92 protein-coding genes, 4 tRNA genes, 1 pseudogene and 1 riboswitch (1 of these 98 running past the window's edge) are annotated in these 90,115 nt (G+C 31.4%); of the genes and pseudogenes, 49 read left to right on the plus strand and 48 right to left on the minus strand.

Translation table 11 applies throughout. From position 1 onward, the window contains the following. Window positions 1-383: the final stretch of a dicarboxylate/amino acid:cation symporter gene (locus N5D90_RS06520; protein WP_280061965.1), read on the plus strand. 886 nt of this gene lie to the left of the window's left edge; only the last 383 of its 1,269 coding nucleotides appear in the window; the start codon falls outside the window, past its left edge; the stop codon is at window positions 381-383. A gap of 82 nt (window positions 384-465) precedes the next feature. Here N5D90_RS06520 and N5D90_RS06525 read toward each other — a convergent pair whose 3' ends face one another. Both N5D90_RS06525 and N5D90_RS06530 read right to left on the minus strand, forming a co-directional pair. After that, on the minus strand, window positions 466-783 hold the full coding sequence (locus tag N5D90_RS06525; protein ID WP_280061966.1) for a GNAT family N-acetyltransferase: 318 nt from the start codon (window positions 781-783) through the stop codon (window positions 466-468). 102 nt (window positions 784-885) lie between these two features. After that, the gene (locus N5D90_RS06530) at window positions 886-2,007 is read right to left on the minus strand and encodes a metallophosphoesterase (protein ID WP_347881107.1); all 1,122 of its coding nucleotides are present in this window, start codon (window positions 2,005-2,007) and stop codon (window positions 886-888) included. Window positions 2,008-2,273: 266 nt separating this feature from the next. Between N5D90_RS06530 and N5D90_RS06535 the strand changes: the two genes are divergently transcribed. Then, window positions 2,274-3,518: a GTP-binding protein gene (locus N5D90_RS06535; protein ID WP_180906359.1), complete on the plus strand. Its 1,245-nt coding sequence runs from the start codon at window positions 2,274-2,276 to the stop codon at window positions 3,516-3,518. Window positions 3,519-3,979: 461 nt separating this feature from the next. On the opposite strand, the gene N5D90_RS06540 is transcribed toward N5D90_RS06535, so the two are convergent. The 6 genes from N5D90_RS06540 to N5D90_RS06565 form a co-directional block, all read right to left on the minus strand. Then, window positions 3,980-4,987, minus strand: a complete 1,008-nt coding sequence (locus N5D90_RS06540; RefSeq protein ID WP_280061968.1) for a cytochrome d ubiquinol oxidase subunit II — start codon at window positions 4,985-4,987, stop codon at window positions 3,980-3,982. A 2-nt stretch (window positions 4,988-4,989) separates the two neighbouring features. After that, window positions 4,990-6,327, minus strand: a complete 1,338-nt coding sequence (locus N5D90_RS06545; RefSeq protein ID WP_280061969.1) for a cytochrome ubiquinol oxidase subunit I — start codon at window positions 6,325-6,327, stop codon at window positions 4,990-4,992. A gap of 106 nt (window positions 6,328-6,433) precedes the next feature. Continuing rightward, window positions 6,434-6,793 (minus strand): hypothetical protein, encoded by a 360-nt coding sequence (locus tag N5D90_RS06550; protein ID WP_280061970.1) that lies wholly within the window; start codon window positions 6,791-6,793, stop codon window positions 6,434-6,436. A gap of 18 nt (window positions 6,794-6,811) precedes the next feature. Further along, the gene (locus N5D90_RS06555; protein WP_280061971.1) at window positions 6,812-7,813 is read right to left on the minus strand and encodes an acyl-ACP desaturase; all 1,002 of its coding nucleotides are present in this window, start codon (window positions 7,811-7,813) and stop codon (window positions 6,812-6,814) included. 9 nt (window positions 7,814-7,822) lie between these two features. Beyond that, complete coding sequence (locus N5D90_RS06560) at window positions 7,823-8,557, minus strand: 1-acyl-sn-glycerol-3-phosphate acyltransferase (protein WP_280061972.1); 735 nt, start codon at window positions 8,555-8,557, stop codon at window positions 7,823-7,825. Window positions 8,558-8,621: 64 nt separating this feature from the next. Next, on the minus strand, window positions 8,622-9,023 hold the full coding sequence (locus N5D90_RS06565; RefSeq protein ID WP_280061973.1) for a hypothetical protein: 402 nt from the start codon (window positions 9,021-9,023) through the stop codon (window positions 8,622-8,624). A 101-nt stretch (window positions 9,024-9,124) separates the two neighbouring features. Between N5D90_RS06565 and N5D90_RS06570 the strand changes: the two genes are divergently transcribed. Further along, window positions 9,125-9,379: a hypothetical protein gene (locus N5D90_RS06570; RefSeq protein ID WP_280061974.1), complete on the plus strand. Its 255-nt coding sequence runs from the start codon at window positions 9,125-9,127 to the stop codon at window positions 9,377-9,379. On the opposite strand, the gene N5D90_RS06575 is transcribed toward N5D90_RS06570, so the two are convergent. From N5D90_RS06575 to N5D90_RS06590, 4 genes are all read right to left on the minus strand, one after another. Then, window positions 9,363-10,172, minus strand: a complete 810-nt coding sequence (locus N5D90_RS06575; RefSeq protein ID WP_280061975.1) for a hypothetical protein — start codon at window positions 10,170-10,172, stop codon at window positions 9,363-9,365. The genes N5D90_RS06570 and N5D90_RS06575 overlap by 17 nt on opposite strands. 79 nt (window positions 10,173-10,251) lie before the next feature. Continuing rightward, window positions 10,252-10,325 (minus strand) — tRNA-Arg (locus tag N5D90_RS06580). 27 nt (window positions 10,326-10,352) lie between these two features. Further along, a tRNA-Pro gene (locus tag N5D90_RS06585) sits at window positions 10,353-10,427 on the minus strand. Window positions 10,428-10,457: 30 nt separating this feature from the next. Continuing rightward, window positions 10,458-10,541: transfer RNA gene (locus N5D90_RS06590), tRNA-Ser, on the minus strand. 145 nt (window positions 10,542-10,686) lie between these two features. On the opposite strand from N5D90_RS06590, the gene N5D90_RS06595 reads away from it, so the two are divergent. The 9 genes from N5D90_RS06595 (at window position 10,687) to N5D90_RS06635 (ending at window position 18,156) form a co-directional block, all read left to right on the plus strand. Continuing rightward, a complete protein-coding gene (locus N5D90_RS06595) occupies window positions 10,687-11,601 on the plus strand; it encodes an N-acetylmuramoyl-L-alanine amidase (protein ID WP_280061976.1) in 915 nt (304 codons plus the stop codon). A gap of 157 nt (window positions 11,602-11,758) precedes the next feature. Further along, entirely contained in the window at window positions 11,759-12,133 is a 375-nt protein-coding gene (locus N5D90_RS06600) for a VOC family protein (protein ID WP_280061977.1), read from the plus strand. Window positions 12,134-12,135: 2 nt separating this feature from the next. Then, window positions 12,136-12,384 (plus strand): hypothetical protein, encoded by a 249-nt coding sequence (locus N5D90_RS06605; protein ID WP_280061978.1) that lies wholly within the window; start codon window positions 12,136-12,138, stop codon window positions 12,382-12,384. A 3-nt stretch (window positions 12,385-12,387) separates the two neighbouring features. Continuing rightward, window positions 12,388-12,954, plus strand: a complete 567-nt coding sequence (locus N5D90_RS06610) for a pentapeptide repeat-containing protein (RefSeq protein WP_280061979.1) — start codon at window positions 12,388-12,390, stop codon at window positions 12,952-12,954. A gap of 429 nt (window positions 12,955-13,383) precedes the next feature. Next, window positions 13,384-14,616, plus strand: a complete 1,233-nt coding sequence (locus N5D90_RS06615) for a hypothetical protein (RefSeq protein ID WP_280061980.1) — start codon at window positions 13,384-13,386, stop codon at window positions 14,614-14,616. 36 nt (window positions 14,617-14,652) lie between these two features. Next, window positions 14,653-16,185: an MFS transporter gene (locus N5D90_RS06620; RefSeq protein WP_280061981.1), complete on the plus strand. Its 1,533-nt coding sequence runs from the start codon at window positions 14,653-14,655 to the stop codon at window positions 16,183-16,185. A 14-nt stretch (window positions 16,186-16,199) separates the two neighbouring features. Continuing rightward, window positions 16,200-16,427 carry a DUF6814 family protein gene (locus N5D90_RS06625; RefSeq protein ID WP_280061982.1) on the plus strand — a complete coding sequence of 76 codons (228 nt, stop codon included), beginning with the start codon at window positions 16,200-16,202 and terminating at the stop codon, window positions 16,425-16,427. Window positions 16,428-16,482: 55 nt separating this feature from the next. Beyond that, complete coding sequence (locus N5D90_RS06630) at window positions 16,483-17,436, plus strand: alpha/beta hydrolase (protein WP_280061983.1); 954 nt, start codon at window positions 16,483-16,485, stop codon at window positions 17,434-17,436. A 144-nt stretch (window positions 17,437-17,580) separates the two neighbouring features. Further along, window positions 17,581-18,156 (plus strand): outer membrane beta-barrel protein, encoded by a 576-nt coding sequence (locus N5D90_RS06635; protein WP_038333658.1) that lies wholly within the window; start codon window positions 17,581-17,583, stop codon window positions 18,154-18,156. A gap of 65 nt (window positions 18,157-18,221) precedes the next feature. Here the strand turns inward: N5D90_RS06635 and N5D90_RS06640 are convergent, their stop codons facing one another. Continuing rightward, entirely contained in the window at window positions 18,222-18,956 is a 735-nt protein-coding gene (locus N5D90_RS06640; RefSeq protein ID WP_280061984.1) for an MBL fold metallo-hydrolase, read from the minus strand. 95 nt (window positions 18,957-19,051) lie between these two features. Beyond that, window positions 19,052-21,214: a S46 family peptidase gene (locus N5D90_RS06645; protein WP_221855807.1), complete on the minus strand. Its 2,163-nt coding sequence runs from the start codon at window positions 21,212-21,214 to the stop codon at window positions 19,052-19,054. 144 nt (window positions 21,215-21,358) lie between these two features. Between N5D90_RS06645 and N5D90_RS06650 the strand changes: the two genes are divergently transcribed. Then, a complete protein-coding gene (locus tag N5D90_RS06650) occupies window positions 21,359-21,889 on the plus strand; it encodes a hypothetical protein (RefSeq protein ID WP_280061985.1) in 531 nt (176 codons plus the stop codon). Window positions 21,890-21,951: 62 nt separating this feature from the next. Here N5D90_RS06650 and N5D90_RS06655 read toward each other — a convergent pair whose 3' ends face one another. The 8 genes from N5D90_RS06655 to N5D90_RS06690 form a co-directional block, all read right to left on the minus strand. Then, window positions 21,952-22,791 carry a lipopolysaccharide assembly protein LapB gene (locus tag N5D90_RS06655; protein WP_114999939.1) on the minus strand — a complete coding sequence of 280 codons (840 nt, stop codon included), beginning with the start codon at window positions 22,789-22,791 and terminating at the stop codon, window positions 21,952-21,954. An 82-nt stretch (window positions 22,792-22,873) separates the two neighbouring features. Next, on the minus strand, window positions 22,874-25,060 hold the full coding sequence (locus tag N5D90_RS06660) for a polyribonucleotide nucleotidyltransferase (RefSeq protein WP_280050083.1): 2,187 nt from the start codon (window positions 25,058-25,060) through the stop codon (window positions 22,874-22,876). Between the two features lie 140 nt (window positions 25,061-25,200). Then, complete coding sequence (gene rpsO / locus N5D90_RS06665; RefSeq protein ID WP_038333654.1) at window positions 25,201-25,470, minus strand: 30S ribosomal protein S15; 270 nt, start codon at window positions 25,468-25,470, stop codon at window positions 25,201-25,203. Window positions 25,471-25,777: 307 nt separating this feature from the next. Then, a complete protein-coding gene (locus tag N5D90_RS06670) occupies window positions 25,778-26,467 on the minus strand; it encodes a mechanosensitive ion channel family protein (protein ID WP_280061986.1) in 690 nt (229 codons plus the stop codon). Window positions 26,468-26,611: 144 nt separating this feature from the next. Then, window positions 26,612-26,818, minus strand: coding sequence for a hypothetical protein (locus N5D90_RS06675; RefSeq protein WP_280050085.1), 207 nt, complete (start codon window positions 26,816-26,818; stop codon window positions 26,612-26,614). Between the two features lies 1 nt (window position 26,819). Continuing rightward, complete coding sequence (locus N5D90_RS06680) at window positions 26,820-27,386, minus strand: RNA polymerase sigma factor (RefSeq protein WP_038333651.1); 567 nt, start codon at window positions 27,384-27,386, stop codon at window positions 26,820-26,822. Between the two features lie 185 nt (window positions 27,387-27,571). Next, window positions 27,572-27,856, minus strand: coding sequence for a rhodanese-like domain-containing protein (locus N5D90_RS06685; protein WP_038333764.1), 285 nt, complete (start codon window positions 27,854-27,856; stop codon window positions 27,572-27,574). A gap of 52 nt (window positions 27,857-27,908) precedes the next feature. After that, complete coding sequence (locus tag N5D90_RS06690) at window positions 27,909-29,930, minus strand: M13 family metallopeptidase (protein ID WP_114999931.1); 2,022 nt, start codon at window positions 29,928-29,930, stop codon at window positions 27,909-27,911. 338 nt (window positions 29,931-30,268) lie between these two features. Between N5D90_RS06690 and N5D90_RS06695 the strand changes: the two genes are divergently transcribed. After that, window positions 30,269-31,225, plus strand: a complete 957-nt coding sequence (locus N5D90_RS06695) for an NAD-dependent epimerase/dehydratase family protein (RefSeq protein ID WP_114999929.1) — start codon at window positions 30,269-30,271, stop codon at window positions 31,223-31,225. A 66-nt stretch (window positions 31,226-31,291) separates the two neighbouring features. Beyond that, window positions 31,292-32,650, plus strand: coding sequence for an acyl-CoA dehydrogenase family protein (locus N5D90_RS06700; protein WP_114999927.1), 1,359 nt, complete (start codon window positions 31,292-31,294; stop codon window positions 32,648-32,650). A gap of 60 nt (window positions 32,651-32,710) precedes the next feature. Here the strand turns inward: N5D90_RS06700 and N5D90_RS06705 are convergent, their stop codons facing one another. From N5D90_RS06705 to N5D90_RS06715, 3 genes and pseudogenes are all read right to left on the minus strand, one after another. After that, window positions 32,711-33,772, minus strand: a complete 1,062-nt coding sequence (locus N5D90_RS06705) for an agmatine deiminase family protein (RefSeq protein WP_280061987.1) — start codon at window positions 33,770-33,772, stop codon at window positions 32,711-32,713. Beyond that, entirely contained in the window at window positions 33,769-34,482 is a 714-nt protein-coding gene (blaEBR, locus tag N5D90_RS06710) for an EBR family subclass B1 metallo-beta-lactamase (protein ID WP_280037084.1), read from the minus strand. The genes N5D90_RS06705 and blaEBR overlap by 4 nt, the downstream gene beginning before the upstream one ends. A 6-nt stretch (window positions 34,483-34,488) precedes the next feature. Continuing rightward, window positions 34,489-35,358 (minus strand): annotated as a pseudogene (locus tag N5D90_RS06715) (carbon-nitrogen hydrolase); the annotation flags it as partial. 175 nt (window positions 35,359-35,533) lie between these two features. Here N5D90_RS06715 and N5D90_RS06720 point away from each other — a divergent pair. Both N5D90_RS06720 and N5D90_RS06725 read left to right on the plus strand, forming a co-directional pair. After that, window positions 35,534-36,178, plus strand: coding sequence for a DUF5715 family protein (locus N5D90_RS06720; protein WP_280061988.1), 645 nt, complete (start codon window positions 35,534-35,536; stop codon window positions 36,176-36,178). A 43-nt stretch (window positions 36,179-36,221) separates the two neighbouring features. Further along, entirely contained in the window at window positions 36,222-36,803 is a 582-nt protein-coding gene (locus N5D90_RS06725; RefSeq protein ID WP_280061989.1) for a DUF5715 family protein, read from the plus strand. Here the strand turns inward: N5D90_RS06725 and N5D90_RS06730 are convergent. Next, window positions 36,784-37,992: an MFS transporter gene (locus N5D90_RS06730; protein WP_347881108.1), complete on the minus strand. Its 1,209-nt coding sequence runs from the start codon at window positions 37,990-37,992 to the stop codon at window positions 36,784-36,786. The two genes, N5D90_RS06725 and N5D90_RS06730, sit on opposite strands and share 20 nt — an antisense overlap. Window positions 37,993-38,176: 184 nt before the next feature. Here N5D90_RS06730 and N5D90_RS06735 point away from each other — a divergent pair, with 184 nt between their 5' ends. The 12 genes from N5D90_RS06735 to N5D90_RS06790 all read left to right on the plus strand — a co-directional run bounded on the left by N5D90_RS06735 (window position 38,177) and on the right by N5D90_RS06790 (window position 51,812). Continuing rightward, entirely contained in the window at window positions 38,177-39,730 is a 1,554-nt protein-coding gene (locus tag N5D90_RS06735; protein ID WP_280061991.1) for a calcineurin-like phosphoesterase C-terminal domain-containing protein, read from the plus strand. 244 nt (window positions 39,731-39,974) lie between these two features. Further along, on the plus strand, window positions 39,975-43,181 hold the full coding sequence (locus N5D90_RS06740; RefSeq protein WP_280061992.1) for a SusC/RagA family TonB-linked outer membrane protein: 3,207 nt from the start codon (window positions 39,975-39,977) through the stop codon (window positions 43,179-43,181). An 11-nt stretch (window positions 43,182-43,192) separates the two neighbouring features. Beyond that, a complete protein-coding gene (locus N5D90_RS06745) occupies window positions 43,193-44,635 on the plus strand; it encodes a SusD/RagB family nutrient-binding outer membrane lipoprotein (protein ID WP_280061993.1) in 1,443 nt (480 codons plus the stop codon). Window positions 44,636-44,720: 85 nt separating this feature from the next. Further along, window positions 44,721-45,074, plus strand: coding sequence for an MmcQ/YjbR family DNA-binding protein (locus tag N5D90_RS06750; protein WP_280061994.1), 354 nt, complete (start codon window positions 44,721-44,723; stop codon window positions 45,072-45,074). Between the two features lie 53 nt (window positions 45,075-45,127). Further along, a riboswitch (TPP riboswitch) is annotated at window positions 45,128-45,231 on the plus strand. A gap of 25 nt (window positions 45,232-45,256) precedes the next feature. Then, a complete protein-coding gene (gene pnuC / locus N5D90_RS06755; protein ID WP_038333751.1) occupies window positions 45,257-45,844 on the plus strand; it encodes a nicotinamide riboside transporter PnuC in 588 nt (195 codons plus the stop codon). Further along, entirely contained in the window at window positions 45,828-46,853 is a 1,026-nt protein-coding gene (locus tag N5D90_RS06760; protein WP_280061995.1) for a hypothetical protein, read from the plus strand. Before pnuC ends, N5D90_RS06760 begins: the two co-directional genes overlap by 17 nt. Before the next feature lie 28 nt (window positions 46,854-46,881). Then, window positions 46,882-46,953, plus strand: a tRNA-Arg gene (locus tag N5D90_RS06765). A 71-nt stretch (window positions 46,954-47,024) separates the two neighbouring features. Then, window positions 47,025-48,341: a YCF48-related protein gene (locus tag N5D90_RS06770; protein WP_280061996.1), complete on the plus strand. Its 1,317-nt coding sequence runs from the start codon at window positions 47,025-47,027 to the stop codon at window positions 48,339-48,341. 81 nt (window positions 48,342-48,422) lie between these two features. Further along, entirely contained in the window at window positions 48,423-49,190 is a 768-nt protein-coding gene (locus N5D90_RS06775; RefSeq protein WP_280061997.1) for a TSUP family transporter, read from the plus strand. After that, window positions 49,191-49,982, plus strand: a complete 792-nt coding sequence (locus N5D90_RS06780; protein ID WP_280061998.1) for a hypothetical protein — start codon at window positions 49,191-49,193, stop codon at window positions 49,980-49,982. Between the two features lie 190 nt (window positions 49,983-50,172). Further along, complete coding sequence (locus tag N5D90_RS06785; protein WP_038333632.1) at window positions 50,173-50,787, plus strand: deoxynucleoside kinase; 615 nt, start codon at window positions 50,173-50,175, stop codon at window positions 50,785-50,787. Between the two features lie 71 nt (window positions 50,788-50,858). Then, window positions 50,859-51,812 carry a DMT family transporter gene (locus N5D90_RS06790; protein ID WP_125350139.1) on the plus strand — a complete coding sequence of 318 codons (954 nt, stop codon included), beginning with the start codon at window positions 50,859-50,861 and terminating at the stop codon, window positions 51,810-51,812. Window positions 51,813-51,908: 96 nt separating this feature from the next. Here the strand turns inward: N5D90_RS06790 and N5D90_RS06795 are convergent, their stop codons facing one another. From N5D90_RS06795 to N5D90_RS06820, 6 genes are all read right to left on the minus strand, one after another. Further along, window positions 51,909-53,177, minus strand: a complete 1,269-nt coding sequence (locus N5D90_RS06795) for an ectonucleotide pyrophosphatase/phosphodiesterase (RefSeq protein WP_114999902.1) — start codon at window positions 53,175-53,177, stop codon at window positions 51,909-51,911. A 107-nt stretch (window positions 53,178-53,284) separates the two neighbouring features. Continuing rightward, window positions 53,285-53,839 (minus strand): biliverdin-producing heme oxygenase, encoded by a 555-nt coding sequence (locus tag N5D90_RS06800; protein WP_280061999.1) that lies wholly within the window; start codon window positions 53,837-53,839, stop codon window positions 53,285-53,287. A 3-nt stretch (window positions 53,840-53,842) separates the two neighbouring features. Then, the gene (locus N5D90_RS06805; RefSeq protein WP_280062000.1) at window positions 53,843-56,023 is read right to left on the minus strand and encodes an ATP-binding protein; all 2,181 of its coding nucleotides are present in this window, start codon (window positions 56,021-56,023) and stop codon (window positions 53,843-53,845) included. Between the two features lie 47 nt (window positions 56,024-56,070). Further along, window positions 56,071-56,772, minus strand: a complete 702-nt coding sequence (locus N5D90_RS06810) for a hypothetical protein (protein WP_280062001.1) — start codon at window positions 56,770-56,772, stop codon at window positions 56,071-56,073. A 178-nt stretch (window positions 56,773-56,950) separates the two neighbouring features. Next, the gene (locus N5D90_RS06815; protein ID WP_280062002.1) at window positions 56,951-58,837 is read right to left on the minus strand and encodes a S9 family peptidase; all 1,887 of its coding nucleotides are present in this window, start codon (window positions 58,835-58,837) and stop codon (window positions 56,951-56,953) included. Between the two features lie 184 nt (window positions 58,838-59,021). Next, window positions 59,022-59,861 carry a hypothetical protein gene (locus N5D90_RS06820; RefSeq protein WP_236688191.1) on the minus strand — a complete coding sequence of 280 codons (840 nt, stop codon included), beginning with the start codon at window positions 59,859-59,861 and terminating at the stop codon, window positions 59,022-59,024. Window positions 59,862-60,050: 189 nt separating this feature from the next. Here N5D90_RS06820 and N5D90_RS06825 point away from each other — a divergent pair, with 189 nt between their 5' ends. The 3 genes from N5D90_RS06825 to N5D90_RS06835 all read left to right on the plus strand — a co-directional run bounded on the left by N5D90_RS06825 (window position 60,051) and on the right by N5D90_RS06835 (window position 62,743). Then, the gene (locus N5D90_RS06825; protein ID WP_180906316.1) at window positions 60,051-60,410 is read left to right on the plus strand and encodes a hypothetical protein; all 360 of its coding nucleotides are present in this window, start codon (window positions 60,051-60,053) and stop codon (window positions 60,408-60,410) included. Between the two features lie 102 nt (window positions 60,411-60,512). Beyond that, window positions 60,513-62,057: a SulP family inorganic anion transporter gene (locus tag N5D90_RS06830; protein ID WP_038333625.1), complete on the plus strand. Its 1,545-nt coding sequence runs from the start codon at window positions 60,513-60,515 to the stop codon at window positions 62,055-62,057. Between the two features lie 50 nt (window positions 62,058-62,107). Then, window positions 62,108-62,743: a carbonic anhydrase gene (locus N5D90_RS06835; RefSeq protein WP_280051755.1), complete on the plus strand. Its 636-nt coding sequence runs from the start codon at window positions 62,108-62,110 to the stop codon at window positions 62,741-62,743. Window positions 62,744-62,787: 44 nt separating this feature from the next. Here the strand turns inward: N5D90_RS06835 and N5D90_RS06840 are convergent, their stop codons facing one another. The 3 genes from N5D90_RS06840 to N5D90_RS06850 all read right to left on the minus strand — a co-directional run bounded on the left by N5D90_RS06840 (window position 62,788) and on the right by N5D90_RS06850 (window position 64,462). After that, window positions 62,788-63,231: a hypothetical protein gene (locus N5D90_RS06840; RefSeq protein WP_280051756.1), complete on the minus strand. Its 444-nt coding sequence runs from the start codon at window positions 63,229-63,231 to the stop codon at window positions 62,788-62,790. 17 nt (window positions 63,232-63,248) lie between these two features. After that, window positions 63,249-63,509 (minus strand): DUF3761 domain-containing protein, encoded by a 261-nt coding sequence (locus tag N5D90_RS06845; protein WP_280051757.1) that lies wholly within the window; start codon window positions 63,507-63,509, stop codon window positions 63,249-63,251. A gap of 500 nt (window positions 63,510-64,009) precedes the next feature. Beyond that, window positions 64,010-64,462: a type I restriction enzyme HsdR N-terminal domain-containing protein gene (locus tag N5D90_RS06850; RefSeq protein WP_280062003.1), complete on the minus strand. Its 453-nt coding sequence runs from the start codon at window positions 64,460-64,462 to the stop codon at window positions 64,010-64,012. A 3-nt stretch (window positions 64,463-64,465) separates the two neighbouring features. On the opposite strand from N5D90_RS06850, the gene holA reads away from it, so the two are divergent. After that, window positions 64,466-65,476: a DNA polymerase III subunit delta gene (gene holA, locus N5D90_RS06855; RefSeq protein ID WP_038333619.1), complete on the plus strand. Its 1,011-nt coding sequence runs from the start codon at window positions 64,466-64,468 to the stop codon at window positions 65,474-65,476. Window positions 65,477-65,547: 71 nt separating this feature from the next. Then, window positions 65,548-66,495, plus strand: coding sequence for a thioredoxin-disulfide reductase (gene trxB, locus N5D90_RS06860; RefSeq protein WP_038333617.1), 948 nt, complete (start codon window positions 65,548-65,550; stop codon window positions 66,493-66,495). 57 nt (window positions 66,496-66,552) lie between these two features. Here the strand turns inward: trxB and N5D90_RS06865 are convergent, their stop codons facing one another. The 4 genes from N5D90_RS06865 to N5D90_RS06880 form a co-directional block, all read right to left on the minus strand. Beyond that, window positions 66,553-67,635 carry a DUF695 domain-containing protein gene (locus N5D90_RS06865; protein WP_038333616.1) on the minus strand — a complete coding sequence of 361 codons (1,083 nt, stop codon included), beginning with the start codon at window positions 67,633-67,635 and terminating at the stop codon, window positions 66,553-66,555. A gap of 130 nt (window positions 67,636-67,765) precedes the next feature. Next, window positions 67,766-68,413, minus strand: a complete 648-nt coding sequence (locus N5D90_RS06870; protein WP_038333614.1) for a 2OG-Fe(II) oxygenase — start codon at window positions 68,411-68,413, stop codon at window positions 67,766-67,768. A gap of 124 nt (window positions 68,414-68,537) precedes the next feature. Beyond that, window positions 68,538-69,065, minus strand: a complete 528-nt coding sequence (locus N5D90_RS06875; RefSeq protein ID WP_038333612.1) for a GNAT family N-acetyltransferase — start codon at window positions 69,063-69,065, stop codon at window positions 68,538-68,540. Between the two features lie 9 nt (window positions 69,066-69,074). Further along, the gene (locus tag N5D90_RS06880; RefSeq protein WP_236688190.1) at window positions 69,075-70,031 is read right to left on the minus strand and encodes a hypothetical protein; all 957 of its coding nucleotides are present in this window, start codon (window positions 70,029-70,031) and stop codon (window positions 69,075-69,077) included. Window positions 70,032-70,074: 43 nt separating this feature from the next. Here N5D90_RS06880 and N5D90_RS06885 point away from each other — a divergent pair, with 43 nt between their 5' ends. Continuing rightward, complete coding sequence (locus tag N5D90_RS06885; RefSeq protein ID WP_236688189.1) at window positions 70,075-70,686, plus strand: NADPH-dependent FMN reductase; 612 nt, start codon at window positions 70,075-70,077, stop codon at window positions 70,684-70,686. Between the two features lie 54 nt (window positions 70,687-70,740). Then, window positions 70,741-71,196 (plus strand): DUF1569 domain-containing protein, encoded by a 456-nt coding sequence (locus N5D90_RS06890; RefSeq protein ID WP_280062004.1) that lies wholly within the window; start codon window positions 70,741-70,743, stop codon window positions 71,194-71,196. 40 nt (window positions 71,197-71,236) lie between these two features. Here the strand turns inward: N5D90_RS06890 and N5D90_RS06895 are convergent, their stop codons facing one another. Continuing rightward, the gene (locus N5D90_RS06895) at window positions 71,237-71,749 is read right to left on the minus strand and encodes a gamma carbonic anhydrase family protein (protein WP_280062005.1); all 513 of its coding nucleotides are present in this window, start codon (window positions 71,747-71,749) and stop codon (window positions 71,237-71,239) included. Window positions 71,750-71,808: 59 nt separating this feature from the next. Between N5D90_RS06895 and N5D90_RS06900 the strand changes: the two genes are divergently transcribed. After that, a complete protein-coding gene (locus N5D90_RS06900) occupies window positions 71,809-72,690 on the plus strand; it encodes a NifU family protein (RefSeq protein WP_280062006.1) in 882 nt (293 codons plus the stop codon). A 65-nt stretch (window positions 72,691-72,755) separates the two neighbouring features. On the opposite strand, the gene N5D90_RS06905 is transcribed toward N5D90_RS06900, so the two are convergent. Next, entirely contained in the window at window positions 72,756-75,152 is a 2,397-nt protein-coding gene (locus tag N5D90_RS06905) for an outer membrane beta-barrel family protein (RefSeq protein WP_280062007.1), read from the minus strand. 125 nt (window positions 75,153-75,277) lie between these two features. Between N5D90_RS06905 and N5D90_RS06910 the strand changes: the two genes are divergently transcribed. Further along, window positions 75,278-75,883 carry an N-acetylmuramoyl-L-alanine amidase gene (locus tag N5D90_RS06910; RefSeq protein WP_280062008.1) on the plus strand — a complete coding sequence of 202 codons (606 nt, stop codon included), beginning with the start codon at window positions 75,278-75,280 and terminating at the stop codon, window positions 75,881-75,883. 58 nt (window positions 75,884-75,941) lie between these two features. On the opposite strand, the gene N5D90_RS06915 is transcribed toward N5D90_RS06910, so the two are convergent. Next, window positions 75,942-76,631 (minus strand): DsbA family oxidoreductase, encoded by a 690-nt coding sequence (locus N5D90_RS06915; protein ID WP_125349082.1) that lies wholly within the window; start codon window positions 76,629-76,631, stop codon window positions 75,942-75,944. Window positions 76,632-76,860: 229 nt separating this feature from the next. Here N5D90_RS06915 and N5D90_RS06920 point away from each other — a divergent pair, with 229 nt between their 5' ends. The 4 genes from N5D90_RS06920 (at window position 76,861) to N5D90_RS06935 (ending at window position 81,668) form a co-directional block, all read left to right on the plus strand. After that, window positions 76,861-78,150, plus strand: coding sequence for an adenylosuccinate synthase (locus tag N5D90_RS06920; RefSeq protein WP_280062009.1), 1,290 nt, complete (start codon window positions 76,861-76,863; stop codon window positions 78,148-78,150). Between the two features lie 58 nt (window positions 78,151-78,208). Beyond that, complete coding sequence (locus tag N5D90_RS06925; RefSeq protein ID WP_114999887.1) at window positions 78,209-79,063, plus strand: fructosamine kinase family protein; 855 nt, start codon at window positions 78,209-78,211, stop codon at window positions 79,061-79,063. Between the two features lie 21 nt (window positions 79,064-79,084). Beyond that, on the plus strand, window positions 79,085-80,512 hold the full coding sequence (gene purB, locus N5D90_RS06930) for an adenylosuccinate lyase (protein ID WP_038333596.1): 1,428 nt from the start codon (window positions 79,085-79,087) through the stop codon (window positions 80,510-80,512). A gap of 88 nt (window positions 80,513-80,600) precedes the next feature. Then, window positions 80,601-81,668 (plus strand): SGNH/GDSL hydrolase family protein, encoded by a 1,068-nt coding sequence (locus tag N5D90_RS06935; RefSeq protein WP_280062010.1) that lies wholly within the window; start codon window positions 80,601-80,603, stop codon window positions 81,666-81,668. 1 nt (window position 81,669) lies between these two features. Here N5D90_RS06935 and N5D90_RS06940 read toward each other — a convergent pair whose 3' ends face one another. Next, window positions 81,670-82,143, minus strand: coding sequence for a DUF962 domain-containing protein (locus N5D90_RS06940; RefSeq protein WP_280062011.1), 474 nt, complete (start codon window positions 82,141-82,143; stop codon window positions 81,670-81,672). Window positions 82,144-82,271: 128 nt separating this feature from the next. On the opposite strand from N5D90_RS06940, the gene N5D90_RS06945 reads away from it, so the two are divergent. Further along, window positions 82,272-82,739 (plus strand): GNAT family N-acetyltransferase, encoded by a 468-nt coding sequence (locus N5D90_RS06945; protein WP_038333592.1) that lies wholly within the window; start codon window positions 82,272-82,274, stop codon window positions 82,737-82,739. Between the two features lie 108 nt (window positions 82,740-82,847). On the opposite strand, the gene N5D90_RS06950 is transcribed toward N5D90_RS06945, so the two are convergent. Genes N5D90_RS06950 through dnaA form a run of 3 tightly spaced genes read right to left on the minus strand, consistent with a single transcriptional unit; the run spans window position 82,848 to window position 85,457 of the window. Continuing rightward, on the minus strand, window positions 82,848-83,555 hold the full coding sequence (locus tag N5D90_RS06950) for an SAM-dependent methyltransferase (RefSeq protein ID WP_280062012.1): 708 nt from the start codon (window positions 83,553-83,555) through the stop codon (window positions 82,848-82,850). A gap of 9 nt (window positions 83,556-83,564) precedes the next feature. After that, window positions 83,565-84,011 (minus strand): low molecular weight phosphotyrosine protein phosphatase, encoded by a 447-nt coding sequence (locus N5D90_RS06955; protein WP_280062013.1) that lies wholly within the window; start codon window positions 84,009-84,011, stop codon window positions 83,565-83,567. 18 nt (window positions 84,012-84,029) lie between these two features. Next, window positions 84,030-85,457, minus strand: a complete 1,428-nt coding sequence (gene dnaA, locus N5D90_RS06960; protein WP_038333589.1) for a chromosomal replication initiator protein DnaA — start codon at window positions 85,455-85,457, stop codon at window positions 84,030-84,032. Between the two features lie 255 nt (window positions 85,458-85,712). Between dnaA and N5D90_RS06965 the strand changes: the two genes are divergently transcribed. The 3 genes from N5D90_RS06965 (at window position 85,713) to N5D90_RS06975 (ending at window position 87,110) form a co-directional block, all read left to right on the plus strand. Beyond that, a complete protein-coding gene (locus N5D90_RS06965) occupies window positions 85,713-85,973 on the plus strand; it encodes a hypothetical protein (RefSeq protein ID WP_114999876.1) in 261 nt (86 codons plus the stop codon). Window positions 85,974-86,057: 84 nt separating this feature from the next. Further along, window positions 86,058-86,486: a thioesterase family protein gene (locus tag N5D90_RS06970; protein ID WP_280062014.1), complete on the plus strand. Its 429-nt coding sequence runs from the start codon at window positions 86,058-86,060 to the stop codon at window positions 86,484-86,486. 93 nt (window positions 86,487-86,579) lie between these two features. Beyond that, window positions 86,580-87,110 carry an adenine phosphoribosyltransferase gene (locus N5D90_RS06975; RefSeq protein WP_114999872.1) on the plus strand — a complete coding sequence of 177 codons (531 nt, stop codon included), beginning with the start codon at window positions 86,580-86,582 and terminating at the stop codon, window positions 87,108-87,110. Window positions 87,111-87,147: 37 nt separating this feature from the next. Here N5D90_RS06975 and N5D90_RS06980 read toward each other — a convergent pair whose 3' ends face one another. Next, entirely contained in the window at window positions 87,148-87,795 is a 648-nt protein-coding gene (locus tag N5D90_RS06980) for a vancomycin high temperature exclusion protein (RefSeq protein WP_147279974.1), read from the minus strand. 109 nt (window positions 87,796-87,904) lie between these two features. Between N5D90_RS06980 and N5D90_RS06985 the strand changes: the two genes are divergently transcribed. The 3 genes from N5D90_RS06985 to N5D90_RS06995 all read left to right on the plus strand — a co-directional run bounded on the left by N5D90_RS06985 (window position 87,905) and on the right by N5D90_RS06995 (window position 89,464). Next, a complete protein-coding gene (locus N5D90_RS06985; protein WP_114999869.1) occupies window positions 87,905-88,696 on the plus strand; it encodes a HipA family kinase in 792 nt (263 codons plus the stop codon). Beyond that, complete coding sequence (locus N5D90_RS06990; RefSeq protein WP_038333583.1) at window positions 88,674-89,057, plus strand: DUF3037 domain-containing protein; 384 nt, start codon at window positions 88,674-88,676, stop codon at window positions 89,055-89,057. Before N5D90_RS06985 ends, N5D90_RS06990 begins: the two co-directional genes overlap by 23 nt. Window positions 89,058-89,137: 80 nt before the next feature. Beyond that, entirely contained in the window at window positions 89,138-89,464 is a 327-nt protein-coding gene (locus N5D90_RS06995) for a single-stranded DNA-binding protein (RefSeq protein ID WP_038333582.1), read from the plus strand. Between the two features lie 55 nt (window positions 89,465-89,519). Here N5D90_RS06995 and N5D90_RS07000 read toward each other — a convergent pair. Next, on the minus strand, window positions 89,520-90,115 hold a 596-nt coding region (locus N5D90_RS07000), incomplete at its 5' end, for a hypothetical protein (protein ID WP_280062015.1).

Genomic DNA, 90,115 nt, shown 5'->3' on the forward strand with positions numbered 1-90,115 from the left:
CTTTACCGCTCGGATATTCCTTCAATTTAGATGGATCGATGATGTACATGACGTTTGCGTCACTATTTATCGCGCAAGTTTATGGAATTCACATGCCGATCGAGAAACAAATTTTGATGTTATTGGTCTTAATGCTTACATCAAAAGGTGTTGCAGGTGTGCCAAGAGCTTCATTAATTGTAGTGGTTGCAACTTGTTCGATGTTTGGAATTCCACCAGAAGGAATTGCGTTGATTTTACCTATCGACCATTTCTGTGATATGGCACGTTCGATGACGAATGTTCTTGGAAATGCTTTATCGACTGTTGCGGTTGATAAATGGGAAGGACACGTCGCAATTGAACAAACATATACGCACAATGATGATCATCACAAAGCTTAAATAAATTGCTTTTCAAAAATATAACAAGAAATGCGACCCGATAAAGGTCGCATTTCTTGTTATAATCTCATTCGTTAACCGATTACAATTCGTTATATTTAGGGAATTTAGGATGAACAATTCGTTTCCATTCCGGATGCTTTTTGATGTAGGCATACACATAAGGACAATACGGAAACAAAGGATTTTTATGTTCCTCCAAATAAACCAATGTTTTTTCAACCAAAGCAGCCGCAACGCCTTTTCCTCCTAATTCTTCTGGAACTTCGGTATGAATCAATTTGATGATATCATCTTCTTGTTTATAATCTATAAAAGCGATGTATCCATCAACATTCAGTTCAAAGCGAGAAGTTGATTCATTTTTTACAACCTGTAAAGGAATTAATTCTTCATTCATCTTATTTCTTTTTATATAACAATAATCCGATAAAAATCTGTTTTAAGAATTGATCTACATCAAAAAAGCAACCAAAAATTTTGATTGCCTTTTCCTACTATTTTATACTGATTTCAATTCTATTAACGTGATTTCTGGCCAAATTCCTACTCTGCCGGGATAAAAGTGATAACCAAATCCTCTATTTACATTGATAATCTTTCCTTCAAAATCATAAAATCCTGCCCATTGCGGATACACATATTGCGCAGGACTCCAACGCAAACCAATTTTCGGAACTTCGATTCCCAACTGCATTCCATGCGTATGTCCAGACAAAGTCAAGTCAAAATGTTTGGGATGATTCTTCAAAATTTCGTTCCAATGCGAAGGATCATGTGACATTACAATTTTAAAATCCTCTGCATTTACATAATTCGAAGCTGCGTCAATATCTCCTAATTTCTTAAATCGTGTTCCCCAATTCTGAACGCCAATTAACGCAATTTTTTCACCATTCTTTGTAATAAATCGGTTTTCATTTAATAATAATTTCATTCCAATCTTAGGAAAAATCGCTTTGATTTTCTCAAAATTATCTTGCTTTTCTTCCTCCGTTTTCCAATCCGAATATTCACCATAATCATGATTTCCTAACACTGCAAAATTTCCATGCGGTGCTTGTTTTATTTTCGAAAAAACATCGTACCATTTGTCCATTTCCCAATGAAAATTATTTACAATATCTCCCGTAAATAATAATATATCAAACTCTTGTTGATTAATTAAATCGACAGCATATTCTATTTTCTCACGATTATCCAAACTTCCCGAATGAATATCTGTAATGTGTAAGATTTTGAAACCATCAAACGATTTTGGTAAACGTTGATACGCCAATTTTTTCTTGATTACTTTGAAATTATATTTTCCTAAAGTCATCCCATAAATCAAACTAAAAAAAGGTATTGAAGCCACTGTTAATCCAGAAGTCATCACAAATTTTCGGCGAGAAGGTAAATAAGAATCTTCTTTTGTTGGATGATTTGTTGCACGATTAAATAGCCAACCAAATCCTCTAAAAATATCTTGAACAAGAAAAAATAGAAACATAATCAATCGCGGAAAACCAAACAACATAAACAAACCTGTTGCCCACATTGTCGTTTGCGTTTGACCAACATTACGATCAAAAAAGATTAAATTATATCCAAAATTACCCAAAACAAGTAGCCACAAAAGCATATTCCCGAAAAGAATATATTTGTTTTGAATGAATTTTTTAAAGTTAAAATACAGGTAAATTTCAAGTACGATTGAAATAATTATTAGCGTGATAACACTATTGGTAAACATTGTTTTGATTGATTTTTAACAAAAATAAAACATTTCCACACATAAATAACTTTTCATCAAATTCTTAACAGAACATTATAAAATTTATAGATGATTCTACACAAAAATTTGCGTGATAAAAACGTAACTTTGTAGCATATTTTTAAGCATAAATTATGAAAAATAGACTACCTGTAACGGTACTTTCTGGATTTCTTGGAAGCGGAAAAACGACACTTCTTAATCATATATTACACAACAAAAAAGGACTAAAAGTAGCAGTTATCGTGAACGATATGGGCGCAGTAAACATTGATGCTCAAATGGTTTCTCGCGAAAATGATTTAATTCAAACGGATGAAAAATTGGTTGAATTGAGCAATGGTTGCGTTTGTTGTGAATTGCGAGAAGATTTGATTGTTGAAATTGAGAAGTTGGCGCAATCAGGGAAATATGATTATTTAGTTATCGAAAGTTCTGGTATTTCCGATCCAGGTCCTATTGCGCAATCATTGGATTTTGTTTCGCCAGATGGTAAAATTGATTTGCCAAAAGTTGCACGTTTAGACACGTTGGTAACAGTAGTTGACGCTTATAATTTCTTCAAAAATTTAGGAACTGATGAAGATGTTTTTGATCGTGGTTTTACAGAAAATAGAGAAGATAATCGTCCGATTGTGAATCTTTTAATCGATCAAATTGAATTTTCGAATGTGATTATTCTAAATAAAATGGATTTGGTTGAAGAAGAAACGTTGATGAATATTGAAGCGTTTGTGACTAAATTAAATCCTTCTGCTAAAATAATTCCTGCTAGTTTTTCTCACGTTGAATTAACTGAAATTTTGAATACCAATTTATTTGATTTTGAGAAAATTCAGGATATGGATGCTTGGGTAAAATTATTAGAAGAGCAAGAAAAAGAGGAACATCACCATCATCATCACGACCATGATCACGAATGTGGCGAACATTGTACGCACGAACATCACGATCATTTGGAAGAAAAATATGGAATGACTTCTTTTGTTTACAGACAAAAAATTCCATTTCATGCAGAACGTTTTTTAACGTATTTGAATGATAATTTCCCTGCAACTATTTACCGTTCGAAAGGTTTATTTTGGTTAGCAAATCGTCCTGATGAAGCTATTTTCTTGAGTCAAGCTGGTGGTAGTATCCGAATTGATCCTGCGGGAGCTTGGTGGTGCTCGATGCCGTATGACGAAAGAATTCAGTTTGCAGCGTATCAATTTAACCAAAAAACGATTGACGCCAAATGGTCGAAAGAATGGGGAGATCGAATGATAGAACTTGTTTTTATTGGACAAGGTTTGGATAAGGAAAAAGTTACACAAGAATTAAATTCTTGTTTGTTGAATGAGCAAGAAATTGCAGAATGGCAAGCAAAACATAATTAAAATAAAATAGCCTTATTTCGATTTGAAATAAGGCTATTTTTCTTATCATTCTTATTCTAAAAGATCAAAACAGATTTATTTCATTTACCAAATTCACTTGTCCTTTCCTAAAGGCTCGGTTAATTACAAACACAAGTGTGTTTGTAATAAAATCTTTTTGACGAACATTATAAACAAGTCTCTTTGTAAAAAAATCTTCTTGACAGACATTATAAACAAGTCTGTTTGTTATCAAATCTTCTTGACAGACATTACAAACAGGTATATTTATAATAAAATCTTCTTGACAAACATTACAAACAAGTCTGTTTGTAATAAAATCCTCTTGACAGACATTAAAAACAAGTCTGTTTGTAATAAAATCTTCTTGACAGACATTACAAACAGGTATATTTATAATAAAATCTTCTTGACAAACATTACAAACAAGTATGTTTGTAATAAAAATTTGGAACGAGTATTTATATTTTTTGCTTCTGATTAAATGAATAAATCAAGTAAAATAGAAATGGTAAAATAAATATCGAGCCGAGTAATAATGCCCAAGCTAACATATTTATTGTGCTCATTGCGCCATAATCTTTCAATAAAGATAATGTTGAACCATCTTTGAATAATACCAAATTTGGAAAATGTGAATACGATGCTGCAAACAAAATCATCATCACAATTATTCCTGCATAAACTTTCAAAAGAGAATCTTTCGCTTTATTTAAGGCAGAAAGTAATAATACAATTGAGATTGAAGCAATTGCAATTGCGATATAACCGTAAATTTCTGATGTTATCCAACTAAATAATGGAATGTTTTTCCAAAGTGAAACAGCAAATACCAATGCGCCAGCAACAAAAATTAAAGCTGTATAAATCTTCGCTCGTTTCCTTAAAATTACTTTGTCTTCTTCGTTTTTAACAGTTTGAATGGAATAAACCGAAGCCAAGAAAGCACAAATCACAACAGTGAAAATTCCTACCGAAAAATTAAACCAACTTAACCACGAAAATATATACGCATCTTGAAACGAAAGTGCATTATCATCAATACTTCCCGAAACGATCGATCCTGCTATTATTCCCAAAAACAAAGGTGTTACAACACTTGAATAAGTAAAAATCACATCATACAAATTGTGCCATTTATCGTTAATTGCATCATAATTTCTGAACGTAAACGATGTTCCACGTGCGATGATTCCTAACAACATGATCACCAACGGAATATGTAAATAATTAGAAACATCTGCATAAATCTTAGGAAAACCGACAAACAAAATCACAATGGCAATAATTAACCACATATGATTTGCTTCCCAAATAGGTCCAATCGAATTGTACATAATCTTCTGCGTACGTTTTTTGTAACTCTTTTCAGAGAATAATTCGACAATTCCAGCTCCGAAATCTGCTCCACCTAAAATTAAATATAAACAGATGGCAACCCACAAAAATGCTATTACTACGTAAATCATACTTAATGTTTTTCTGGTTTATAATTTGGATCTTCTGGATCATAAAGCTTCGCAACCATTTGTATTTGTCGATTCATTAAGAACACCAAAATAATGGACAATGTGATGAATACAAACGTGAAAATGTAAAACGAATATTGTATTCCTGGCATTGGCGTGATGGAATCTACCGTTCGCATAATTCCGTAAATAATCCACGGTTGACGACCAACTTCTGTTACCGTCCAACCTGCTTCTAAAGCGATATATCCAAAAGGTGTCGCAATCATAAACAATTTATAATACCAGCGTTTTGTTCGCCAATCTTTCTTAAAAAATTGCGCAATCAAATAAATAACAGCAATTCCCATCATCAACATTCCGAATGTTATCATAATCTGAAAAGCATAGTGCACAACTGCCACAGGCGGCCATTCATCTTTCGGAAATTCTTCTAGACCTTTTACAGGCGTTTTGAAATCTGAATGAACCAAGAAACTTAACACACCCGGAACTTTTATCGCGTATTTAATTTCTTCTTTTGATTCGTCCACAATTCCTCCCAAAACAAATGAAGCACTTTCTTCTGTTTTGAAATGCGCTTCCATCGCAGCCAATTTAATCGGTTGACGTTTTGCTACATCTTTCGCTGAAATATCACCACTCAAAGGTGCTAACATTGCTGCTGTAATTGCTAAAACAGAACTAATTTTGAATGCTTCTCGATGAAAATTTACATTCTTACCTTTCAAAATAAGATAAGCATGTAAACCCGCAACCGCAAATCCAGTCGCACAAAAAGCTGCAATAGTCATGTGCAACGCTTGTGAAAACCACGCATCGTTGAACATAGCTTTTACAGGATCTATGTTAAGATATTCGCCATTTACAAAATCAAAACCTGATGGAGAATTCATCCAAGCATTTGCAGCAACAACCAAAATTCCTGAAGCTAAACCACTAATCCCTACAATTACACCACAAATCCAATGAAACCATTTATTGAATTTGTCCCAACCATAAAGAAAAAATCCTAAGGCAATGGCTTCAATAAAAAAAGCTGTTCCTTCTAACGAAAATGGCATTCCGAAAATTGGTCCAGCGTGTTCCATAAATTTAGGAAACAATAATCCTAACTCAAACGAAAGCATTGTACCCGAAACTGCTCCCGTAGCAAATAAAATCGCAACTCCCTTACTCCAAGCTTTGGTTAACCCTTTGTAAATTTCGTTTTTAGTTTTGAGGTATTTGTAGTGAGCAATTGCCATCATAAAAGGCATCACCATTCCAACACAGGAAAAAACAATGTGAAAGGCAAGCGACATCGCCATTTGACTTCTGGCAGCAATAAAATCGTCCATAAGTAGTCGTTTTTAATTTATTTTGTTGGTTAAAGTTACTAAATAAAAAGAGGCAATTCGATTTTGAATTGCCTCTTTTTTATATGATTTTGATTAGATGTAATTTTTAAAAATTATTCAAATAATCTACATTCGGTATTTGATAAACTTTATTACTCTCAAAATTTTTAATTTTATTACCTCTTACCATAATTCTTTTAGTTCCAGACTCTGTTGAAAAAATAATTTGAAAATCTTCATCAAAACTTTTAGAATCTATTTGTCTAGCTTTACTTAAAGTAACTAAAAGTTGTTTTACCTGATTATCATTTAATTGTTTTATCTCAGCAAATTTTCCATTTGAATTACTATCAGATCTTTCTAATACAACTCCTTTAATTTCATGAATATCAGATGGATAATTTAACTTATCAATATTTGAGCATGAAATTATGAATAGAAAAAATAAAACAATCTTGATATACATCTTAATAAAATTTATTATCTACTTAGCTGTCGCAGGTAATAACCATTTGAATTGTGGTCCATCTTCAGGAATCACAATACGTTGCGAAATTCTATCCATTCTATCTGGGAATTTCATAATGTAATCTCTTGCTTTTTCAGCCTCGGCATTCAACCCAGAGATTTTGTCTAATTGCCAAGCTTCAATTAATTTTCGCATAATATCGATGTAATCAAATGCTGTGTACACACCAATACGTTGCGCTGCATCTGAAAACGCATCAAACAAAGTTCCTCTTTCTTCTCCAGAAGCTCTTAAGAAATGCGCTGGCATTACAATTTTAAGTTTGAACATATGTTGAACAGCTAACATCATTTCTGAAGGATCAGCTTCGAAAATACGACGAACGAACTCTGTGTAAGCTAAATGGTGACGCATTTCATCTCCTGCAATAATTTTACACATGCGCGATAATTTTTTCGCTCCGTATTTTTTTGCAATTGCTGATACATTATTATGCGATACATAAGTTGCTAGCTCTTGAAAACTTGTGTAAACAAAGTTTTTATAAGGATCGTGTGCTGTTCCAATGTCGAAACCGTCATTTATCAAATGCTGCGTTGTTACTTCAACCTCGCGCATATTGATACGTCCTGATAAATACAAAAATTTATTCAAAACATCACCGTGACGATTTTCTTCTCCTGTCCAATGGCGAATCCATTTTGCCCAACCATTTTCTAGGTAATTTCCTTCTTCATCTACCACTCCATCCATCTGCATCAACCAAGATTCGTATGTTGGCAAAGCTTCTTCGGTAATGGTATCTCCAATCAATGTAATCCAGAAATCATCTGGCAAATCTTTCGAAAGCTCTTGTAATTCTTTGATTTCGTCAAAAAAAGAATCTGTTTGAGAATTCGGTAAAAAATCTGTTGGTTGCCAAATTTTATCGGCTGGAACTAAGAATTTGTCCATATAAGCATCAATATCTTTCTCAAGAAATTGCATTACTTCCAGGCGAACATTTTTTATTGACATATAATTATTTTATGCGGTTATACTACTTTTTACAGTTTTTTCGGTAAGCTCAAATATTTCATCAAACTTATAGTCACTCACTTTTAAGGGTTTATGGTATTGTATCGTTACTTTCGCGCCCAAATACATCGGGAATTTACCCCACTTTTCTATTTCCCACGTATTATTTAGCGTAACTGGAACAACATAAGCGTCTTTAGCATATTTCGTCAAAACTTTCAATCCATTCTCTTTGAAAGCCTTTGGTACTCCATTTTTGCTTCTTGTACCTTCTGGAAAAATAATGGCTGAATAATTATTTTTCTGAATGTATTGCGCTAATTTTTTTATTTCCTCTATTGCTTGTTTTCCGTTTTTACGATCGATTAATGCAGAACCTCCATGCGTTAAATTGTACGATACACTGGGAATTCCTTTACCTAATTCTATTTTCGAAATAAACTTTGGATGATAATCAGCCAAATCATATTCTAACGGAGAAATATCATACATACTTTGGTGATTACTCACAAAAATTAATGGTACATTTTGTATCAAATTTTCGTGTCCCTTATAGGTATATGTTGTACCTAAAATTCTTGTCCAAAAAACCAAAAGACCATTCATCACTTTTACACTTTTGTGATGAGCAGCATACCCTCCCAAATTGTAGCACAACCATTGCACAACATGCATTACCAACAACGTTAATCCATAAAAAATATAAAAGATTATAGATAACGGATAACTTAAAACTTTCTTCAACATTAGAAATTTAGACAAATTTAATAAAAAATTATGCTAAGCATAATATATTTTTCTTGGCGATTTACTTTATTAATTTCAAAGTTAGCTTTTCTTGATGAGCTTCATCATAAAAAGTAATTTGATTTGATGATTTTACTTTAAAATATGTAGTTTTTTGCAAATTTTGAATCATATTTTGAGGAATTTCACAATCAGAATTCACTTGTTTTAAATGATTAAAAATTATTGCTTGATTTATTTTGGTATAATCAGCCGTAATTATTCCGCAAGCCGTTTTCATCACCATCTTTTTGGTTGCATCTTCAAAAATAATGTAATCTCCTCCATCATCAATATTCCATTTTCCTGATAAATCGCTAATTTCTGAAGTCACAGTTTTCGATTCAGTAACTGTTTTAGTTGGTAAACAACTTGTTAATCCTAAAAAGAAAAACAAAAGTATTGCTAGAATTGTATATTTCACGTGGTTTTATTTGTAACGAAGGTAGAAATATTTTGAATATTACGGATTGATTTTTTTAATATTCAATTTTATTAAGAAATTTGCTCTCTAAATAAGAAACAATGGCAAACACAAAGAAAGGAGAAGTTTTTACGGATCAAAATAACATCAAAAAAGTAAAAATAGAACGAAAACCAAGTTTTCCTAAAATCTATATTTTAACCGATGATTGTCAATTTGTGGAAGATGGTTTGTACGAATTAGATTTTTTTGAAACGCCAAGTGTTACCAATTTCAAATCTGAATTAAATCCAACTATTCCTGCAATTAATTTTAAGCAATTGAGTGAAAAAGGGAAAGTTAGTATTTGTAAGTAAAAAATTTATATCCATTTACTTCTCCTGTAGATTTAACTAAAATTTCATTAATTAGTTTTATTTTATCTTGATCTGAAATTGATTGTTTTAATGCTGATTGTATTTCAGATACATCCTCGAAAACATCAATCAATTTGTCTAAGAATATTTCACTATTTGAATTCAAATATGACTTTTTTCCGTTCTTTAAAGTACTCATTCTTAATATATGGTTATTTATTGATAATTTTTTTGAAGAATCGTTTTCTTTAAATTCATCAAAATAATAAATTATTAATCTTACTAATAGTTCAGAAATAGAATCTAATAATCTTCTTATTTCATCTAAATTATCAAGATAAAAATTTTTAGTTAAATGAATTTCTTTAAAGGTTATATTGTCTAAATGAGCAAAAAATTGTGTTCTATATTCTCGTATTTTTACAATTAAATCGTTATAAGTAGTATAGATATTATTCTTTAAATATTGGATCTCTTCAAGTTCGTTACATCTCTTTAAATTGAATAATAAGTTATCTATCTTAATTAATGAGTTTTTATCATTAGAAGAATCAGATAACAATTTATGCAGATTGATTATATTATAATGACTATTAAAAAGAATTTGATATTCTAAAATATCACAATAAGAACTATTATAAAACTCCATATCAAATACATTATTATAATTTGTTTTTGATAATAAAAATTGTTTTCCTCTTACTATTAATTTATGTAACTCAATAGTTTCATTAAAAATAAAATTGAATCTTTGAATTTTATCTCCTAGATTCTTTTTTGAATTAATATCCATTTTGCAATTATATAAAAAAGTAAATAAATATAAAACAAAAAACCCACACTGATAATTAGTGTGGGTTTTCTTTAGATTGTGATCCAGTCAGGATTCGAACCTGAGACCTACTGCTTAGAAGGCAGTTGCTCTATCCAGCTGAGCTACTGGACCAATCCAAAATTTTATTATTAAAATTCGTCGGGGTGGCAGGATTCGAACCTGCGACCTCCTGCTCCCAAAGCAGGCGCGATGACCGGGCTACGCTACACCCCGAATGGTGTTTTATTACAAGCTTTAAAAAAGCGGAGAGACAGGGACTCGAACCCTGGCATCGGTTTCCCGATGACAGATTAGCAATCTGCTCCATTACCGCTCTGGCACCTCTCCTAACTTTTAAAAATAAGACTGATTAGTCTCATAAAGCGGTTGCAAATATATATTGACTTTTATTGCAAAACAAGTCTTTTTAGAAAAAAAATTAAATTATTTGGCTTAATTTTGGCTATTCAAAAGACTATTTAGAACTAAAAGAATGAATTTTAAAGGATTAGTATTTTCCGCAATTTCTTGTTTTTTTATTTTGGCTAGTTGTGCAACTAAAAAAGTTCCACCAAAAACAATTACAAAAGTAATTCGTGACACAGTCATTATTAATTCAAAAACAGATCAACCGGAAATGACTCGAGCTGCAAAACTCGACAAGTACAAGGTAACAACAGATTATTATCCATCTATTTCGCAAGATGAGCGTGTGCGATTTTTAGTGTTACATTACACAGCAATCAATACAGAATTATCGTTAAAAGTATTGACTCAGAAAGATGTAAGTGCGCATTATTTGGTAAATGATTATGATGACAAAACAATTAATCTTTTAGTTGACGAAACAAAACGTGCATGGCATGCAGGTGTTAGTAGCTGGAAAGGGTTAGATAATCTAAATTTTTCTTCTATTGGTATCGAAATCGTGAATCTTGGAAACAAAGGAACAGATGCTTATCCAAATTACACGCCTTATCCAGATTATCAAATCAAAAAAGTGGGTGAATTAGCGCAAGATATTGTAAAACGTTATAATATTTCTCCTTTTAATGTAATTGGGCATGCGGATGTTGCGCCAGGTAGAAAGCCAGATCCAGGACCACTTTTCCCTTGGAAAAAATTATACACAGATTATGGTGTTGGTGCGTGGTACGATGATGCTGACAAATATGTGTTTATGCAACAATATCCTTGGGATACGACAAGTTCGGTTTTTATCACACAAGTGCAAACTGATCTTAAGAAATATGGTTACAACGTTCCTACAAATGGAATGATAGATGCACAAACTAAGAATGCGATTGTGGCATTTCAGATGCATTTCCGTCCAGAAAAATACGATGGAGTTGTAGATGCTGAAACTTGGGCAATCTTGAAAGCATTGAACAAAAAATATAATCCATAAATCAGTTTTGATTTAGAGAATAAAACTTCTACTTGTTAGGAGTTTTTTTATGGAATCAACTTTCGCTAAAATAATATGAATAAATAGCATAATTATCATTTAAAATGGAATTGAGACTTAAGAAAAATTGAAGTAATTTTATCCAAAATAATATAACATGGCTTTTAAAAGTTTGCGCCCAATAATTTGGACGAAAGATTTACAAAAAACAACAAAATTCTATAAAAAATTAGGATTTAAAATTGCTGATCAAAATGAAGATTGGATTTGGGCTTGCTTGCAAAAAGACGATGTAGAAATTATGTTGGCTTATCCAAATGAAGGAGCAGATTTTGAACGAGCTAATTTCACAGGTTCTTTTTATTTTGTTGTAGACAATGTAGACGAGTTGTGGAATCAAGTAAAAAATGATTGCGAAGTTGTATATGAAATTGAGACTTTTGAATGGGATATGCGCGAGTTTGCGATTTACGACAACAATGGTTATATCTTACAATTTGGACAAGAAATAGAAGTTACATTCGAAGATTAATTATGATCTCAAAAAGATATTACAACATTATTTTAGCAATAATTATTCTGATTATTCCTGTTGTTTTTTACATGATTATTAACACTATGGTTAGTATAAAATATGAAACCGACGGAGTTGACACTTGTATTTCTACTATAACAGGAAAAAATCTTTGTTCGCAAATCGATCAATTAAAAGTTACTATTTACATTGACATGATTGTGATGATTTTTTGGTTAGCTCTAAAAAACTTGATCGTAAAAAAATAACTTATGGACTATCATTTCGAAGAAAAATTTGAACAAATTAATTTCTCAGAAAATCAAAATATAGCTGGTGAATACGAGAATTGTGAGTTTGTAAATTGTGATTTGAATGGATTAGATTTAAACAATATCAAATTTATTCAATGTCAATTTATCGAATGTAATTTGAGTAATTCGACTTTAGAAAACACAAGCTTTCAGCAAGTTGAGTTTATCAATTGTAAAATGATTGGTTTTAATCTCGAAAATTCGAACAAATTTGGCTTAAGCGTTTCATTTGAAAATAGTACGTTAAACGACTCATCTTTTTATGAATTACCATTAAAAAAGACAAAGTTTAGCAATTGTTCTTTACAAAATGTAGAATTTTCTTTTGCAGATCTTAGCCAAGCCTATTTTATGAACTGCAATTTGGCTCACGCCATTTTCTATCAGACCAATTTAAAGCAAGCCAACTTCAAAACGGCTTATAACTTCACGATAAATCCGAATGATAATCAATTAAAAGGTGCACAGTTTTCCAAAGAGAATTGTATTGCCTTGTTAGATTATCTTGGAATTAAAATAGATTAGAAAAAAGGTTTCGAACAAAATCGAAACCTTTTTTATGCTTTCTACTTATAATATTCTAATCAGAATAAATAATCGCAGATTATATTTTATTAAATCTTAATCTTTTAGAATAAATTACTCCCATTCTTTATCAATTAGTCAATAACTATTTCTTGATTTAATAAATAATAAGACTATTATTGCATCTTTTTTTGATAAATTTTCTGAAATAAATCCAACTCAGATTATTAACTTAAAACTTTTCTTGACATTTTTTTAAGAAATTAAAAAAAATATTAGCGTATTATTTACACTAATAAAATAAAAAAGAAATTCTTTATCAAAAAAAGCATTATTATTTTTCAATACATTATTTTAGTTAAACTTAAGTCTATTTACTAAGTCAACACAAAATCACAAATAATGTACAACTAACACCATTTATTAAAAATGAAAAAAATTTTTGTCGCACTTGCTCTACTATCCACTTTTGGAGCCACGGAATTGAAGGCTCAATACGCTTCAGAATATGATGGCGGTTTGGTCGTTAAGTTAAATCCTGAAGGAAGTAAATATGTCCGATTTATTCTTTGGGGACAAACTTGGTTTCAGGATTACGAAGGAAAACACGCCAATGATGGATTTTCTATCAAACGAGCACGCGTTCTCGCTTATTCGCAAATCAATGATCGATTTATGATTTTAACACATTTTGGTGCAAATGGAATCTATGATAATAATCTTTCTCCGATGGGAAAAAGTACAGATGTATCGTTTTTCTTGCATGAAATGTTTTTACAATATAAGGTAACAAATAATTTAGCAATTGGTGCAGGAGTTCACAATTTTGGTGGAATTTCTCGTGGAAATGGTCAAGGTTCTATCAATATGTTGACACTAGACAATAACAGAGCTGACTGGTCTACACTTGGTTTGTCTGATCAATTTTCAAATCATTTGGGCATGTTTGCAAAAGGGCGAATTGGAAAACTAAATTATCGTTTAGCATTAAGTGATGCTATTACGAATACTTTGGACGGAAACTCTTCGACAGTTTTACAAAACGGACAAGAAAAATATTTAGGAAAAGCGATACTTGGAGAAGGTAAATATGCAGTTTCGGGATATTTTGATTATCAATTCTTAGATCAAGAATCAAATGCTTTGCCTTATCGTGTTGGAACTTATTTAGGAACTAAAAAAGTATTCAACATCGGAGCTGGATTTTTTAATCAAAGCAATGCGATTGTCAAAAAAGAAAATGATAATTTGATTGGAGAAAATGTAACTCATCTTGCTGTTGATGCGTTCTACGATGCACCAATTGGAAAATCATCTTCGATAACAGCTTATGTGAAATATCAAAATTCGGACATGGGCGAAAATTATGTACAAGGGAATGTTGTAGGAGATGGAAATCAATTCTCTGGACATGTTGGGTATTTATTACCTAAAAACATCAAAGAAGGCGAAGGGAAATTCCGCAATAGAATTCAGCCGTATGTTGGGTATTCTTACAGAGATTTCAAAGGTTTAGTGAAGCCTGCAAACGAATTAAAATTAGGTGGAAACTGGTACATTGATGGTCAGAACGCTAAAATTTCTGTCGAATATCAAAAATCTTTCGATCAACCAAAACACATGGACGACATGATAACAATACAAGCAATGATATTATTATAAAAAACACACAAGAATTAACACAAAAACACATTATTTATGAGCGAAACTGCTAACAAAAAAACAATCTGGAAAGTGATTGGTGCTTCCTCGATGGGAACGCTAATTGAATGGTATGACTTCTTTATTTTTGGAAGTTTAGCTGTTGTAATTTCTACTAAATTTTTCCCAGCTGACAATCCTACAGCTGCCTTTTTATCAACCTTAGCAACATTTGCCGCTGGATTTGTTGTACGTCCATTTGGTGCATTATTCTTTGGTCGATTAGGAGACATTATTGGTCGTAAATATACATTTATGGCAACTTTAGTATTAATGGGAGGAGCAACATTTTTGATCGGATGTATTCCATCTTACGAATCAATTGGTTTTATCGCACCTTTATTAGTATTAATCTTACGTTTATTACAAGGTTTAGCACTTGGAGGCGAATATGGAGGTGCCGCAACATACGTAGCAGAACACGCGCCAGACGGAGAAAGAGGATATTGGACTTCTTGGATACAAACCACTGCAACTGTTGGTTTATTTGTTTCGTTAATTGTTATTTTATTGACGAAAACATTATTATCAGAAGAACAATTTGACCTTTGGGGATGGAGAGTTCCATTTATTTTATCAATCTTGATGGTTTACGTTTCATACTTGATTCGTAAAAATATGGACGAATCGCCAGCTTTCAAAAAAGCAAAAGATGAAGGAACAACTTCTAAAAATCCTTTGAAAGAATCTTTCGGGAATCGTTACAACATGAAGTTCGTTTTATTAGCACTTTTTGGAGCTGTAATGGGACAAGGAGTTGTGTGGTATACAGGTCAATTTTACTCAATGAGTTACATGAAAACGGTGATGAATGTAGAATCTGATCAAGTAGATTCTTTGTTAGGAATCGCCTTATTATTCGGTACACCTTTCTTTGTATTTTTTGGATGGCTGAGTGATAAAGTTGGTCGAAAATGGGTGATGTTAATCGGAATGATTGTCGCTGTATTCTCGTATCGACCAATATACGAATCAATGTATCAAACAACAAATCTTGAAAATAAAGAAGTAATTTCAGCACAAACAATTGAAAAAGCTGAAATCAAAAATGTTGATGAAAAAGCTGATTCTATTTATACAATTCAAAAATCATTTACAGATGGTACAACTTACAAACAAGTTACAACGCGTCATTTAGAAAATGGTCAAGCAAAAATTGTAGATGGAAAAGTAAGTGAAATTGTTAAAAAATCGACACATATTAATAGTGGTGATAAATGGAAATTAGTTGGATTAATTTGGATTCAAATTATTTTTATCACAATGGTTTATGGTCCAATTGCTGCGTTCTTAGTAGAAATGTTCCCAGTTAAAATTAGATATACATCAATGTCTTTGCCTTATCACGTAGGAAACGGAATTTTTGGAGGTCTTTTACCTGCTGTTTCTACTTATTTGGTAACAAATGCCAAAAACAACGGAGATCCGCAGTTTTACTTAGAAGGTCTTTGGTATCCTATCGGAATTGCGGCTGTTTGTTTTATCATCGGAGCAATTTATATCAGTAATAAAGACAGAAATGTTAATTAAAAAAACTATTAAAAATGGAAGCAATTAAAAAAATATTAGGAATCGTTTGGATCGCATTATCACTTGTTGTAGCCTACTTTTGTATTATGGAATTTGGAATTCCTAAATTATCATCAGGCTCTCAAGATGATTTAGTATTCGGAATTATTATTCTATTTGTCCTTACACCAATTATCGTTATTGGAATGGCACTTTTTGGATATTATGCATTACTCGGCGAATATAACGAAGAAAAAATGTAAAAAACTATACACGAAATCCTCAACATATGTTGGGGATTTTTTTGTATTTTAGAATATGATGCAACGACTTATTATTATTTTATTCATTCTATTTTCTTCTTGTTCTAATTCGATTAGAGAAGGAAATTATTATGAAAAAATTGACAAGTATAATATAGAATATACGATAAAAGGAAAAGGTCCCGTTCTAATTGTTGGGCATCCTACTTCTGGGAAAATTGCATACGAAAACTCTTTACAACCTTTAGAAAAATATTTTACAGTTGTCTACTATAATTCCCGTGGAATTGGACGTTCCGAAACGCCAAAATCTTACGAAGAATACCAAGATTCGCATCTCGTAAAGGAAATTGACGAACTAAGAAAAAAATTGAATATAGATCAAATTTGGCTATTTGGACATTCAGATCAAAGTGCGATTGCTTTGCAATATGCGGTAGATTATCCTGAGCACTTAGATGGTTTGATTCTTTCTGGAACTGGATTTATCAATAATTTTGATGAAATGATGAATGATCGAAATATCTTCGAAACTAAACGAAAAAATACCGAAAAGTGGTTCAAACAAGTTGTAGATGACTGGGATTATATGCTAAAAAATGACACTAAAACAGATGCTTCTGGTCGAGATTTATCTTATTCTCCGATAAAATGGTGGTGCTACAATCAAGAAACTTTCGAAAAAGTAAAACCTTATTACGACTCCATCCAAAAAATAGGGAAACGAAAAGAAATTCCTAATCAAATTAATCCATATACGACTGAACAAAATATTGATAAATATCTCATCTATCAAGAAAAATTCAATCAAATTACAATTCCAATTTTAATTATTAATGGAAAATTTGATACAAATAATCCTCCGAAAAAAGTCGAAAAACTTCATGAATATCTTCAAAATTCAGATTTATTTTTAATCGATCATGCAGGACATTTTCCTTGGATTGAACAAAAAAATGAAACTTTTCAGATAATAAAAAATTGGTTGAATATAAATCTTAATAGATAAAATTTTTAATTTATTTCACCCCTAAAAATTCATTTTTCAATAATCCTTTTGACGAAATCAGAAAAAAAATATCGATAAAACGTTAACACTATTCGAATAGTTTTGGCATAATTTGTGTCATTCACAATTTAAAATCAACAAATTATGAAAAAAGTATTTTTAACATTAGTGCTCGCAGTATTTGCAACTTCAGCATTTGCGCAAGAAATTAAAACACCTCAAACATCTGCTAACGTAGGTTCTACACCGATCAAACAAGGTAATTGGTTAGTAGGAGGTTCTATTGGATCTTTAGGTTATTCTTTTGAAGGAGAAAACTTTAACATTAACTTAAATCCTCAAGCTGGATATTTTGTTTCTGATGGATTTGCAGTTGGTCTTACAACTGGTTTTGGCTTACAAACTGTAAAAGATGGAGATAACATTTACCAATACAAATTAATGCCATTTGCTCGTTACTATTTTCCTGAAGGAGCAAGTTCTACAGGACGTTTCTTTGGACAAGGTGAAGTAGGTATAACTGGAGCTAAAAGCGGTGGAGTTTCTGATACTTCTTTTGGTTTCGGAATTAACGCAGGTTACGCACACTTCGTTTCTAGAAATGTAGCTTTAGAAGGAATGGTTGGATACAATTATTCTAAATCTAATTTAGCAAATGCTCAAGCTCAAAACGGTTTGGGATTAGCAGTTGGTTTCCAAATTTATTTGGGACATAATTAAACTGAAATATAATTCAAATACAAAAAGCCTTGCAAATGCAAGGCTTTTCATTTATAATATAATTTCTAAAATTGTTTTATATCTGTTCTTTTTCCGTGATAGAAAAGTATTTTCCAATGTTCTTCTTTTGCTTTTTCTTCCCAACGTACACGATCTTCCATCGCTTTTACACCATCGACATCATTTTTGAAAGCTGCGTGGTATCTAAAATAATTAAGTTGAGGCAAATTATCTGCACCATAGAAAACAATATCTTTATCATTTTTGATCCAAAAAACTTGTTGAAAAGGAACGTGTCCACCGGTAACTTCAAATTGAATATTTTCTGAAATAAAACCAGAATTTTCCTCATTCATCCAAACAATATTTTTGAATGATTTCAACTTTTCTAAACGTTCATAATTGTAAGAATTATTTGTTTGAGCAACCGCATAATCAAATTCGCGTTGCTGAATATAAATTTTTGCTTCAGGAAAATTACATACAAACTGATCCCCTACCCAATTTCCAATTCCGTTGATATGATCTTTATGTAAATGCGAAATCAATACTTTCGTAATTTGATTTGGATTAATATTATGTTCACGTAGTTTCCTTAAAATTATTGGTTCGCAATCTATTTCAGTTCCGAAACCACAATCAATCAAAATATTATCCTCTCCAACTTGTATCAAAAATGGACGAACAATAAGATTATATCCGTCATCGGGATTTTTAACATCAATATCATCACCTAAATAATGAAACTCTTTTTTCGCATCAACATGAAAAACACCTTCTAAAAGAGAAATAACTTTCATTAAATTTTATTTTTTACAAAGGTAATTCGTTTAGATTTTTCCCACAAAAAAAGGCTTCCAAAATAGGAAGCCTTTAAAATATTATGATTCAAATGTTATTTTACAATTGTCATTTCATCAACGATGTGTTTTGCTCCAGCAAATTTATCAACAACCCATAAAACATAACGAATATCTACAGAAATCGTACGTTGTAATTTAGGATCAAAGATTACATCACCAGCCATTGCTTCAATATTTCCGTCAAATGCAATACCGATTAATTCACCTTTACCATTCATTACTGGAGAACCTGAGTTACCACCTGTAATGTCATTATTTGATAAGAAGTTTACGTGTAAATATCCATCTTTATCTCCATATTGTCCATAATCTTTTGCTTTCGCTAAATCTAATAAACGTTGTGGATTTTCGAACTCTTCATCACCTGCGATGTGTTTTGCAACTGTACCTTCTAATGTTGTGAAATAGTTAGAAGCAACATCTGGTTGACGTTTTGGATTTGTACTTTTTGGTAAATTTTGGATAGAACCGTAAGTTAAACGTAACGTAGAGTTTGCATCTGGATATAAGATATTCCCGATTTTAGACTCACGTAAACCTTTTACTAATAAACGGAAATTTTTAGAATAAACATCATTCAATTTTGCTTGCTCATCAGTTTGTTTAGACGCTCTTTCTACTAAAGCATTTGATAAAACATATAAAGGATCTTTTTTCAAAACTTCTACATCTGGAGAAATTAAGAAATTCTCAACTTGTTTTTGATCAGCGAAGAAACTTCTTTCAACTGCATCATTTACATAAGCTGTAAAGTTCTTGTTATTTTGCTTCGCTAAATCAGCAACATAAGGTGCTAAACCAGCTTCGTTCGCTTTAGAAGCATAAAGATTTAATTGAGCAGCCAATAAATCTTTTTCTAAAGGCAAGTACATTTTTTCGTAGTATGCATTGATTGCATTCTGAATTTTTGGACGCATTTCGTCACGTTTTGCATCATTTGCAGCTGCATAATTTTCTAATGCTTTTCCAATAGAATATGGCGCACTTGCTAAAGTTGAGTAACGTAATAAAATGTTGATGTAATTGTTATGACGAGCATCTAAATTTGTTTTCGCATAATAATTATTCAAGTTCGAAACAACATCACCATATTCAGCTTTGTTTGCTCCTTTTTGAGCCCATTTATTGAATTTTTCTTCTTCTTTTGTTTTCTTCGCAACAGTTCCATGAAGTTTTAAAGCTTCAATCATTCCATCACGATTTTTCCAATAGTTCGCAACTCCAGCATATTTAGAAGCATAATCAATATTTACTTTTTGATTTTGCTCCATATATTTTTTCATTTGATCCATTGTCACTTTAGAAGCTTCAACCCAAGCAGGATAAGCGTACTCTACATTTTGAGCAACACCTTGCGCTGGCATCCAACGATTTGTACGACCTGGATAACCCAAAATCATAGCGAAATCATTTGGTTGATATCCTTTTAAAGAAACTGGTAAATGATGTTTTGGTTGCAACGGAACATTGCTTGTAGAATAAGCCGCAGGATTTCCATCTTTGTCACCATAAACACGGAACATAGAGAAATCTCCTGTATGACGTGGCCATTCCCAGTTATCTGTATCTCCACCATATTTTCCGATAGAACTTGGAGGTGTTCCTACTAAACGTACATCTTCATAATCTTGGTAAACGAAGTAGTAATACTCATTTCCTTGGAAGAATGAACGAACAGAAACTACATATTTTCCGTTTTCGCTGTTTTCTTTCTCAATTTTTGCAATCTCTTGGTTAATCGCTTTTTCGCGATCCAACTCAGACATTTTATCATTTACAACACCTAAAATACGTTTAGAAACATCATCCATACGAACGAAGAAACGTACTTTTAAGCTTTTTGGTTTTAACTCAGCAGCTTTGTCTTTTGCCCAAAAACCATCTTTTAAATAGTCATGTTCAGGAGCAGATAATTCAGCAATCGCACCATAACCACAGTGGTGATTCGTCAAAACTAAACCTTGACCAGAAACCATTTCAGCAGTACATCCACCACCAAATTGTACAATAGCATCTTTTAAAGAGTTATTGTTGATACTATAAATTTCTTCAGAAGTTAATTGTAAACCTTGTTTTTGCATATCACGGTGATTCAGACGTTCGATGAACATCAAAAACCACATTCCTTCGTCAGCTTTCACTTTAAAAGGAAAAAGCATAACCACTAAAAGCGTGGATAATAAAAATTTTTTCATTATTTGTTTGTCTTCAATTTTACGATTTGCTAAAATAATTGATTATCTGAAGTTCTCCTAATCTTTAAGTATTTAATAAAGTTTAATTGAGATTTTATTGTAAAAAAACGATTACTTTTATTTAATTAACACAAAATTTGAATAATGAAAATTAAAATCATTAATCTACTTTGCTTTCTAATTGGTTTTATTGGAATGGTTGGTTTCATTATTATTTTGAACAATCAAACTAAATCAAAACCTGAATATTTTTTTGATGAAACTAATTTATCATTTGAATATATAGATGAAATTAGAAAATATAATTTTGAAAAAAATCAATTCGAGCAATATTATATTGAAGATACTATTATAATAAAAAACGTTCTTGATCAAAAAGAAAAAGAAAAGCTAATTTCCTTAATTAGAGATAAAAATATTTTTAAATTAGACTCTATTTATCAAACAGGTCATGAAATAATTGTTACACTACCTAATCTAAGAAAAAATATTATTATTAGTGATAAAACTATCAATAGACATTTTGTTCTAACTTCTGCCTTTGAAGAAAATAATTATTTATCTAATAAAAAAGATTATAATGAATTAATCAATTTTATTAATGAACTAAATAGCATTTTAGACAAAAATGATAAAATCAAACATCTTAAAAAAACAGATTTAGAATTTATGTAACAAAAAAATCCGAGAAAATCTCGGACTTAAATATTATTAATAACTGTTAAGCTATTTTAGAACTAGTCTTTAGGTAAAGTATTTTTTAATGCTTCTATATAATTCATTATTTGTTTATTACCATTGGCATAAGATTCTGCTCTAGAAATCCATTTATCAAAATTTTGTTTATCTTTTAAACCAAGGTAACCTTTTGCTATATATACTGTTATTTCTGCTTTAAAAGCAACACTTGGAGAAATTTTAATAAGTTGATTGTATAAATCTTCAGCCTTCTTAAGTTCATTTGTCTCTACATAAGCTAGAAGCAATTCTTTCATTGCCCAATAATCTGTGTTATTATTTTTCAAATAACTCTCAAGTAAATCAATACCCTTTTCTGGTGTACCTAAAGCATTATATGCAAAACCTAATTCAAAAGCCAAACCTTTAAAATTTTTATCTTTTAAATATAATTCTTCAAGTGGCTTTAATGCTGCTTTACTTAATTGTAATCCATTCAAAAAACTACCTTGTTTGAGTAAAAATAAATTAGGGTTATTAATTTTATAATGCTCAAAATTATCTGGTTCAGACTTCAAGTTCAATGTATTTAATTCTTTATCGTTAAGGACATATACGTCTGAAGTGTTATTAGCTAATCTATGAATAATTAAAGATTCATCAGATTTCGTTTTTAATTTCAAACTTGTCGGTTCCTGGATAACTAACCCATAATATCGAAGCGTATAACCTGCTGTTGGATCTATATATATAAAGCCTAAAATGTGATCATTATCTGAATCATTAGAATCAAACAAAACCCATTTATTAACAGCATCATAAAATTTTGTTTCAAATTTTAATTGTGCAGAAAGTAGATAAGTCTGTAATAGCAAACAAAATGTAAAAAATGTCTTCATTTAAAAAGTATTATCGTTATTTTAAATATAACAAAAAAAGTCCGAGAAAATCTCGGACTTTTTACATTATATCAAAACTTAATTAAGCTTCTTTATTATCTTGAGGTTTATCCTCTTTTTTCTCTGCTGGTTTAGCAGGTTTTTCTGTTCTCTCTGGTTTTGGCAATAAAGCTTTACGAGATAATTTCATTTTCTTTTTATCATCGTAACCTAAGAATTTAACATCAATTTTATCACCGATGTTTACAGAATCCTCAACTTTTTCAAGACGTCTGTGCTCTAATTCAGAAATATGAACTAAACCTTCAACACCTTTAGCAATTTCTACAAACGCTCCAAATGGTTTGATAGATTTTACAACTGAATGATATGTTTCACCAACTTCTGGAACGAAAGCAATTTGTTTGATTCTTTCTACAACGCGATCGATGTTTTCTTGAATCACACCATTGATTTCCACACGTCCTGTCGTATCTAACTCAGTAATTGCAATAACTGTTTCAGTTTCTTTTTGCATTTCTTGAATTACTTTTCCTCCAGGTCCGATTACTGCTCCAATGAATTCTTTAGGAATTTCGATTACAACAACTTTTGGTGCATTTGGTTTCAATTGTGGACGAGGCGCTGGTAAAGTTTCTAATAATTTACCTAAAATATGCTCACGACCTTCTTTTGCTTGTAACAAAGCTGTTTCCATGATTTCCATAGATAAACCTTGTACTTTAATATCCATTTGACAAGCTGTGATACCGTCTGCAGTTCCTGTTACTTTAAAGTCCATATCTCCTAAGTGATCTTCGTCTCCTAAGATATCAGACAATACTGTAAATTTCCCTGATTTAGTATCTGTGATTAATCCCATTGCAATACCTGAAACTGGTTTTTTCATTTGTAAACCTGAATCCATAATTGCTAATGTTCCTGCACAAACTGTTGCCATAGAAGAAGAACCATTCGATTCTAATACTTCAGAAACGATACGAACTGTATAAGGACAATCGTCTGGTAACATTTGCGCTAAAGCACGTTGTGCTAAGTTTCCGTGACCAACTTCACGACGAGAAGTTCCTCTTAATGGACGAGCTTCACCTGTTGAGAATGGTGGGAAATTATAGTGTAAAAAGAATTTTTCGTCGAAGTTTGTTACAACTCCATCAACCATATTAGCATCTTTAGAAGAACCTAAAGTTACTGTAGCTAATGCTTGAGTTTCTCCACGTGTAAAAATTGCAGAACCGTGAGTTGATGGTAAATAATCAACTTCTGTCCAAATTGGACGAATCGTTTTTGGATCACGACCATCTAAACGAATTCCTTCGTTTAAGATTAATTGACGTACAGCTTCTTTTTGTACATCGTGGAAGTAAATGTGAGCAAAAGGAGTTACACGAGCTAACTCTTCTTCATCTCCTTCGTATTGAGCTAAGAAATCTGCTTCAACTTGAGCAAATTTATCACCTCTTTCGTGTTTATCAGATGGATGTTTAGCGATATCATAAAATTTATCATATCCATAAGCCCACACTTTTTCGCGAATTTCTTCGTCGTGTGTTTCGTGGCTATATTCACGTTTTGGTAAAGATTTACCTACTTTCGCTGCTAAACTTTCTTGTGCTTCAATTTGTTTTTTAATTTCAGCATGAGCAAATTCAATTGCGTCTAACATTTCACGCTCAGAAATTTCACTCATCTCCCCTTCTACCATAACAACAGAATCTTTAGAAGCACCAACCATAATGTCGATATCAGCTTGATCTAATTGCTCTTTTGAAGGATTAATCATTAACTCACCATTCAAACGAATAACGCGAGCTTCTGAAATTAATGTGAAAGGAATATCTGTAATTGCAATGGCTGCTGATGCAGCTAAACCAGCTAAAGCTTCTGGCATTACATTTTTGTCGTAAGAAATAAGTGAGATCATGACCTGAACCTCAGCATGGAAGTCTTCTGGAAACATTGGACGTAAAACACGGTCTACAAGACGCATTGTTAATACTTCATCGTCTGATGGTTTTGCTTCTCTTCTGAAGAAATTCCCTGGGATGCGTCCTGCTGCGTAAAATTTTTCTCTATAATCTACTGTTAAAGGTAAAAAATCTACACCTGGATTTGCTTCTTTGTTTGCTACAACTGTAGCTAATAACATGGTGTCGCCCATGCGTACAACCACAGATCCGTCAGCTTGTTTTGCTAATTTCCCTGTTTCGATTGTAATTTCTCTTCCGTCTGAAAGAGTAATTTTTTCTGTGATCGCCTGTGGAATCATTCGTCTTCTTAGTATTTAATTCGTCTAAAGTTAAAGCCGTTTGCTTTAACCGCATTATATAAAGATATATATCTTATTTTAATTTATAACAAAAAAAAAGGCAATTTCTACGTAATTGCCCTTTTATATTGTGTTTAAAATTACTTACGTAATCCTAATTCAGCGATAATCGCACGGTATCTTGTGATATCTTTTTTCTTTAAGTAGTTTAATAACGCTTTACGCTTACCAACTAACATAACTAATGATCTTTCTGTATTAAAATCTTTGTGATTTTTTTTCAAGTGACCAGTTAAGTGGTTAATTCTGTAAGTGAATAATGCGATTTGCCCTTCTGCAGATCCTGTATCTGTTGCAGATTTACCATGCTTTGCGAATAATTCGCTTTTTACTTCTGATGTTAAGTACATGCCAATATTATTTAATAATTATTATGTAATGAGGTGCAAATGTACAACTATTATATGAAATAATAAACTTTGTACAAAAATAAAAGTGACCGATTGGTTAATTCGGTCACTTTTTAAAAATTTGGTTTAGTTTGATTTAGATAGATAATAGAAAGTGATATTTTAATTTTCTACTAAATCGGATAAGTTTGTTAGTTGTAAAAGACTTGCTTTCACGATTTTTGGTTGGTAGGTTAAAAGTCGGCTTGTTTCAATAATTAATCATAGGTTAGTTAATAATTATTAAAATAGGTTTAGGTAGGTAAGATTAATCTTCTATAATTCGTATTTTTTTATTTGTTATTATTTTAATCGGATAAACTACTTTTTCGTCCGCAGTTTGTATTGTCATACATATATTGTTAATAGCAATTATCACACCTTGTACATCATCTTCGATGATAATTCTTTGTCCAATTTCAAAATTTCTATTGGTATAAAAAGACAATAATAATCTGTAAATAACGTCTTTTGATCCTAATCCAAACGCGATGGCTAATGTCAAGAACACCGACCCTAAGATTAAGGATAAATTATTCGTAATTAAATCTGTATTAACTCCAGCTTGATTTAATGAAGTAATAATTGTAAATATCAAAATGATATAAAAAATGATATTACTAATAATATTTGCTCCGTTTAAATCAATTGATTTTATTAAACTTCTCAAAAAAGTTTTGATATAGTTAGCTAAATAAAATCCTCCAGCAAATATCAATACTGCACTAAAAAATTGTGGTAAATAATCTACAATTCGTCCTATTTGGTTAGAAACAACTGTTAAACCAAAAATATCTGAGCCAATAATAATGATCAATAAGATGATAAACAATCTTACAAATTGTAATATAATTTTAGATGGATCGACTTCTATTGACGAATTTTTTAATGCTTCGTTATTATTTAATGCTTTTTTTAAGTTATCTATCTTAGATAATTTCAATATGTACTTGGTCAATATTAGAATCAACTTTAGTAAGATATACGACAGGATAATGAATATGATACCTCCTACAACTTTAGGAAAAACAAGTACCATTTCTTGATATAAGCTTTCTAACAAGCTAAAATTTAAACCTATATTCATATAATCTATTTATAGTTAACCTTCTTTATCTTTTTTGTTCGGTTTGTTAGTTGATTTTTTTCCGATTCCGAAGAAATTTCCAATTGTGCTTGGATATTTTACTGAAACCAAATCGGCTACTTCCAACGATAATTTTATTAAAGCAACATCATCCATAACTTTTTGCTTTATTGTTTCTGGAAGCTTTTCATTGGCTAGCATAGTCTTAAAAGGGTTTTCCATTTTACAAAGCGTTATAAATTTTTAGTAAACGATTTTTTGCTCGATTCAATCTCATCTTAGTAGCACTTTCACCAATCTCTAAAGTTTCTGAAATTTCTTTGATTGAAAATTCATCTTGATATTTCATAAGTAATATAGATTTCTCTTCTACATCCAACTCCTTTAGGGACTGCGTTAGTTTTTCGATTTTTAATTCAAAAATTTCTTTGTCATCAATAATTTCGTCATTATAGTTATCAACCAAATCATCCGTCACCGAATAATTTTTTCTTTCTTCTTTTATCTTTCGTTGCACATGATTGACACAAAAATTATATGTAAAAGAATATAACCAAGTAGAGAATTTAGATTTTGATTGATATGTTTTCAGTTTTACAAACAACTTTACAAATATATCATGCGTCATATCCTGCGCCTCTGCTTGATCTTCTACAAAGCTCAAACATTTATTATATACCGTATGCGCATACCTATCATACAATATACCGAACAAATGTTGATTTTTTGTCTCGACAATCTTATACACCAAAATGTCATCTGCAATATTTTCTATAGAATCTTTTGACATTTCAACTGCTTACATTTATATGACACACCTATTCCTATTTGGTCACTTGTTTTTTTTGATTTTTTTATATTTATTTTAAAATAGCTTTAACTTAAACGAATATCTATCTAAAATACAATAATATATAAAAAAAACCGACAAATAAAAATTTATCGGTTTTTTTATAAAATAATAATTGTTACGAATTATTTCTCCAAAACATCTAAGACATCCTGAAAACCTCCTCCATTAAAAATTTCGTCTACACCTTGTGCTTGTAAATATTGTGCAGCTTGACCAGAACGGTTACCGCTTCTACAAAAAACTACAATAGGTCTTGACATTGCTTTAAACTCCTCTACTCTTGTAGGAACTTCTCCTAATGGAATATTGATCGCATTTGGAACAAATCCATCTGTATCCAATTCAAAAGGCTCGCGAACATCTACTAATGTTACATTAGCATTGTTTATTGCTTCAACTGTTGTCATTTTAATAATTCTATTTCTATTTTTTATCCAATCAATAATTTTGCCAAGCATCTTACCAAATTCTAATACGGTCTTTTGGTGCTTTGTACAATTTATCTCCTGGTTTTGTTTTAAACGCATCGTGGAACGCATCAATATTAACGATTGGTCCAAAAGAACGGTAATATCCAGGCGAATGTGGATCTGTTTTCACTTGATTTACTAACGCTTCGTCAGTCGCTTTTGTTCTCCAAATAGTTGCCCAAGATAAGAAGAAACGTTGTTGCGGAGTATATCCATCTATATTTCCGTAAGTTCCTTTATCTTTCAAATACATTTGTAATGCATCAAAAGCAACAGAAGCTCCTCCTAAATCTCCAATATTTTCCCCAGATGTAAATGTACCATTAACGTGTGTTCCTGCTACTGGTTCATAACCATCATATTGCGTAGCCAAAGCTTTAGTAGCTTTTGCAAATTTCTCTTCGTCTTGTGGTGTCCACCAGTTTACTAAGTTACCATCACCGTCAAATTTAGCTCCCGAATCATCGAATCCGTGAGAAATTTCGTGACCGATAACTGCTCCAATTCCACCAAAGTTTACAGCTGCATCCGCTCTATAATCATAGAAAGGTGGTTGTAAAATTGCTGCTGGGAAAACAATTTCGTTATTAGTTGGATTAAAATATGCATTTACAGTTTGTGGCGACATTCCCCAACGAGTTTTGTCAACTGGTTTTCCAAAATCTTTCAAGTTTTCTGCTTGACGCCATTTGCTAATTGCCATTACATCTTCAATTAAGTTTCCTCCATCTGCCAAAGATTTTACTTGTAATCCAGAATAATCTTTCCATTTATCAGGGTAACCAATTTTTACAGTAAACTTGTTTAATTTTTCTAACGCTTTCGTTTTAGTTGCGTCAGACATCCAATCTAATTCTTTGATGTGTTTGTCAAAAGATTTGAATAAATAACTGATTAATTCTTCAGCTTTTGCTTTTGCCTCTGGTGGAAAATTATCTTTCACATAAATTTGTCCTAATAATTCTCCTGTTGCGCCATTTACAAACGCTAAACCTCTTTTTTCTAATGGACGTTGCTCTTTTTGACCAGATAAAGTTTTTCCGTAAAATTCGAAATTAATTTTATCTAAATCAGATGTTGAATAACTTGCATAAGAATTGATTAATTTAAAACGTAAATAATCCTTAATCAAAGGTAAATTCTCTTGATTTAAGATTTTATCTAAATTTTTATAATAATCTAATTCACCAATAATTACCGTTTCTGGATTAATTCCTAACGCTTTTACATAACGCTCAATATCAACATTTTTCGTTAAATTTTTAACTTCTGATAATTTTACAGGATTGTACGATTTATTTGGATCACGATCTTCTTCAACAGTTTTGATGTATTTCGCCATCATTTTTTCGAAAGCCACAATTTTTGGACCTTTCAAATCACGTGTTTTAGAACCTGTATAAGGCATCAATTGATCGATAAACTTGTTCAAATTAGCTAAAGTTTCAGTGTTTTTAGCATCTTCTTTTTGGTAATATGTTTTACCTAAAGTCAAGTCAATATCTCCTAAATAAACAGCATTTTGTTTACTATTTTTAAGGTCAGTATAAACATAAGCACCATAAAAAGGATTCTCTCCGATAGCAGCTACATCGATTAAATAATCTTGTAAACCTTTCATATCTTTGATTGCATCAATCTGCTTAAAATATTTTTGTAATGGTGCTAAAGCCGTTTTGTTACGCGCATCAACATTCATATACGCATCATACAAATCCGCAATTTTTTGCTCACTTGTTCCTTTAGCGTGTTTCGTTTTAATAAGATCTTTCACTAATTGCAAAGTGACCTTATCCGTATTTTCTCTTAACTCATCAAAACTTCCCCATCTTGCTCTATCAGAAGGAATTTCTGTAATTTTCATCCAATTTCCGTTCACATAATTATATAAATCATCTTGTGGACGAACCGACTTATCCATATAATTTGGATTAAAAGCCTGATATGATTCTTGTGCCATTGCTAACATAGAAGTACATGCAAATGCAGCAACAAATAGTTGTTTTTTCATATTTCTACTAAGTATTTTTGATATGATATGTCGAAATTAATACGACGTTTGTTACAAATTTACTAAATAAAGTATTAATTATTCATTCAATTTTCAACACTTTTGAGGGGAAAAATTAACATTTTTAAAACTTTCAAAACAAAATTCTTTATCATTTAAGATATTTTATATTGTAAAAAGCTTATTAAACAGAAAAATTTTCTATATATATCATTCCATATTTATATATTTAACAAAAAACAATCGATTTCTTTATTAATATCTAAATATTATTTTGTTATATCCATATTCAATAGAAAATCTTTAAATTTGGAGTCAAACAAAAGTAACTTTTTAAAATGGAAACTGATACGATTTTGATCACCGGTGCATTGGGACAAATTGGTTCTGAATTGGCCGAGAAATTAAAAACCATTCATGGAAAAAATAATGTAATTATTTCTGATATACGTGATCCTAAAGATGTTGATTACGATGGTATTTACGAAGTAATTGACGTAATGGATGTTGATCGAATAAAAGAAGTCATTGCAAAACACAATATTAAAACTGTTTATCATTTAGCTGCTCTACTTTCTGGTACAGCTGAAAAAAATCCAATGTTTGGTTGGAAATTAAACATGGACACTTTGCTTACTTTCCTAGAATTAGCGAAAGATAAAGTAATCGATAAAATCTTTTGGCCTTCTTCTATTGGCGTTTTTGGACCAGATACACCAAAAGACAATACACCTCAAAATACAATTCAAACTCCTTCTACGGTTTATGGTATTTCTAAATTATCGGGAGAATATTGGTGCAAATGGTACCAACAAAATCATAATGTAGACGTTCGTTCTGTTCGTTTTCCTGGTCTTATTTCTTGGAAAACTCCTGCTGGAGGTGGAACTACAGATTATGCTGTTGATATTTATTACAAAGCAATCGAGGATGGAAAATATACTTCTTTCTTGAAAGAGGGAACTTATTTGCCTATGTTGTATATGGATGATGCGATTAATGCAATTGTTGAATTAATGTCTGCTGATCCAAAACAATTAGGTGAATTCAAATCTTATAATTTAGGAGGTTTAAGTTTTGCTCCAGAAGATTTAGCAGCAGAAATCAAAAAACATATTCCAAATTTTACAATTGATTATGCACCAGATTTCCGTCAAGCCATTGCTAATTCTTGGCCTTCTTCTATCGATGATTCTGTTGCAAAAGCAGATTGGGGATTCGAACCAAAATTCGATATCGATAAAATGACGACTACAATGTTAGACAATTTGAAAATAAAATTAGGTAAAGCTTAATTTTTTCTTACAATACAATATTTTAGGAATGCTCTTTGATAATTTTTTGGTTAAAAACCACAAAATATGTCAGGAGCATTTTCTAATTTAAAAAATATCGTCCATCTACTAAAATCTGTCGATTTAGAGCAATTAAATAAAATTTCTCAAAAAGTAGATTTACCTCTTTTAATGGAAAACTTTTCGAAACTTGATGATAAACAACTTCAAGGAATGATGAAAATGTTAAATCCAAATAAAAAACACAAAGAACTTCCTCCAATTGATGGCGATTTTTACGATGTTTTTCACACTTTAACTCCAGAACAACGCGAATTACAGCTAAAAGTGAGAGCTTTTATGGAAAAAGAAGTTAAACCAATCGTGAATGATTATTGGCTTCGTGATCAATTTCCTTTCGAATTAATTCCAAAATTTAAAGAACTTAACATTTGCGGCGTCACTTACGACGGTTATGGTTGTCCAAATTTACCTTTTATTATGGAAGGCGTTTTAGCTATGGAAATGGCTCGTGTTGATGCTTCGATCGCCACTTTTTTTGGTGTTCAATCAGGTCTATCAATGGGATCAATTTATATGTGCGGATCGGAAGAACAAAAAGCAAAATGGTTACCGCAAATGCAAAAATTTGATAAAATTGGCGCTTTTGGATTAACTGAACCCGAAGTTGGTTCTGGTGCGGCAGGAGGTTTGACCACAACATGTAAAAAAACAGAAGAAGGTTGGATTTTAAATGGTCAAAAGAAATGGATTGGAAATGCAACTTTTGCAGATTTAGTGATTATTTGGGCAAGAGATTTGGATGATGGAGAAGTAAAAGGTTTTATTGTAGAGAAAGATAATCCTGGTTTTTCTGTAGAAAAAATCAAAGGAAAAATGGCTTTACGAATTGTTCAGAATGGCTTGATTACTCTGAAAGATTGTTTAATTACAGAAGAAAATCGTTTACAAAATGCTAATTCATTTAAAGATACAGCAAAAGTATTGCGAATGACAAGAGCTGGAGTTGCTTGGATGGCAACTGGCTGCGCGCGCGGAGCATATGAAAGCGCTTTAGATTACACTCGAAATCGAAAACAATTTGGGAAACCAATTGCTTCTTTTCAAATGATACAAGGACATTTAGTAGAAATGTTATCTAATTTAACAGCAATGCAAACTTTAGTTTTTCGCTTATCTGAAATGCAAGACGAGGGAATTTTACTAGACGAACACGCATCTTTAGCAAAAGTTTTTTGTACAATGAGAACACGAGATGTCGTTTCACGAGCACGAGAAGTAATGGGCGGAAATGGAATATTATTAGAGCATGACGTCGCTCGCTTTGTTGCTGACTCTGAAGCAATTTATAGCTACGAAGGCACAAAAGAAATTAATTCACTTATTGTAGGTCGATCTATTACAGGATTTAGTGCGTTTGTTTAAAATTAAAAAAGCTGAGTTATGTTAACTCAGCTTTTTTGTTGTTTTATATTTTCACAAAACCTATATCTTAGGTTCTTGTTGACTCAAACAATGGAAAGATCCTAATCCCCAAATAATATCTGTAGAATCTATTCCTATAACTTTACGATCTGGGAAACATTTCTGAATAATATCCAAAGCAATCGCATCTTTTGCACAACGATAAGTTGGAACGATTACTGATTTATTCGCAATATAAAAATTAGCATAAGAAGCTGGCAAACGCTCACCTTCGCAATAAACCGCATCTGGCATTGGCAATTCGATAATATTTAATGGACGTCCATCTTCCAATTTCATTTCTTGCAATTGGCGAAGATTCACTTGCAACAATTCGTAGTTATCATCCGATTCATCTGTTTCAACAACCGTCAAAACTGTATCTTCATTTACAAAACGAATTGTATCATCAATGTGTCCATCCGTATCATCACCAACAATTCCGTCTTCTACCCATAGAATTTGCGAAACTCCGTAATAATTTCTTAAAAATTCTTCGATTTGTTCTTGTGAATAATCTGGATTACGATTTTCATTCAATAAACAAGATTTTGATGTCATCAACGTATCTTTTCCATTGAATTCGACTGAACCTCCTTCCATAATAATTCCAGGATGAAAAACAGGAAGATTAAATTCTGCACCAATTCTTGTGGGCACAACATCATCATTTTCGAAAGGTGGATATTTTCCTCCCCACGCATTGAACCCCCAATCGACAATAACTTTTGGGTTATCAGGATTGTTTTTATTCAACAAAAATGCAGGACCATGATCACGGCACCACGCATCATTTGTTTCATTAAAATAAAACTCTACTTGTGACAAATCTGCATCCGTTTTTTCGATAAAAGATAAAGCTAAAGCTTTCATGTCTTCATCTTTTACATTAATACGAACTTTTTCGCCTTTCGTTAATTCAGCAATAAATTCGGCATAAGCCGGATAGATCAACTGAATACGATCTGGCCAAGATTCTTCTTTATGCGGCCAAGACAACCATGTTGCTTCATGCTCTTCCCATTCTGCCGGAAATCTATATCCCAACTCTTTCGGAAATTTGGATGTATCTATCGTGTTCAATTCTTATTATTTTCTAAAAGTTTAAACGTATTTTCAATATGCCCGGACGCTTTCCAGTTATCATGTCCCGGAATAACTTGTTTTATAGTAGGATGTTTTGAAACCAGCTTCTTCATGGTTTCTGGCCATTCAGCTATATTTGCTTCTCCGGTATATCCTAAATTTATGGCATCAGCACCTTTGATTAAACAACCTCCATTCAAAACTTTATACTTTGGAAACCAAACTACAACATTATCTTCTGTATGCCCTTGACCAAAATATTCGACCACAAATTTTTCTTTTCCGAATTTGTACGTTTTTCCTAGTTCAATTTCGAATTTTGAAGTCGCTTTTCCTTCTTTTCTCAATATAGTATTCGTTAAAGCAGAAGCATAAGTCGGGATATTCAAATCATTATAAAAACTCAGATCACCAGCTCTATCTTCGTGAGAATGTGTCACAAAAACTGCAATAACTGGTAAATTATATTTTTTTACTAAAAGATCATTCAGCGTTTGGTACTGTGATTTTTGCCAAGGTACATCAAACAAAACAATGCCTTTTTTCGTTACCAAATACATTGCATTTACATTGTACTCAACCCCTTGAAATGTATTGAACGTTTGATAAACAAAAAGATTATTACGAATAGAGTCTATTTGTATCGGCTTGATTTGACCAAATGCAAAACTTCCTATCAATGCAATAAGTGAAAATATTTTTTTCATTAATCTTTCGTCTATAAAACGTTTTGTAATTGGTTGATAAGAATCGATGCGGCGATCTCTTAAGAAAGGCCAGTGTTTACGGAAGAAATCAGATTCGTTCAAATCCAATTCAACCACTTCTGTTTCCTCTTTATCATGCGTTGCCAAATACAACAATTTTCCTTGCGCATTTGTCGCAAAAGAACCTCCCCAAAATTTCATCGCTCCATCTTGCTCAAAACCAACACGATTCACAGAAATAACTGGAACTCCATTCGCAACTGCATGTGAACGCTGAATTGTTTGCCAAGCATTATATTGATCTTGATTTGTTTCTTCGTCTTGCGTCGTATCCCAGCCAATCGCAGTAGGGTAAAATAAAATTTCCGCACCCATCAATGCTGTAATACGAGAAGCTTCTGGATACCACTGATCCCAACAAATTAACACACCAATTTTTCCAAATTTAGTATCAAAAACTTTGTAACCTAGATCGCCTGGTGTAAAATAGAATTTTTCATAAAACGCAGGATCATCTGGGATATGCATTTTACGATATTTCCCTAAATATTGTCCATCAACATCTAAAATAGCTGTTGTATTGTGGTATAAACCTTGCGCACGTTTCTCGAATAAAGAAGCAATAATTACAACTCCTAATTCTTTTGCTACAGCTGATAACGCATCTGTTGATGGTCCAGGAATAGATTCTGCTAAATCGAAATTGTCGTAATCTTCTACATCACAGAAATATAATGAGGTAAACAATTCTTGCAAACACACAATTTGAGCGCCTTTTGCAGCTGCTACTTTTACTTGTTCGATTGCTTTGTTTAAATTTTCTTGTTTGTTATTAGTACAAGTCATTTGTACCATTCCAACTTTAACTTTTGCCATTCTATAAATAGTCTAAAAATGAATAATAAGTACAAAAATAGCGAATTTAGTAGGATTTAATCTATTAGAGATAATATTTAAGAAAATTTTAACTAAAGTTTACCTAAATATTATAATTTTTAACAAGTCTTTATTAAATTGTAACTTCTAATTTTGTCGCGTAATAATTTAAAAAATGAAAAAATTAATTGCCCTTTCTTGTCTTTTTAGCGGAATATTTATTTCAGCTCAAAGTCAAGAAAGTTACATTTTAGCAGAAAACTCTGCTGCTTCATCCACTTCTATTTCAACAAAAAAAGTAACTTATGACGATCATTTAATGGCAGCAGAATCATTCAACGTCCCAATCGTGAAGAGTTTTGATGATATTGAAGGTTTAGTTGCTACAAAAAAATTAGTTGCTATTCCTGAGGAAGGAAATGGGTACACAATTGAAAAATTAACGCACAGTAAAGCTTTCTTAAATAACAGAGCTAAAACTGTTTTAGAACGAATTGCTTCAAAATTTTTGGACGAAAATAATGCTACAATTACTGTAACTTCACTTACTCGTTCAGAGGAAAGTCAAGCAAGTTTGAGACGAGTAAATAGCAATGCTGCAAAAGGTGAAAGTTCTCACAACTATGGAGCTTCTTTTGATTTGTCTTATACAAAATTCAATAATAAATATTCGTATAGCAAAACTCATCGTGATAATTTAGAAGCAATTTTAAAACAATTGCAAGATGATGGCAAAATTTACTATATCAAAGAATATAGACAACACTGTTTTCATGTAACGGTTCGTAATCCTGATCAATTTAAATCAACAACAATGTAATATATAAAAGTTCTTTTCTATTTTTGCAGAAGAGAATTGAATCATGAAACAATTTTTAACAACGTTTTTTATTTGCTCTTCTTTATTCGGTTACGCACAATCACGAGTTGTTATAGAACCTTCTAAAGAATATGTTCAGCATTTGAATGCCGCAAAATCTCATAAACTTGAGCTAATTGATGGTGATAAAAAGTTGAACAAGTACATTAATCAAGGTAAATTGGTTAAAATAAAACAGCGTGGTTATGGTTGGCGAGTTGGAGATTTAACGCATAGTCATTCATATCTTATTCCAAAAGGTCGAGATATTTTGACAAGTATTGCAAGTGATTTTGTAAAAGCAACAGGTCAAAATTTTTTCGTTGTTACATCAATGACACGAACGCTACATGATCAAAATCGTTTGAGAGGAATTAATAAAAATGCTTCTTCTAACGATAGTTCGCATAATTTTGGTGCTGCTTTTGATATTTCTTATGTTAGATTTAATCATAAAATTACACCTGATTCTAAACTAGAAAAAGAGTTAGAACAAGTACTAAAAAATTATGTCAGAACAGGCAAAATTTACTACGTAAAAGAATCTAAAATTAGATGTTTTCATATTATCGTTCGGAATTATTAAATTCTGAACGATTTTTTTTTGTTTGCAAATAATAACTATACAATAGCCCTATAAATACAAACAAACTACAAAAACCAAATAAGTTTGACATTCCAAATAAACTGATAACACCACCAATTAGAGGACCTGTAATTCCCAATGAAATATCAATAAACAATCCGTACGCAGCTAAAGCAGCTCCTTTACTATTATCCGAAACCAAAGCAACTGCCTCTACTCCCATCGCAGGAAAAACCAAAGAAAAACCAATTCCTGTAATGCCTGCACCTATAAGAGCGATAAAAGAATTTGGCGCACTAAAAAGAATTAACAAACCTATCGTTTCGACTATCATGCAAATAATTCCAACTTTTAATCCTCCTAATGTATTAATTGAACTATTAAAAAATAATCGTCCTACGATAAATAATAAGCTGAAAACACTTAAGCATAAAGCTGCATTCGACCAACTATAAAAGTCGTAGTAAAGTGTTATAAAATTGGAAATTCCTCCAAATCCAAGACCTGCAAGTGCTAAACAAATTCCAAAAGGAGCAACTGTTTTCAATACACTTATAAATGGTTGCGGAACTTTTGAAACTGCAGTTAATATATTTTCTTTATTTCTAGCTAAAAAATAACCTATAATCGCACAAACAATACTAAACAAACCAATAAAACCAAGCCCAAAATATTGATTTAAGATGACTCCCAATGGCGCTCCAATTGCCAATGCACCATAACTTGCAACACCATTATAAGAAATCGCTTTCGCTGTATGTTGTTGTCCAATTTTTAAAATTGCCCAGTTTATCGGACTTCCACCTACCATTCCTTCTGCTGCACCAGTAACCAATCTCGCAAATACAAGAATAGCTAATGACAGAAAATGATTGTTTCTTGTAAAGTAACAAAAGTATAATAAAACTCCAGCTAAAATAAACAAACTCATACTTAATAAAACGGCTGGTTTAGGACCTTTTGTATCTACAATTTTTCCCGCATAACCTCTCAATATAAAAGTTGTCACATATTGCAAACTAATTACAATACCCGCCACAAGCTCGGTAAAACCTAATGTTTTTGTAATAAAAATAGGTAAAATAGCCAATGGCAAGCCTATCAGTAAATAACCTATAAATGAAAAACTTACATAACCTATAATTTGCATGAAAATTTGTCGTGAACTCATGCTTAATTTCTCTTCCATAACATAATGCAATCGGTTGCAAATTTAGACTATTTAATAATGAAAGGCAATTATTCATCCATTATTAACTTTGAAAATATGTTATTCTTATTTACTTAAATTTAATCTTTACTTATTGTTGTGTTAATCCGAAACCTGCATAAAATATAGAATTTTAGCATCTACAAAACAAGAGATTCACACAATGAAAAAAATCGTATTATCGCTGGTATTATTTGGAAGTTTTTATACTTCTGTCAACGCTCAACAACTTGCTAAAGGAATTGTTTTTGAAGATAAAAATCAAAACAATAAATTCGATAAATCAGAAAAACGTTTATCGAATGTACAAGTTAGTAACGGAAAACAAGTTGTTTCGACAAATGATAAAGGAGAATATCAAATCGAGATTGATAACGAAACTATTTTGTTTGTCATTAAACCAACAAATTACAAAGTTCCAACAAACGAATTCAATCAGCCGCAATTCTACTACATCAACAAACCTAATGGTTCTCCAAAATTAGAATATGCAGGTTCTGCTCCGACTGGAAACACTCCAAAGAGTATTGATTTTGCTTTAATTCCTACAAAGGAAAACGAAAAATTTTCTGCTTTAATTTTTGGTGATCCTCAAGCTTATACAGAAGAAGAAATCGAATATTTCTCTAAAGGTGTAATTGACGATGTTAAAGGAATAAAAGGAATGGAATTCGGACTTTCTTTAGGAGATTTGGTTGGTGATGATTTGAATTTGCATCCATCTTATATAAAAGCTGTTTCGAAAGTTGGTTTGCCTTGGTACAATGTAATGGGAAATCACGATATGAATTATGATGCAAAAGAAGATCAATATTCGGATGAAACGTTCGAGAAAAATTTCGGTCCAAATAATTATTCTTATAATATCGGTAAAGCACATTTTATTGTTTTAGATGATATTTTATATCCTGATCCTCGTGATGGAAAAGGATACTGGGGAGGTTTCCGTCCTGATCAATTAGAATTCATTAAAAATGATTTAAAATTTGTTCCAAAAGATCATTTAATCGTTTTAGCATTTCATATTCCGTTGCGTGACACACGTCCAGAAGATAGAAATCAATTATTCGAATTGTTAAAAGATTACCCAAATACAATTTCAATGTCTGCTCATACACATTTCCAAGAACAGATTTTTTATGCAAATCAAGATGGTTGGCAACAACAAAAACCTCATCACGAGTACAATGTTGGAACAACTTCTGGTGATTGGTATTCGGGACCGAAAGATGCAAAAGGAGTTCCGGCCTCTACAATGCGCGATGGTACACCAAAAGGTTATGCCTTTTTGCATGTAGATGGTAATCAATATAAATTTGATTATAAAGTTGCAAATTCACCAAAAGAAAAACAAATCGACTTGTACCACACAAAAAAAGTAAAAGAAGGTAAACGCAATCGTGCTTTTTTATATGCTAATTTCTTTATGGGACATGAATCAAATAAAGTTGAATATCGCGTAAATAATGGTGAATGGAAAGGGATGAATTGGGATCCAACAGTTGATTACAATTATATGGAAACCATCATGAAAATTGATAATGCAGAAATTACAAATATTGGTAACAGACCTTCTGCTCCAGAAATTTCGAAACATATTTGGTCTGTTCGTTTACCGAATAAGTTAAAAGTTGGAACTTATCCAATTGAAGTTCGCGCAACCGATTTGTACGGAAACACTTTTACAGAAAAATCTTCTTTCGAAGTTATTAAATAACCGTTTTATACACATCTTGATGAGCCACTTCAAAAGAAGTGGCTTTTTTAAATAAAATATTTTACAATTTATTCATGTTAAATAAAAATCAATAAACCATTAATCGGATGTAAAAATAACATCAAGACCTCTATTTTAGTAATGTTTACTTAAAAATCTCTTAACCATGAGTTAAACAACTTCATAAACAGAAGTTCTAGTTTTGTTAAAATTTTTAACACATAAACATTTCATTTTTACAGTCATGAAGCAATTAAAATTACCACTACTTCTACTAGGTGGATTTTTAAGTTTACACGCCAATGCTAAAACTTATACCGAAACAGATTATCATCAATCGATTTCTCAAGATCAAAACCCAATCAAAGGTCAAATCGTTGATCAAAACGGATTAGGAGTTGCAGATGTAGAAATCATCATCAAGGGAACATCTTTTAAAACATTTACAGACGGAGATGGTTTTTTCGAATTTGTTTCAGTAAATGTTGCTCATCCAACATTATTGGTAAATTCGTCTCAACACAAATTTATTGAATACACACCGAAAGATATTTCTCAAGTAAAAATTACTTTACAAGAAGAATCTAACCAATTGAATGAGGTAATTGTAACTGCTTTGGGGATAAAGCGAGAAGAAAAACAATTGGGATATGCTCAACAAAAATTGGATAATGATGATTTTACAAATGCGAGATCTAATAATTGGGTAGATAATATGAAAGGAAAAGTAGCTGGTATGGAATTTACTTCTGCTAGTTCTGGTCCTATGAGTTCTACGAAAGTTGTTTTGAGAGGAAATAGATCGGTAGATTTAGGAGCAAATGGAGCTTTAATTGTTGTAGATGGAATTCCAATTAATTCGGATATGTCTTCTTCAGGCGAAGGAAATGGATATTTATCTAAAGATGCTCCTGTAGATTTTGGAAATGGTATGTCAGATATTAATCCTGATGATATAGAAAGCGTAACAGTACTTAAAGGAGCTGGAGCAACAGCCTTGTATGGTTCTCGAGCAGCAAACGGAGCTGTAATGATAACTACTAAATCAGGTAAAAAGAATCAAGGTTTAGGTATCACGTTTTCGTCAAATTTTGTAGTAGACGTTATACAACGCTGGCCTGAATGGCAAACTGAATATGGTTCTGGAACAGGAAAAGCCTTTAATGATGCGGGAGAATTATATTATTCTTACAAAGCCAGCGAAGACGGACCAGCAACACAAAGTAATTTAGGATTTGGTCCAAAATTTAATGGTCAATCTTATTTTCAATATGATCCTGAAACAGGATTAATGGGAACAGAAAAAGCTTTATGGCAAAATTATAATAATTCAAGAAAAGGATTCTGGAAGTCAGGAACAACTTTAACAAATAGTTTATCGCTTTCTGGTGGAAACGATAAAGGTTCTTTTAGAGCTTCCATCACTCATACAGACAATAAATGGATTATGCCTAATACAGGATTCGAGCGATTAGTTTTATCTACAAAAGGTGATTATAAAATTTCTGATCACATTAAAATTAACACTTCTATCAATTACTCTAATCGAAATAGTGACAACCTACCTTCTACTGGTTATAACAACCACACAATTTCATATTTTATGATTTTAACCAATGCAAATAATAATATCAATTGGTACAAAAAAATGTGGTTAGACGAAGGCAAAACTCAATTAAATAGTCCTTTTAGTTCCTATTTAGATAATCCTTATGCATTAGTATATGAAGTTTTGAATAGCATGAACAATAATACCTTAACTGGTAATCTAAGTGCTGAAATTGATTTTACTAAAAATTTAAAGTTAATGGTTCGTTCGGGAATTAATGCACAAGATGAATTTCGTGAATTTAAACGACCATATGATTTAGTAAAATTTGCAGAAGGATATTATGAAAGACAAAATATTACGAGTCATGAAATTAATACCGATTTTTTACTTTCCTATACAAGTGACAAAAAAAGAGATTTTACCTATGGTATATCTGTTGGAGGAAATAGAATGTCTACAAAATATAAGCGTATAGACGCTTCTGCTACTGGCTTATCTATTCCAGGCGTATATAAATTGACAAACGCAAAATACGGAATCATTACTACTACTGGGGATTACGAAAAGAAAGTAAATAGTATCTACGGATTAGCATCATTTGCATACAAAGATCGTATCTTTTTAGATTTAACTGCACGTAATGATTGGTCTTCTACTTTACCAGAAAAAAACAATTCTTACTTCTATCCTTCTGCAAACTTAAGTATGATTTTGAGTGATATTTTTCAAATACCAAAAGACATCATTCAATATGCTAAGTTAAGAGCTTCTTGGGCGCAAGTTGGTAATGACTCAAAGCCATATATTGTAAGTAAGTATTATGACAATAACGATTTTCAAGGTTCTGCACAAGTTGATAACTCTTTATTTAATGCTGATTTAAAACCAGAAACTACAAATTCATTTGAGATTGGTCTAGAAACTCAATTTCTCAAAAACAGAATTGGTTTTGATTTATCTTTTTATAATACTATTTCAAAGAATCAAATTATCAATGTTCCCTTAGATTATTCAACTGGATATTCTACAAAATGGATCAACGCAGGAAAAGTAAAAAATGAAGGTTTAGAGGTTATGGTTTATTTCAAACCAATTAAATCAAAATATATAGAATGGACTACTCGTTTCACATATTCAAAAAACAATAACGAAATCTTAGAGCTTGCTGCTGGAATTGAAGGTGGGGATCAACAAACAATTGCAACTTCTGGTACAGTATCAATCATTGGAAAAGTTGGGGGTTCTCTTGGCGATATGTATGGTTACGGATTTGTTCGAAATGAAGAAGGAAAAATTGTATACGATGCAAAAACAGGTTTACCTGTTCGTCCGAACGAAATACAATATATTGGAAATGCCTTTGCTGATTGGAAAGGTGGTTGGAGCAATACATTAAACATAAAAAATTGGACTCTTAACTTTACTATTGACGGATCTTTTGGTGGTACACTGTATTCACAAACTTATCACAAAACAATGGAACATGGTCATTTAAAAGATTCCTTACCAGGTCGAGAAGACGGTTATATTATTGGAGATGGAGTTGTATTAAATCCTGATGGCACATATTCTCAAAATACTACAAAAGTCAAAGTACCTGATTATTATTCAGAATATTACAGACGTGCTAACGTAGAAGCAAATAGCTTTGAAAATACTTATGTAAAACTAAGAGAAGTAAGTATTGGTTATAGTTTCCCGAAAAAATTAATCGAAAAACATAACCTAAAAGGCTTAACATTAAGCATTTTCGGACGTAATTTATACACATGGTCAAATTTTCCTATTTATGATCCCGAAACGGCTGCTTTAAATGGAAGTAGTATGGTACCTGGTGTAGAAATGGGACAATTACCATCTCCTGCAACTTATGGTTTCAATCTAAAAGTTAATTTATAATCTCACACAAAATGAAAAATTTAAAATACATCGCCCTTGGATTAATATTCGCCACTTCATTCTATAGTTGTACGCAAGATTTTGAAGAAACAAATACAGATCCTAATCGTTTAGAAACAATAAGTCCAGCAACTTTACTTAATCCTATCTTATATAGTTTAACAAATCACAATTCATATTCGGCTTGGCACAATCGTAGTGCACATTTAATGCAAGGAATTGTCCCATACCCTTCTAATGCTTCTGGTGGTTATCATCGATATGATGTAACAGATGATATTGGGACAACAATGTGGAATAATCATTATAAATGGTTAAAAAATTTAGACGAAATGGAACAGGCTTCTATCAAAGCTAATGACACAAACTATCAAGCAGTTGCATTAACTTTAAAAGCTTGGGCATATGCTAACTTAACAGACTGTTTTGGAGATATTCCTTTCTCAGAAGCTTCTAAAGCAGATAACGGAATCGAAAAACCTAAATTTGATCGCCAACAAGATATTTATAAAACCATTTTAGAATATCTAGATAAAGCAAATGAGTTATACGACACCAAAAAATCAATGATTTATACTGCTGATTTGTTATACAATAACGATGTTTCTAAATGGCAGAAATTAACTAATTCACTACATATACGTTTACTATTACGCATTAGCGATATTCAACCAACGCAATCTATTGCTAAAATTAATCGTATCTTAAATGATCCTTCAAAATATCCAGTCTTTGTAAATAGTACAGATAATGCAATCTTGATTAATACAGGAGTTACTCCTAATACAACACCTTGGCCACGAATTCAAGATTATGCAGCTGATAAAAAATTATCTACTTTTTTCATTGACAATCTTTTACAAATGAATGATCCTCGCATTGAAATTTGGGCCACAAAAGCAAAAGATTTAAAAGGAAATGATATTGGTTACAAAGGAATTCCAAGTGGTTATGCTTTCAATGATAGCTCTATCAAATACAATCCTTCTGCTCCTAATAATATCGTAGCTATTGCTCCAATGAAAAATATTGTGATGACTTATGGTGAATTACAATTAATTAAGGCAGAATTAGCTCAAAAGGGTTTAATTTCTGGTGATGCAAAAACTTTTTATGAAGAAGGTGTAAAAGCATCTATGGAAATCTGGGGAGTTACAATTCCTTCAAACTACTTTGAAAATGAATTCACAAAATACAATGGAACATTAGAACAAATCATTCTCCAAAAATACTTTACATTTTATTTTACTGACAATCAACAATGGATGGAATTTAGAAGAACTGGCTTTCCAAAACTTCCTTTAGAACCAAATTTATTCAACAATGGAAAAATGCCAATTCGTTATCCATATCCGCCAAATGTAAAAATGCAAAATAGAGAAAATTATCAAAATGCACTTCAACAAATGGGACCAGATAACATCAACACGCGTGTTTGGTGGGATGTAAATTAATTGCATACATTCCACATTTAATAGAAAACGACCTTGTAATTAAGGTCGTTTTCGTTTTATTTGTATCTTCACTAAAAATATCTTTATGCATGTCGAAGAGTTAAGAGAGTTTTGTTTAGGACTTCCATTGGTCGAAGAAAAATTTCCTTTTGATCAAACTACTTTGGTTTTTTATATCGCTGGAAAAATGTTTTGCTTTTGTGATATTGACGATTTTGATTCTGTAAATATCAAATGTGATCCAGATAACGCAATCGAATTACGTGCAACTTTCGAAGCTGTAATTCCTGGTTATCACATGAACAAAAAACATTGGAATACCGTTAAAATTCATCAAGATGTGAAAGACATTCAAATCAAAGAATGGATAAAAGATTCTTACAATTTAGTCATCTTAACTTTACCAAAATCCAAACGTCCTGAGTTACTTAAAGAATAATTTAAACTTAATTCTTAATATTTTTAGGTTATTTATATAGATATTATCATCTTTGTCTTTCAATGGGGTGCTAAAAAGCTGAGAATATACCCAAGAACAATTTTGTTCTATACCTGATCCAGATAATGCTGGCGGAGGAATTGATGTTAGCAATAACTTCTATCTCCTCATCAAAACAAATTATGATGAAGGAAATTATTTTACAAACAACTTGGCTCGAATGGCTGGGTGTCACTTTTTCTATTTTTCAAGTCGTATTGGCGAGATTCAACAATCCAAAAAATTATTTATTTGGAATTGCAGGAATTACATTATCGCTTTTCGTCATGTTTAATTCTAAGCTATATGCCGAATTCACACTCAATATTTATTATTTAGTAATGAGCATTTATGGCTGGTTGTATTGGAAATTTGGACAACAAAAACACGAAATTGAAATTACGAAAACCAACAAAAAAGAATGGGGAATTGTCACAGGAATTGTCTTAAGTAGTTTTACCATTTTTTATTTAGCACTCACACATTTCACCGATTCTGACGTTCCTATTTGGGATTCAGTTGTAAGCGCATTTGCTTGGGCAGGTATGTGGTTAATGGCAAAACGTAAACTCGAAAATTGGATTTTGTTGAATATTAGTAACATTATTTCAATTCCATTAATGATTCACAAAGATTTGTATCTATACGCTATTTTATCGTTGATTTTATTCTGCGTTGCGATTTCTGGATATTTTAATTGGAGAAAAATTTTGAATGAAAAAAATGCTTGATATTCCCAAACTTCGACAACAATTATTAAATAAAGAATCGTTTAATCAAGTAGTTCTCGATCATATTTACACTCAAAATTGGTTGAATATTTGGGTTCCTAAACAATACAATGGACTTGGTTTACATTTTTCCGAAGGATTAAAAGTTTTACAATCTGTTGCTAAAATTGACGGAAGTTTAGGTTGGTTTATAACGCTTTGTAGTGGTGCAAATTATTTTTCTCGAAATCTAAAACCTGATGTTGCTTCTAATTTATTCTCTTCACAAAAAACGTGTTTTGGAGGAAGCGGAATGCTTGGTGGAACTGCTGAAAAAGTTGGAGATAAATATATCATAAACGGTTTGTGGCATTATGCAACTGGCGCTCCTTATCTCACTCATTTTACATTAAATGCGAAAATAATCGAAGATGGAAAAGAGATTTTGGATGAAAATGGTGAACCAAAGTTTTTGTCATTTATTTTAAATCAATCTCAAGTTAAATTAATTTCTACCTGGAAATCAATGGGAATGGTTGCAACATCTTCTCATAGTTTTGAAGTAGAAAATGAAATCGTTCATCAAGATTATAGTTTTATTTATAATCAATTTTATAGTGATGATTTGGTCGAAAAAATACCTTTCCGAATATTTGCTGATTTAACTTTATTGGTAAATTATCTTGGAATGGCTGAACATTTTATCGAAAAAAGTTTAGAGATTATTAATTACCAAAAACAAACAGATTTTGAACATTTCGTTATTAAATCAACTTCGAAAACTATTGAGTTTGCTAAAACAATAGAAAACTTATTAGTAAATAATTCACCTATTTCAGAAGAAATCGAAACTGAAATTCATTCGTTTGGAATAAAAACTGTTGAAAAAAACACTCAATTTATCATTGAAATTTATCCACAACTTGGAATTAAAGCTTCAAAAATCAATGAAGAAATCAATCAAATTTTCAGAGATTATTTTACCGCAACTCAACACCGAAATTTTAGACAAAATATTCAGCTCAAATAGTCTATTTATCTATATTTGCAAAACTTTTGGCTGCGTAATTTAATGGATAGAATATCAGATTCCGGTTCTGACAGTAAGGGTTCGAATCCCTTCGTGGTCACTATTTTATTTTTTTTTGCAATTTTTTTTTCATAGTTTAGCATATCACTAATTATTAATTAACACGTTATTATGAGAAAAAAATTACTATCTCTTTTATCGATAGCAGCAGTAGCTGTATCTTTTGGTCAAACTTATACAACACAAAATAGTGGTATTCCATTACAATCTTTTGGAGCAAGAGAATACTCTATTGTAGATCCTAATACAGCATGGATTACTTATTTTGATGGAGCTGGTACTCAAACATATCCTAAATATGTAGGAGTAACAACTAATGGAGGATCAACTTGGAAAGCTAATTTAGTATCTAATTTACCTTCAAATGCTTTAATATCAGATGTTGGAGCTGTAAATGGCACAACAGCATTTATTGTAACAGCTCCTGCGTCAGGTTCTGGAGCTGCAAATGGTTTATGGAAAACAACAAATAGCGGAACATCATGGGCTAAAGTTTCAGGAGTATTTGGAACTAGTTCTTTCGGAAATATCATCCATTTCTTTGATGCAAATAATGGTTTGGTTATTGGAGATCCTATTAATGGTAAATACGAAATGTACAAAACTACAGATGGAGGAAATACTTGGAGTACGTTAGGTACTGCACCTTCAACTTTAGTTAGTACTGAATATGGATATGTAGCTGGTAGAGTATTTTTAGGAGAAGATTTATGGTTAACTTCAAATACTGGTAGAATTTTACATACAAATGATAGAGGTGCTACTTGGAAATCTTACTTGTCTCCTGTTGATGATTTTTCAGGTGAAGATTCAAGTGCTAGTATGTCTTTTTCTTCATCTAAATATGGATTATTAGTAGATAATACAGCTATATTGTGGTACACTGAAGATAGTGGAGCTAACTGGGATGTTATGTCATCAAATAGTTATTATGATGGAGATATTTCATATATCCCTGGATCTAATGGAATTTTCCTTTCAACAGGATTTAGCTCAACTTCAGAATTAGGTGTAGGATCTGCTTATTCTAAAGATAATGGTAAAACTTGGACTAAGATTGATGATGGTCAACAAAGATTATTTATTGGAGCTTACGATTGTAAATCTGTTTGGGTTGGTCATTACACTTCAGATACAAAAGGAACAGGTGGAGTTTTAAAATTAAATGATATTCCAGGCTGTTCATTAGCGACGACAGAACAAACAGCAACAAAAGTTGAATTAAAAGCTGTTGTAAATGGTGGTACACTTAATGTTATTTCAAACAAAGAAATAAAAAGCGTATTGGTTGGAGATTTAACAGGAAGAAAACTTTCAGAAGTACAATCTAAAGATGTTAATATTTCTGCATTAAAAGCTGGTGTATACTATGCTCGCGTAGCTTATGCTGATGGTGCTTATGGAACAGTGAAGTTTATTGTAAAATAATTTACATCCTATAAAATTTAGAAAGGACAAAACCAAGGTTTTGTCCTTTTCTATTTCTACATTTGCCAAAATTTTTCAGTTTTGGAAATCGAGATTTTATTCTATTTATGCATGGCGGCTTTTTGCGCTGGCTTCATCGACTCTATTGTTGGTGGTGGTGGATTAATACAAACGCCATTATCACTTGCTTTTTTACCCAATTTACCTGTTTCAACTGTTATTGGAACGATAAAAATTCCAGCATTTAGTGGAACAGCTTTAGCAACTTCACAATACCTTAAAAAAGTAAAAATAGATTGGAAACTTTTTGCAATTATGGCGATATGTGCATTTGTTTCCGCTTTTTTAGGATCGCAATTGTTAACGGTTATCAATAATGATTTTATGAAACCTGTTTTGCTAATCATTTTGATTGTTTTAGCCATTTATACCATTTTCAAGAAAGATTTTGGACAAGCTACCGAACGTAAAATCCCTTATCACATTGCGATTATTAATGGTTGTATTGTGAGTATTGCAGTTGGTTTTTACGATGGTTTTATTGGTCCTGCAACGGGAACTTTCTTTATTTTGGGATTCGTAACACTTCTTGGCATGGATTTTTTGAAAGCTAATACCAATGCTAAACTGATTAATTTAGCGACTAATTTTGGTTCGATTTGTTTATTTTTAATCAAAGGGCAAATTATCTGGAAAATAGCTTTACCAATGGCTGTTTGCAACGCTTTAGGAGGTTTTATTGGAGCAAAATTAGCCATCAACAAAGGGAATAAATTTATTCGATACATATTTATTTTGGTAATCCTACTCTCAATTTGTAGATTTGGTTATGAAGTAATTTTCAAGTAAATGAAAACCATTTTTTCAATCATTTTTGTTTCGATATTTATCACTGTTTTTGCTCAAAAGTTTGAGTTAAAAGATTCTGTTTTGATTGAAAATAAGACAATCAAATCAATTGATACAGATCTAAATAATTCGATTTATTTGATTTCAGATACAAGAATTGAAAAAATATTTCAGTCGAAAAAGAACAAAAGTATTGATCTCAAAAATATCATTACTTCGGTTGATGTCAATAATCCGCTTCGAGCTTATGTGTATTCAAATTTTAATCAACTCACTATTTTAGATGAAGATTTGAACCCTATTCAGGATATTGTAAATATTAAATCAAACGATTTTATGCCTGCTGCGTTAAAAGTTGTTGACACGCAATTTTGTTGGTTTTATGATTTAATCGGGAATAAAATTGTTTACTATAATTATCAGTTGCAAAAACCAATTCTGACATCAAAACAAATCTATTTGAAACATAATGATCAATCAATCGATAAAATACATGTATACAAAAATTTGGTGTATTTAAAAGGTCAAAAAACGATTTATATTTACGATGATTATGGAAATTTCAAATCTAATTTTGAATTTGACACCAATCATCAACCTTTTTATTTTTATAAAGATGTTATTTTCTATATAAATGACAATAAGCTAATATCAAAAAATATTATCAATCAAAATTTGACAACTTTTATTGATTTAGAAAATGTAAAAAGTTTTGCACTTAACGAAAAAAATCTTTATACTTTAGTCGAAAATAAGATTTATTCTTATACAATTTTAAATACAAATAATTAAGAACAAACTATTTAATCAATTAAAATTAATTACTAATTTTTATTTATTTTTAATTTATAATTGAATAAAAAATCATAAATCAATCGGAATAATTTTTTTCTAAAAAAAGATTTTTCTATGAGTCGCTTGCTTAGATTTTGTTTTGAAAATTAAGCTTTAGTATATTTGCAAACGTTAAAATAATTGGAAAATGCATATCGCCATAGCCGGAAATATTGGAGCAGGTAAAACTACTCTAACAAACCTTTTAGCAAAACAATACAACTGGACAGCTCAGTTTGAAGATGTAGAAATGAATCCGTATTTGGATGATTTTTACAACGACATGGAAAAATGGGCGTTCAATCTTCAGATTTATTTCTTAGGAAGCCGTTTTAATCAAGTAAAAGAGATTAGAGAAAGCGGAAAAGACATTATTCAGGATCGTACAATTTACGAAGATGCGCATATTTTTGCGAGTAACTTAAACGATATGGGATTATTGTCTACAAGAGATTACAACAACTATTTGCGTGTTTTTAATTTGATGACAAGTTTTGTAGAAGCACCAGATTTATTGATTTATCTTAAAGCTTCAATTCCTACATTGGTTTCGCAAATTCAGAAACGCGGTCGCGATTACGAAAATTCAATTAGTATTGATTATTTGAATCGTCTAAACGAGAAATATGACAAGTGGATTTCGAATTATAAAGAAGGAAAAGTGTTGGTAATCGACGTGGATAATTTAGATTTTGTTGAAAATAAAGAAGATTTAGGATTCATTTTCAATAAAATAGAAGGAGAAATTAACGGACTTTTTTAGTCAGAAAAAATAAAGTAACTTGCACGGCTTGATTTTAAATTTAATCAGGCCGTTTTTTTGCGTAAAAAATTATGGAAAATAAAAGTATTTTGAAGGGAGTTTTGTTCGTTGCAATGGGCGCTAGCTTCTACGGAATGTTAGCAACATTTGTAAAAATTGCATACGATCAAGGCTATACGACTGCCGAGGTAACAACTTCTCAGTTTGTATTAGGAATTTTGATTTTGGGAATCATCAACTTATTTATGATGAGTAAAAAAGATTTACCAAAGATTGAACAAAAAGATAAAAAAAGGTTGATTCTTGCTGGAACTTCGTTAGGTTTCACAAGTTTATTTTACTATCTAGCGGTACAATATATCAATGTGTCAATCGCAATTGTATTGTTGATGCAAACGGTTTGGATTAGTATTTTGGTTGAGAGTATTTTGGGAAAACAATTTCCTTCTGCCAAAAAATTAATTGCAATGGTTTTGGTATTATTTGGAACTGTTTTGGCAACAAATTTAATCAACCAAGAAGTCGAGTTAAATCCTAAAGGATTGTTTTGGGGATTTTTAGCAGCTTGTTCTTTTACGGCTACCATGTTTACATCGAATAGTTTAGCCAATTATTTACCAGCTTATAAAAAAAGTTTGTGGATGCTTTTTGGAGGTTCTATTATTGTGTCTCTATTTTTGTTTTTTAGCCAAATCGGACCTTATTACTTTGATGGTTTAATGAGCTTTTACAACAACTTTTCAAATGATGTAAATGGAATTCATGCATTCAATTTTAGCATTTTTTATACTTGGGGATTACCGTTGGCAATTTTCGGAACTGTCTTACCTCCTATTCTTTTAAACAAAGGTTTTCCGCACACAGGATTAGGTTTGGGAAGTATTGTTTCTTCGTTAGAATTACCCGTTTCAGTAACCATGGCTTTTGTGCTTTTACATGAACAAGTACTCGCAATACAATGGACAGGAATCGCCGTTATTATTTTTGCTATTATTATATCAAATCTGAATTTTAAGAAAAAATAAATTCAAAATGACGAATTCTTATAAGTCAATGAAAATTCAATAACAAAAAAAGCCAACTCTTAATAAGTTGGCTTTGTATTTTGAGTAAAATCTGAATTATTTCACCAAAATTTTATTCGCTAATTGATTTGTTCCATCAATTTTTTCTTGAATTTGTAAACCTAATATCTTCGCAAGCATTGGATAGATTTCTGTATTTGGAAAAACTTTAATCTCTTTACCAGACTTAATATTTGGTCCCCAAGCCATAAAAGTCGCTTTCATTTCTGGCGTTTCTTTTACATAAAAACCATGCGAACCTTTCGGCGCATTCTTGTTTGAAAAATAGTTTGGCGAATGTGCAATCAAAATAATATCTCCAATTCGATTGTATCGATCATTCTTTTTATCAAAATGATATTTCGACGGAACATTTGTTGTTTTATAAACTTCGAATGTATTATTCTGAACCGCTTTTATTTCTTTGTAAATTGACTCGATATCATTTTTATCTTTTACAAAAAGACTTACATAAGAACCATTCGAAGCAACTTGTACTTTTGATTCATCAATTTTAATTGGCAATTTCAACGGATTTTCATCATCAATTCTTGTCATTCCGTGATCAGAAACAAACACAAAATTCACTTTCAAACCTGTTTTTGCAACCTCATCGTTTAATTTCTTGATTGATTGATCTACAAACTGTACAGCTTCCTTTGTTTCAGGCGCATCAGGTCCAAAAGAATGTCCTGCGTGATCTACTTCCGGAAAATAAAACGTAATCAAATGTGGACGTTTTTCAGCTGGTAATTCTAACCAATTAACCACTTGCTGAATACGATAATCAATTGGTGATTTCTCCGAATACTTGTACGAATACGTTGGAAACATACCATTAATAGGCGCTTCCGAACCTGGCCAATAGTAACAAGCAGCTAACATTTTGTTCTGCTCTGCAAGATTCCAAATTGGCGTTCCTCCGTACCATTTCGGATTGATAACTGCATTCCTATTTCCCAATGAATAACGATCACCAACTTCTCTATCTAACATATTATTACCTACCAAACCATGATGAATAGGTGTTAAACCTGTTACGATTGTGTAGTGATTTGGAAACGTAACCGATGGAAAAGAGGGATACATAGCATCGGCTTTCACTCCATTTTTAGCCAAAGCTAATAGATTTTTAGCTTCATGTTTTTGAGCATAATCATAACGAAAACCATCTGCCGAAATCAAGATAACATAAGGTTTATCTTGTTGTTTAGCATCATTCACACGATTTTCGATTACGATTTGTTCTTCGATTTCTTGTGCATTTGCTGTAATTGAGAACGTTAAAACAATTGCAGAAAATATACTAAGTATTGATTTTTTCATGCCTCAAATTTAGAAAGTTTTATACTTAGAATGAATTAAAAAAATGTCAAATCTTCATGAAAAATCATAAAAAAACTGATTTATAAATAAACCAGTTTCATAATATGTTAAGCAAAACTTATCAAATCTTCGTAGGCTTTTTTAGCACCTTCAAAAACTTGTTGTTGCTCTTCTTCTGTTGTAAATTCTTGATTGATATAACCAATAAAAGTTTTCCAGATTTGACCAAGGTTTTCACCATAATGTCCAAAATAATTGAAACTTTTATTCTCTAAAAATGGATATTTTTTCAGTGTTTTTGCAATAACATTTCCACCAAGCATAGAACCTTCTATCACATACAAAGCTCCAATTGCTTCGGCTCTATTTTGTAATTCAAATTGTTTTGGCACATTCAATTCTTCTAAGCCCAACTCATTGATATCTTGTTCAATCAAAGATAATTTATTCAATTTTGTTAAGGCTAAATTTTTTAAATCATTGTCATTCAAAAGTTGTTTAATAGAATCTTCGTACGATTTTAGAAAAATATGATTAACCTGCAACATTTTATAATAATTTTTATCTGTAAATGTGCTGTTGAACAACTTATTCGACTCTAATTTATCTTCAATTTCTTTGTGATAAATTGCTGTTTTTTCTTTTAAATAATCAGATAGCATTAGTTAGTTTTTTTTAAATGTTAATATAAAAGTAGTTCCATCACCAACTTTACTCTCAAAAGATATACCACCATTCATTCTGTCCATCATTCTGTGTGCAATCGAAAGTCCAACTCCGTTTCCAGAAATGTTTCCAGTGTTAGACATTCTGCTAAATAACTTGAACATTTTATTATAATCTTCTTCTTTTATTCCAATTCCGTTATCTTTTATTTTGAAAATGACTTCTTTATTATTGATTTCAGATGATATTTCAATCTTTGGATGTTTTGCTTGAGAAGAATATTTTATTGCATTACCAATAATATTCAGAAAAACCTCATAAAACATCGTTTTATCCCCCAAAACATTATGTATTTCTTCTACAACAACTTCAGTATTGTTAATTTTATAATACAACAAAACATCATGTATAATCTTTTCTATGATTGGTTTTGTTTCGATTGTAGACAATACAATTTCTGATTTTTTAGCTTTACTCAACGCCAAAAGATCCTGCATCATTTGTGTCATTCGATCAATTTCTTCAATAACACTTTTTAATCTATCATTTTTAATTTCATCATCTTTTAAACTTCTTTGAAGCATCTGACAATTCAATTTCATCACCGATAATGGTGTACGTAAATCATGAGAAACTGTATAGGTAAACGAGTCTAATTCGTCATTTATTTCTTTTAATTGTTCATATAAACTATGAATTTTGAAAGACTGTAAATGAAGTGTTTCTATAATTAACTTAATCACTTCTTTCGCAACATATTTCTCCTTATCTAACCAAATAAACGATTTATTCTTAATATTCTCTTGCCAAATCTTGAAAGAAGTTCGAGGAGAAAAACTATGTATTTCATCGCCATTTATAACATCTACATTTTTAATTTTACTTGGTTCTCCAGCCCAATTTAAGGTTTGAATTTGTTCTTTTTTGAACCAAATAATAAAATGTTCGTAAGTTTGATTTAGAAAACAAAACATTACACCAGCCGAACTTGGACTAAGCCTAAGCTCTTGTCCATAATCTAGATAAAAAGTATTCGAGGTAAATAAACGTGCTGAGTTTCTTTTAAATGCCCATTCTTTTATTCTCAAAATTTCTTCTTTATCTGGCGTTTCGCCTTCTACAAAAACATCGTCAAAATTAACCAATGCAATTCCATCTGCCTTTGTAAGATTAAGAACCTCTTTTAGATTATTGTTCATTGATTGTTGAAGATTTTCTTCTGTTAAAAGATTCTCTTTCAGTTTAATCGCTGTTTCGTTAAAATGATTTTGGAACTTTAATCGTTCAGTTGATTTAAAATTCACATAAGTCAACCTTGCTTGACGCGTCAATAATTCGGTTTGCAAACGAACTTGATTTGGAATAAATTTTGGCTTGGAATTCTGACATGCTACAATTCCCCACAATTTTTCGTTAATTACAATAGAAATAGAGAAACTTGCTTCACAATTAGCATTGCGTAAATACTGTAGATGTATCGGAGAAAGTGCTCTAACAGAAGAGTACATCAAGTTTATTTTTTGATAATTCTCATTACCAATTAAAATGATTCTTTTGCTGTCAACATCTGCAACCAAACGGCTTTTTTTCTCTAAATACAGTTGACGTGCTTGTTTAGGAATATCAAATTCGGGAAAACGCAAACCCATATAAGAATCTAATCCCTTATCAATTTCTTCCGCTATAACAACTCCACTACCATCTTCCAAAAATTTATACAACATTACTCTCTCGTAATGAATCAAACTCTTGATAGACGAAATTAACAAATCCCAAGTTGAGCTTATAGACTTAGAGTACAGGATTTGTTCAGAAAAATTATAATAAGCTAATCTGTTTTCTAAAATAATTAATTCTTCTAACTCTAAATAAATCAATTCATCAAAATGATAAACTGTTAAATGGTAGGTTTTTGAATTAACTTTTGTGTTAGTTCGGTAAAATTCACCTTGTTCTAAATTCAAAATCTCATCAAAATCAAGCTCAAAATCATGAAGTTGATTAATATGTTGGCTTAATATCTTTTCGGTAGAAATTTCAAATAATTCATCAATATTTTGAGAAAAAAATTCAATTTGATGCGAATTTTTATGAATTCCTATCAAATATCCAAAAGGTTGAATTTCGTTGAGAAACTGAATTTCTTCGTCTTCACAATTTTTGATGATTTGGTTGATCATATAAATGGTTTAGGAGTGTAATTATGAATCTAAGGTAAATTTATTTTTTAATCTTCTTGTCTTTTAATTTTCAGAATATAGTTTTCCAACTCTAATTCGTCAGTTTCCACTAATTCAAAATCATTAAAATGAGTTAAACTTTTCTCAAAAAATGTTGTAACTTTTTCTTTTTCTAACGATGGATGAACCTTGATTCCGTTAAATTTTATATTCTTCATATAAACATAAAAATCGTAATCGAAATCGGTTTCTCCTAAATAAGTATTGGCTATCTTTCCTTTCCATTTGATATCAAAAACACCAAATTCTTCTGTATCTAAAAACGTAATTTCGTGCTGTGCAACCGTGTCATTACCTAACATTGAAATACCAAAAGCAAGATTTTCTGACTCGTCAAGATTTACTGGAAGAGGATCAATTTCGAATGTTTTTTTATTGAGTTGATTAAAATCTAATTGCGCATCATTTTCGATCTTTATCCCTTTGTTGTTCCAATATGTACTCGAGATGATAGCATGATCATAATTAATCCAAAGTTGCTTTTCGGCATTCTCTTCAGAAATGTCATCTATCTCATCCAAATCATCTTTATATTCTTCTTCTTCGTCATAATTATCTGACTCTAAATGAAGGTCCATCCAAAGGTCAAAATTTTCATCAAGGCGAGCACTCCAAACAAAATCTATTACTTTGTGTCCGTTTGTAAATGGGCTATTCGAAAAATATATTTTGTTATTATCCTTACTCATAAATTGGGTTTTGACTTATGTTTTTGAATTTACAACGATTATTCTACTCTACAAAATTTAAAAAAATAATTGGTTCGTTTATTAGATATTGTCATTGATTTTCAAAGAAATAAAAAAAGTGCAATTTCTATAGAAATTGCACTTTTAAATTATAGTTATGATTTATAAATCAATTGAATTACAAGGTTTCTTTTAACCATTTGAAAAATTCTGTATGCCAAATCACAGAATTTTGAGGTTTTAACACCCAGTGATTTTCTTCAGGGAAATAAATAAAACGAGATTTGATTCCTTTCAATTGTAAAATTTGATAAGCCTCTTGCCCTTGTCCCATTGGCACACGATAATCATGACCTCCAACATAAATTAACATTGGCGTATTCCATTTATTTACTAATTCTGTACTACTTGGATCAAATTTAGAGTACGTCTTTTGCGCAGCTTTGTTATTTGTTTCCCACCAAGCGCCACCAGCGTCCCAATTTGTAAAGAAAATTTCTTCTGTAGTTCCGTACATCGATTTCAAATCGAAAACACCATTATGTGCAATAAAAGATTTGAAACGACCTTCGTGAATACCTGCTAAATAATAAACAGAATATCCTCCGTAAGACGCACCAACAGCACCACGACGATCTTTATCTACATAAGATTCCTTCGAAATATCATCAATCGCAGCCAAATAATCTTGCATTACTTGTCCTCCCCAATCTTTAGAAATTTGCTCATTCCACTCTACTCCATGACCTGGCATTCCACGACGGTTTGGCGCAATTACAATATACCCTTGTGCTGCCATTAATTGGAAATTCCAACGAGGAGAATAGAATTGAGTTAAAGCAGATTGTGGTCCACCTTGACAATACAATAAAGTTGGATACTTTTTATTAGGATCAAAATTTGGCGGATAAATTACCCATGCAAACATTTCTTTTCCGTCTGTTGTTTTAATTTTACGTGCTTTTACATCACTCAACGCAATGTTATCGAAGATATCTTTGTTTTCGTTTGTTAATTGCGTTAATGCTCCAGATTTCAAATCAACTACATAAATTTCTGCAGCGTGATTGATATCTGTTTTTGTAACAATTGCTTTATTACCAACAATTTCTTTGATGTCTGCAATGTCAAAATCACCTTTTGTAATTTGTTTGATGAAAGGCATTTTTCTCATTTTGAAGTTTACATCAACCTCAAATAATTGAATTGTTCCTCCTACTGGCGCATTGAAATAAATTTTGTTACCATCATTGCTCCATTTATAACCTTGTACGGTTCCGTCCCAATGTTTTGTAATATTCATTTCGATATCACCACGACGAACGATTAAGTCATTTTTATCTGCCTCGTAACCATCGCGCTCCATGCTCAAAAATGCAAAATCTCCTTGAGAAGAAAAACTTGGTGTATTGTCATAACCCATTTTTCCTTCTGTGATATTTTTCGTCGTTTTCGTTGCTAAATCGTATTGATAAATATCTGTATTTGTGCTTAATGCGTAATCCGTTCCAAATTTCTTCTTAGAAACATACAAAACTTTTGTTCCATCTGGCGTCCAAACAAATTCTGATACAGAATATGGTTCGTCTTTTAAAACATCAATTTTAGTCGAACCTTCTTTATTTTCTGATACAAATAAATGATCGTAATTACCATCATTCCAAGTATCCCAATGTCTGTAATTTAATTCGTTATAAATCTGCACATTCGATTTGTCCATTTCTGGATAATAATCAGAACCAAAAACTTTTTGTAATTTAACTTTATCAATTTCTGCTTTATATTGTTGAGATTTATTCAACGATTCATCAGCCAAAAGTGTTTTATAATCTTCGATTTCTGAAGCTTTTCCTCCTGCCAACGAAATCATATACGTTTTCGACGTATCTTCTTGCGTTTTAACATTAGTAGAAGTTACTTTGTAAATCAGATTTTTTTGATCTTTCGTTACTCCAACTGGAGCTACTTTTTTTACTTGCCAAAGAAGTTCTGGCGTCATTACTTTTTGTCCCATTGCTGTTGTCGATATCAAGATACTTGCGACTAATACAGAAAATCTATTCATGTTAATTTCAAATCTAAATAATTGTAAAAGTAACAATTCTTTATCGAGAAAGGTAAATTTATAGATAAAAAAAGACATCATCCAGTACAAATTGTACTTAAATGATGTCTCCGCTAATAATTTTTTTCAAATCGTCTAATCGATTCTTAAAATTAGGCTATATATTTTATATTAAACCACTTAATTAAAAGTTTAACTTATTTTTATGAGTAAAAACTGGAATAATTGCTCCAAAAACTAAATTCTGTTGAGAGAATACAATATCTTGTTTTGCTTTATCAGCTTTGTTTGCAGTTGTACGAATATCACTTAAGTTAGCATATCCACCTTTTAATTCGGCTTGTACAAAGAAATAATCCCAAAAAGTAAAGTTGATCCCAACCATTGCAGCTGTAGCAAAACCTGCTAAGTGAAACTCATCATAACGTTCATTACCCATCAATTTTACGTTAGAACGTGGATATAAAATCCCTGCTCCCAAACCAGCTGTTACGTTAACATCGATTCCTTTTCCATTTTTTGTAATTGGGAAATGTTGAATATTATCAAAACGACGAACCTCTAAATTAGCATAGTTCAAACCATCTGTATGTTCAAACGTTAAGAAATCTTCTGTTAATTTTTGATCAACATTATTATATGTTCCATCGTAATCTGAACCTGTGTTGATGTGACCATTCATTTTTACAACTTGGTCTTGATCCATCACATATTTCATGTGGTCAATCCCGAAAGAGATATTCCAATTATCCGAAACAAAGTAACCTAAACGGAAGTTATATTGCGGAATCGTCATAGAACTTGGATTGAAATACTTGATTCCAAAAGAAGTTTGACGGTCATGAGCTGCTACATTATCTAACGTAAAATCGTATCCATCTCCTTTGAACTGAATATCTGATTTTGTATACTGCGCGTGATTCCAACCCCAATAAACATAAAATTTACCTTTATTATTTTTCCCTTGCCCGAAAGTAGTTGCAACTAAAGCAACTAAAAACATTACACTTATATACTTTCTCAAAATTTAACTTTTTGCAAATTTATTCTTAAAAAAATTGTGTAAAAATGATTTATGATATCAATTTTATATCTTAGCAATATTTAAAATCAATAAACATTGTTAAGCGTCATAAAATAAAATGATAAATATTTATTAAAAATGATGTTCTCTATTTTGTAATTAAAAATTAAAATATATTTTTGTGACATAATGAAAGACTACCTGATAAAACATAGCATTGGAATTTTTTTCACGCTTCTTTTGGTGTTCAGTACGAACATGCAAGGGTTGGCGGGTTATGTAGATTATCAGATGAGAATGGAGCAACAAGACAAAAAAGATTCTTCTGACAATGATCAAAAAGCTTTGTTTTCTCAAACTTCAACTGAAGAAGAAAATAATCAGAAAAATTCTTCGAGCGAAATCACAGAAAAAATACATTATTTCCACGAAATAAAATTGTTTACATTTTTTAATGTGAAACAAACTACACATTCGGATTTTCATCATTCTAATGCATATGCGTCTTTAGACAATGGTGTGACAACTCCACCTCCAGAATTAGTTTAATTTTTTAATTGATTTTTTGCATCATCCTATTCAAATCTATTGAATGGACAGCAAATTTATTTTATCATTTCAAATTATTAAACAATTCATTTTAAAACTATTATGAATCTTTTTCAAAATTGGAAAAAGGACATACCTGCGAGTATTGTTGTCTTTTTCGTTGCATTGCCTTTATGTTTAGGTGTTGCGTTGGCCAGTGGTGCGCCTTTATTTGCCGGAATTATTGCGGGAATTGTAGGAGGAATTGTTGTTGGTCTTATTTCTAAATCTCAAATTGGTGTTTCTGGTCCAGCTGCTGGTTTGGTCGTTATTGTTTTAACTGCTATTACAGATTTGGGCGCTTACGAACTATTTTTAGTCGCAGTTGTTATCGCCGGAATTTTTCAAATATTACTAGGTATTCTAAAAGCCGGAGTTATTGGTTATTACTTTCCATCTTCGGTGATTAAAGGAATGTTGTGTGCGATTGGTATTTCAATTTTCTTGAAACAAATTCCGTTAGCGTTAGGATATACAGAAACATTTAGTTTTAGTAATTTTAGTTTAGATTTTATCACGCCAGGAGCCATTATTATTACAGCAATCTCTTTATTTATCTTGATTGTTTGGGACAATATTTTAGGAAAAAAATCAAACTTTTTCAAATTATTACCAGGATCATTAGTAGCTGTATTAGTGGGTATTTTGTACCAAGTTACAATTGGTGATACCAACCACGAAGTATTTTCTATCGATCACAATTTATTAGTAAAAGTTCCTGTTCCTGAAAGTGTTTCAGATTTCTTAGGACAATTTACTATGCCCGATTTCGCCTCTGGATTAACAAATCCTATGGTTTGGCAAGTGGCATTTACAATCGCAATTGTAGCATCATTAGAGACTTTATTATCTGTAGAAGCAACTGATAAATTAGATCCTTTAAAGCGTCAAACACCTACAAATCGAGAATTGATTGCACAAGGTGTCGGAAACTCTTTAGCTGGTTTAATTGGAGGTTTACCTGTTACGCAAGTTATTGTACGTTCATCTGCAAATGCAATGAGTGGCGGACTTACAAAACTTTCTACAATTACACACGGTGTTCTATTATTAGTGAGTGTAATCTCTATTCCAATGTTTTTAAATTTAATTCCAAATGCGGTTTTAGCTTCTATTCTATTGGTTATTGGTTACAAATTAGGTAATCCGAAACAATTCTTGGATATGAAAAAATTAGGAAAAGATCAGTTAATTCCGTTCGCAGTAACAGTTATTGCAATTTTGGCAACAGATTTATTAAAGGGTATCATCATTGGTCTTATTGTTGGTGTGGTTGTTTCGTTAATCAAATCTTACAACAACTCGCACGTAATGTTGGTGAAAGAAGGAAATGTTTTCCATATGAATTTTGCTGAAGAGGTAACGTTTGTAAACCGCGGTGCAATTGTAAAAGAATTAGATGGTTTGAAACCTGGTTCTAATCTTGAATTAGATGTTCGTAAAACACGAATTTTAGATTATGATATTATTGAATATTTAGATGAATTTAAAGTCAAAGCAAAAAATAATAACATTAATATTCGACTAATTTCCGAACGTGGAACAGTCGATAATCCCCCATCATTCAGAGAGTTTTTTGGTTACGTGTTGGTTGCCGGGGCTCATTAATCTGTAAAAAACATATAAAAATTAAAACACACACAATAAAATTAAATATAATGAAAGCACATACATCAGAAACTCAAGCAACAACAACTCCAGATAAAGCATTAGAATTTTTAAAAGAAGGAAATGCAAGATTTGTTCAAAATTTAAAAGCGAACAGAGATTTACTTTCACAAGTGAATGATACAAGAGAGGGACAATGGCCGTTTGCGGTTGTTTTGAGCTGTATTGATAGCCGTACTTCTGCGGAACTTATTTTTGACCAAGGTTTAGGAGATATTTTTAGTGTACGAATTGCTGGTAATTTCGTTAATCAAGATATTTTAGGTTCGATGGAATTTGGAACAAATGTGGCTGGCTCTAAATTGATTGTTGTCTTAGGACACTCTAAATGTGGCGCTTTGAAAGGCGGATTAGACGCTGAAGCAATTCACAAAACTGGAATGAATAATTTGTGTCATTTGGTTGATCATTTCAATCCAATTATCGACGAAATTATAAAAGATGGTGAAGAACGCTCTTCTAAAAATGCAGATTTATTAGAAAGATTAAATCACCAAAACGTTATACAAACAATAGAAGATATTCGTAACCAAAGTACAACCTTGAACACCTTAGAAAAAGAAGGGAAAATCAAGATAATAGGTGCAAACTACTGTGTAGATTCAGGCGTTGTAACTTGGTTATAAAACAATTAATTCTTTAGATATTTTTTAGTAATGTAAAAGCCACTCTATTTGAGTGGCTTATTTCTATTAATCATATTATCCATATGATTTTTCATCATTTTATTTAGCTTCGGATTATTTTTTAAACCTTCTCTAGCTAATTCTTCAATTCTTTTGCTTTTTACAGCTTTCTCTCTTAATTCATCATCTATATTACTGTCATTCAAGTCAACTTCTCTATAAAATCTTCTTCCTTTTTCATCATAATCATCAAATCTTACTAAATCTTCTTCTTTTTTAATATGTACTTTATCATTAAACCATATTTTTGAGACTTGATACGACACAAAAATTGTAACAAATTGTAATAAAGTTAACCAAGTTGTAAACACCTCAATAATTGTATATATGATTGACAAAAAAATAACAATATTTCTTATTTTTTTTCCAAAAAATGATGATAGCTGAATAATGAAGAATATTATTATTTGATAAGCAAGTATAGACATATATAGTTTTTTAAAATTTAATTCACCCAATAACTCACCCCTCCATGATGTGAACATGCACCACTTCCTGTTGCTTGTGAAAAAGAACCATCGTTACAAATCGCTCCAGATCTTGAAGGTGTATAATTATAATTTTGGTTATAATTTTTATAATTAATTACTGTATCACAAACACTTACATTATTATAATTATTTTTTTGTAAATCATAATAATCATTTTTGATTATTTTATCTTTCTTAACATCTGATTTAAAAAAGATTGATGTAATTCCTGACATCAAGCAGCAAAAGGCCAATAAAATTATACAAGTAATTAAAAAATTAAAACAACCTTTCATATTTTTCAAATATAAACAAATTCAATAAACTTTTTAAGTAAGTAATTTATTTATCTAACAAATTAAAATATACAACCTACTCAACAACGTCCACAACCAAGCTGACGACTTTCTAAACCCCGTTAGCCTCCAAATTAACTAAGCTGACAGTGTCTTTTACCAAGCTGGCTTGGTTGTGAACCAAGAAAACGAGGTTATCTAACCCCAAATTTGACGTTCCTGACATGGTCAGCTAAGTTCTGGACGTAATCAACTAGGTATAAAACCTCATCAGCTTACTAAAATACAAAGCTAGCTTACTTCGGAACGTACTCAGCTTGCTTCAGAACCACGTCGACTACGTTCGGGACGTGGTCAGCTACGTTTGAAACGTAGTCAAGATCCATTAAAATCGCTCGAATTGACAAATTTTCACATCAACACATTAGCTCATTTTCAAATTATCCCTTCTTCGGCAACTCTTTCATGAAGTTATATCTTTTTTGAACAAAATCCATCATACAATAAAAATGATTCAAACCATTTGTTACCATCAACAACTGAGAACCTAACACAATGTTGTAACGCGCTATTTGATCAAAAGTTGCTTGCGAAATTGCAATATGCGGCGCTTTACATTCCACCATAATAAATGGTTTTTCTTGCTGATAAACGACAATATCTGCACGTTTTCGCATTCCTGTAATATCAATTGCAACTTCCAACGCAATCGCCGAAGTTGAATAACCCAAATCGTTGATTAAATAATTCAGAACGTGTTGCCTAACCCATTCTTCTGGCGTATAGACCAACCATTTTTTTCGAATCAAACAAAAGATATACAATTTATCTTGGGCTTGTTTCAATCTTATTTGGTATTTTTCGGAAAAATTTAATTGTACTAATTCAGTCATTGTATGAGTCCTGTAGAATCTTTGATCAAAGATATAAAAAACAAAAACTATAAACCGATTTACTTCTTAGCGGGCGACGAGCCGTTTTTCATCGATCAGGTAACTGATTTATTGGAGGCGAATATTTTACCAGAAGAAGAAAAAGGTTTTAATCAAACAATAGTTTATGGACAAGATGTAGAAGTTGGACAATTGATTGGAATGGCCCGTCAATACCCGATGGGGGCAGAAAAATCTGTAGTGATTGTAAAAGAAGCACAACATCTTAGCCGTTCGATAGATCAGTTGGAAATGTATGCAAATCAAGTACAAGATTCAACGGTTTTAATCATCAATTACAAAGGAAATTCACTTGATAAACGCAAGAAAATCTATAAAATTCTGAATGAAAAAGGGTATTACCACGAATTCAAAAGGATTTATGAAAGCGAATTACCTGCTTGGATAGAACAGAAAGTTGCAGCTAATCAATTTAAGATTGAACCAAAAGCAAAGTTTCTGTTGACGGAATATGTAGGTGCAGATTTATCTCGTTTGAACAATGAATTAGAAAAACTCTTTACAATTGTTGGTGCGGATAAAACCATCACACCAAATCATATTGAGGAACATATTGGGATTAGTAAAGATTATAATGTTTTTGAACTTCGCAATGCAATCGAAACGAAGAACATCGAAAAAGCATTCAAAATCATTAAATATTTCGAAAAAAATCCGAAGGATAATCCGTACGTCGTTTCAATCACAACAATTTTTAATCTGTTTACAAACATCATTCAAATACATGTTACGCCTGATAAATCAAAACAAAATTTGGCAAAAGTATTAGGAATTAATCCCTACTTTGTACAAGGAATGATGACCGCTGCGAGTAATTATCCGCTAAAAAAAGCTACGAGAATTATCTCATTTATTCGTGAATATGATTTGAAAGGAAAAGGTGTTGGAACTACTGGAAATGTGACACCAAGCCAATTATTAATTGAATTAGTGTATAAAATTATGAATCTATAGTTTTCATCTATTTATAGAATCGAGAAAACTAAATAAGAAATACTAAATTTGTAAAAAAATAAAACAACACAATGGAAAATAACGTAAGAGATGTTATCATAATAGGATCTGGACCTGCAGGTTATACAGCGGGAATTTATGCAGCACGCGCGAACATGAATCCTTTGATTTTAACTGGTATGGAGCCAGGTGGACAATTAACAACAACAACGGATGTTGAGAATTTCCCAGGTTATCCAGAAGCAGTTACAGGACCAGAATTGATGGCTGATTTACAAAAACAAGCAGAGCGTTTTGGAACTGAAATAAAATACGAATATGTAACGGAAGTAACTTTTGGAGAAAAAGAAGGTGATGTACATACTGTAAAATCGAACAATGGAACTTACCAAGCGCGTTCTATCATTATTTCGACTGGTGCAACTGCAAAATATTTAGGTTTAGATGATGAAACTAAATACGCTGGTAGTGGAGTTTCAGCTTGTGCAACTTGCGATGGTTTCTTTTACCGCGGTAAAGATGTTGCGGTAGTTGGTGGTGGTGATACCGCTGCTGAAGAAGCAACTTACTTATCAAAACTTTGTAACAAGGTTTATTTATTGGTTCGTAAAGAAGAAATGCGCGCGTCTAAAGCGATGCAAGATCGTGTTGCAAATACACATAATTTAGAGGTTTTATATAACCACGAATTAATTGGTTTGGAAGGAAACAATGTTGTTGAAAAAGCGAAAATCATCAACAATATTACAAACGAAGAAAAAGAATTAATCGTTGATGGAGTTTTTATCGCGATTGGACATAAACCAAATACAGAATTATTCCAAGGGAAATTGGATATGGACGAAACAGGATATTTAATCACTCAAGATCGTTCGTACAAAACAAATGTACCAGGTGTTTTTGCTGCTGGTGATGTACAAGATTCTGTTTACAGACAAGCAATTACTGCTGCTGGATCTGGTTGTGCTGCTGCATTAGACGCAGAACGTTATGTTGCAGAATTCTTTGACGAAGTATAATATCGTTTAGCATATATAAGAAAAAAGAAAAGCTCAACCATTGGTTGAGCTTTTCTTTTATTGTCTATATCGTTCGAATTGATGCCAATATTTATCTTTGTAAACTGTAAATGAAATCTCAAAAACGTCTTTATACTTTTGTTCGGTTTCATAGAAAATTTTAGATGGTTTTCTAAAATCTTTACACGCAAAATAAATTTCTCTTTCGCCTTCAGTAGTTTCTCTTCCTACGTTCAAATAACCATCTTCATCTTTCAATGTTTCCATTAATTCGTCTTCTATTGCATTCAATAATTCATAATCCCTAGAATTTGGCATTCCATTCGTTTCGCTACCATCATATTTAATAATCAATGTCGCCAACCACGGATGAGAAGGTTTTGAATCCCAATTCAATAAATTCGTATTAATCACTGCCAATAACATATTTCCGCTTTCTAGCTGCGCTTCTAGCATAGAATAACTATCATTTTCAGTTTCGTATCTTGTTGCTTGATATTGCTCGACAAATTCCTTTTCTCGCCAAGTCAAATAATCCTTCAACTTATTCATCGGAATTAGCTCTTGCTCAGCATCATCTTTCGCAATTACAGATAGATTGTCAATAATTGTAACGGTATTCAATTCGCCTAAATAATTATCTAAAAAGATATAAACTCCATTCAGAATTTGGTTTTTATCTTCTTCTTTATACTCATCGAAAGCAATTACAATATCAATTTCGTCAGGATAATTTTCGTGATTAATGGAATAAAAAGATAGTTTATCTTCATCAAAACTATAATCTCCCATATTCAATCCCATATTTCCAGTTGCAGGCTTTAGAGCAGTAAATTTCCAATTCGGTAAATTTGGAGCAGCTGCCACAAGCTCTTCTACAAAAACGATATTTTTAATAATTCCGTCTGGAGTGAAAATTAGTTCAGCCGTGTTATCATCAGCCATTCCAGTCAAAAAATAAAGCTCACTTTTAACACGATCCAATTGAGGCGATAATTTATCAAAAAAATTAGCTTCTATATTTCGTTGATTTTTTACAGCTTCATAAAATTTTTGTTCATTCTCTTGAAACCATTTCCAGAAAGATTCATAAGAATCAACCTTCTCTTTTTTATTGAAAATATTCTTAAAAAAATTCATAGTTATTTAGTTGTAGTTTAATTTGTAATTAATCAAATATAGAGCTTATTGCTCATCAAATAAATTAATTCTTACTACAATAATCCTACAACCAAATTTCTAAAGTGACTACAAAACGACTACAGATTTTTTACAAATATGTCAATATATTTCCTCTAGTTTTCAACCAACCTGTAATACTATATCTTGGTCGATTAACGGTTTTTACTTCGTGCGGAATACTTTTACTATCAAAAACAGCCAAACGACCAGCAAGAGGTAAAATATCTAATTCCTTTTCAGCCTTATTCTCATCTGCCAAATACAAGGTCAATTGTCCGCCAAATTCATCTTTCCATTCTTCATCATTCAAATACAACACAATCGAAAGTGTGCGTCTATCATCATTCTTGAAAGCATCAACATGTTTTTGATAAAATGTCCCTTCGGGATAAATGGCATAATGAAACTCACTTTCCTCAATGCCCATGTAGCATGTTAGATTGAGATACTCAATAAAATCATTGATTTTTGAGAAAAAAATTTCTTCCGTTTCTGTTTTATTTTCTTCATCAATCCATCTGATTTTATCGCCTCTGATTGATTTTACAATTTGTTCGTTAACCGAACTTCCGACGGCTGCTTGATGAAAATCTTTTTTATTTTCTTTTCGAATTATTGCTTCGCGAAGTTGCTTTGTTTCCTCTGTTGAGAAAAAAAAGTCTGAAATAGAGTATTTTTGATTTGATAAGTCATCAATAATCTTTTCATAAATTGGGTTTAATGTAATATTACTCATTCATTATTATGAAAACTTCAGTAAAAGTATATTTTATTACGAAAAACATAATCATATTTTTGAGTTTTTTTCAAAAAAAAGAACAGAAAAAAATCTGTCCTCAAAAAATAGTTTTAATTATCAATTACTTAAACCAGTCAACTTTATTCAACTGATAAATAAAATTTAACTTTGGCTCTTCTCCAAAAAATTCAATTTGTTCTTCTTTCACTTTTTTACAACCCAAGCGCTCTACAGCAATCTGCGAACGTACATTATCAGCACCAACATGCAAATAAATTTTGTCAACAAACTGAAAAATATAATCAAACATCAATTTCTTAACGGACGGATTAAAGCCTTTTCCCCAACAATTCGTCGAATAAAACGTATATCCAACCAAAATAGACGAATCTTGCTCATTATAATCGTAAAAACGAGAACTACCAACAACTTGATTTGTCTGTTTATCAATAATCTTGAAAGCGCCTTTACTTTGAATTGCTCCTTCGAAAAAATTCATAAAAACATCTCTTTTCCAACGATTTTTATTCGGATGCTGTTCCCAAACTTTCGGGTCCGAAGCAGCTAAATAAAGCGCTTCAAAATCATTTTCATTGAGTGGTTGAAGTTCTACCAAATCATTTTCTAAATTGGGCTGAATATTTATCATTTGTTTTATTTAATACAATACTAATTTATCTAAATCTAACAACAAATAATTAATATTTTGATTAATTGTTCGCGTTGCAGACTGCATTTGATTGAGCATTGATGTACGATTATGTAAATCATCTGCACGATATTCGCCTCCATTCTGAAAGTTAACCGATTGATTTGCTGCATTTATATTATTATCAAAATTGAGTTGCAACCAACGTTTCTTTATATTTTCGATAATCGACAATCCTCCTGTATAATTTGAAAACTTTTTCTCTGTGTACATATACCAAACAAACGGTGGAAAATTCTCTGATTCTAATTTTTGATTCCAAACATCTCGAAGCAAATTTCGCTCATGAACAAATTCTACTTTTTTTCCTTTGGGATTTAAAGTTGCAAAGCCCAAACCAGCTCCCAAAACTCCACCAGAAATATCGACAGCACTACCCCAACCATCACTTTTTATAATTCCGCTTGCTACAGAAGCTGCTGCACCAGCTACAATCGAGTAAATAATCAATTTATTATTTTTATTATCATTAAGATTATCCACATAATTTGCCATCTGCGCTACACGCTCGCCTTCGCAATCAAATTCGGCAGCAACAGCGTCCAATTCGGTTAGTGCAATTGTAATTTTACTGTTAATCGAATTCTTCAATTCGAGCACTTTCACGCGAGATTCTAAAGATGAATCTTTCTTTAATTCGACAATTTTCTCCACCTCATCTATCGTTCCAAGCGCATTAAGAATCAATATACTTTGATCGGAAAAATTATGTTTTAAATCTTTGTTCGTTTCCAAAATTGAGTCAGAGTTATAAGAAGGTAATTTTTTATCATAATTATAATGATATGGCGCCTTGCAATAACTATTTTTAAGCGAAAGAATATTTTCCTGAATATTTTTATTGTGCTGAGAAACGCACGCGCTAAGGAAAACAAATAAAAAAAGATAGGACAGATTTTTTATCATAAAGTAGGTTTAGAATACAAATTTAAGCTTAAAACCTATCAAAATGAAATCAAAATATTTAACTTTAGTAAAAACAAAAACCAATAAAATTATGACTCAAAAAACGATTGGACTTTTTATAGGAAGTTTACGAAAGGAAGCTAATTCCAGAAAAATTGCTAAAAATTTAATAAAAATGACACCCGAGGGATTTACCTTTAAGATAATTGAAATTGGACAATTAGAATTTTATAACCAAGATTTTGATGACCATAATCAAGTTCCTGATTCTTACACTGCTTTTCGTAAAGAAGTTTCTGAATTGGATGGCCTAATTTTTATCACACCAGAATATAATCGATCTATGCCAGCGGTTCTAAAAAATGCTTTAGATGTTGCTTCTCGTCCTTTCGGAAAAAATGTTTGGAATAATAAACCTGGTGCTGTTATTAGCAGTTCTACTGGTGCTATAGGTGGTTTTGGAGCGAATCATCATTTGAGACAATCCTTAACTTTTTTGAATATTCCGACTATGCAACAACCCGAAATTTATTTAGGACAACTAAAACCAGATGTGTTTGATGAAAATGGATATTTTAATAACGAAAAAACAACAAGTTTCATTCAGAATTTTGTAGATGCGTATGTAAAATGGTATGAGCAACTAACAAAATAAATCTAGAATTTTATTGATTATTACTGTACGACTAACTAACTTCACAGAAAAAATATGTTTTTAAATTTTGAAGATAAAGCAGATGTTATTTCGAAACTAAAAAGTTTGAAAGTAGATCAACAGCCTGAATGGGGAATTATGACTCCTCAACATATGGTTGAGCATTTGATTGCTTCTACAAAAATGTCTAATGGCGGATTGAATATTCCTTGCCGAGTTCTTGCAGAACAAATTCCGCAATACAAAGCATTTTTATTAGAATCTGACCAAGAAATGCAAAAAGGGATAAAAGCAAACGGAATGGAAGGTTTACTGGATTTACGTTACCCTTCTTTAGAAGCTTCTATAGAAAAGTTGGAGCAAGAAATTGATAAATTCAATTCTTATTTCACAGAAAATCCTGATGCAAAAATTGTCAATCCAGTTTTAAATGAGATTGGATACGAAGATTGGAAAACATTTCATAAAAAACATTTTACACATCATTTCAAACAGTTTGGTTTGATGTAATTCAGATAAAATAAAGCTCAGTTATAAACTGAGCTTTATTTTATTTATACCAACTACTATACATCAAATAATTATTGGCGATTCTTTCTATTTCGCCTTCTTTCAATTCTTTTGGAACATCTTTAATTTTTTTCGCAGGAATTCCAGCCCATAATTCTCCTTCTTTTACATGCGTTCCTTTGGTTAAAATCGCACCAGCAGCAATCAAAGAATTAGATTCAACAATACAATCATCCATCACAATTGCGCCCATTCCAACCAAAACATTATCGTGTATTGTACAACCATGTACAATCGCATTATGCCCTATCGAAACGTTATTTCCAATTGTTGTTGGCGATTTTTGATACGTCGCATGTATTGTTGCATTATCCTGAATATTTACTTTATTCCCCATTTTGATATAATGTACATCTCCACGTACAACTGCAGAAAACCAAATTGAGCAATCATTTCCCATTTCTACCTCTCCTACAACCACAGCATTATCCGCTAAAAAGCAGTTTTCACCGAACTTTGGCGTGTGTCCATTTAATTCTTTAATTATTGCCATAACAAAATCTATAATTCTAATGATAAAGATACATTTTTATGGCGTATTTTTGTACAACTATGAGAGTATACGAAGAAATTACACCAAATAATAACGTGATGAAGTTCGTTTGTGACGAGACTTTAACACAAGGTGGCGTGGAATTCGATAAAGAATCTACAGCTGCCGAATCTCCTTTAGCACAAGTTTTATTGACAATACCATTTATTCAAAAAATATTTATCACAGCGAATTTTGTTGCTGTAGAAAAAATAGATGCTGTTGATTGGGCTGATGTGACAGAAGATTTGAAAGAAATTATCAACGAACATTTAGAAGAAAATGCAATTTTAGCACCAATGAAAAAGGCTCCTATTTCTATTTATGCAGAAATGACGCCTAACCCTGCTGCGATGAAATTCGTTTCAAATTCTATGTTAGCGCCAGAAATCATCGAAATAAAATCGAGAGAAAAAGCTGCTGGAGTTCCATTAGCTGTTGCGATTTACAAAGAATATCCTTTTGTAGAAGAAGTTTTTATTGTTGATAATTATGTTTCTTTAACAAAAAACGAAACAGAAGATTGGTCACTTTGGGCGATGGATGTTCGTTCGTTTATTACGAATTATTTACAAGCTGGAGGTCCAGTTTTTGATGAATTTTACGAATTCACAACAGAAGCTCCTGAACATGTTGTGGTAAAATCTGCTGAAGAATTTTCTTCTGTTGAACAACAAATCAAAGCTATTTTAGATGAATATGTTCAGCCAGCAGTTGCAAATGATGGTGGTAATATCGAATTAATTGAATTTGATGAAGAAACACGAACAGCGAAAATGTTATTACAAGGAGCTTGTTCTGGTTGTCCGTCTTCTACAGCAACGCTTAAAAATGGTATCGAAGGAATTTTAAAACAAATGATGCCTGATGTTGTAGACAACGTTGAAGCTGTAAATGGATAAGATTAAAAATATTTTTATTTAAAAAATCTCAGAGCAAAATGCTCTGAGATTTTTTGTTTTTTTCTTTATTTTCCTCCACTTCTATTTGCTTCTTCTGCATTAGACGTTTGACGTTTACTCACATTGATTTTTGAATTACCAAATTTATAAGAAACTGAAAAACGTATCGATTGCGAATCATAATATTGTCTAAACGATTGCGGAATATTTTGCACATTTGTCGACAATGTTGAAAGATCTGTTTTGAAAATATCATACGCCATCAACGACAACGTTAATTTCTTATCCATCGCCAAATATTTAAAACCTATATCTAACGAAGAACTTGAACTATAATTAAATTCTCTGTTTTTTCCTTTTGGTGTAAATGTATAATTAGCTTGAGCTGTAAACGTTTTTTTAGTATTTAAATTCAGGTTATTATAAACCGAAAAATTAGCTCCATTTCCTGTATATTCTTTATCTAATACATCAATTTCATTGATTGATTTATTAAATCCAAAATTAAATTCAAGATTAGATTCCCACCATTTATAAGGTTTTAAAGTTGATGATAAACTAATTCCGTAATTAGACATTTTATAATAATTTAGTCGCTTAAATATTTGTGTTTGCGTCAATTCTCCATCCAATTCTTGTTCTTGATGAAAAGCAATTTGACCAAAACCATCTTGTATATTCTGATAATAAACTTTTGCTTGTAAATAATCTTTGAATCCATAACTTAACTCGAAATTATACACAAAAGCTGGCTGCATAAAAGGATTTCCTTCTGTGTAAGAAATAGGATTACTGTACCATTTATTTGGATTTAATTCCCAAAAAGCTGGTCGTTGAATTCTTCGTCCAAAATTAAAATTGAAGGAATGATCTTCTGTAGGCTGATATTGAATATAAAATGTTGGAAATAATTTGAAATATTCTTTTTCTGTAACAGTATTCGTGGTAATCGAGTTGGCTTTAGATTGCATAAATTCTCCTCTAAGTCCAATTTTTGTTGACCATTTATCTGATAATTTTCGTTGATACGATAAATATAAACTTTCTACATTTTCGGTATAATTAAAATGATCATTTTGAGTCATCAAATTCTCATTGGTATTGATATCTGTAAAAACTGAATTTAATTTATAATCAGATTCTGTAGAACTTACTTTTGAACCAAATTCCCACGTTCCTTTTTTGTGTGGAAAATAAAAATCAATTTTCCCCGAAATGTTTTGAATATCCTTATCATTTAGATTATTTGCTAAAATTGTTTTGCGCTCTTTCTTGAAATACATATCCGAAATAAAATCATTTTCATTAGCTCCAGTATTCGACATATAATCTAAATCAACAGAAAATTTCTTTCCAATTGTATCAAACTTGTGAGTAAAATTTAAGTTCAAATTATAGTTATCTCCATCTCCACCTGTACGAGAATTGGTAGAAAAATCTTTGACAATCTGCCCATTTTGATTACTAATTGTTCTTGTTCTTTCTTTTCCTCCATTGTAATTATGACCTCCATTAAACTGAATTCCAACTGTATTTTTGTCATTTATCTTATAACTTAACGTTGTCAAACCAGAAAAACCGCGGTATATTTTTTTATTTCTTACCTTTTGATTCCAATGCTCAGTTGGATAATCATAATTCATATCGTTTGTGTAGATATTATTTCCTGTATAATGCGATAAATCAACCAATGCCGAAAACTTATCTTTGGAGTATGAAAAATTAATTCCATCATTCAAAATCCCATAAACACCTTGCGTATACGAGCTTCTCAACGTTGTACTCCACGCATTTTGCTTTGCTTCTTTCAATACAATATTGATTAATCCACTATTTCCCTCAGCTTCATATTTTGCAGGAGGATTTGTTATCACTTCAATCTTTTTGATATTTGCAGATGGAATACTTTTGAGATAATTTGTTAAATCGTTTCCACTCATCTGAACAATTCTATCATTTACCAAAACATTCACCATGCTTTTTCCAACAATAGAAATTTGATCATCTTTAATTTTGACAGAAGGTGTATTTTTCAAAGCATCTAAAGCATCTCCTCCAATTGCCGCAATAGAATTTTCTACATTAAAAACTAAACGATCAACTAATCGTTCATAAGTCTTCGCTTTTCCTTGCACCAAAACTTCCTTCAAACCTAATTGTTGACTCGTTATCGTAATATTTCCTACATCCAAATCATTGTTTACAGTTATTTTTCGTTGTTCAACAACTTTTCCCATTTCTTCTATCAATAATTCTACTTCTCCTTTTGGAGTTTTAAGAAGAAAAGTTCCATCTGTATTTGTTGTAATAAAATCTATAATAGAATCATTTTGAATGATAGAAACATCTAAAAATTCGACAGGTTGATTTTCTTGGTTGACAATTTTACCTTTTATAGAATATTGAGCAGATAAAAAATTCTGGAGTAAGAAAAGCGTTAGAATGGATGCGTAAAATTTCATTTGTATTAATTTTTATACCTTATAGACGCTTGAATCGTTAAAATGTTACATCTTTTTTTAGTCTAAAATGTTATTTTTTATAAATAATTGATTATGTTTATATTAATTAAATCATTACGACTATTATGAAAAAGAAACTATATCTATTTGCTATTGCAAGTTTATTCGCAACATCTACCATGTTTGCTCAAACTTCTAAAACTTTTGTCATAGATGCTGGACATGGTGGTTTTGATAAGGGTTCAAATAATGGAAATATTGTAGAAAGTGAATATTCTTTAGAATTAGCTCAAAAAATTCAACAATTAGCTAAAAAGAAAAATATCAATGTTATTTTAACAAGAGATGGGAATGATTTTCTTGATTTACAATCTCGTGTTGATAAAATGCATGAATTGGATCCTGAATTAGTTATCTCTTTGCATTTGAATAATGCTTCAAATAAGGAACTAAAAGGAGCTGAAGTTTTTATCAATAAAGATAATGTAGATGCAAATACAGAAAAAATTGGAACTGAATTAGCACAATTAGTAAGTATCAATTCCATTGAAAATAGAGGCTTGAAGAAAGCTAATTTCAAAATATTAAGAGATTCTAAAAAGCCAACTTTTTTAATCGAGTTAGGCTTCGCCAGTAATCCTACTGATGCCGAAACTTTGAAAAGTGCTTATCATAAAAATCAATTAGCAGAAAAAATTGTACAATTTTTAGAAAATTATCAATCGATATAAAACGAAAAAAAGGACTTCAAATTGAAGTCCTTTTTTCTATATTAATTTGCAAATTGTTTTAATCACAATTTCCGTCAACATCACAAGAAGCACCATTTTGTGGTTGATCCAAATGATCTTTTTCGTAAGCCTGTGTCAAAGCAGAAACGAAATACTCGACAGGTTGAGCACCAGAAAGTGCATATTTACGATCAATTACGAAAAATGGAACGCCAGAAACACCAATATTACGGGCATCTAAAATATCCGAAGCAACTTCAAAAACATTTGCATCAGAATTTAGCATTTCAAGAACTTCGGTTTTGTTCAAACCAATTTCTTCACCCAATTCAGCCAAAACTTCATAATCAGCTACATTTTTACCTTCAGTAAAATACGCTTTAAAAAGTCTTTCTTCTGCTTCCGAACCTTTTCCATTCGCTTGCGCAAAATGAATCAATCGATGAGCATCTCCTGTATTGACAACTTTAGAATTTTGTTGTTGAAAATCAATTCCAACAGCTTTTCCCATTTCAGCCAATTGATTATTCATTGCCGAAACTTGTTCTTCCGAAATTCCTTTTGCTTCGATCAAATAATCATTAACAGAAGTAATTTCAGTTTTAGATAAATCAGGATTTAACTGAAAACTTTTCCATTCAACCTGTATTTTATCTTGATAAGGAATTTGCGTTAAAGCTTGTTCAAAATGTTTTTTTCCGATGTAACAGAACGGACACATTACATCCGACCAGATTTCAATTTTCATATGGAAATTTTTGGTGTAAAAGTTTGTAAAAATACGCTTTTTATTTGAATGGATTCGGTTATTTTTCAGTTAATTTAATCTTGAAAAATTATTAACAAAATCTTGAAAAATAATCGTGCTAAATTGAGTTTTAAATTTGTTTAAGACAAGGTTTAAATTACCTTTGCAGTGAACCAAGATAAGATGATTAGTTTCATTTTTATTCCAAAACAAATAACGAACAAACAATATGTCAACACACGTAGTAGTCGGTCTTCAATGGGGTGACGAGGGAAAAGGAAAAATTACAGATGTATTAGCCGAAAAATCGGATTATGTTGTACGCTACCAAGGTGGTAACAACGCTGGTCATACAGTATATGTAGGCGATGATAAATTTGTCTTACACTTATTACCTTCTGGAGTTTTACAATGCAAAGGAAAATGTATTATTGCGAATGGTGTCGTAGTAAATCCTGAAGCTTTTTTTGCAGAAACTGAACAATTAGAAGCAAAAGGTTATTCTACAGATCACGTTTTTATCTCGAGAAGAGCGCATATCATTATGCCTTATCACATTTTGTTAGACGAATATCGTGAAGAATTTGCAGGAAAAGATAGTCAAATTGGTACAACAAAACGCGGAATTGGTCCTTGTTATGAGGATAAAGTAGCGCGCGTTGGTATTCGTGCAATTGATTTATTAAACCCTGAAGTTTTAGCAGAAAAAATCAAAGAAAATTTAGTGGTTAAAAATGCTTTATTCGAAAAATTATTCAATAAAGAGCCATTAAAATTCGAAGATATTTACGAAAAATATTTAGCTTACGGAGAGCGTTTGAAAGAACGTATCATGGATTCTGAATTAGAAATCAATCATGCGATTGACGAAGGTAAAAATGTATTATTCGAAGGTGCGCAAGCATTAATGTTAGACATCGATTTTGGTACATATCCATTCGTTACATCATCTTCTCCTACAACTGGTGGAGTTTGTGTTGGTGCTGGAGTTCCTCCTACAAAATTGAAAAATTTGATCGGAGTTTCGAAAGCATATTGTACACGCGTTGGTAACGGTCCTTTTCCAACAGAATTGGACAACGAATTGGGAGAACAAATTCGTCAAGTTGGTCACGAATTCGGAGCATCAACAGGTCGTCCACGCCGTACAGGTTGGTTAGATTTAGTAGCTTTGAAACACGCTTGTATGATTAACGGAATTACACATTTAGTAATCACTAAATTAGATGTAATGTCGAATATTGATACAGTAAAAGTTTGTACAGGTTACAAAACGGAAGACGGAAAAATCATTGATTATTTTACTTCTTCTACAACTAAATTAGCTGATTACGAAGCACAATACGACGAATTACCAGGATGGAAAGAAGATATTACGAACGTAAAATCTTTTGATGAGTTACCGAAGACAGCGCAAGACTACATCCACTATATTGAGAAATACTTAGGAATCGAAGTTTATTTAGTTTCGGTTGGACCAGAGCGTTCTCAAAACATTATTAGAACAACTTTATTTTAATAAATTAAATAGTATAGCCTGACTTTTTTGTTGGGCTATAACTTTATGAGATATTTTTATGAACGAAATTTTAGAACGATTAAAACAATTGAATTTAGGTATAGATTCTATCGTCCCAATAAAAGGTGGTGATATTAACGATGCTTTTCGATTAGAATCGTTTGATAAAAAATATTTTTTAAAGGTAAATTCCGCAAACAACTTTCCTCATCTTTTCAAGAAAGAAGCACGTGCTTTAGAAGCCATCAAAAAGACCAAAACATTTTCGGTTCCGAAAGTGGTAAATGTTGGCGAAGCTGGAAAAGATTTTCAATATTTATTATTAGAATGGATGGAAACCTCTACTCCAACTGTTGTAAATTGGGAAAACTTAGGAAAAAATTTAGCAAAACTTCATCAAAATACAAGTAAACAATTTGGTTGGTCAGAAGATAATTACATTGCAATTGTCGTTCAGCCAAATAGTTTAACAGATTCTTGGAGCGAATTTTATGCAAAAAATCGCATCATACCAATGATGAAACTACTGCAAAACAAACAATTAATCAATTCAAAACAAATAAAATCTGCAGAGAATTTATGTAAACAATTGAATTCGATATTTCCAGAAGAAAAGCCAGCTTTATTGCATGGAGATTTTTGGAACGGAAATATTTTAGCCAACAAAAAAGGTGAATTCTCGGTTATAGATCCTGCAATTTATTATGGTCATCGCGAAATGGATTTGGCTATTGCAAAGCTTTTTGGAGGATTTGATGATGTATTTTTTGATGCTTATCACGAAAATAATCCTTTAGCACCAAATTTCGAAGAGCGTTTACCGATTGCACAATTATTTCCATTGCTGATACACGCTTACCTTTTCGAAGGTTATTATGTGAAAGATGTGCAAACCATTTTGAAAAAATTTTAAAAAACAAAACAAACAAATACAATGAACAAGTATCAAAATCCTTTAGAATCGAGATATTGTAGCGACGAAATGCTATATATCTTTTCTCCTGAGAAAAAATTTACAACATGGAGACAGCTTTGGATTGCTTTAGCAGAAATTGAAAAGGAACTTGGATTAGATATTACAGACGAACAAATTCAAGAGTTAAAAGATAACGCAACTAATATTGATTATGATGTTGCTGCGGCTTACGAAAAGAAATTTCGTCACGATGTAATGGCTCACGTGCACACGTACGGAGATGTTGCACCAAGTGCAAAAGCGATTATTCACTTAGGTGCTACTTCAGCTTTTGTTGGCGATAACACAGATTTGATTCAGATTCGTGATGGATTTCAACACGTAAAAGGACAATTAATCAATGTGATTGATGGTTTAGCGAAATTTGCACGTCAATACAAAGATTTACCAACTTTAGGATTTACACATTTCCAACCAGCACAATTAACAACAGTTGGAAAACGTGCAACACTTTGGTTACAATCTGTTTTATTAGATTTAGAAGAATTAGAATTCAGAATAGATACATTACGTTTTCGTGGAGTAAAAGGAACAACTGGTACAGCGGCTTCTTTCAAAGAATTATTTGATGGAGATTACCAAAAAGTAAAAACATTAGACAAAAAATTGTCTGAACGATTCGGATTCAAAAATGTTTTTGCAGTTTCTGGACAAACTTACGATCGTAAAATTGATGCACAAGCATTAGAATTATTATCAAACATTGCTCAATCTGCACATAAATTCACAAACGACTTACGTTTATTACAAAATTTAAAAGAGATTGAAGAACCTTTCGAGAAAAATCAAATTGGATCTTCTGCAATGGCATATAAACGCAACCCTATGCGTTCTGAGCGTATAGCTTCTTTAGCGAAATACGTGATGTCTTTGGCAACTTCTCCTGCAATGGTTGCGTCTACGCAATGGTTCGAAAGAACGTTAGATGATTCTGCCAACAAACGTTTAGCGGTTCCTCAAGCTTTCTTAGCGATTGATGCAATTTTAATCATTTGGAACAATATTTTAGATGGTTTAGTCGTTTATCCTAAAATCATCGAGAAGCATATCGCAGAGGAATTACCATTTATGGCAACTGAATACATCATTATGGAAGGTGTTAAAAATGGTGGAGATCGTCAAGAATTACACGAAATTATTCGTACACACTCTATGGAAGCTGCAAAACAAGTGAAAATGGAAGGAAAATCTAACGATTTGATTGAGCGTATTATTGCTGATGATAATGTGAAGATTGATAAAGAAAAATTAGTCGAATTATTAGATCCGAAAAACTTTACAGGATTTGCTTCTGAGCAAACAGAAGAGTTCTTAAAAGATTTGGTTGATCCAATTATCGAAGAAAATAAAGCACTTTTAGGCGCTCATACAGACCTTAAAGTGTAAACACGCTTAAGACAAACACATGAAACAAAAAAAAGACTTCCGAATTGGAAGTCTTTTTTTAATTTTAACCTTTAATCAATTTCAATCAATGAGAAAATTCTTTCTGCTTTTTGCACTTATTTGTTCTTTTCAACTATTTGGACAAATCAAATATATTACGAATAAAGAATTTACTGTACAAGGAAAAGCCTTTGATAATACGCCTTTTTATCATAGAATTGATACCAACAAATACACAAATCTTCCCGAAAAAGTAAAAGGTTTATTTACTGCTCCCGCTGGATTATATGTTACATTCAAATCGAATACATCGCAAATAAAACTAGATTGGACAACTCGTTCTACTTATTTGGGTGCGAATACAACTGGAATTATGGCGCGTGGATTGGATTTGTATATCAAAGAAAACGGAAAGTGGGTTTTTGCGGGTGCGGCTTTACCAAATCAGCAAAATATCAAAAGTGAATATGATATTGTCAAGAATTTATCTAAAACAGAAAAGGAATTCATGCTTTATTTACCACTTTGGAACGAAATTACAGACTTAAAAATAGGAATTGATGCATCTGCTAATTTTATCAATCAACCGATTGTATATAAAAAGAAAATCGTGGTTTATGGTTCGAGCATTGTGCAAGGTGCGTCGGCAAGTCGTCCTGGAATGAATTATCCATCAATTTTAACACGAAAAACTGGTTATGAATTCATTAATCTTGGTTTGAGTGGAAATGCTAAAATTGAAATTGAATTAGCTGAAATGATTAAAGATATTCAAGGGGTTGATTTGTTTATCTTAGATTGTGTTCCGAATAGTTCACCCGAAGAAATCAAAAGTAGAACAATTCCATTCGTCAAATTACTCCGAAAATATCATCCAAAAACACCTATTTTGATGGTAGAAAGCTTGATTCGACCAATGAGTAAATTTGATTTAACAGCTCACGAAGATATGACAAGACAAAATCAAACCTATCGCGCCCAATACGATGCATTGATAAAAGAAGGTGTAAAAGATTTATATTTATTGAAAGGTGATAATTTAATTGGTTCGGATAACGAAGGTTCTACAGACGGAATTCATCCAAATGATTTAGGTTTTAGCAGATTATCAGAAGCAATTGAGAAAAAAGTAAATGAGATTTTGAGTAAGAAATAGATCAATACTTAACTCCGATTTTACGTAAAATAAAACCTAACAACCAAATTGGTCCGACCAACAGAAATTGTAAATCCTTAAGAAAACTTGGCTTCTTCCCTTCTATTTTGTGACCTACAAATTGCAGAATCCATGTAATGATAAAAACTACTAAATAAACTATCCAAGATTTTGTACCGAATTGAAGATTGCACAACGAAATAAAATATTCCATAATCAACATTAGAAAAATCATAATAATACCAACGACAACCGATAATCTAAAATAAAAGATTGAAACAATTACCAACGCAATAATTGACGCAATGCTCATATAACCAAAGTTCTGTACATACAAATGCGGTGTTGGAATGTAGGAAATAAAACCAAGAATCGTCCAAAAGATGAGTGGAACACAAATCCAATGAATGGTTTTGTTTGTCCCATTTTGATGACTTTCTCCATATTCACTAAAAAGTTCTTCTATTTTTCTCATTTTGGATGATTTTATATTAAATATAAATTAAAATTAGATAAGATCTAAAAATTATAAATAAGTTTAATAACTCAATATAGTAATTCATATATTTGAAAGCAATATTCAAAATAGAATTTTAATAAAATATGATTATCAGAACTGATGAAAAATTAAAACTTGAAGTTAAAAAAATTTTCATTGATAAGTGGAAGACAGATTATATGATTTCAAAATATAAAATTCATTATGTCGATAATTTGGAATCATTTGTTTATTTAGAAAATAACACAATTGTAGGGCTTTTAACTTTTGTTATTGAAAATAATGATATAGAAATTGTTTCATTAGATAGCTTTAAAGAAAATAATGGAATTGGTTCTCTTTTAATTAACGAAATAATAAAATATTATAAGATTAATAATTTTAAAAAAGTTTGGTTAGTAACTACAAATGATAATTTACATGCATTGAAATTTTATCAAAAAAGAAATTTCAATATTTCTAATATTTACTTAAATGCAGTTAATAAAGCAAGAGAGATTAAACCCTCTATACCTAAAAATGGCTATGATGACATTCCTATCTTACACGAAATCGAATTAACTTATTTATAAAATGATTTTATACGAGAAAGCCAACATCTAGATGTTGCCTTTCTCGTATACTTTGGAGCAACGACTCGTGAAAAGAAACACGAAGTGTTGATCTATATTATAAAAATTTTAAGCTTGCATGACAAAAATTGCGGGACGTTTATGAAAATCATACTTTTCATTTTTCCACTCTTTGATAGATAACGTGCGGATATCTTCGTCCTCTAATGTAATGTGACACGCCACACAAATCTTGGTTTCGGCACGAAGAATTTTCGTTAAATCGTCTACCATTTGATTGTTACGATACGGCGTTTCCATAAAAATTTGAGCAATTCCGGTTTTCACACTTTCTGCTTCCAAATGAGCCAATTTCTTTTTACGTTCCGTTTTATCGATTGGTAAATAACCGTGAAAAGCAAAGTTTTGACCATTCATTCCAGAAGCCATCAACGCCAACAAAATCGACGATGGACCAATCAAAGGCACTACCTTAATGCGTTTCTGTTGCGCAACTTTTACCAACTGCGCACCCGGATCTGCAACCGCAGGCAAACCAGCTTCGGAAATAATTCCGATCGTTTTGTTTTGATCCAATAATTTGATCAAATCTAACATTTCTTCTGGCTCTGTATCTTTGTTTAGAATGTAAATATCTAAATCGGCTTGAACTTTTTCGGGGCAAACTTGTTTGATAAATTTACGTGCAGATTTTTCATTTTCTACCACAAACGTATCAATTGCTCGAATAACGTCAAGATTGTATAAAGGCAATACTCTACTGTGTTCGCTTTCACCTAAAAGTGAAGGAATCAAATAAACTTTAGCCGTTTTCATTGTATAATTTTAAAGATTGTATTTTTTGATGATTCCGTCTGTTGCTTCATCTAGTAATTGATAAACATGCTCGAAAGCATCTTCACCATCGTAGTAAGGATCAGGCACATTTTGCGTTTGCCCTATTCCATCTTTCAAAATCAATTTGATTTTACTTTGCTCCTCTTCGTTCCGAGCCAATTTTTGCAAATCGATTAAATTTTGTTCATCCATTGCAAAGATTAAATCAAATTCATCGAAAAAAACTGGATTGAAATGCATCGCACGTTGATCAGAAATATCAACACCATGTTTTTTAGCAACCGCAACCGAGCGTCTATCTGGTTGTTCACCAACATGCCAATCGCCTGTACCAGCAGAATCTACCAAATGATTGTCGCCAACCTTTGCTTGTAAAATTCCTTCTGCCAACGGAGAACGACAAATATTACCTAAACAAACCATCAAAATTTTCATTGAAAAAGTATTTATAGATTAATCTGCAATTTTACGTGAAATATCTTCGATATAACCACGGAATTGCTTATCCGTTTCTTGTAAATTTTTCACTGTTTTACAAGCGTGTAAAACTGTTGCGTGATCACGTTTACCGATTTGCGTACCAATACTTGCCAAAGACGCTTTTGTATATTGTTTTGCAAAATACATTGCTAATTGACGCGCTTGTACCACATCACGTTTACGTGTTTTTGACTGAATATCTTCAATCTTCACTTTAAAGTATTCACAAACTGTTTTCTGAATGTAATCAATCGAGATTTCTTTGCGAGCTGTTTGTACTAATTTTGATAACGTACGTGCTGTTAAATCTAACGTAATTTCACGTTTATTCAACGTTGCTTGTGCAATGATTGAATTTAATGAACCTTCTAATTCACGCACATTTGTATCAATATTTTGTGCGATATAATCCATTACTTCATCAGGGAATTCGATGCCATCGTTTTCTAATTTTTGTTTCAAAATAGAAAGACGTGTATTGTAATCAGGATTTTGTAAATCGGCTGATAATCCCCATTTGAAACGAGAAATTAATCGATCTTCCATATCTTGAATATCTGCTGGAGATTTATCCGAAGTCAAAATAATCTGATTTCCTCTTTGATGTAAATGGTTAAATATATGAAAGAAAACTTCTTGCGTTTTTGCTTTTCCAGATAAAAACTGAATATCATCCATAATCAAAACATCAATCATTTGATAAAAGTGAATGAAATCATTTTGATTATTATTTTTTACAGCTTCGATAAATTGTTGTGTAAATTTCTCAGTCGAAACATACAAAACAGTTTTCTCTGGATGTAAATCTTTTACTTCTAAACCTATCGCATGCACCAAGTGAGTTTTCCCTAATCCTACTCCACCATAGATGAATAGTGGATTGAAAGAAGTCCCTCCTGGGCGTTTGGCAATCGCACGACCAGCCGCACGAGCTAATCGATTTGATTCTCCTTCGATAAAATTATTGAATGTATAATTATGATTTAATTGCGAATCAATTTTTAATTTTTGCAATCCTGGAATAACGAAAGGATTCATCATTTTACCAGCTTGCAAATTAATTGGCGCTTCTACCTCTTGTGGGCGAGGTTTTTCTTTGTTCGAACTTGGAATACGTACCGTAAATGGCTCACGTCCTTGCGACTTTTGATCCATCAAAATACTGTATACCAATTTTGCATCAGAACCTAATTCTTTTTGTAAGGCACTTTTTAAAATTTTGATATAATGCTCCTCTAACCATTCGTAAAAAAATTTACTTGGTACTTGTATTGTTAAAACATTATTATTTAGTTTGCCCGGACGTATCGGTACAAACCAAGTATTGAAGGCATCTTCCGCAATGTTGTCTTTTATAAAAGACAAGCATTTTTCCCACACAGAATTTGCAGTTATCGTCATAATATTGTCCAAAAGTGCTTAAGTTTTAATGTAAATTACTGAAAGTCAATGTTAAATTTTCATCAACCCTTCTCTACAAAATTGTGAACAAATTTTGAATAAAAAAAATGATTTAGGTATTGATATATTAAAAAATACTTTGTATAATTCAAAAATATCAATAAGTAGTTTTAGATAAAATAAAAGTATAGCAAAGATAATCTTTTCGGACATATTTTGGCTTATAAAACTAATAATTCATATTTTTGTATCACTATGGAAATTACACAAGAAAAAATTGACTTCGCAATTATCAAAGTAGAAAATCATTTAAATGATTTGGGCATCAAAAATAATTTTTCTCTTTTAAGAATTGAACAAGGTGAAGAAGAAAATGTAAGGACTTTTTATTATGAAATAGCAAATCCTACTTTCAAAACGATTATTCAAATTCAATATGATTTCTTAAAAGAAGAGCAAAAAGATTCTTCGCAAACTTCTTTTAGTTGGATGGATTACAAAAAAATTACTGAATAGACTTTTTCATTTTTTATATAATTAATGATAAAGTCTTTTTTTTGTTCTCTACTTTTGAAGATTAAAATGATGTTTTAGAAAATTATGGAGAAGATAGAACAAACCGAACAATTAAATGTTTTTCGCACCAAAACTCGTATTCTATATAAACACACTGATCAAATGAAAGTGGTTTATTACGGAAACTATCCAGAGTTTTATGAAATTGGTCGTGTAGAATTGATGCGTGAGCGTGGTTTTCCTTATGCCGAATTGGAAGCAATGGGAATTCAGATGCCAATTATCGAAATGCATACAAAATATATTGGTAGCGCTTTGTACGATGAATTAATCGAGATTGAAACTACAGTTCATGAGCGTGACAAAGGTGTTCGCATTCGATTTGATTACAATATATATAATGAAGCGGGAAAAATAATTAATCAAGGATACACTATTTTATGTTGTATTGATGCCGAAACTCGTCGTCCTGTTCGTATTCCAGAACGTATTTGGGCAAGTTTAGGTTTGTAATATTATTTAGAATGATTAATTATTCGTTAAAACAAATTCTTGCAAATGATTTCTCATTAAATTTGTTCCTTAACAAAACATGATTAAAAACGAATGTCAACACTTCAAGAAAAAATCAATCAAACGATTGTAGACGTTATCGATTTTCCAAAAGAAGGAATTGTCTACAAAGACATTACTCCATTGTTCTTAAATCCTGAACTTTCGGACGAAATTGTAGACGCTTTTGTAGAAAAAGCAAAAGGTAAAGTGGATATTGTTTGTGGAATTGAAAGCCGAGGATTTTTGTACGGAATTCAGATTGCACAAAAATTAAAAGTTCCTTTTGTATTAATTCGTAAAGCTGGTAAATTACCTCCTCCAACAATTAGTCAATCGTATGATTTGGAATATGGACAAGCAACGATAGAAGTAAATTCGAATTACATCAAAGATGGTGCGCGAGTTTTGATTCACGATGATGTTTTAGCAACTGGTGGAACTGCCGAAGCTTGTGCTAAATTGGTAGAAAAATGTGGAGGAAAAACAACACAATTTTCATTTATTGTTGATTTGACTTTCTTAAACGGAAAAGATAAATTAACGTCTTTTACAACTGATATTGTTACTTTAACAGAATATTAAACTAAAAACTCCGTTCAAAATTTTTGAGCGGAGTTTTTTATTTTTTAGGCGCTATAATCACTTCTGGTGCTCTTTCATTCCCGATATCCAACAAAGCTTTTATATTCGCTAAAATCTCTCTAAAACTCTGTTTACCTTCCGTTTTATAAGGTCCGCTATCTGCATTATATCCAATACAATCTAATCCGAAAACTTTTCCTAAGAAAAGCGCTCTTTTGAGATGATAAGATTGAGAAATTAAAATCACTTTATCAAATTGATAAATATTTTTGGTTCTATAAATCGTGCTATACGTGTCCAAACCTGCCCCATCGAGATAAGTATCTTCAATTTTGACACCTCTATCCAACAAGTATTTTTCCATCACGTCAATTTCATTAAAATTCTCGTGAAGTTTTTCTCCAGAAAGTAAAATTACATCCACTTGATCTTCTTTGTAAAGTCGAATTGCAGCATCCAAACGATCTTTCAAAAAACGAGTTGGTTGTCCATTAGCTTGAACTTTTGCACCAAAAACAACTGCCACACGATAATCTGACGGAATATTTCCTTGATAATTGTAAATGTAATACGAAGTAAAAATCTGAATAATCAATGCAACAATCAAAGTAAAAACCGCTATTAATCCAACGATAAACATACTTTTACGCATTACAAATCTTCCTATTTTTACAAGTTTACTCAACTATCTTTTGCTTTAAAAAATTTTAACATTCAAAAGTCTATAAGTTTAGTGATATTTAAAAATTATAAATGTGAAAATTATTTTAAATTTTTCATCGTAATTTTAGAGAATGAATGAGATTGAGTTAAGAACAGTTACCGTTGAACGCTATTTGCAACCTTTGCGCGAAGGTGGTTCTTTGCCTGCACTAGCTGATGCAGATGACGGTTTTAAATATGTTTTGAAATTTAAAGGTGCTGGTCATGGCCCTCGCATGCTGATTTCTGAATTGTTAGGAGGAGAAATTGCACGTGTTTTAGGATTTAAAGTTCCTGAATTAGTTTTTGCAAATTTGGACGAATATTTTGGTCAATCCGAAGCTGATGAAGAAATTCAGGATTTGTTAAAATTTAGCGAAGGAACTAATTTGGCTTTGCATTATTTATCTGGTGCAATCAATTATGATCCTGCTGTGATGAAAATTGATGATAAATTATCTTCGCAAATCGTTTGGTTAGATGCATTTTTGACGAATGTAGATCGTACTTTTCGTAATACAAATATGTTGATGTGGTACAAAGAATTGTGGTTGATAGATCATGGTGCATCTTATTATTTTCATCATTCGTGGGACAATTGGGAAAAAGCGGCTCTTGCTCCTTTTACACCAATTAAAGACCATGTTTTATTGAAAAATACGACAAAACTTGAAGAAGTTGATGCAGAATTTAAAGCGATTTTGAATGATGAAATAATTGATAAAATTGTCGATTTGATTCCTGATGAATGGTTAGAAACAGAAGTTACACATTCTACTCACGAAGAAATGAGAACGGTTTACAAAACATTTATCAAAACACGATTACAACACACCGAACTTTTTATAAACGAAGCGAACAATGCCAGAAAAAATCTTATATGAGTATGCAATTCTTCGTTTAGTTCCGAAAGTTGAACGCGAAGAATTTATCAATGTTGGAGTGATTTTATTTTCTAAAAAAGAAGATTATTTGAAAGTAAAATATTTTATTAATGATAATAGAATTAATGCTTTTTGCCACGAATTAGACCTTGATTTTATTGACAGTAATTTGAATGCTTTGTCTAAAATTGCCGAAGGAATTCATCCCGAATCTGCTGTCTCTAATTTCGAAACGCCAGAACGTTTTCGCTGGTTAACAGCTGTCAGAAGTTCGTCTATTCAAAGTTCTCGTCCGCATCCAGGTAAAACAACAAACCTTGATAAAACCTTGGATCGATTATTTAAAGAACATGTTTTGTAAAAGTTAAATACTTAAAAACGAATGTTTTAAAAATATTTTCTTAAATTTGGTTATACATTAATTTTAAATTATTTATCGCCATGAGTACATTAAGAAACAAAGTTCAGCTAATTGGGAATGTTGGTAGCAATCCTGAAGTTAAGACATTAGAAAACGAAAAGAAGCTTGCAAAATTTAGTCTAGCAACAAACGAAAGCTACACAAATAGCAAAAGTGAGAAAGTGCAGCAAACGACGTGGCACAATTTAGTTGCTTACGGACCAATTGTAAATGTGATCGAAAAACACGTAGAAAAAGGAAAACAACTTGCTGTAGAAGGCAAATTGACTTACCGAGATTATCAAGATAAAGATGGTCAACAAAAAACGATTACAGAAATTATAATTGATGAAATTGTACTTCTTTAACGTTTAAGATAAAAGGGAAACGAATTAGTTCGTTTCCCTTTTATTGTTTTATTAATTAACTTTTTCTAAAATAGTTTCCAAACTCTGGATTTATTACAATCATTAAACCTACTATTAGACTAAATATGATTATTAAAACGATATATGAAAGTATCATTAACAAAAAAATTAAAAAGATTTTCCATATAATCAATTTTACTGATTTTGTTGGATAATAATTCTTATAAAAGAAGAATAAAATAAATGGAAGTAATAAAAAACTTAATGATGTAATTTTAAAAATAATTTCCAAATCATTTTTAAAAAAATACATTAGTGGATAAATTATTAATATTGAACTTATTGTATAAAATGATAAAATAAATGAATTCATCACTACATGTTCATAATAATTTTCACCCCATTTTCTAAAAACAATTTTTGTAAGTATCGCAAAAAATGGAAGTAATGCTAACATCAATAATGCATTATTACTAGCTAAGAAGGCAATTATATCATTTGAAAACTCATTATTAAGTCCCATAGACTTATAAGTCTCTTTAAAAATGTCATTTAAACCAATTACTTGATAACTTAAAAATGATGCAATACCAGAAAGTGCTAGAGCAAACATTAAAGGCTTATAATGATTAACACGGCTTCCTTCAATAA

This window comes from Empedobacter sp. GD03797 (genome assembly GCF_029842105.1).
In the GTDB taxonomy this organism is placed as follows: Bacteria; Bacteroidota; Bacteroidia; order Flavobacteriales; family Weeksellaceae; genus Empedobacter; species Empedobacter falsenii_C.

Excerpts from the sequence above, each read along its gene's own strand:
- holA (WP_038333619.1), top strand. The coding sequence starts at position 64,466 with ATGAGTCCTGTAGAATCTTTGATCAAAGATATAAAAAACAAAAACTAT.
- N5D90_RS06630 (WP_280061983.1), top strand. The coding sequence starts at position 16,483 with ATGATGCAACGACTTATTATTATTTTATTCATTCTATTTTCTTCTTGT.
- N5D90_RS06620 (WP_280061981.1), top strand. The coding sequence starts at position 14,653 with ATGAGCGAAACTGCTAACAAAAAAACAATCTGGAAAGTGATTGGTGCT.
- N5D90_RS06700 (WP_114999927.1), top strand. The coding sequence starts at position 31,292 with ATGTCAGGAGCATTTTCTAATTTAAAAAATATCGTCCATCTACTAAAA.
- trxB (WP_038333617.1), top strand. The coding sequence starts at position 65,548 with ATGGAAAATAACGTAAGAGATGTTATCATAATAGGATCTGGACCTGCA.
- N5D90_RS06640 (WP_280061984.1), bottom strand. The coding sequence starts at position 18,956 with ATGAAAGTTATTTCTCTTTTAGAAGGTGTTTTTCATGTTGATGCGAAA.
- N5D90_RS06550 (WP_280061970.1), bottom strand. The coding sequence starts at position 6,793 with ATGTATATCAAGATTGTTTTATTTTTTCTATTCATAATTTCATGCTCA.
- N5D90_RS06645 (WP_221855807.1), bottom strand. The coding sequence starts at position 21,214 with ATGAAAAAATTTTTATTATCCACGCTTTTAGTGGTTATGCTTTTTCCT.
- N5D90_RS06760 (WP_280061995.1), top strand. The coding sequence starts at position 45,828 with ATGAAAAAAATGCTTGATATTCCCAAACTTCGACAACAATTATTAAAT.
- N5D90_RS06910 (WP_280062008.1), top strand. The coding sequence starts at position 75,278 with ATGAAAAAGAAACTATATCTATTTGCTATTGCAAGTTTATTCGCAACA.
- N5D90_RS06635 (WP_038333658.1), top strand. The coding sequence starts at position 17,581 with ATGAAAAAAGTATTTTTAACATTAGTGCTCGCAGTATTTGCAACTTCA.
- N5D90_RS06905 (WP_280062007.1), bottom strand. The coding sequence starts at position 75,152 with ATGAAATTTTACGCATCCATTCTAACGCTTTTCTTACTCCAGAATTTT.
- N5D90_RS06990 (WP_038333583.1), top strand. The coding sequence starts at position 88,674 with ATGCCAGAAAAAATCTTATATGAGTATGCAATTCTTCGTTTAGTTCCG.
- N5D90_RS06810 (WP_280062001.1), bottom strand. The coding sequence starts at position 56,772 with ATGAGTAAGGATAATAACAAAATATATTTTTCGAATAGCCCATTTACA.
- rpsO (WP_038333654.1), bottom strand. The coding sequence starts at position 25,470 with ATGTACTTAACATCAGAAGTAAAAAGCGAATTATTCGCAAAGCATGGT.
- N5D90_RS06985 (WP_114999869.1), top strand. The coding sequence starts at position 87,905 with ATGAATGAGATTGAGTTAAGAACAGTTACCGTTGAACGCTATTTGCAA.
- N5D90_RS06815 (WP_280062002.1), bottom strand. The coding sequence starts at position 58,837 with ATGAATAGATTTTCTGTATTAGTCGCAAGTATCTTGATATCGACAACA.
- N5D90_RS06805 (WP_280062000.1), bottom strand. The coding sequence starts at position 56,023 with ATGATCAACCAAATCATCAAAAATTGTGAAGACGAAGAAATTCAGTTT.
- N5D90_RS06575 (WP_280061975.1), bottom strand. The coding sequence starts at position 10,172 with ATGGATATTAATTCAAAAAAGAATCTAGGAGATAAAATTCAAAGATTC.
- N5D90_RS06830 (WP_038333625.1), top strand. The coding sequence starts at position 60,513 with ATGAATCTTTTTCAAAATTGGAAAAAGGACATACCTGCGAGTATTGTT.
- N5D90_RS06865 (WP_038333616.1), bottom strand. The coding sequence starts at position 67,635 with ATGAATTTTTTTAAGAATATTTTCAATAAAAAAGAGAAGGTTGATTCT.
- N5D90_RS06950 (WP_280062012.1), bottom strand. The coding sequence starts at position 83,555 with ATGAAAACGGCTAAAGTTTATTTGATTCCTTCACTTTTAGGTGAAAGC.
- N5D90_RS06740 (WP_280061992.1), top strand. The coding sequence starts at position 39,975 with ATGAAGCAATTAAAATTACCACTACTTCTACTAGGTGGATTTTTAAGT.
- N5D90_RS06745 (WP_280061993.1), top strand. The coding sequence starts at position 43,193 with ATGAAAAATTTAAAATACATCGCCCTTGGATTAATATTCGCCACTTCA.
- N5D90_RS06975 (WP_114999872.1), top strand. The coding sequence starts at position 86,580 with ATGTCAACACTTCAAGAAAAAATCAATCAAACGATTGTAGACGTTATC.
- N5D90_RS06660 (WP_280050083.1), bottom strand. The coding sequence starts at position 25,060 with ATGATTCCACAGGCGATCACAGAAAAAATTACTCTTTCAGACGGAAGA.
- N5D90_RS06790 (WP_125350139.1), top strand. The coding sequence starts at position 50,859 with ATGGAAAATAAAAGTATTTTGAAGGGAGTTTTGTTCGTTGCAATGGGC.
- N5D90_RS06770 (WP_280061996.1), top strand. The coding sequence starts at position 47,025 with ATGAGAAAAAAATTACTATCTCTTTTATCGATAGCAGCAGTAGCTGTA.
- N5D90_RS06840 (WP_280051756.1), bottom strand. The coding sequence starts at position 63,231 with ATGTCTATACTTGCTTATCAAATAATAATATTCTTCATTATTCAGCTA.
- N5D90_RS06685 (WP_038333764.1), bottom strand. The coding sequence starts at position 27,856 with ATGACAACAGTTGAAGCAATAAACAATGCTAATGTAACATTAGTAGAT.
- N5D90_RS06650 (WP_280061985.1), top strand. The coding sequence starts at position 21,359 with ATGAAAATTAAAATCATTAATCTACTTTGCTTTCTAATTGGTTTTATT.
- N5D90_RS06690 (WP_114999931.1), bottom strand. The coding sequence starts at position 29,930 with ATGAAAAAACAACTATTTGTTGCTGCATTTGCATGTACTTCTATGTTA.
- N5D90_RS06885 (WP_236688189.1), top strand. The coding sequence starts at position 70,075 with ATGAAATCAAAATATTTAACTTTAGTAAAAACAAAAACCAATAAAATT.
- N5D90_RS06965 (WP_114999876.1), top strand. The coding sequence starts at position 85,713 with ATGGAAATTACACAAGAAAAAATTGACTTCGCAATTATCAAAGTAGAA.
- N5D90_RS06540 (WP_280061968.1), bottom strand. The coding sequence starts at position 4,987 with ATGATTTACGTAGTAATAGCATTTTTGTGGGTTGCCATCTGTTTATAT.
- N5D90_RS06825 (WP_180906316.1), top strand. The coding sequence starts at position 60,051 with ATGAAAGACTACCTGATAAAACATAGCATTGGAATTTTTTTCACGCTT.
- N5D90_RS06530 (WP_347881107.1), bottom strand. The coding sequence starts at position 2,007 with ATGCTTTTGTGGCTACTTGTTTTGGGTAATTTTGGATATAATTTAATC.
- N5D90_RS06785 (WP_038333632.1), top strand. The coding sequence starts at position 50,173 with ATGCATATCGCCATAGCCGGAAATATTGGAGCAGGTAAAACTACTCTA.
- blaEBR (WP_280037084.1), bottom strand. The coding sequence starts at position 34,482 with ATGAAAAAAATATTTTCACTTATTGCATTGATAGGAAGTTTTGCATTT.
- N5D90_RS06555 (WP_280061971.1), bottom strand. The coding sequence starts at position 7,813 with ATGTCAATAAAAAATGTTCGCCTGGAAGTAATGCAATTTCTTGAGAAA.
- N5D90_RS06940 (WP_280062011.1), bottom strand. The coding sequence starts at position 82,143 with ATGAGAAAAATAGAAGAACTTTTTAGTGAATATGGAGAAAGTCATCAA.
- N5D90_RS06525 (WP_280061966.1), bottom strand. The coding sequence starts at position 783 with ATGAATGAAGAATTAATTCCTTTACAGGTTGTAAAAAATGAATCAACT.
- N5D90_RS06535 (WP_180906359.1), top strand. The coding sequence starts at position 2,274 with ATGAAAAATAGACTACCTGTAACGGTACTTTCTGGATTTCTTGGAAGC.
- N5D90_RS06945 (WP_038333592.1), top strand. The coding sequence starts at position 82,272 with ATGATTATCAGAACTGATGAAAAATTAAAACTTGAAGTTAAAAAAATT.
- N5D90_RS06845 (WP_280051757.1), bottom strand. The coding sequence starts at position 63,509 with ATGTCAGGAATTACATCAATCTTTTTTAAATCAGATGTTAAGAAAGAT.
- N5D90_RS06920 (WP_280062009.1), top strand. The coding sequence starts at position 76,861 with ATGTCAACACACGTAGTAGTCGGTCTTCAATGGGGTGACGAGGGAAAA.
- N5D90_RS06725 (WP_280061989.1), top strand. The coding sequence starts at position 36,222 with ATGAAACAATTTTTAACAACGTTTTTTATTTGCTCTTCTTTATTCGGT.
- N5D90_RS06970 (WP_280062014.1), top strand. The coding sequence starts at position 86,058 with ATGGAGAAGATAGAACAAACCGAACAATTAAATGTTTTTCGCACCAAA.
- N5D90_RS06835 (WP_280051755.1), top strand. The coding sequence starts at position 62,108 with ATGAAAGCACATACATCAGAAACTCAAGCAACAACAACTCCAGATAAA.
- N5D90_RS06545 (WP_280061969.1), bottom strand. The coding sequence starts at position 6,327 with ATGGACGATTTTATTGCTGCCAGAAGTCAAATGGCGATGTCGCTTGCC.
- N5D90_RS06610 (WP_280061979.1), top strand. The coding sequence starts at position 12,388 with ATGGACTATCATTTCGAAGAAAAATTTGAACAAATTAATTTCTCAGAA.
- N5D90_RS06680 (WP_038333651.1), bottom strand. The coding sequence starts at position 27,386 with ATGTCAAAAGATTCTATAGAAAATATTGCAGATGACATTTTGGTGTAT.
- N5D90_RS06955 (WP_280062013.1), bottom strand. The coding sequence starts at position 84,011 with ATGAAAATTTTGATGGTTTGTTTAGGTAATATTTGTCGTTCTCCGTTG.
- N5D90_RS06875 (WP_038333612.1), bottom strand. The coding sequence starts at position 69,065 with ATGATAAATATTCAGCCCAATTTAGAAAATGATTTGGTAGAACTTCAA.
- N5D90_RS06595 (WP_280061976.1), top strand. The coding sequence starts at position 10,687 with ATGAATTTTAAAGGATTAGTATTTTCCGCAATTTCTTGTTTTTTTATT.
- N5D90_RS06925 (WP_114999887.1), top strand. The coding sequence starts at position 78,209 with ATGAACGAAATTTTAGAACGATTAAAACAATTGAATTTAGGTATAGAT.
- N5D90_RS06915 (WP_125349082.1), bottom strand. The coding sequence starts at position 76,631 with ATGAAAATTGAAATCTGGTCGGATGTAATGTGTCCGTTCTGTTACATC.
- N5D90_RS06800 (WP_280061999.1), bottom strand. The coding sequence starts at position 53,839 with ATGCTATCTGATTATTTAAAAGAAAAAACAGCAATTTATCACAAAGAA.
- N5D90_RS06850 (WP_280062003.1), bottom strand. The coding sequence starts at position 64,462 with ATGACTGAATTAGTACAATTAAATTTTTCCGAAAAATACCAAATAAGA.
- purB (WP_038333596.1), top strand. The coding sequence starts at position 79,085 with ATGAACAAGTATCAAAATCCTTTAGAATCGAGATATTGTAGCGACGAA.
- N5D90_RS06895 (WP_280062005.1), bottom strand. The coding sequence starts at position 71,749 with ATGGCAATAATTAAAGAATTAAATGGACACACGCCAAAGTTCGGTGAA.
- N5D90_RS06720 (WP_280061988.1), top strand. The coding sequence starts at position 35,534 with ATGAAAAAATTAATTGCCCTTTCTTGTCTTTTTAGCGGAATATTTATT.
- N5D90_RS06890 (WP_280062004.1), top strand. The coding sequence starts at position 70,741 with ATGTTTTTAAATTTTGAAGATAAAGCAGATGTTATTTCGAAACTAAAA.
- N5D90_RS06570 (WP_280061974.1), top strand. The coding sequence starts at position 9,125 with ATGGCAAACACAAAGAAAGGAGAAGTTTTTACGGATCAAAATAACATC.
- N5D90_RS06605 (WP_280061978.1), top strand. The coding sequence starts at position 12,136 with ATGATCTCAAAAAGATATTACAACATTATTTTAGCAATAATTATTCTG.
- N5D90_RS06735 (WP_280061991.1), top strand. The coding sequence starts at position 38,177 with ATGAAAAAAATCGTATTATCGCTGGTATTATTTGGAAGTTTTTATACT.
- N5D90_RS06625 (WP_280061982.1), top strand. The coding sequence starts at position 16,200 with ATGGAAGCAATTAAAAAAATATTAGGAATCGTTTGGATCGCATTATCA.
- N5D90_RS06600 (WP_280061977.1), top strand. The coding sequence starts at position 11,759 with ATGGCTTTTAAAAGTTTGCGCCCAATAATTTGGACGAAAGATTTACAA.
- pnuC (WP_038333751.1), top strand. The coding sequence starts at position 45,257 with ATGATGAAGGAAATTATTTTACAAACAACTTGGCTCGAATGGCTGGGT.
- N5D90_RS06995 (WP_038333582.1), top strand. The coding sequence starts at position 89,138 with ATGAGTACATTAAGAAACAAAGTTCAGCTAATTGGGAATGTTGGTAGC.
- N5D90_RS06880 (WP_236688190.1), bottom strand. The coding sequence starts at position 70,031 with ATGATAAAAAATCTGTCCTATCTTTTTTTATTTGTTTTCCTTAGCGCG.
- N5D90_RS06900 (WP_280062006.1), top strand. The coding sequence starts at position 71,809 with ATGAGAGTATACGAAGAAATTACACCAAATAATAACGTGATGAAGTTC.
- N5D90_RS06730 (WP_347881108.1), bottom strand. The coding sequence starts at position 37,992 with ATGGAAGAGAAATTAAGCATGAGTTCACGACAAATTTTCATGCAAATT.
- N5D90_RS06615 (WP_280061980.1), top strand. The coding sequence starts at position 13,384 with ATGAAAAAAATTTTTGTCGCACTTGCTCTACTATCCACTTTTGGAGCC.
- N5D90_RS06750 (WP_280061994.1), top strand. The coding sequence starts at position 44,721 with ATGCATGTCGAAGAGTTAAGAGAGTTTTGTTTAGGACTTCCATTGGTC.
- N5D90_RS06655 (WP_114999939.1), bottom strand. The coding sequence starts at position 22,791 with ATGAAGACATTTTTTACATTTTGTTTGCTATTACAGACTTATCTACTT.
- N5D90_RS06935 (WP_280062010.1), top strand. The coding sequence starts at position 80,601 with ATGAGAAAATTCTTTCTGCTTTTTGCACTTATTTGTTCTTTTCAACTA.
- N5D90_RS06870 (WP_038333614.1), bottom strand. The coding sequence starts at position 68,413 with ATGAGTAATATTACATTAAACCCAATTTATGAAAAGATTATTGATGAC.
- N5D90_RS06795 (WP_114999902.1), bottom strand. The coding sequence starts at position 53,177 with ATGAAAAAATCAATACTTAGTATATTTTCTGCAATTGTTTTAACGTTC.
- N5D90_RS06675 (WP_280050085.1), bottom strand. The coding sequence starts at position 26,818 with ATGGAAAACCCTTTTAAGACTATGCTAGCCAATGAAAAGCTTCCAGAA.
- N5D90_RS06695 (WP_114999929.1), top strand. The coding sequence starts at position 30,269 with ATGGAAACTGATACGATTTTGATCACCGGTGCATTGGGACAAATTGGT.
- dnaA (WP_038333589.1), bottom strand. The coding sequence starts at position 85,457 with ATGACGATAACTGCAAATTCTGTGTGGGAAAAATGCTTGTCTTTTATA.
- N5D90_RS06780 (WP_280061998.1), top strand. The coding sequence starts at position 49,191 with ATGAAAACCATTTTTTCAATCATTTTTGTTTCGATATTTATCACTGTT.